The organism is Guyparkeria sp. SCN-R1, assembly GCF_003932495.1.
In the GTDB taxonomy this organism is placed as follows: domain Bacteria; phylum Pseudomonadota; class Gammaproteobacteria; order Halothiobacillales; family Halothiobacillaceae; genus Guyparkeria.
The window spans coordinates 1-114,069 of record NZ_QZMT01000010.1 but is presented as its reverse complement, the minus strand read 5'-3'; the positions used below and the strand labels follow the sequence as shown (position 1 = coordinate 114,069).

The following is a 114,069-nucleotide window of genomic DNA, read 5'->3' as shown; positions in this document are numbered from 1 at the left end:
GGTTTCGAAGGAGGACAGGTCGTCGGGGTTGAACTGTCCCGGGGAGACGGCATTCATCAGCGAGAACCAGTCGGCCCCGTCGATATCCTGGAAGTGGTAGATCGCGAACTCGCCGAACTCGAAGCCGGAATCCTCGATGGCACGACGCACCCGTTCGGGCGGCATTGCGGCCTGCTCCCGATCGACGATCATCATCGAGATGACGGCCCCGCTGGGCGACGCCTCGGCATCCACCGATTCGTCTTCCGCGATGGTCTCGGCATCGCTCGGGCCACTGGCAGGCGCCGGCTCGGCGGGTTCGTCGGCCGACGCCTGTGGCTCGGTGCGCCGGCTCGTCTGCCCCTGGCGGGTGAACAGGCTGGAAAAGCCGGGCTGCGGGCGAGAGGTGGACTCGTCTCGAGCCGGGGCTTCCTCTTCAACCGGCGGCTCCTCGCGGACCGGTGGCTCGGGCGTCGGCTCGTGCCAGTCCGGTTCGGACTCGATGGCCGGCTCCATGCGCGATGTACTTGAGGCAGCCGGTGCCGGGCGTTCGGGCTCGTCATCCGCGTCCGGCGCACGCCAGACCACCCGACCGGCGGATGCCCCATCAATAAAGCCATCGGCGTCGGGCGGCGACCAACCATCGTCCCCACTGTCGCCCGCGAGTTCGAGTTGCGGTTCGCGCCGCTCGCCGCGACCGGAGTCCCCATCTTCCGCATCCGCCCAGGCACCCACGCTGGCATCGATCGGGTCGTGATAATCACCCCGATGCGGCTGGCCACCACCGAGGTCGACCGCCTGCTCACTGCGGTGCCGGCGATACATCCAGACGATGCCGCCAATCACCAGCAGCCCCACCAACAGAACAATCCAGCGCAACCATTCCATACCGTCTACTCCCCGAAAACCGGTGCGTCGCCGCCCGTCGTCCAGAGACTCATGACGGGTCCGTCGGTTCGATACGTCTGCTGGCTCACTGGTCCGCTCACGACAAATTCCAAGGGCATTCGTGTCAGGTCTCGACCAGGCCCACCGCGGCGTCGATATCGACGGACACGATCCGCGAGACACCGGCCTCCCGCATGGTGACGCCGACCAGCGCGGAGGCGCTCGCCATGGTGGTCTTGTTATGGGTGATGTACATGAACTGCACCCGGTCGGACATGGCCGAAACCATAGCACAGAACCGCCCCACGTTAGCCTCGTCCAGCGGGGCGTCGACCTCGTCGAGAATGCAAAACGGCGCGGGGTTGAGCTCGAAGATCGCGAAGATCAGTGCGGTGGCCGTGAGTGCCCGCTCGCCGCCCGACAGCAACGAGAGATGGCTGATGCGCTTGCCGGGCGGACGGGCCATCAGGGCCACCCCGGCATCGAGGGGATCGTCGCCGGTCAGTTCCAGGCGGGCCTCGCCGCCACCGAACAGCGATTCGAAGCGTGGCCCCAGGCGCTGGTTGACCGCATGGAAGGTCTCGCGAAAGCGCTCACGGGTCTGGCGATCCATGGTCTCGATCGCCTCGGCCAGTTGCGCCAACGCCGACTCGATGTCCTCGATCTGGCCGGCCAATTCCTCGCGACGCTGCTCAACCTCGCGGTGATCCTCGATCGCGGAGAGATTGACCGCGCCCAGCCGACGAATCTGGGCCTCAAGATCGGCAAGCTCCGCGGCCAGTCGCTCGGCCACCCCCGGCTCGGCGGCGAGTCGCTCGATCGCCTCGGCCTCGGGCTCTTCCTCGTCGTCGGCGAGCTGGTCGCGGGCCTCGGCCAGGCGAGTGCGGGCATGCTGTTCGCGGGTCTCGCCCTGGGCGCGATCGATGCGGGCCTGCTCGCTCTTCGCCCGCGCCGTATCGCGCTCGCCACGCACCTCGGCGACCGCCTGACGCGCCGAGGCCTGGGCCTCGGTGGCCACCCGCTGATCCTCGCGCGCCCGTACCTCGGCCGCCTCCGCCTCGGCGAGGCGCTCCTCCTGACGGCGCCGTTCGGTCAACAGCCCCTCGCGCTCGGCCTGGGCCCGCTCGCGCTCGCGGGCCTGCTCATCCAGACGACGGGCGATCGCCTCGCGCTCGTGATCCAGCCGGCGGATCTCATCGCCGAGGCGCGCGACGCTCTCGTCGCGCTGCTCTATCTCGCGGCGGGCACGATGAAAGCGGTCGGCCGCGACCCGCGCGGTCTCGCGGGCCCCTTCCAGAGCCTCGCGAGCCGACTCCTGTCGCTCGACGGCCTGGTTGCGGCGCTGATCGGCCTGGGCCACGGCATCCGCCGCCGCATCGCGCTCGGCCTCGAGGCGTGCCTGCTCCCGGCGGGCGACCTCCAGCTCCTCGGACTCGGCGCCCGCGCGAGCCTCGAGCGTCTCGACGGTCTGCGCCAGACGCTCGAGGCGCTCGCCGAGGTGCCGGCCCGCCAATCGTGCCGACTCGAGCGCGCGTGCCTGCTTGTCGCGTTCCTGGCGTATGGCCTCGACGGCCTTGCGGTCGGCCTCGAACCGCCGCCGACTCTCGCCCAGCGCCGTCTCGGCCCGTTCCACCGCGGCCTCGGCCTGGGTGACCTCCTGTTCGAGCTCGCGGCGCCGGGCCAGGTGGGCAAGGTGGGTCGCGGCGCCCGCGTTGCCGCTGCGCCCCACCCAGTGCCGCCCGACCCACCATCCGGCCGGGGTGATCAGGAACTCGCCTGTCGCCAGGGACGGACGACGAGCCAGGGCGGCATCCAGATCCTCGACTGGCCGCCCCGGAAAGTCGCGCACCCGCTCGGCGAGCCAGTCGGCATCTCGATCCGCCTGCGCCTCGAGCCACCAGCCCCCGGCGCCTTCCGTCTGGTTGAACCGATCGATCTCGGCGGCCACCATCGCGTCGAGGTCGTCGACCAGCTCGGCCTCCAGTGCCTCGCCCAGTGCGTGGCCCACCCAGGGCTCTCGGATATCGGCCTCGACCAGCCGCTCCACCAGTCGAGGCCCCGAGCGGTCATCGGAAGCCTGCGGCGCATGCGCGGCGATCAGCCGATCGAGGGCCTGCTGCTCGGCGGTGAGCCCGTCATGTACGTGGCGCGCCTGCCGCCGGGCCTCCTCGTGATCGTGCAGGACGGCCTCGCTGGCCTCGGCAGTCGCCACCGCTTCGTCATGATCGCGCTCCACCACCTCGAGGGCCGCCTCGGCCGTGGTGATCTGGCCGCCATGCTGCTTATGCTCGCGCTCCAACTCGGCCCGTTCCTCGCGGGCGCGGGCCAGCTCGGCGGCGGCCGGGGCGGATTCGAGTCGTCGGCATTCGCGCGCCACGGCATCGAGACGCTCGCCGAGCCGCGCCTGTTCACGCTGCGGACCGATACGCGCCTCGGCGGCGGTCATCGCCTCGCGGCGCAGTGAGTCGAGTTCGGCCTCGGCCGCCGAACGATGATCGCGGGCGCGCTCATGGGCAGCGGCGAGCTCATCCAGAGAGGAACGGGTGTCATGCTGCTCGACAGTCAGCCGCTCGCGGCGGGTGTCGGCCTCGCGGCGTTCGCCCTCGCGGCGCTCGGCGGTCTCCCGGTCGTGGTGCGCCTGCCGATCGAGCCCCTCGAGCCGCGCATCGAGCTCGGCCTGGCGCGTGGTGACGGCATTGAGGTCATTGGCCAGCCGATACTTCTCGGCAGACAGCTCGGCCAGCCGCTCGCCAGCGCTCTGGACGGCGCGCTCGGCCTCGTCCTGGGCGGCCTCGGCCGCGGCAAGGCGCGACTCGCAGGCCGCCTCGGTCTTGCCAGTGTCGGCGACAATCCGATCGAGTTGCTGACGTTCCTCGCGGGCCTCGATCAGGGCAACGGCCGCGGCCTCGACCTGGCGGCGACGGCGCACCGCCGAGAGCTCGCGGTATCGCCGCGCGGCACGCGCCTGGCGGGCCAGCGTGGCCTCCTGGCGCTCGAGCTCGGCGGCAATGTCGTTCAGCCGCGACAGGTTTTCCTCGGTGTGGCCGATGCGATTGGCGGTCTCGCGGCGGCGCTCGCGGTACACCGAGATGCCGGCGGCCTCCTCGAGGTAGCCGCGCAGCTCGTCGGGTTTGGCATCGACGATGCGGTTAACCTGCCCCTGCTCGATCACCGAGTACGAGCGTGCGCCCACCCCGGTGCCGAGGAACAGGTCGACCACATCGCGGCGACGCACGCGGGTGTTGTTGATCTCGTAGCGGGACTGCCCGTCGCGGTCGAGGCTGCGCCGGACGGTCAGTTCGTTGTAGGCGGCGAAGGGGCCGTGGATGCGGCGCTCGCGATTGTCGAGCGTCAGCTCGACCACGGCGCGACTGGCCGCGGCGCGCTCACCGCTGCCGGCGAAGATCAGGTCATCGAGGGCCTGGCCGCGCAGGTGGCGGGCCGAGGATTCGCCCATCACCCAGCGCAGTGCGTCGATCAGGTTGGATTTGCCGCAGCCGTTGGGCCCGACGATCGCCAGCGTGTTCGCCGGCAGGCGGATCTCGGTGGGCGAGGCGAAGGACTTGAAGCCGGCAAGATACAGGCGCGTCAGGCGCATGGGATCAATACACCCCCGGTGCAAACGAGGCGGCAGGCCGAAGCGGAGCCACGCGCTTGCCGGGCAAGCTCCCACGGGACAGCGTGAAACCGTAATCAGCCGTTACGGTCGGCAAGGCCCGGGTCGGGGACTTATACTTCCGCCCCCGATTCAACAGAACCTCGTCACACACCGCAGGACAGTCATCCATGTCGACGCAACCCAGCAAGACACTTGAAACCTTCCCCAACCCGCATCCGGAACGGGACTATACCATTCACATGGAGGTGCCCGAGTTCACCTGCCTGTGCCCCAAGACCGGCCAGCCGGACTTCGCCACCATCCTGATCGACTTCGTGCCGGACCAGCAGTGTGTCGAGCTCAAGTCACTGAAGATGTACATGTGGTCGTTCCGCGAGGAAGGCGGCTTTCACGAGGCGATGACCAACCGCATCGCCGATGACATTGTCGCCGCGATCAACCCGCGCTTTCTGCGCCTGACCGGCCGCTGGAACGTGCGCGGCGGCATCTGGACCAACGTGGTGGTCGAACACCGCCAGGACGGTTGGACGCCGGCGCCGAAAGTCGAGCTGCCCTGATTCGTTCAGAGGTTCCCATGACGCTAGCCCGACACCTCGGTATCGACGTCGGCACCTCGGGGCTGCGCGTCGCCGCCCTGGATGCTGCGGGCGACTGTCTCTGGTTGGAAAAGGCGAACTGGCCGGTGCCACCGACACCAGACGGTCACGAGCAGACCCCGGCCGACTGGTGGGTGGCGTTCGACGACCTGATGCGACGGCTGGGCCAGCAGGCACACCTGGCCGAGGTCACCTCGATCGCCTTTGCCGGCACCTCCGGCACGGTGCTGACCGTGACCGACGACGGTGCCGCCGAGGGCCCCGCCCTGATGTATGACGACCCGCGCGGGCACGGGCAGATCGAGGCGCTGCAGCAACTCGACCTCGACCCCGACACCCAGTTGTCCGCGCTGGCCCGCTGGCGATTCCTGGCCGAGGAGCGCGGCCAGAGCGGCCGACCGGTCAGTCAGGCCGACTGGTTCGTCACTCGCCTGACCGGCCAGCATGTCAGCGACAGCAACAACGCGCTCAAGTGGGGATTCGACGCGGTGGCCGAGCAATGGCCGGCCGCGCTTATCGAACGCTTCGGCGACCGGCTGCCCGAGGTGCATCGCCCGGGCACCGCGATCGCACCCGTCACGCCCGACCTTGCCCAACGCTGGGGCCTGCGGGAGGGCGTGATCGTGGCCGCCGGCACCACCGACTCGATGGCCGCCCTCTGGGCCAGCGGGGCGGCCGAGGAAGGTGACGGCGTGACCAGCCTGGGCTCGACGCTGGCGTTGAAACTGATCAGCACCCGCCCGGTGAGTGATGCGGCCAGCGGGGTATATAGCCATCGATTCGGTGACCGGTTCGCGGTCTCCGGGGCGTCCAATACCGGCGGTCGCGTACTGGCCACTTTCTTCGACAGCGAGGCATTGGCCCAGCTGAGCGAATCGATCGACCCGGCGGCCCCGGACACCCTGGGTTACTGGCCACTGGTCGGGCGAGGCGAGCGGTTCCCGGTGGTCGCCCCCGACATGCGCCCGCGCCTGACGCCGCGCCCGGCCGACCCGGCCCTCTTCCTCGGCGGGATGCTGCGCGGCATCGCGAGGATCGAGGCGCTGGGTTATCGGCGCTTCGCCGCGCTGGGTGGCACGACCGTGCGTCGAGTGCTCTCCTCCGGCGGCGGGGCAAACAACCAGGTGTTCGCCCGCATCCGCGAACGCGCACTGGGCGTGCCCGTGCAGACGGCCGAGCACACCGAGGCGGCCGTGGGCGCGGCACGCCTCGCGGCATTGGCGAACGGAGAGGGAACATGACCCAACCACTCACACAGGTGGCACGCGAAATGGGGGGGCTGGGCTACTGGCTGGCCGGCCTGCGCCTGATGTGGCAACCCGGCCTGCGCCGCTTCACCCTGATCCCGCTTTTCATCAACACCCTGCTGTTCGGCCTGGCCGGCTGGCTGCTGCTGAACCTCGCAGGCGACTGGGTCGAGGGCCTGCTGCCCGGTTGGCTCGATTTCCTCTACTGGCTGCTGATGCCGATCGTGGTGCTCGGCCTGCTGCTGGCGACCTTCTTTACCTTCACGCTGGTCGCCAACCTGATCGCCGCGCCGTTCAATGCCGTGCTCGCCGCAAGGGTCGAGGCGCACCTGACCGGCGAGCCACCGCCCGAAGACGGCCAGGGCGTGATTGCCGGGGCGGTTAGCGCAGTGGCCGGCGAGGTCGGCCGATTGCTCTATCTTGCGGCCTGGGCGATCCCGCTGCTGATCCTGTGGTTCATCCCGGGCCTGAACCTGCTGGCCCCGTTCGCCTGGTTCGTCTTCTCGGCCTGGATGATGAGCCTGGAATATGTGGATAACGCGGCCGGCAACCATGGCCTGTCATTTGCCGAGCAACGTCGTCGGCTGCGCCAACGCCCCGCACTGACGCTCGGCTTCGGCAGCCTGATGACGCTGATGACCATGGTGCCAGTGGCGAATTTCTTCGCCATGCCAGTGGGCGTCTGCGGGGCGACCCGGATGTGGGTCGAGGGATTCGAGGGGAAGGCGCTCAGACGAGAGAGCTGAGAACGGAAAGAGGGAAGCGGCGCAACCTTGGAGGTCGGCGGCGCGTGTCCCCCGCCCTGCCTGCGAGCCTGCCCGGCCAGGCCGGACTTCAGCCCTTGCGCGGTTCGCGCCCCGCCGAGCGTCGACGGGACTCGGCCTTCTTCTGCTTGACCTTCTGCAGCGGGGTGCGGCGGTCGACCTTGCCCTCGTAGGGGTTCGAGTCGGTGCGGAATTCTATCCGGATCGGGGTGCCCATCAGGTCGTGTTCGCGGCGGAAGTAGGACTCGAGGTAGCGGTGGTAATGCCCCGGCAGGCGCTTGGTCTGCTTGCCGTGAATGACGATGATCGGCGGGTTGCTGCCGCCCTGGTGGGCATAGCGCAGGCGGATGCGCCGGCCATGCACCAGCGGCGGTTGGTGCTGCTCCACGGCAGCGCTCAGGGTGCGGGTCAGCGCGTTGGTCGAGATCGAGCGCATCGCGGCCTCATAGGCCTGGTCGACGCTCTCGAACAGGTGGCCCACGCCGGTGCCGTGCAGCGCGGAAATGCGGTGGATCTCGGCGTAGTTGATGAAACCGAGCTTGCGCTCGATCTCCGACGCCACGCGCTCACGCACGTCCGGCTCCAGCCCGTCCCACTTGTTGACCGCGATCACCAGCGCCCGGCCACGCTCGTTGATAAAGCCCAGCAGGTGCTGGTCCTGCTCGGTGATGCCGGTGTGCGCATCGAGCACCAGGATCACGACGTTGGCCGCGTCGATTGCCTGCAAGGTCTTGACGATGCTGAACTTCTCGATCGCCTCGCCGACGCGCGACTTGCGCCGCACCCCGGCGGTGTCGATCAGCGTGTAGGGCTTGTCGTCACGCTCGAAGGGGATCTTGATCGAGTCGCGGGTGGTGCCCGGCTCATCGAAGGCGAGCACGCGCGATTCGCCCAGCAACCGGTTGGTCAGGGTGGACTTGCCCACGTTGGGACGGCCGACCAGGGCGACGGTAATGCCACGTCCCTCGGGCTCTTCGGCCGGCTCTTCGGCGAGTTCCGGCGGCAGCATGGTCTCGAGCCGCTCCCACAGCCCGCCGATACCGCGCCCGTGCGAGGCGGCGATGTACTCCGGCTCACCCATGCCCAGCGCCCAGAACTCGGCCTGCACCTCGTGCTCGTCGACACCGTCGGTCTTGTTGACCACCAGCAGCACCGGCTTGCCGGCACGGCGCAACTCGGCGGCGATCTGCTCGTCGGCAGCGGTCAGGCCGGCACGCCCATCGACGAGGAACGCGATCAGGTCGGCCTCCTCGACGGCCAGCCAGGCCTGGTCCTCCATCAGGGCCTCGATGCCACCCCGCTCGCCGGTCAGCCCGCCGGTATCGATCACCAGCCAGTCACGCTCCTCGTGGCGAGCCGCACCGTACTGGCGATCGCGGGTGAGGCCGGCGAAATCGGCCACCAGCGCATCGCGGCTGCGAGTGAGCTGGTTGAAAAGGGTCGACTTGCCCACGTTGGGACGGCCGACCAGGGCGATAACGGGTTTCATCGCGTCAAAGGACTCGTGGATTGGCAGATGCCGGAATTAGTCAAGTGAGAACATCCGCAGCTTGCCGTCGCGGGTGACCGCCAGGCCCTGGCCGTCGACCTGCTGGATCGGGTCGATCAACGGATCGCCCCAATCGGCCCGGCCGACCAGCGCGCCGCTGGTAGTCGAGAGCACGTGCACGTAGCCCTCACGATCACCGACGATCAGGTAACCGTTGATCAGGGCCGGACCGGTCAGGCCGCGGTGCTTGAGATCCGATTGCCGCCAGAGGGCATCGCCGCTGCGGCGATCGATGGCCCAGATCACGCCGTCGGCGTCGCTCAGGTAGAGCGCGCGACCGCCGGCAGCGATGTTGTTGGTGTTGGAGAAGTCGCGTGACCATAGCTCGCGGCCACCCTGGGCGGCCATGGCGGCCAGCTTGCCCTGGTACGTCGCGGCGTAGAAGACGCCATCGGCGAACACCGGCGTGGCATCGACGTCCACCATGCGATCGACGTCGGTCCGGCCAGTCGGCAGCGCCACGGCCTGGCTCCACAGCTCGCGGCCATCCTCGCGGGCGAAAACGGCGATCGTGCCGTCATCGAAACCGGCGGCCAGGGCGTCGGGAAACATCAGCACGCGGCCTTGCCCCTGCAGGGTCAGGGCAGGCGGATTCTTCGACTGGCGCCAGCGCACGTCACCGCTCTCGGCGTCCAGCACGGCCAGCGAGCCGTCACGGCCACGCACGGCCACGTCACCGAAGCCGACCGACGGCGCGGTATCCACGGAACTGCGGATCGAGGCATCCCAGCGGCGCTCGCCACTGTCGGCGGCCAGGGCGAAGACACGACCGTCCTCGCTACCGAAGACGACGATTCCTTCGCCAGCCCCACCACCGACACTCAGGTCGGCATCAAGATCAACCGACCACAGCCGCTTGCCCGACTCGATATCGTAAGCAAGCACGTCGCCCTTCGGACCGGCCACGAAGACACGGCCTTCGTCCTCGACCGGCGCGATGGCGGTCAGATGATTCTCCTGATCGCCGCCGGAGGAGACACTCCAGGCGACCTGGGGCGGGTTCTCGTTCTCGATTTCTTGCAGCGGCGTGGGCTTGACCAGCTCGCGCGGTGCCGAGCAACCGGCCAGAGCGATCGCAAGACCGGCGACCAGCGGCAGGGTCCAACGGTTGTTGTATTGCGTGGTGATCATGACGCCTCCTCTGCATTCGCCGGCAGGCTGTCGAGCTTCATCTGCAGCAGGCCATTGGCGGCATCCGACTCGACGGCGGTTTCGTAGGCCTCGCGGGCGGCGACCAGGTCGCCGCGCTCGGCGAGGATGTCGCCGCGCAGTTCGGCGAACAGCCCGTCGAACCCGGCCGGCGGATTGGCCAGTCGCTCGAGCGCAGCGTCATGCTCGCCCTGGGCCCAGAGCACGCGGGCGAGCCGCAGGTCGACCGTCGCGACCAGCTGGGCCCGATCGGCGCTCTCGCGTGCCCGCTCGAGATAGGACGTGGCCGTTTCGAGGTCGTTGTTCTCGACGGCGGCACCGGCGCCGATCAGCCAGGCCAACGAGGTGTAGCTGGTGCCGTCGTGACTGGTGGCAACCTCACGCGCCCGCTCGACCACGTCACCGTCACCGCTTGCCGCCATCTGCTCGAGATTGGCAAAGGCCGCGGAGGCCGAGGCGACGCGGTTGTCCTGCCAGCCCTGCCAGCCCTGCCAGCCAATCAGGCCGGCAATACCGAGCACGACCCCGGCGATCACCGTCTTGCCGTGCTCCGACCACCAATCGCGGATGCGTTCAATCTGTTCTTCGTCTGAGGCGACCATAGGGGTTCCCGAAATACGTTAGTTAGTGGCCAGGAGGCCGTCGAGGGCGTCCGCGGCGACGGTCTGCTGCTCGCCGTCGCCGCGCAGCGGCTTGACCGAGATCTGCTCGCCGGCCTCGTCCTCGACGATCAGCGCGGTCGCGGCGCCACTGCGATCCGCGCGCTTGAACTGTGCCTTGAGGCTGCCGCCGTCGAGATTACACTGCACCCGTCGACCGACCAAGGTGCGGCGCAGGCGGTCGGCAAGCCGTAGCCCCGCCCCCTGGCGGGCCACTTCCGGCACGATCACGTAGATGTCGGCCCGACCGGCATCTGCCGGCGTCTCGGCCAGCGACAGCAGTCGCTCGATGCCGATGGCAAACCCGGCCGCCGGGGCGGCACGGCCGCCGAGCTGTTCCACCAGCCCGTCGTAGCGACCGCCGGCGCAGATGGTGCCCTGGGCGCCGAGCGACTCGGTGACCCACTCGAACACCAGCTTGTTGTAGTAGTCCAGCCCGCGCACCAGTCGCGGGTTGACCCGATACTCGATGCCCAGCGCGTCGAGCAGCTCGCAGGTCCGCTGGAAATCGGCGGCCGAATCCTCGTCGAGGTAGTCGGCCAGCTTCGGGGCCGCCTCGAGAATCTCCTGGATCGCCGGGTTCTTGCTGTCGAGCACCCGCAGCGGGTTCTCGTGCAGGCGTCGGCGCGCCTCCTCGTCGAGCTGATCGGCGTGACCCTCAAGGTACTCGACCAGCACCTCGCGGTGGCGGGCACGCGCCTCGGGCTGACCCAGGGTGTTGATCTCCAGGCGCACATCCTGAATGCCGAGGCGGTCCCACAGCGAGGCGGCCATCTGGATCAACTCGACCTCGAGTTCCGGGCCGGCGACGCCAAAGGTCTCGACGCCGAACTGGTGGAACTGGCGATAGCGGCCCTTCTGCGGGCGCTCGTGGCGAAACATCGGCCCGGTGTACCACAGGCGGCGCTGCTGGTTGTGGATGATGCCGTGCTGCAGGCAGGCGCGCACGCAGCCGGCCGTGCCCTCGGGCCGCAGGGTGAGCGAGTCGCCGTTGCGGTCGTCGAAGGTGTACATCTCCTTCTCGACGATGTCGGTCACCTCGCCGATCGACCGGGCGAACAACGCGGTCTGCTCGACGATCGGCATGCGGATTTCCTCGTAACCGAAGGCCGCAGCGGTCTCGCGCAGCGTCGTCTCCAGTCGTTGCCAGGCGGGGGTGTCGTCGGGCAGCACGTCGTGCATGCCCCGGATGCTCTTGGGCGTCTTGCTCATCGTGGGATCAGGTTATCGGTCGTCGCTGGAATCGTGGGCGGCCTCATGGGCGGCCTTGTCCCGGGCAACGCGCTCGCGAATGGTGTGTTCGATCTGGTCGACCAGCTCTTCCTCGGACAGCTTGCGCGAGGGCTTGCCGTCGACGTACAGGAGATTGGGCTGGCCGCCGGTGAGGCCGATGGCCGCCTCGCGGGCCTCGCCGGGCCCGTTGACCACGCAGCCGATCACGGCGACGTCCATCGGCAGGTCGATGTCCTCGATGCGCTCTTCCAGGGCGTTGACGGTCTTGATCACGTCGAACTCCTGGCGGGCGCAGGACGGGCAGGCGATCAGGTTGACGCCGCGGCTGCGCAGTTTCAGCGACTTGAGGATATCCCAGCCGACCTTGACCTCCTCGACCGGGTCGGCGGCCAGCGACACGCGCAAGGTGTCGCCGATGCCCTCGGCCAGCAGCATGCCGAGACCCACGGCCGACTTGACCGCCCCAGCGCGCGGGCCGCCCGCCTCGGTGATACCAAGATGCAGCGGCTGCTCGATCTGGTCTGCCAACTTGCGGTAGGCGCCCAGCGTCATCCAGACGTCGGAGGCCTTCAGCGAGACCTTGAATTCGGGGTAGTCGAGCCGGTCAAGGATGTCGATATGCCGCAGGGCGGACTCGACCAGCGCGTCCGGCGTGGGCTCGCCGTACTTCTGCTGCAGGTCCTTCTCGAGCGAACCGGCATTGACGCCGATGCGCAGCGGGATACCGTGATCACGCGCCGAATCGATCACCTGGCGCACACGATCCTCGCGGCCGATATTGCCCGGGTTGATGCGCAGGCAGTCGGCGCCGAGATCGGCGACGCGCAGGGCGATGCGATAGTCGAAGTGGATGTCGGTGATCAGCGGAATGGAGACCCGCTGCTTGATCTTGCCGAAGGCCTCGGCAGCATCCATGTTGGGCACGGAAACGCGCACGAGGTCTGCACCCGCGGCGGCGAGGCGTTCGATCTGCGCGACCGTCGCATCGACATCGCAGGTGTCGGTGTTGGTCATCGACTGGACGGAGATAGGCGCATCACCCCCCACGCCCACGGACCCGACCTGGATCCGACGGGACAGGCGACGCGTCACCGGAACCGGTTGAAAACTCATGAATTCCCCACGGTGGTTCGCAGCACGCCGGTGTCCCCGCTCGACTCACCCAGTTCCACCGGCTCGCCCTGGTATTCGACCTCGAGCCCCTCGGGCTGCCCCAATACCAGCGAGAACGGCCCGGTGGCATCGGCAAACTCGCGTTCCTCGCCGGCGGCCAGCACGTCGTACATCAACCGCTCGCCATTGCCGTCGCGCACCTCGACCCAGCTGTCGGCACCCGTGGCACGCAGCAGCAGGGCCGGCGGCTTGTCGGCGGCCGACGACGTTGATTCATCGGCGTTGGGTTCGTTCTCGCCCTCACCGACGGATGGGCTGGACTCGCTCTCGACGGGCTCCCGCTCTTCGGTCGCGGCACCGATCGCAGCCAGGCGCTCTGCGGGCAGTGCCAGCGAGATGCCCTCGGCCGCCCCCGCGCTCGTCTCGTCAGCCGCACCCTCGGTCGACGAAGGGGCCTCGGTCGGCGGTGCCGGGGGCTCGTCGAGCGCCCCTTCAATGGCGGGACGCTCGTCGCCCGAACGCTCCTCGTCCACGGGCACCGAGTCCGAGTTGGTCGAGGGCTCGGTCGTCTCACCCTGCAAGTCGGACCACCATGCCTGCACGCGATCGGCGTCCAGGCGCGAGAGGGCGAGCACCACAATCGCAATCACGATCAGGATACCGAGCCACCCCAGCAAGCGGCGACCAGAGCCGCCACCGCGGGGCTCCATGACATCCAGTGTGGGGTGGATGCCACCCTGCACCGCGCCGTTGTCCGGGGCCCGCTGGGCGTTGTACTGCGCGATCAGCTCATCGCCGTCAAGGCCCAGTTGTCCGGCCCAGGCGCGCAGGTAGGCAAGGATGTATGGACGGCCTGGCACAGCATCGAGCTCGTCGCGCTCGATGCACTCGATCACCTTCAGATCCAGGTTGAGCGGCTGGGCCAGGTCGGCGGCGCTCAGACCGGCGGCTTCGCGGCCGCCCCGGATTCGTTCGCCGACGCTAGGGCCGGCTGCCTCCTGTCCAAAGGTGATCGCCTCGTCCGGCTCGCGGGCCGTTGCTCCGACCGCGGGCTCACGCCGCTCCTGCTCGCTCATCGACTGCCTCCCTGTTCCAGTGCCTGGGCCTCCGACGAATCCGGGAATCGGCCGCGCAGGATCAGGCGGTGGTTCTTCAATGCCTGTTCGTCACCCACTGCGCGGTCGATCGCGATCGCGACGCCAAGCGACCGTGCGGTGTGCCGATGACGCGATTCGTACCGCCGCATCGCCTCGGCTGCCTCGTCCGCCTCGCCGGTTTCCAGCAACGCCTGAGCGACACCCAGCAGGGCGCCCGGCTGGCGCGCGCCCTCGTCCAGCGCACGGCGGAACTGGGCCAGGGCCTGGGCCTGATCACCGGCCTGCTGGTAGCAGCGACCGGAATTGACCAGGGCGTACTCGGGGGTCTCGTACAAGGGGTCACTGTAGGCCCGGCGGAACATCGCCTGGGCGCGCTCGTAATCGCCCTGCGAGCAGAGAAAACCGCCGTAGTTGTTGGCCATGTCCGAATTCTCGCCATCGAGACGCACGGCACGGGCAAAGGCATCGCCAGCCTTCTCGTCCTCACCCAGGCGCTGGAGCAGCAGGGCATGGACGTGGTGGGCCGGGGCATAGCCGCTGTCGAACCGGATCGCGCGCCGGATCTTCTCCATGGCGACCTTGAGCTCGCCCTCGCGCATGTAGCCGGCGGCCAGCTCGGTGTTGATCTCGGCGGCCTGGCGGTTTTCGCCGACGTGGCGCTCGATCGAGCCACGGTCGCCCTCCAGGCCGGTCGTCGCACAGCCGGTCAAGCCGAGCAGGACCAGCGCACACAGGGTCAGCAGCCGGTGCGTCATCGAGTCACCTCCACGACGCCCTGGCCGAGGCCCATCTGCGCCAGGCGATCCTGCCGCCGCGAGCGATCAGCCACCTTGCCCGCGAGCTGGCCGCAGGCGGCATCGATGTCGTCCCCGCGCGTCTTGCGCGGCACGGTGTTGATGCCCACGGCCTTGAGCCGCGCCCGGAACCGCTCGATCCGGTTGCGCGAGGAGCGCTCGTAGCCGGAGCCCTCGAAGGGGTTGAACGGGATCAGGTTGATCTTGACCGCTTCCTTGCGCGGGCCGAGCAGCTCGATCAGCTCGTCGGCATGCTCGGGGGTGTCGTTGACGCCCTGGATCATCACGTACTCGTAGATGATCGCGCCGTGGGGCACGACTTCGGCGTAGCGATCGCAGGCTGCCATCAGCTGGTCGAGCGGGTACTTCTCGTTGATCGGCACCAGCTCGTTGCGCAACGCGTCGTTGGGCGCGTGCAGGGAGATGGCGAGCGAGATCGGCAGGCGCTCGCCCAGCCGGTCGATCGCCGGGACGATTCCGGAGGTAGAGATGGTCACGCGGCGCTTGGACAGGCCGTAGGCGTGGTCGTCGAGCATCAGCTCGGCGGCATCGACCACCGCCTGCTCGTTCAAGAGCGGCTCACCCATGCCCATGAAGACCACGTTGCTGATCGCCTTGCCGGTCGGCAGGCGACGTTCGATCAACCGTTCGGCCAGCCAGAGCTGACCGACGATCTCCGCGGTCGACAGGTTGCGATTGAAGCCCTGTCGGCCGGTCGAACAGAAGGTACAGGTGAGCGAACAGCCCACCTGCGAGGAAATACAGAGGGTCGCGCGGTCGTCCTCGGGGATGTAGACCATCTCCACCGAGTTGCCGCCGCCCGTATCGACGAGAAACTTGCGCGTCCCGTCCTTCGATTCCTGGTCGAGCAGGATCTCGGGGGCCTGGATGCAGGCGATCTCCTTAAGCTTTTCGCGCAGGCTCTTGGCGAGATCGGTCATCGCGTCGAAGTCCTCGACCCGACGCTGGTGCACCCACTTGAGCACCTGGTTGGCACGGAAGGGCTTCTCACCCATCTCCGCGAACCAGGCACGCAGGCGGCTGGGCGCCAGGCCCAGCAGGTTGATGCGTTCGTCGGTCGAAGTCATTCAGGCCACCCGTATGTCGACCCGAAAAGGTGCCAGCGGTCTTAGCGGCTGGTCAACTCGTCGGGCTTGAAGAAGAAATCGATCTCGGTGCGCGCGTTCTCGGCGCTGTCCGAACCGTGGACCGCGTTGGCGTCGATCGACTCGGCGAAGTCGGCGCGGATGGTGCCCGGCTCGGCTTCCTTCGGGTTGGTCGCGCCCATCAGATCACGGTTCTTGACAATGGCGTCCTCGCCCTCGAGCACCTGGACGAAGACCGGGCCGGAGATCATGAAGCCGACCAGTTCACCGAAGAACGGGCGCTCCTTGTGGACCGCGTAGAAGCCTTCGGCCTGCTCGCGGGTCAGTTGCAGCATGCGCGCGCCAACCACCGACAGACCGGCGTCCTCGAAGCGCGAGATGATCTGGCCGATCACGTTCTTGGCAACGGCGTCGGGCTTGATGATCGAAAGGGTGCGTTCTACGGCCATGAAGTTATCTCCTGATCGGGCGGGATCAATCCGCCCCGGTGAAACGTGAAAAAGAAAAGGGAAACAGGTAGCTGCCGCTCACCGGGGGCGAGCGGCCGCAAAGCGCGATAGTTTAACGAGTCACCGAGCAACAATCCATGCGAAGCGTGTGGAGATCGTTCGCCCTCGTCATCCCGCGAGGGGAGTCGATCAGGGACCGACGCCCCGCATGCCGGCAGCGGCGGCCTCAGAGCGCTCGTCGCGCGTCTGCTGCAGCCGATCATCCTGGCGAGCGGAGACGTCGAGCACGTCGGGCTGCTCCACCAGGTCGGCCAGCGAAATGGATTCGAGGAACCCCTGTATCTGGGCCGACAGCCCCATCCACAGGTCATGAGCAAGGCACTTGCCGCCATCCTGGCAGTTGCCGCGGCCACCGCAGCGGGTGACGTCGACCACCTCGTCGACCGCATGGACGATCTCGGCGATGTTGATCCGCGCCGGCTCACGCGCCAGCTGGTAACCGCCGCCGGGGCCACGCACGCTGCTGACCAGCTGCCCGCGGCGCAACTGGGCGAACAGTTGCTCGAGGTAGGAGAGCGACAATGACTGTCGTTCGGCGATGTCGGCCAGTGCCGTCGGCTGGCCGCGGTCATGGATGGCCAGGTCCAGCATGGCCGTGACGGCGTAGCGGCCCTTGGTCGTCAGCCTCATTGCAAACCTCCCGGCAGCCCCTGTCGGGGCCGCCCAAACGGGTCAATCCCGAGCGGGATTCTCGGGGATAGTCGCCCCATCATAGTCCGGCGACACCGCGCTGTATATGGGCGTGCGCCGCCCGGATCAGTCCCGCCGATCCGAGGTCTCGTCGACCGGCTCGTCGCGACCGCAATTGACCAGCCCGTCTTCCTCGTCGAGGTGGCAGCCATCCAGGCTCGGGCGACTCGGTCGGGAGACATCCACCCCCAACGAGCGCAGGGCGTCGGCCATCTCGTCGAGCTGGCCGTCGACCGTCTGGACGTGATCCAAGAGGCGATCGACCACCGTCGCCACCGGATCGGGCATGTCGCGGGCCACCCCGTAGGCATCGAAACCCAGGCGCTGGGCCACGCGACGCTTGGTCTCGTTCTGCTCGGCGCGCTGCTCGACCATGCGCGCGGGGATGCCGACCAGGGTCGCGCCGTCGGGCGCATCCCTGAGCACCACGGCGTTCGAGCCGACCCGCACCCCTTCGCCGAGGGTGATCGGCCCGAGGATCTTCGCCCCGGCCCCGACTACCACGCCGGCACCCAGGGTCGGGTGACGTTTGCCCTCCCGCCAGGTGGTCCCTCCCAGGGTGACGCCGTGATACAGGGTGCAGTCGTCGCCGATCTCGGCGGTCTCGCCGATCACCACCCCCATGCCGTGATCGATGAAAAAGCGGCGCCCGATCTCGGCACCGGGGTGGATCTCGATCCCGGTCAGCCAGCGGCTGACGTTGGAAATCAGCCGGGCGAGCAGGCGCCAGTTGCGCCGCCAGAGGGCGTGGGCGACGCGATGCCACCAGACGGCATGCAAACCCGGGTAGGTCAGCGCGATCTCCCAGCGGCTGCGCGCGGCCGGGTCGCGGTCGAACACGCTGTCGACGTCATCGAGAATCGTTTTCCACCAACCCATGCACTTGCTCCGCAATCTATCGATCAATCCGTCCCGCCACGCCGCTCCCGGGAAAGCGCGGTCAGCATGCCCTGCAGGATCTGCAGTTCGTCGCGGCGCGGCTCGGCCCGGTTGAGCATCACGCGCAGGCGCTGCATCAGGCGACGGGCGTGTCGCTCGGTCTCCGCCGCGCCATCGCCGGGGAAGTAGTCGCGCTCGGCCAGCGCCGCCTCGAGACGAGCGCAGAGTGTAGCAAGCTCGGCCTTGCGGGCCGGCGGCTCGCCGCCGGACTCCAGCGGTTCCGGCTGGCGCGAGGCGTGGAACAGCTCGTAGGCCACCAGCTGGACCGCCTGGGCAAGGTTGAGCACGGGGTAGTCGGGATTGGCGTGCAGCGCGAGCAGATGATCCGCCACGCCCAACTCCTCGTTGGTCAGCCCGGTGCGTTCGGCGCCGAACAGGATGCTGACCCGGCCGGGGGAGTCGGTCGGCAGCGAGCTGACCTGCCGCATGACCTCGGCCGCCGCCGCCCGTCCATCGAGCAAGGGCAGGGCCAAGCTGCGCGTCCGCGCCGTGGTCGCCCACACGGCCACCGAGTCGGCGACCGCCTCGTCGACCGACTCGACCACCCGCGCGACATTCAGCAGGTCGGCAGCGTGCGTTGCCACCGCGCGGGCCTTGTCGTCAATTGCCGCCCGATCAACTCGGGGCGCGACCAGCACCAGTCGCGAGAGGCCCATGGTCTTCATCGCCCGCGCGGCGGCGCCGATGTTCTCGGCCATCGATGTCTGGCAAAGCACGATCTCGATCCGTGCAAGGGCCTGAGTGGAGCCGGTGGCGGCGGATGGGCTGGTGACGGAAGAGGAGGAATGCGGCATGGCTGACATAGGGGCGTTTACGCGTATAATTCCGGATCCGAGGAACGGGGCACATCAGCGCCCCGACCGGGCATCACGGTCCGATCGACCGGCCCGGACGCGCCTCTGGCAGCGGGCAAACCGCGTGTCACGGCCCGTCATCCACCATTCGCTCGTCGAGCCGACCAGACCATTATGCCGCACCCCATGCTCAATATCGCCGTGCGCGCCGCCCGCGCCGCCGGCAGTGTCATCTCCCGCAGTCGTGATCGCGTCAACGATCTCACCATCGAGTCGAAAAAGCGCAACGACTTCGTCAGCGAGGTCGATCACCAGGCCGAGGCGGCGATCATCGACACCCTGCTGCGCGCCTACCCCGACCACGGCATCCTCGCCGAGGAGTCCGGCGCCGCCGGGCAGGATGGCGCCGAATTTCGATGGATCATCGATCCGCTCGACGGCACGACCAACTTCCTGCACGGCATCGGCCACTACGCGGTGTCCATCGCGCTGGAACGCCAGGGCCGACTGGAACTGGGCGTGATCTACAACCCGGTCAACCAGGAGCTGTTCACCGCCGAGCGCGGCGGCGGTGCCTTCCTCGACAACCGCCGCATCCGCGTCGCCCCGCGCAAGGGGCTGGACGGCGCGTTACTGGGAACCGGCATCCCGTTTCGCGACGACCAGAACCTCGAGCGCTATATCGCGACCCTGCGGGCGCTGCACGGCCCGATCGCCGGCATCCGCCGTCCCGGTTCGGCCGCGCTGGACCTGGCCTACGTGGCCGCGGGCCGTTTCGACGGCTTCTGGGAATTCGGCCTCAAGCCCTGGGACATGGCGGCCGGCGTGCTGTTGGTCCGCGAGGCCGGCGGTGTGGTGATCGACAACCAGGGCGGCGACGACTATCTCGGCAGTGGCAACGTCATCTGCGCCAACCCCAAGCTGGTCCACGCCATGCTGCAGGCGATCAGCAAGGGCGAAAAGGCATGGCGCTCGGTGTCCCGCCCCGAATAACGCGCCGCGACAACCCCGGACACGAAAAAGCCCGCATTCAATGCGGGCTTTCTTCTTTCCGGCATCCGCCCGGTAACGAGATCGGGCAGGGTTGCCGGGACGGCCGGTCAGCGATCAGGGCGCGCTGTCCTCGGCCTGCTTGAGCCGCTCCTTGTCATCGATCTTGAGCAGGTCCTGACGCTTTAGCCCCATATCCAGCGACACCGCCGAGGCGACGTAGATCGAGGAGAACGTACCGATCGCGATACCCAGCAGCAGGGTCAGCGAGAAGCCGTAAAGCGCCTCGCCGCCGAAGACGAACAGCGCCAACGCGGTGAGGAAGGTGGTGCCCGACGTGATGACCGTGCGCGACATGGTCTGGTTGACCGAGGCGTTCATCACTTCCTTCTCGGTGCCCTTGCGCATCTTCTGGAAGTTCTCGCGGATACGGTCGAACACCACGATGGTGTCGTTGATCGAGTAACCCGCCAGCGCCAGGAAGGCGGCCAGCACGGTCAGGTCGAAGCGCAGCCCCAGCAGGCTGACGATGCCCAGCACCACCACCAGGTCGTGCGCCAACGCCAGGATCGCGCCGCCGGCCAGGCGCACCTGGAAGCGAAAGCCCACGTAGACGAGGATGCCGGCCAGCACCACCAGGAGCGCGAGCCCGCCGGCATTGAACAGCTCCTTGCCCACGGCCGGGCCGACGTACTCGACCCGGCGCATCTCCACGTCGTCGGTCTCGGACTGCATTGCAATCAGCAGCTCGTCCGCCAGCCGGCCGTGACTGTCGTCGGTCGGCGGCAGGCGGATCATCACCGACTCCGACGAGCCGAACAGCTGCGCGACGGCCTGGTCGAAGCCCTGGGCATCGAGCGTTTCACGCACGGCATCGATGTCCGCCCCACCGGGGTAGCCCAGCTCGATCACCACCCCGCCGGTAAAGTCCAGGCCCAGGTTGAGCCCCTTGGTCGCCAGCGAACCCACCGCGACCAGCAGCAGGGCCGCCGACAGGGCGTAGGCGAAATAGCGCTTGCCGAAGAAGTCGAATCGCGCGTCGGCTGGAAATACGTTCATGGTGTCACTCGTCTGATTCGATTGTCGGCACCTGGCCGGCTCAGATGGAAAGTCCCTTCAGGCGCGCCTGGCGGCCGTAGACCAGATTGGCCAGTGCGCGCGACAGCATCACCGCGGTGAACACCGAGGCGAGGATGCCGATCGACAGCGTCACGGCGAAGCCCTTGACCGGCCCAGTGCCGAAGGCAAACAGCGCGAGGGCCGCCAGCAGGGTGGTGATGTTCGCGTCCAGGATGGTGCCGAAGGCCCGCTCGTAGCCGGCCTTCATCGCCGCGTGCGGCGTCATGCCGTTCCTGAGCTCTTCGCGGATGCGCTCGAAGATCAGCACGTTGGCATCCACCGCCATACCCACGGTCAGCACGATCCCGGCAATGCCCGGCAGGGTCAGGGTCGCCTGCAGCATCGAGAGTACCGCGACGATCAGGATCAGGTTGGTCACCAGCGCGACCACGGCAATCACGCCGAATACGCGGTAGTAGATCATCATGAAGATCGAGACCAGCACGAAGCCCAGGATGGCGGCATTCACACCCGCCTGGATGTTCTCGGCCCCCAGGCTCGGGCCGACGGTACGCTCCTCGACGATATCCATCGGGGCACGCAGGGCGCCGGCACGCAGCAGCAGCGAGAGGTCGCGCGCCTCCTGCGAGGAGTCGAGCCCGGTGATCTGGAAGCGGTTGGCCAGCTGGTCACGAATCGTGGCGACGTTGATCACCTCTTCGACCAGCTTCTTTTCCTCGCTCAGCTTGCCGTCCTCGTCGACCTTGGTGTCGATGCGGTTCTCGATGAACACCACGCCCATCTGCTGGCCGATGTTGTCGCCGGTGATGTCGGCCATGCGCCGCGCGCCCTGGCTGTCGAGGTTGACGAACACCGCCGGCGAGCCGGAGTCCTGATCGAAGCCCGAGGACGCCCCGGTGACACGGTCGCCCGTGACGATCACCTGGCGCTTCAAGAGCACCGGGCCGCCATCGCGACGCTGGTAGAGACGGGCCTGCGGCGGCACGCTACCCGACTCGTCGGCATCGACCCAGTCGGCGGGCGAGCCGTGAACCAAGCGAAATTCCAGCGTGGCCGTCGCGCCGAGGATCTCTTTGGCGCGCACGGTGTCCTGGATGCCCGGCAGCTCGACCACGATGCGGCTGTCGCCCTGCTGCTGGATCAGCGGCTCGGCCACCCCCAGTTCGTTGACGCGGTTGCGCAAGGTGGTGATGTTCTGCTCGAGGGCGGCGCGACGCTCGGTCTCGACACCCTCCTCGGTCATCGTCGCCGTCAGGTACGGCTCGCCGTCGATCTCGGCCGAATCGAACTCGAGATCCTCGTAGTCTGCCGTCAACTGGTCGATGGCCTGGTCGCGGGACTCTGCATCACGGAAACGCACCTGGATGCGCTGCTCGTCGGTGACCTCGGCGGAGACATAACGCAGGCGCTCGCCACGCAGGTCGGCACGCATGCCGTCCACACGGCGGTCCAGCGCGGTATTGACCGCCGCACCCATGTCCACCTGCATCAGGAAGTGGACACCACCACGCAGGTCCAGGCCCAGGTACATCGGCAAGGCGCCGAGGTCGGTCAGCCAGGTCGGCGCGGCCGGCGCGAGATTGAGGGCAACGGGGTAATCACCACCGAGGGCGGCACGCACCACGTCGACCGCCTCGAGCTGATCGTCCGTGGAGTTGAAGCGGATCAGACCGGAGTCGTCCTGCAAATCGGCACGGCTGTACTCGATGCCGGCCGCCCGCAGGGCGCTCTGCGCCTCGGAGAGGGCGGCCTGCTCCATGCCGCCGTCGCGCTTGGAGATCTGCAGGGCCGGCTCTTCGCCGAAGAAGTTCGGCAGGGCGTAGAACAACCCCACCAGCACGACAACGACGACGATCAGATTCTTCCACAGGGGATAGCGGTTCATCTTCTAGGCCTTCGCGTGGAAAGGCGCCCCGTGGACCGGGACGCGGCCCGCCGGCACGCATCCCTGGCCGGCGGACGGATAAAACGAGAGGGCCCGCCGTGGCGAGCCCTGGGGAATGGCGAGGATCAGGCCTCGCGTGCGTCCTTGATGGTGCCCTTGGGCATGACCGTGGTCACGGCGAATCGCTGCACGACCACGTTGGTCCCGTCGGCGATCTCGAGCACCAGGAGGGTGTCGCCCAGGTTAACCACACGACCCAGCAGGCCGCCGGAAGTCGCTACCTCGTCACCCTTCTCGATCGCCTCGACCAGCTTCTTGTGTTCCTTCTGACGCTTGATCTGCGGACGGATCAGCAGGAAGTACATGACGGCGAAGATGAGCAGCAGCGGCAGGAAGGTCGCCAGCAGGCTCGGCTCACCGGCCCCTTCCGCCTGGGCCATGGCATCGCTGATAAAGAACATCGTGGTGGTCGCTCCGATTTCGTGTTGTTTTAGGTGGTTTTCAAGGGAAACTCTGCGCGATGCGATTGCATCTCTGGCTTGCGGGTTTGCTCGCAATCAAGGCGCCGGACCGAAGGCGGGCTCATTGCCCGTCGAGGGACGGCAACGCCGAGTGCGGGCAAACCCGCAAGCCCCGTCCGGGCGGGCCGCCAAGGACCCATCTGCGGCGTTGCAGCCCTTGTAAAGGGGACGGCCCTTCACGGCGGACTGCGCCTTGCATATGGGCCCTTGGCGGTCCGCAGAGACGCTATCGAATCGCGCAGAATTTCCCAAAACAGCCCCGGAGTATGCCACAAGCCCGGGGGATTACATTGTCCGTCCCGAATGACGACTAGACCCCCCGGTCGCGGTCGGAGCAAAAACGTGCCCGGAAGCCATCAAAGTCATCACCCTCGATCGCCGAGCGCATCTCGGCCATCAGCACCTGGTAGTAATGCAGGTTGTGGATGGTGCACAACCGCGCCCCCAGCACCTCTCGCGCCCGATGCAAGTGCTTGAGGTAGGCCCGCGAGTAGTGACGACAGGTGTAGCAATCGCAATCCTCGTCGAGCGGCCGGATGTCGGTGGCGTAGCGGGCATTCTTCAGGCGCACGTCACCGTAACGCGTGAACAGATGGCCGTTGCGAGCGTTGCGCGTCGGCATGACGCAATCGAACATGTCCACGCCGCGGGCCACCGATTCGACCAGGTCCTCGGGCTTGCCCACGCCCATCAGGTAGCGCGGCCGGTCGGCGGGCAATTCGGGCAGGGTGAACTCCAGCACCGCGTTGCGCTCCTCGAGCGGTTCACCGACCGACAGGCCTCCGACGGCATAGCCATCGAACCCCAGCTCGACCAGCCCGGCGGCCGACTCGCGCCGCAGGGGCTCGTGCATGCCGCCCTGGACGATGCCGAACAGGGCACGGTCCGAGCCTTCCGGTCGGAGCGACTCGAAAGCCGTCTTCGAACGCGCCGCCCAGCGCAGCGACAGGCGCATCGACGCACCGGCCACCTCGGGCGTGGCCGGGTAGGGCGTGCACTCGTCGAAGATCATCTGGATGTCCGAGCCCAGTTCGTGCTGGACCTGCATCGAGGATTCGGGGGTGAGCATCACGCGATCACCGTTGACCGGCGAGGCAAAACGCACGCCTTCCTCGGTGATCTTGCGCATGTCGGCCAGCGAGAACACCTGAAAGCCGCCCGAATCGGTCAGGATCGGGCGCTCCCAGTGCATGAAATCGTGCAGATCCCCGTGCAGGCGAATGATGTCCGTGCCCGGGCGCAGCATCAGGTGAAAGGTGTTGCCCAGCACGATCTGCGCGCCCAGGTCGATCAATTCCTCCGGGGTGACCGCCTTGACCGTGCCGTAGGTCCCCACCGGCATGAACGCCGGTGTGTCGATCACGCCGCGGGCAAAGCGGATCTGGCCTCGACGCGGGCCGGCGAGGCGCTCGGCATCGCCCTTCGCCCGGGTGCACTCATGCAGTTCGAATTTCATGCGGTCTGTGCGCCCCCGACGTCGGCACTGGTCTCGATGAACATCGCATCACCAAAGGAATAGAAGCGATAGCCGCGCTCGATGGCCTCGTGATAGGCGCCCAGCACCCGCTCACGTCCCGCGAACGCCGAGACCAGCATCAGTAGTGTCGAGCGCGGCAGATGGAAGTTGGTCAGCATCGCGTCGATGACGTGCAGCGGCTGGCCGGGATAGAGAAAGAGCTGGGTGTCACCCACGAACGGGCCGATCTCGCCGCGCGCGGCATGCTCGGGGTGCGCCCGGACGGCCGTCTCGATCGCCCGGACCGCCGTGGTGCCGATCGCGATCACGCGATTGCCGCGCCGACGGGCCGCTGCGACGGCCTCGACCGTGGCCTGCGGCACCTCGGTCCATTCGCGATGCATCTCGTGGGCCTCGATGGTCTCGCTGCGCACCGGCTGGAAGGTGCCCGCGCCCACGTGCAGGGTAACGAAGGCCGTCTCGACACCCTGGGCGCGCAGGCGCTCGAGCAGCGCCTCAGTCAGATGCAACCCGGCGGTGGGGGCAGCAACCGCCCCCTCGCGGCGGGCAAACACCGTCTGGTAATCGTGGCGATCCTGGTCGTCGTCCGGGCGCTCGATATAGGTGGGCAGCGGCATGTGGCCGTGCTGGTCCAGCCAGCTCAGCATGCCGTTCATGGGGGCGGAGGCGAGCAGTTTCACCTCGAACAGCGCCCCGTCCCGACCGATCACCTCGAGTCGAGCACCGCCCTCCATGATCAACTCGACGCCGACCCGTGGCGAGCGGCTGCTGCGCAGATGGCACAGGGCTCGGTCGCTATCAAGCAGGCGCTCGAGCAAAAACTCCACCTTGCCGCCGGAGACCTTGCGCCCGAAGGCACGAGCGGGAATCACGCGGGTATCGTTCAGGATCAGGAGGTCACCCGGCGCGATCAGGTCGGGAAGATCGCCGATTTGGCGATGATCGAACTCGCCCACCGCCGGCAACACCAGCAGGCGCGCCGATTCGCGCGGCTCGGCCGGGCGGGCGGCGATCCGTTCGGGGGGCAGGTGATAATCGAAGGCGTCGAGTTTCATGGCGGGCGCAGTCTACCCCGCCGCGCGGGGACAGGCCACCGGGAACATCGACCACGGCCGCCGCACGGCCACCAACGGTTACAGGGAGCACCCCGGGCAGGCGACACCAACCAAGCACGGTTACGAGTCACCACGGAGGGTGACGGGCAGGGATGCCGAAACACACACGCAAAAAACACCCGATTCTGAGTCACTCAGAGGGTGGTTCTGGGTCGTCTGTCGCGAAAAAGGAGGAGGGCCTTCCTGGCCGGGAAGCGATCCTGCCCTGCGGCATGGATCCGGCGCGTTGTCCCTGCGCTGAGTCGTGGGTCCCAATCCCTGGGTCCGGTGTGGCGAGTGCTTTTCCTTAAGACAAGGGCAGTATCCGTTGCCGATCCTGTTGATTCTTGTCTCGCCGCTGACCGTTCCTGCGGTTTCTTGTTGTTGCCGGCGTCTACCACCGTTTTTTTAAGCGATGCCATCCTGCATCGAGCGCGCGTCCTGCGCGGAATCGTCCCTTGCCGTCCGTGGCAGCACCCGTCCTGGGCGCTTGGCTAAGATCCGTTACCCGGGCCCGGCATCCTTGCCGAACGCGCCGCGGCCTTCCTGGCGGCCCGCAAAAAACCTGAACTCTATCCTGAGGTCCGGTTGTTTACGGTGCGCTTCCTTACAAAGAGCGCCGTGCGCGCGTCGAGCGAACCCGACTACCCGAATTGGCAGATCCTCTGCCGGTGCATCCTGCGCGAACATCCTGTCCGCCGTACGATCCCTCGGCCTCCTGGCCGGGTGGGCTTCCTGCCCTGTGCATCCAAGCACGGGTGCATGATGCGCGCCTCGAAGCCGACTGAACAGACGAAATCGCCTAAAGTTTCGTAGGATTTTTCGATTTCTTTTGTAGGAATTTTCCTACACGGGGCAATTAGCCGATCGATTGCTCCGGAAAATCGTGGCAACCGTGGGCGAAAAAGCGGGTGACCGCATCGAGGAATCCGGCCGTGTCCTCGATGTGCGGCCAGTGACGCGCCTGCTCCAGGGTGACGATGCAGCTTTGCGGGAAGTCGCGGGCGATGCGCTCCTCGTCGCCGGCTTCGATGTAGGCCGACTGGGCCCCGCGAATGAACAACGCCGGGCCGAGGTAGAAGCCCGACAGCGCGGGCATGTCCGAGGTCTGCTCGTAGGCAGCCTTGAGCTCGGGCAGGTTGAACCGCCACCGCCACTGCCCGTCGACCTGCTCGAGGTTGGCCGCGAGGAAAGACCGCACCTCGGGCTCGAACACGTGCGCGGCCATCTGCTGGCGCGCCTGCTCCCGCGACTCAAGCGTCTCGAGCTCAACGGCATCCAGCGCGGCGAAGACATCCTTGTGCCAGGGCGGATACCACTTCGGCGCGATATCGACCACGGCCAGCCGGGCGACCCGCTCGGGGTGGCGGTCGGCCAGCACCATGCCGAGCTTGCCGCCCAGTGAATGCCCGATCAGATGGGCGCGCTCGACCCCGAGCCGATCCATCACCGCCAGGATGTCGTTGGCCATCGCCTCGTAGGAAAGTCCCGGGGCGTGGGGTGAACGGCCATGATTGCGCAGGTCGACGTTGATGACGCGGTAGTTCGCGCTCAACGACTGGGCGATACCGCGCCAGTTGGACAGCGACCCGAACAACCCGTGCATGATGATCACCGGCAGACCGCCGCCGCGCTCCTCGAAGTGCAGATCGACCGCCGCGTTTGCCGCGCCGTTTGCTTGCGTACTCATTGAAATGACATGGTCCTATTAATGGAATCGCCCCCCGATCAGGGGCATGCGAGATCGTGAGATACTACCAAACGCCAGCCTCACTGACCGCCGAGCACCCCATGACCGACTCGATCCCGCCCCAACACCCGACACCCGGTGACGACTGGCCCGCCCCCGACCTGCCCCGCGGGCGCACCTTCCCGGCCCGGTTGCAGCTGGCCGCCGAACTGCTCGAGCGCATCACCGAACAGGGCCTGCCCGCCGACCGCAGCCTGCAGCGCGAACTGGCCGCGCGACGCAAGATGGGCCGACGGGATCGCGAGCGGGTACGCGAACTGACCCTGTTCGTGTTGCGTCAGCGCCGGGTGCTCGACTGGCTGCTCGATGACAGCACACCGAGCATGGCCGCGCGGGTCGCCGCCGCCCTGTCTCTGGCCGATGCGCTCGACCCGGTGCTCGCCGAGGCGGCCGGACTGACTCCCGAGGCCACCGCCGCCCTGTCACGGCGTCGCGCCGAGCGGTTCGGCTCCCTGCCCTGGACCGTTCGTTTCAACCTGGCCCCGGCCGCCGCCGAGCAATGGCAGGCCTGGCAACCCGACGCCCCGGAGCTGCTGGCCCGGGCACTGGATGCCCGCGCCCCGGTCGATCTGCACGCCAACCCCCGCCGGGGCGATCGTGCCGCGCTGCTCGACGAACTGGCCGAGGCGGAGATCGCGGCCGGAACGATCCCCGGCCTGCCGCTGGGCATCCGACTCGAGCGACCCGCACGCCTGACCCGCCTGACCGCCTTCGAGGCGGGTGGATTCGAGGTCCAGGATGCCGGCAGCCAGTGGGTGGTGCGCGCCCTGCAGACCCGACCCGGCGAGCGGGTACTGGACCTCTGCGCCGGGGCCGGCGGCAAGACCCTCGGGCTGCTCGACGAAACCCGCGGCCAGTTGCGCCTGACCGCCTGCGACCTTCACCCCGAGCGCCTGGATCGGCTGCAGGCGCGCGCTCAACGTCATGGCGATACGGAACTCGACCTTCGCGCGCTGGATGCCACCCAGCCACTGCCCGCCGATCTGGCCGGCTTCGACCGGGTGCTGATCGACGCCCCCTGCAGCGGATCGGGCACCTGGCGACGCCACCCGGAGCTGCGCTGGGCCGCCATCGACTGGGACGCGCTCGCCGAGACGCAGAGTCGACTGCTCGAACAGGGCAGCCAGGCCACGCGTCCCGGCGGGCGGCTGGTCTACGCCACCTGCAGCCTGTGGCCGACCGAGAACGAGGCCATCGTCGAGGCCTTTCTCGCCCAACATCCTGGCTGGAGCGTGATCCGCCCGTCGCTCGACGGTCTCCCCGAAGACGCCTTCACCGCGGACGAGTGGATCCGCTTGCGGCCCGATCGCCACGGTTGCGATGGCTTTTTCATCGCCTGCCTGCAGGCACCGACCGGCCCGCTGGGCAGCCAGCCGACCGCCTGAACCATCATCTTGAGGCATAATCGGGGGCTCCCGATTCCATTTGAACACCGCTGTACCAACGGCCCGCCGGGCCCCGGAGTCCGCATGCAACGCTCTTCGCCGACCCCATCATCGTCCCGCCGCCTCGGTGCCGGGCTGCTGCTGGCCACCCTTTTGCTGGCCGGCTGTGGCCAGAAGGGGCCGCTTTACCTCCCCGAGGACAAGCCGGCCGCCGCAACCGACGATGACACCGCGCCAGCGGCAGACACCACCAACCAGGACTGATCCCGGAGCCTTCACGTGCCCCAGAGCGAACTGCCCCCCTTCTTCTCCCGCAACGATGCCGGCGATCTCCTGATCGAGCAGGTCAGAGCCGGTGAGATCGTCGAGCGTTTCGACTCACCCACTTATGTCTACTCGCGCGCCGCGATCGAATCGGCCTTCAACGCCCTGACCGCCGCCTTCGGCGATCGGGCCCACCGCATCTGCTACGCGGTCAAGGCCAACAGCAACATCGGCATCCTCAACGTGCTTGCGCGACTGGGGGCCGGCTTCGACATCGTCTCCTACGGCGAGTTGGCCCGCGTGATGGCCGCCGGCGGCGACCCGGGCAAAACGGTTTTCTCCGGCGTGGGCAAGTCGGCCGACGAGATCCGCGGCGCGCTCGAGGCCGGGATCGGCTGCCTGAACGTCGAGTCGGAGGCGGAATTGCAGCGTATTGCCGATATTGCCGCCGAAATGCAGCAAGTCGCGCCGATTTCCCTGCGCGTCAACCCGGACGTCGATGCCCGCACGCACCCCTACATCTCCACCGGGCTCAAGGACAACAAGTTCGGCGTCGCGATCGACGAGGCGCTGCCGCTCTACGAGTGGGCGCACGCGCATCCGGCGCTCGAAGTGACGGGCATCGATTGCCACATCGGCTCGCAACTGACCGACGTCAGCCCGTTTCGCGATGCCGCCGAGCGGGTGATGAAGCTCGCCCACCGTCTGACCGAGCGAGGCATCACCCTCCAGCACCTCGATCTCGGCGGCGGGCTCGGCATCCGCTACACCGACGAGACCCCGCCGGCGGCCGCCGACTGGATCGAGGCGATCCGATCGGTGGTCGACGCCGACCCGCTGGCCCGCGACCTGCCGATCTGGATCGAGCCGGGTCGCTTTATCGCCGGCCCGGCCGGTGCCCTACTCACCCGGGTCGAGTACTTGAAGCCCGGTGAGCACAAGTCGTTTGCCATCGTCGACGCGGCCATGAACGACCTGATGCGCCCGGCGCTCTACGGCAGCGACATGGCGATCGTCCCCGCCGGCCAAGGTTCCGGCCTGGGCGCCGGCGATCGCCACCCGGGCACCTGGGAGATCGTCGGCCCGATCTGCGAGACCGGCGACTTCCTCGGCCACGAGCGCGAGCTGGAACTGGCCGAGGGCGACGTGCTGGCCGTGCTGGGCGCGGGCGCCTACGGCTTTTCCATGGCCTCGAACTACAACACCCGGCCGCGGGCGGCCGAGGTGCTGGTCGACGGCCGCGCCATCCATGAGATCCGCCGTCGCGAACCGCTCGACTCCCTCTGGGCGCTGGAGCAACTGCCCACCACCGACTGACCTGTCGGAGCGCTCGCTTGTCGGCCCACCCAGTGACCGACGACTTTTCGATAGTTTTCCGCTATCGAAAAGATCGGGAAATTCAATTTCCCCTGATCGAAACCCTCGACTAAGCTGAAACCCATTCAAAGCAATGCCGACGGACCATGCCTCTGGGGCATGTTCCTCGGGGCCTTCCCGGGGCATTGCATTTGCGGGTTTCGACCCCAGATTTTTCCGTGCACCGGGATGCCAGCGCGAATCGCTGCCACCCGGTCCGGTTTTTTCGTCCCCGTGTTTTTACCCTCAGACAAATAGGAGACTTTTGCATGCTGGAGAATCGTGAAGGCCAGAAGGTACCCAACGTCACCTTCCGCACCCGTCAGAACCATGATTGGGTCAACGTGACCACCGACGAGATCTTCAAGGGCAAGACCGTCGCCGTCTTCTCCCTGCCGGGCGCATTCACCCCGACCTGCTCCTCGAGCCACGTGCCGCGCTTCAACGAGCTGGCGCCGGTATTCAAGAAGCACGGCGTCGACGAGATCGTCTGCATCTCGGTCAACGATGCCTTCGTCATGAACGAGTGGGCCCTGGACCAGGACGCCGACCGTATCCGTTTCATCCCGGACGGCAACGGCGACTTCACCGACGGCATGGGCCTGCTGGTCGACAAGGACGATCTCGGCTTCGGCAAGCGCTCCTGGCGCTACTCCATGCTGGTCAAGGACGGCACCATCGAGAAGATGTTCATCGAGCCGGAGAAGCCGGGTGACCCCTACGAAGTCTCCGACGCCGACACCATGCTCGACTGGCTGGCGCCGAACGCCAAGAAGCCGCACTCGATCATGCTGTTCACCCGCAAGGGCTGCCCGTTCTGCGCCCGCGCCAAGGGCATGCTGCACGACGCGGAGCTGGAGTTCGACGAGATTGTCGTCGGCGACGACGTCAATCTGCGCGCCCTGCGTGCCGTCGCCCAGACCGAGACCGTCCCGCAGGTCTACATCGACGGTCAGCGCATCGGTGGCAGCGAAGAAGTGGAAACCTGGCTCAAGCAGAACGGCTACTGATCGCGCCTGGTTGCCGAGACACGGCCCGGGTTTCCGGGCCGGCTTTCGCCTGCCACGCAGGGCAAGGCAGACGAAAGCCGCTTTACTTCCATCCGGGTGCGGGCCTGCCAGACTGGTCATGACGCCCGACCCTGTTTTCTGACATCCCTTTCTGGAGACATCCATGAGTGGCAAGCATTTCGACATGATCGTCCTCGGCGGCGGCTCCGGCGGTCTTGCGGTCGCCGAGCGCGCGTCCCAGTACGGCAAGCGGGTCGCCGTGGTCGAGCCGACCGCGCTCGGCGGCACCTGCGTCAACGTCGGCTGCGTGCCGAAGAAGGTCATGTGGTACGCCGCCAACCTCGCCCACGACCGGGCAGACGCCGTCGACTGGGGCTTTCCCGAGGCGCCGGGCGCGGTGGACTTCGGCACGCTGACCAAGAAGCGCCGCGAGTTCATCGCCGGTATCAATCGCTTCTGGGACGGCTACGCCAAGGACCTCAAGCTCGAGGTCATCGACGGCTACGGCCGCCTGGCCGGCGGCGACAAGGTCGATGTCGACGGCACCACCTACACCGCCGACCACATCGTGATCTCCACCGGCGGTCGCCCGCTGGTCCCGCCGGTACCGGGTGCCGAGCACGGCATCACCTCCGACGGCTTCTTCGAGCTCGACGAGTTGCCGAAGAAGGCCGCCGTCATCGGTGGCGGCTACATCGGCGTGGAGCTGGCCGGCGTGTTGCGCTCGCTGGGCAGCGAGGTAACGCTGCTCGACATGCTCGACACCGTGCTCGCGCCGTTCGATCCGCTGATCCGCGAGACGGCCACCGAGAACCTGCATCAGATGGGCATCGAGACCCACCTGCCGTACAAGGTCTCGAAGCTGGAGAAGACCGACGAGGGCACGATCATCCACGGCGCGGACGGCGAGACACTCGGCCCGTTCGACCAGGTGATCTGGGCGGTCGGCCGCAAGCCGAACACCGACGATATCGGCCTGGACAAGGCCGGCGTCGCGGTGGAGAAGAACGGCATGATCCCGGTCGATGCCTACCAGAACACCAATGTGGAAGGCATCTACGCCATCGGCGACATCATCGGCAAGTACCCGCTCACCCCGGTGGCCATCGCCGCCGGGCGGCGCCTGTCCGACCGCCTGTTCGACGGCCAGAACGACGCGCACCTCGAGTACGAGACCATCCCGACGGTGGTCTTCGCCCACCCGGCGCTGGGCACGGTCGGCCTGACCGAGCCACAGGCCGTCGAGCGCTTCGGCAAGAAGCAGGTGACGATCTACGAGACCACGTTCACGCCGATGCGCTACGCGCTCTCGGCCCACGGCTTCAAGACGGCGATGAAGCTCGTCTGCGTCGGCAAGGAGGAGCGCGTCGCCGGCCTGCACCTGGTCGGCGACGGCGCCGACGAGATGCTGCAGGGCTTTGCCGTGGCGGTGAAGGCCGGCCTGACCAAGGGCCAGTTCGACGATACCGTCGCCCTGCACCCGACTTCAGCCGAGGAGCTGGTGACCCTGAAGACCCCGCGGGACTGACCCGCGACAGGCTCTCGCCACGCAACCCCATTGGCCGGCGCGGGACAACCCGGTCGGCCAATTTTTTTGAGTGAAGGCAACGCCCATGTTCCTGGAACTGCGCCACCTCAAGACCATCCGAGCGATCGAGCAGACCGGGTCGCTGGCCGCGGCGGCCGAACGCCTGCACCTGACGCAGTCGGCCCTGTCGCATCAGATCCGTGCGCTGGAGTCGTATTACGAGACGCCCCTGTTCTCGCGCAGCTCGCGCCCCATGCGGCTGACCGAGGCCGGGCGGCGTCTGCTGGCAGCAGCCGACACGGTGCTGCCGGAGGTGGATCGACTCGATCGCGACCTGCGCCAGATTGCCGGCGGGGCGACCGGCCGACTGTTCCTCGCGCTGGAATGCCACTCCTGCTTCACCTGGCTGATCCCCACGCTCGAGCACTACCGGGCGCAGTGGCCCTCGATCGAGACCGACCTGTCGATGTCGTTCAGTTTCGATGCCATCGAGGCGCTGCGCCGCGGTCAGCTCGACGGGGTGATCAGCTCCGATCCGGTCGATGACCCGGAGCTGCATTTCGAGCCGCTGTTCCACTACCCGGTGGTGCTGGTGCTCGCCCCCGGCCACCCGCTGGCCGCCGAGGCGCGCATCACGCCCGAGATGCTGGCCGACCAGACCGTGATCGGCTACCCGGTCGAGCGCGATCGACTCGACATCTACCGACGCTTTCTCGATCCGGCGGGCGTCGAACCGGCCGGATCGCGCCGATCGGAGCTCACCGCGATGATCGCCCAGTGGGTTGCCAGCGGTCACGGCGTGGCGGCCCTGCCGAAATGGGCCATCAGCGACGAGCTCACCCGGGGCATCGTCACGGCCCGGCCGCTGGGCGACGGCCTGTCGGCGACCATGCACCTGGCGGTGCGCCGTGACGAGAATCGACTCGCCTACATGGATGCCTTCCTGCGCCTGGCCCGCGAACAGGCCGGCGAGCGCCTCGGCGACATCACGCTCGCCCGCCCCGGTCGCTGAACGTCTCGGACGGCGACAACCGCACCACGGGCGGGGTGGGGCTTTCTCGCGCGAAGCGGTAGCCCTGCATCCGATCGATCGCCAGCCCACGGATCAGCTCCACCTGGGCGTCGGTCTCGACGTTGACCGCGATCACGGCGACGCCGAGGGTCTCTGCAATGGTCAACAAACCGTCGATGAAGGCGCGGTCTCGGCGGCTGACCTTGCGGTCGCACAGCCAGTCGGCCTCGATTTTGACGTAGTCGACATCGAAGCGGCGCAGGTAGCTCAGGGTCTCGCGGCCGGAGCCGGCGTGATCGATCGCCAGGCCCACCCCGGCGGCCCGCAGGTCGGCCAACGGCCCGACCAGGGCGCCGATCTCGCCGGCCAGCGGGCTTTCGCTGATCTCGATCACGACCTGCGGGGCCTCGAGCGGCGAGGCCTCGATGGCCGCGAGCAGGAAGTCGATGAAACGTGCCTCCATCAGGCTGGTGGGCGCGATATTGAAGAACAGCTGCCCGGCAAAGCCCTGCATGACCGGGTCGCCCAGCGCGCGCTCGACCACCTGCCGGTCGACCCCGTCGACCAACTGATCCCGGCCCAGGGCGCGCACAAACTCGGCCGCCGGCACCAACCGGTCGCCCACCTGGGTGCGGGCGAACACCTCGGCACCAACCACCTCGCCATCGGCCCGGCGGATCGGCTGGTAGACCACCGACACCGACGCCGGGTCGATCACGGTGATCGCCTCGTGCGACGCACCGTCGGCCTGCTCGATCGCTCGGACCTCGTCGCGATTAGCCACCGCCAGCCGGTTCTTGCCGGCGGCCTTGGCGCGGTACATCGCCTGATCGGCCAGCGAGAACAGCGCCTGCGCCGAGGCCGGGTCGGCCGCATCCACGGGCCCGACGGCCAGACCGATCGAGAGCGACAGGACGAGCGATTCGCCGTCGGGGGCGGCGACCACCGTCTGCTGGGCCCGGGCCAGCAGACGGTCGGCGACCTGCTCGGCAGTCGCGTCGTCGGCATCGGGCAGGATGGCAACGAACTCGTCGCCGCCGTACCGGGCGACGATATCGCCGTCACGCAGGCTGGTGGTCAACAGATCAGCGACGCGACGCAGGTAGTCGTCGCCGAAGCCGTGGCCATAGCGATCGTTGACCCGCTTGAAGTCATCGAGGTCGATCACCATCAGGCCGAAGCGGTACTCGTGACGCTGGGCGCGGCCGATCTCGTAGTCGAGCAGCGACCAGAACATGCGCTGGTTGTACAGGCGGGTGAGCGGGTCGCGGGTGGCGAAGTACTCGAGGTCCTCGGTGTGCCGCTCGATCGCGCGCACCGAGCCGACCACGTTGATCAGGGTCGAGAGAATCGACTCGATCACCAACTTCTTCACCGGCACACGCGCCTCGCCCATCGGCACGATCAGCCCCACCATCCCGCGCATCGGCGGCAGGTCCATCGAGAGGGTCTTTGTGTGCAGGTCGAGGCGGCCGGCATCGGTTACCGGCGGACCCTCCCGGCCGGGGTGCTGACGCGGCGTGATCTCGTGCGACTGGTTACCGAAGCCTTCGCCCACCCGTCGGCTGACCTCGTGGTCGAGACGGGCGGCGACCACCTCGTCGACCTCGCCATGCCAGAACACGTCCACGCCGATGGGCCGATCGGCAATCGAGAAGGCGGTGAACACGCCGTGCACGGTGAATTGCTTGTTGATCTCCTCGAGCAGGTCGCGCACGTAACGGCGCCAGTCGCGCACCACGTCGGAGGTGATGACGAAATGCTCGAGCAGGCCGATCTCGAACTCCAGCAGGTTGCGGTCGATCGCCACGTGGCGGACCTTGTCGGTCAGCGCATCGACCCGCGAGAGCACGTCGTCGAACTCGGTAAAGCCGGTCGAGGCGCCCGCGAAACGCAGGTCGACCAGGTCCTCGACCCGGTTGACCTGCTCGATCGAACGGTTGAGCCGCTTGACCGACCGGCCCAGCCGCCAGCTGAGCAGCCCCGCGATCAGCAGAGCGGCCAGCAGCGGCGCCGGGACGATCAGCATCAACCGGTCGACCAGTTCGTCGTGCGCCTGCTCGATCATCGGACCGACCGGCTGGCGGATCGAGAGTACGCCCAGCACGTCACCGGCATTGGCGTTGACGTGGCATTGCAGGCATTCGGCGTTGGCGACCAGGGGGCGGTCGTAGCGCACCATCTGGTCGCCGGCCTCGACGTGGGTCCGGCGGGTCTCGAAGGCGGCCATGGCGGTCTTGTCCGGGGCGGGCTGCTCGAGGCGCCCGAACAGCTCGTTGACCCGCGAGCCGCGATAGACGTTGATCACCGCACCGGGGTCGGCGCGCTGGTTGAGGGAATCGAGAAACTCGTTGAGCTGATCACGCGTCCAGCCCTGGCGCATGATCTGGTACATGGCATTGAAGGTGCCGTCGGCCAGCACCCGGGCATTCTGCACGGACGCGCGCTGCACCGCCTGGGTGAAGACCGCCTCGGTGGCCAGGTAGACCGCCGCTGTGACCGCCACCGAGACCACCAACGCCACGACCAGCATCAGCGCGCGCAGGGATCGGAACCAGCCGATCACATGAGCGAGAGGGCCTGCCGCCTTTCGCCCCGATGATTTCCCACTGTTCCCCATTGGCTTTTACCCATCCCTGGTCGAGAAAGCCGCCAACCGCTCGGCTGTTGATGACGTACGCTCCGTGGTCCACCGCGACAAGACCACAAAACCGGTGTGGTCATTATTGGCCGGTCAGCATAACGCCGTCAAAGCAGCGACTGAAATCAGACTTAAAGCCAGTATTATCAAATATTTGAATATTCTGTTTTCAATAACCCGGCCATTTCCACGAACGGCGCTTTAAAACGGTGGTGGTGGGTTATCAAAACCCAGGGCAAACCATTGGCCACTCGCTCGCGTGGCGACTATGGTCAAGCCAGTCTTCCCCGATGCCATCGGGGGAGCCTCGACGCACACGGGAGGCCCGGCCATGTCAGACACCGACCTTTCTCGACGACGCATGCTGCAACTGGCCGCCGCCGGCCTGGGCGCCGGCTGGCTGCCCGGCACGTTCGGCCAGGACCAGCCGGAACACAGAGACATCATCACCCGGCGCCTGCCGGACGACCATGACCTGCCGGCGATCGGCATGGGCACCTGGATCACCTTCAACGTCGGCTCGGACCCCGAGGCCCGAGCCGGACGCACCGAGGTGCTGCGCACCTTCCTCGAGGCCGGGGGCGCACTGGTCGACTCCTCGCCCATGTACGGCTCGGCCGAGGCGGTGGTCGGTCACGCGCTGGCCGAGATCGGCGGCAAGCCGCCCGTGTTTTCCGCCTCCAAGGTCTGGACCCCGGACGGGGACGCCACCGCCGAGCAGGTCGCCCAGTCGGAGCGTCGCTGGGGGCTCGAGCAGATGGACCTGATGCAGGTGCACAACCTGGTCGCCTGGAAGGCGCACCTGGAATACCTGCTGGAGATGCGCGAGCAAGGCCGGATGCGCTTCGTCGGCATCACCACCTCGCATGGGCGGCGGCACGCCGACATAGAGCGGATCATGCGCGAGTGGCCGATCGATTTCGTCCAGGCCAGCTACAGCCTGGCCAACCGCGAGGCCAAAGACCGCCTGCTGCCATTGGCCAAGGAGCGGGGCATCGCCTTCATCGCCAATCGCCCCTTCCAGGGCGGACGCCTGATCGATCGGGTCAAGCGCCATCCGTTCCCCGAGTGGGCGAGCGAGGCAGGGCTGGCGAACTGGGCCGACTACCTGCTCAAGTTCCTGATCGCCCACCCGGGCGTCACCTGCGCGATCCCCGCCACCAGCCGGGTCGAGCACATGCGGGAAAACATGACCGCGCTGCGCGGACCACTCCCCGACGAGTCACTGCGGCGTCGCATGATCGAACACCTGCAGGCGTTCTAGGACACCCATGGAAACCTGGCTGAGCTACCGCCTCACGGACCTGCTGATGTTCTCGCCGGCCATATATGTCCGGCTGTTCGAGCGGGTGAACGACGCCCTGTGGCCCGGCCACGTGCTGCTCGCTGCCCTGAGCGTGGCGATGCTGGTTCTGGCCGGTTCACGCACCCACGTCGCTCACCGGTTGGCAGCCGCGCTGCTTGCCATCGCCTGGGGCTGGGTGGCATGGCGCTTTTTCGGGCTGTACGCACAGATCAACCTGGCCGCGCCCTGGTTTGCCGTCCTGTTCGCGGGCCAAGCCGTCATGCTGCTGGCGCTGGCCGCGTTCGGACCGGGGCTCGCCCTTGCCCGCCCGCAACGGCCCCGTCACTGGCTCGGGCTGGGACTTGCCCTCTGGGGGCTGGCGCTCCACCCGATCGCCTGGCTTGCCGGTGGACGCCCACTGGCGGGTACGGAACTCTTTGCCGTCGCACCCGATCCCACGGCCATTGCCACCATCGGTCTGTTGCTGATGGCCCGCGTGCCCCGGCGCGGTTGCCTGCCGCTACGCGGAATCCTGCTCGCCCTACCGGTGGCTTGGCTCTCGATCTCGGCACTGACCTGGTGGGCGCTACTGACCGCCTGACGATCCCGACTGCCGCCGGGCGACTACCGCCGATTAAACTACGATCTAACCCGATACCCGCAGCGGAGGCGAAAGCGCCTGCATGACGACCACCGACACCAACGATGAGGTTGCCCCGACAGATGAGGGCTTCTGGCGTACCGGCCGGGCCGATCGTCTTGGCCTAGTGATCGATGGCGAGCACTGGTTCCCGGCGTTTGCCGAGATGCTCGCGCAGGCCCGCCACCAGGCCATCATCCTCTGCTGGGACATCGACAGCCGGGTCGAGATGCACCGCCCCTGCGAGGCGGATCAGGCCCCGTGTCACCTGACCGCCGTGCTGCACCACGCACTGAAGGACAACCCGGGGCTGACGATCCACCTGCTCCCCTGGGACTTCGCCATGATCTACGCCTTCGAGCGCGAATGGCTGCCGCTGTTCTCGCGCCCGATGGCCCGCCATCCGCGCCTCAAGGTGCACTACGACGGCGAACACCCCATGGGCGCCTCGCAGCACCAGAAAATGCTGGTCATCGACGACCGGGCAGCGCTGATCGGCGGCTTCGACCCGTCCAAGTGGCGTTGGGACCGGCGCGCCCACGCCGCGGACGAGTCACTGCGCCGCGATCCCGACGGCCAGCCGTACCCGCCGTTCCATGACCTGGCCTTCGCGGTGACCGGGCCGATCTGCCGCGATCTCGGCGAGCTCACACGCGCGCGCTGGCAGCGGGCCACCGGGGAGCACCTCGACCCACCCAGCCAGACCGATCACCCCGCACCTTGGCCGGCCGAGCACGTCGCCGTCGTCCTCGACAATGCCCGGGTAGGCATTGCACGCACACTGCCCGCCTGGCGTGATCAGACCGAGGTACGCGAGATCGAGACTCGGCTGTGCCGACTGATCGGCGAGGCACGCGACTGTATCTACATCGAGAACCAGTACTTCACCAGCCACCGGATCGGGGAGGCGCTGATCGCACGGTTGGAGGAAGAGTCCGGCCCAGAGGTGATCCTGTTGCTGCCGCGGGAAAAGGACGGTTGGCTCGAACGCGTGACCATGGACGTGCTGCGCGCCCGCCTGATCGAGCGCCTGCGCGCCGCCGACCGGCACGGCCGCCTGCGGATCTATTACCCGGCCGTGGCCGGCCTGGAGCCCGCCATGGTGAGCTTGCATTCCAAGCTGGTGATCGGCGACGACCACGAGATCAACCTCGGCTCGGCCAACACCTCGAATCGCTCGATGGGCTTTGACAGCGAATTGAACCTCGCCGTGCTGGGCGATCGCGAGGAAAGCCGCGCGGCCATCGCCGCCATGCGCCGCGAGTTGCTCGCCGAGCATCTAGGCACCACGCCGTCGGCGGTCGCGGCCGCCGAGGACGAACACGGCTCGGTCGCCGCGGCGATCGACGCGCTCAACCGCCCCGGGAGCGAGCGCTGGCTCGAACCGTTGACCATCACGCTCGACCCGGAAATCGACCGCCAGGTGCCCGATGCCGCGGTCATCGACCCCGAACGTGCCCGCCCACCAGAGGAACTGATCGACATGTTCATCGAGAAGAAGTCGCGTGGGCCGGTGCGACGCAAGGCAGCCGCCTTTGCCCTGTTGATCGCGCTGTTCGTGGTGATCGCCGCCATGCTCAAATTCACCCCGCTGGGCGAAGCGCTGGCCCCCGGGGAACTGATCGATCGACTGGCCGATCTCCGCGACGCGCCCGGCGGAACCTGGGCCTTTCTCGGCCTGGCCGTGATCGGGCTGCTGCTGGGCGTGCCGGCGACGCCGGTGGTGGTGGCCGCCGGGTTGCTGTTCGGGGCCTGGGCCGGTTTCGGCTTGGCCTACGGCGCGCTGGTGACCACCGCACTGACCGGGTTTCTCGTCGGCCAGTTCCTCGGTGCCGAGGCGCTGCGCCGGCTGGCAGGCAAGCGGCTCGATCGGTTGTCTCGCACCCTGGCCCGCCGCGGCATCCTGACCGTATTCTCGTTGCGCTTGGTCCCGCTGGCCCCCTTCGCGGTGGTCAACCTGGTCGCTGGCGCCAGCCGGATTCGTTTCCGCGATTTCCTGATCGGCAGCCTGGCCGGCCTCGTTCCGGGCACCGTGGCGCTGACGATCTTCTCCGACCAACTGCTGCGCACGCTGCTCGAGCCTTCACCGGCCACGATCGGCGTGCTGGTACTGATCACCGCGGTATTCATCGGCATCGGTTGGGGGTTGTCACGGTGGCTGGCCCTGCGCGAACAGGCCTCGGGGGCATCATGACGGACGCCGGGCGTCGGCTGCGTGTCGTGACCTGGAACATCCACAGCTGCATCGACCACCGCGGCCGCTACACCCCGGAGCGCACCGCGCGGGTGTTGCGCCTGCTCGCGCCGGACGTGGTGGCGTTACAGGAAGCCAACCTCGCCAGTAACCCGGCCGACGACCGCCTGCTGCGGGCAATCGAACCGATCCTGCCGCACTGGCTGTTCGCCCCGACCCACGAGCGTGGCTGCCAGCACCGCCCCGGCGAGGTGACCGGATTTGGCAACCTGATCGCCTCGCGCTGGCCGATTCACCCCGAGACCCCGCTGGAGCTCTCGCACGTCGACCGCGAGCCCCGCCAGGCCTTGAGAGCGCGCATCGACCTGCCCGAAAGCACGCTGCACTGCTGGGTGGTGCACCTCGGGCTGGGCCTGGTCGAGCGTCGCGAGCAGGGGCGACGACTGGCCAAGGCACTCGCCGAGCTGTCGCCCGATGCGCCGCTGCTGCTGGCCGGTGATTTCAATGAATGGCTGCCGCGGGCCAGGAGCCTGCGGGTACTCCACCGCGAGCTGACCCGCCTGCCGGTGCGACGCACCTTTCCCGCCGGGCGCCCGCTGCTGCCGCTCGATCAGATCTGGATTCGCGGCCCGCTGCACGCCCACGCACTCAGGGCGATCCGCGATCCGATCGTGCCGCGCATCTCCGACCACCTGCCGCTGGTCGCCGACCTGACGATCGAGACGCGCTGAGCGCCATCGGAGTCGTGCCGGCCGCCCGCTGGCCGCACCGATTCAGTCAGGCGCCCGGTCCAGCCACTCGCTGATCACGTCGCGGACCTCGCGCACATGGGTGCCCTTGGTGCCGGAAAAGGCCATCCACTGGCCATCGGGCAGGGGATGCTCGCGCGCCAGTCGTGCCACCGTCTGCTTGGCTTGGCCGAAGCTGAGCTTGTCGGCCTTGGTCAACAAGGCAAGTACCGGCAGGCCGCGCGCGGTTGCGTACTCGATCATCTGCTGGTCGAGCGCCTTGAGCGGGTGGCGAATGTCCATGATCACCACCACGCCGACCAGTGACTGGCGCTCAGCGAAGTACTGCGCCATCGCATCGCCCCAGGCGCGACGTACCCGCTCGGGCACCTTGGCATAACCGTAGCCGGGCAGGTCGACCAGCCGGCGGCGAGCACCCTCCGTCTCCCCGCCCAGACCGAACAGGTTGATCATCTGGGTGCGTCCCGGCGTGCGCGAGGTGCGTGCCAGCGCCTTCTGCCCGACCAGGGCATTGAGCGCGGTGGACTTGCCGGCGTTCGACCGTCCGGCGAAGGCGACCTCGGCGCCGATGTCCTCGCCGATGTCGGTCAGGCGCGGGGCGCTCTTGATGAAGGAGGCGGCGTCGAACAGGCGGCGTTGGTGTCGAGTGGCGTCGTCGGTCATGCGGTTCAACCAGGCATTGAAGGGGAGGAGGAAAAGCCAACGGACCCAAACCCGTGTTTTCCCATTGGGGAAGGTCTGCACGACTACCAACGCCTCTGCGGGACGCCAGACGTCCAGCTGCTAGGCGCAAGTGCGCCGCCCAATGGCCGTCGTCATTGGCAAGCGCTGCAACGCCGCAGATGGGCGTCTGGCGTCCCGCCCTACGGGGCTTGCCGGCTTGCCCGCCCTCGGTGTTGCCGATTCTCGCCGGGCAACGAGCCCGCCTTCGAATCGGCGCCTTGATGGCGAACACGCCGGCAAGCCAGAGGCATTGGTAGTCGTGCAGACCTTCCCCAGGCATCCTGCCACGCCACAAGGTTGCAAGCGAGTGACTTATGCGGTTTGATTACGGGTCGTTTTGGCGACGCCCCGTCCCAATCTGGGAATACCGCGGTGAATTGCTCGACTGAATTCCTATAATCGGGGCGCTCCGAAACACCTTTTATGAAGGCCAGGGCCGGCCGAACGCGAACCACAACGAGATTGTTAGCGATGATGACAGCAGTTCACCCGATGCCGCGTCGCGGCCGTTTCGCCGCCGGCATGCTGATGGGGCTCTCCTTTCTCGCCGGCGCCGCACAGGCCAGCGAGGCCGGCTCGATCAAGGCCGGCCGCGAGGCAGCCCAGTCCTGCGCCGCCTGTCACGGCGACAAGGGCAACAGCAACAACCCGGCCTTCCCGTCGCTTGCCGGCCAGCCGGCCAAGTATGTCGCCTCGCAACTGACCGCTTATCGCGACGGCAAGCGCGAGAACGCCATCATGAATGGACAGGCCTCCGGTCTCAGCGACCAGCAGATCCAGGACATCGCCGCCTACTACGCCGCCCAGGAGCGCAAGGTGGCAAGCCCCGCCGACGAGGGTTCAGAATTGGGCGCGGACCTGTACCATCAGGGTCGCGAAAACGTCGCCGCCTGTGCCGCCTGTCACCACAGCGAAGCGCTCGGCAACCAGCCGGCCGGCTTCCCGGCCCTGCGCGGGCTGACTGCCGGCTACGTCGCCCAGTCGCTCAAGGACTACCGCAGCGGCGCGCGCGCCCATGGTCAGGCCACCCTGATGGCCCCGCTGGCCGCCGAGCTGACCGACGACGAAATCGACGCACTGGCCGCACACATCGCCAGCCTCGACTGAGCGCCAACACGTCACCGTACCGCCCGGGCCGCCGCTTGTCGGGGCACCCGGGCGGCGGCGAGACGCCTGAATCCGTTGGCGAACGCATCCCGATGCCGACAGTCGCCATGAACCTATCCGATCCCGCGAAGGCTAGCCGATGACCTCCCAGGCCCAAACCGCCCGCAAACGCCGCCGCAGCCTGAGCTCGCGCCTGTACACCTGGCTCACGTCGATGAACCTGGCGATCGCGCTGCTCTCGATCCTGGCGATCGCCTCGGTGATCGGCACCGTGTTGCAGCAGAACCAGCCGGTCAACGACTACCTGATCGAGTTCGGCCCGTTCTGGTACGAGGCCTTCAATGCCCTCAAGCTCTACGACGTCTACTCGGCCGGCTGGTTCGTCACCATCTTGCTGTTCCTGCTCGCCTCGACCAGCGCCTGCCTGATCCGCAACACGCCGGGCTTCATGCGCGACATCAAGAGCTTCCGCCTCAATGCGCAGGACAAGTCGCTGCGTGCCTTCCGTCACTCCCGCCAGTACGAGAGCGACCTCTCCGCCGCGACCATCGTCGAACGCACCCAGGAGATCTTCGCGCAGCTGGGCTACAAGGCGCGGGTCAAGGAACGCGAGGGCGAGACCCTGGTGGCCGCGCGCAAGGGCGGCATGAACCGCATCGGCTACGTGCTTACCCACTTAGGGATGGTGGTGATCCTGGTCGGCGGGCTGATCGACAGCAAGATGTACCTCAAGACGCTCAACATGCTGGGCGTGGTCGAGGTCGAGACCCGCGACCTGCCGGTCAGCCAGGTGCCCGAGGAATCGCACCTGCCGCCGGGCGCGCTGGCCGGGTTCCGCGGCTCGGTGAACATCCCCGAGGGCAAGTGGGGCGATGTCGCTTTCATCGGGCTGAAGGACGGCTACGTGGTGCAGAACCTGCCGTTCAAGATCGAGATAGAGGACTTCTTTGTCGAGCACTACGACACCGGCATGCCCAAGTCCTTCAACTCCAAGATCACGCTCACCGACAAGGAAACCGGTGAATCGATCGATGAGACCATCCGCGTCAATCACCCGCTGCGCTACAAGGGTTACAACATCTTCCAGTCGAGCTTCGGCGACGGCGGCACGGAGCTGGAGTTCGATGCCTGGCAGCTGTTCGGCAAGGCTGGCACCAAGCAGGCGCTCGAGGGCACGGTCAATCAGGAACGAAGCTTCGAGTTCAACGGCGAGAAGTACAAGCTCGAATTCCGCGATTTCTCGTTGTTCAACGTCAACCCCACCGAGGGCCCCGACGGCAGCCGCGAGAACACCAACTTCGGCCCGTCGGTCACCTTCCGCCTGCGTGACGCCGCCGGCGAGGCGATCGAGTACGAAAACTATTTCCAGCCGGTCGAGTTCGACGGCACCAAGTACTTCCTCAGCGGCGTGACCCCGGAGGTCGGTGCCCAGCAGCAGTTCCTGTTCATCCCGGCCGACCGCAACGATTCGATCGAAACCTTCATGGCGTTCTACGCCACGCTCAAGGACCGCGACGAAATCACCCGCATCGCCGCCGACCTGGTCGCGCAGACCCCGCAGGGTGGTCAGGGTGGCGCGGCCCAGAGTTCGGCTGCCCGCTCAATCGCCGGCATGGTCGAGACCTTCGTCGAGCAGGGCTTCTCCGCGCTGACCGAGCAGGTCGACCAGCAGATGGCCGAGCGCGACATGCCGCCTGAAATGGCCGAGCAGGCGCGCGAATCCTCGTTCCGAGTGGTTCAGTCGGTGCTCATGCGCGCCTACATGGAGACCTTGCAGGATCAGGGGGTCGAGGAATTCGGCGATCGCGACGAGGACTTCTTCGAGAAGGCACTCGACGTGGTCACGGTCATTCCCAACTATGGCTCGCCGATCTTCGTCGCGCCCACCGGCTTCAACCACATCCAGTCGACCGGGCTGGAGATCACCCGGTCGCCGGGCATGTTCTGGGTGTACCTGGGCTCGCTGATGCTGACCCTGGGCATCTTCATGCTGTTCTACATTCATTACCGTCGGCTCTGGGTGTTGATCAAACCGGCCGACGTGAACGATGATGGGGAGTCAACGCGCCACCGTGTAGTGGTGGCCGGCACGGATGCCCGCAAGAACATCGACTTCGACCAGGCCTTCGCCCAGTTCAGCGATGAGCTCATGCGTCAGACCGGGTCCAACGACCAAAATGACGCGTCCACGACGCCCGGCAAGGGCTAGAGGCGCCGGACTAATCCGCGCAGGAGAAAACGACGATGTCTGTCCCGAACGAACAGATGGTCAACGGCTATCAACCCACTTCGAACCTGCCGGCACCACGGCACGTCGGCCTGATTGACGTGCTGTGGACGGTCGCGATGCTGGTCATCGCCGGCATCGGCTACGTGCAGTACAGCGAATCTCTCGATTTCTATGCCACCGGCACGCTGTTCGGTACCGCCCTGGGGCTGGGCTTCCTCGGCTGGGTCTGGCCGGCCACCCGCTGGCTGGTGGGGGTCGTGGCCATCATCTCCACCTTCGCCGTCTGGCAGTACAACATCCTCGGCGCCGACGGGCCGGTGGGCCGTGACGGGCTGGCGGAATTCCAGGAATCCACCTTCCTGTTCACGTACTTCCTGTCGAGCACCGCGGCGACGATGTGGATGGTCGCGCTCTACTTCCTGGCGATCCCCACCTACTTCATTGCCACCCTGGTGCGCTCGAACTACGGACTGAAGGTCGGCTCGGCGCTGGTCTGGACCGGCTCGTTGATGGGCTTTGTCGCCTTTTTCACCCGCTGGCGCGAGGGCTACCTGATCAACCTCGACTACGGCCACATCCCGGTGAGCAACCTCTACGAGGTATTCATCGTATTCGCCGTGTTCACCGCGCTGCTCTATCTCTACTACGAGAAGCGTTACAACAACCGCAGCCTGGGCGGCTTCGTGATGCTGATCATCGGCATCTCGCTGGCCTTCCTGCTCTGGTACCAGTTCGACCGTGAGGCCCACGTCATCGAGCCGCTGGTCCCCGCGCTCAACAGCTGGTGGATGAAGATCCACGTGCCCGCGAACTTCGTCGGCTACGGCACCTTCGCCATCGCCGCCATGGTCGGCATCGCCTACCTGATCAAGCAGAAGATGGGCGGTGACGGGCCGAACGATCGTTTGCCGTCGCTGGCCGTGATGGACGACATCCAGTACAAGGCCATCGCGCTGGGCTTCGCCTTCTTCACCATCGCCACCATCCTCGGCGCCATGTGGGCGGCCGAGGCCTGGGGCGGCTACTGGAGCTGGGACCCGAAGGAGACCTGGGCGCTGATCGTCTGGTTGAACTACGCCGCCTGGCTGCACATGCGCCTGACTAAGGGCTGGCGCGGTCCGGTCATGGCCTGGTGGAGCATCGGCGGCCTGTTCATCACCAGTTTCGCCTTCCTCGGGGTGAACATGTTCCTCTCGGGGCTGCACTCCTACGGCGAACTCTGATCCGCCCAAACCGAATGAACACGCATGGGGCGGCCGGCTGCAAGGACAGCGGGCTTGCCCCATACTTCGTTCAGGGGCACCGGCCGACTCGGCCCCGCACTGAACGCCCCACCTGATCGAATCTCGGAGACATTCCATGCTCGTCAATCGCCTCAAGTCATTCGTCACCGCGCTGCTCGCCACCACCGCCCTGGCCCTGGCCGCCCCCGCGATGGCCGCAGGATCTGGCTACAAGGAGGTGCAAACCGATGTCACCTCGCCGGAGGGCAAGGTCCTGGTCCAGGAGTTCTTCTGGTATGGCTGCCCGCACTGCTACTACCTCGAGGGTGAACTCGAGCCGTGGCTCGAGGAACTGGACGAGGACGTGGTGTTCGAGCGCCGCGCCGTGGCACTCGGCCAGCACTGGGTGCCGCTGACACGCGCCTTCTACGCCGCCGACCAGCTCGACGTGGTCGACGAGACGCACGCCAAGGTATTCCACGCCATCCACGAGGAAGGCAACCGTCTGACGGACGCCGACTCGATCGCCGACTTCTACGCCGAGCAGGGCGTCGACCGCGAGGCGTTTCTCGAGGCTTTTGAGGGCTTCGGCACCCAGAACGCCATCCGCCAGACCGGGCAAATCGCCCAGGATGCCGGCGTGCAGGGCGTGCCGTCCCTGCTGGTCGATGGCCGCTACCTCGTCACCGGGCGGCTGGCCGGCGGCAACGTCGAGATGCTGGAGGTCGTCGACGCCCTGATCGAACAGATCCGTGACGAACGAGACTGATCGCCCCGTGACCACCGGCGCCCAACTGCTGCTGCGCTGCCTCGAGAACGAGGGCGTCAAGTACGTCTTTGGCATCCCGGGCGAGGAAAACCTCGATTTCGTCGATGCACTCAACGAGTCGTCGATCGAGCTGATCGTCACGCGCCATGAACAGGGCGCGGCGTTCATGGCCGATCTCGTCGGTCGGCTCACCGGCAAGCCGGGGGTCTGCTTTTCCACGCTCGGTCCCGGCGCGACCAATCTGGTCACCGGCGTGGCCGACGCCAACATGGACCACGCCCCGCTGATCGCCATCGCCGGGCAGGCCGGCATCGACCGGCTGCACAAGGAGTCGCACCAGGTGCTCGACCTGGTGCGAATGTTCGAACCGATCACCCGCTATGCCTCGCGGATCGTCACCCCGTCGGCGATCCCCGAGACCATTCGTCGCGCGACCAAGTTTGCCGAGGCCGGCAAGGGCGGGGCGAGCTTCATCGAGCTGCCCGAAGACGTCGCCGCCATGCCGGTGGAGTCGGGCTACGCCGAGCCGCTGCGGGTGACCGCCAACGGGGCGAGCGAACCGCGCGAGTCCAGCCTCAAACAGGCGGCTCGGCTATTGAGCGAGGCCCGGCACCCGATCATCCTCGCCGGCCATGGCGTGGTCCGCGCCGAGGCCAGCGAGGCACTGGCGAGTCTTGCCGAGCGCCTCAACATCCCCGTGGCCAACACCTTCATGGCCAAGGGCGTGATCCCCTTCCGCCACCCGATGGCGCTGGGCTCGGTCGGCCTGCAATCGAAGGACTACGTCAACGTCGGCTTCGACCAGGCCGACGTGATCGTCTGCATCGGCTACGACCTGGTGGAATACCACCCCCAGCTCTGGCACCCCACCCGCGATCGCCACATCATCCATGTGGACACCGAGGCCGCCGAGGTGGATGCCTACTACCCGGTGGCGACCAGCATCGTCGGTGACATCAACACCGCCATGAACCGTCTCGGCGACATGACCACCCCGCGTGACGGACCGGCCTTCCGCAACCTGCGTGAGGCGCTGATCGAGGACATGAACCGGCACGCCGACGACGACTGCATGCCGATCAAGCCGCAGAAGCTGATCTGGGACCTGCGCACCGCACTCTCCAGCCAGGACATCGTCATCTCGGACGTCGGCGCCCACAAGATGTGGCTCGCGCGCATGTACCGCTCCGAGCAGCCCAATAGCTGCATCATCTCCAACGGCTTTGCCAGCATGGGCATCGCCCTGCCCGGGGCGATCGCCGCCAAGCTGCTCTACCCGGAGCGCCACATCGTCGCCGCCACCGGCGACGCGGGCTTCCTGATGAACGTGCAGGAACTGGAAACGGCCGTGCGCTGCAAGACACCGATCATCGTGCTGATCTGGAATGACGGCGGCTACGGCCTGATCGACATGAAGCAGCGCCGCGGATTCGGACGCAGCACCGGCGTGCACTTCGGCAACCCCGACTTCGTCCAGTTGGCCGAGAGCTTCGGCGCGAAGGGCTACCGGGTCGAATCCGGCGACGGGCTACTGCCAATCCTCAAGGAGGCGATGGCAAGCGCGTCGGTCTGCGTGATCGACGTGCCCGTGGACTACCGTGAGAACGAGCAGCTCACGCGTCGACTCGGCGAGACCCTGGTGGGCGGATGACCCGCCGGGCGGCCAGCCAACGCGGCCTGAGCTGCAGCACGGCCACCGGCGGACCCGAGGATTTCATTGCCGTGCGGGGCCATCAACCGCTGCGGCTCCTGTCCCACAACATCCAGGTCGGCATCGCCACCCATCGCTACCGCGACTATCTTACCGGCGGCTGGAAGCACCTACTGCCCAGTGCCGACCGCGCCCGCAGCCTAGCCGCGATCGCCCCCACCCTGTCGCACTTCGACATCATCGGCCTGCAGGAGGCCGATGCCGGCTCGATCCGCAGCCGCTTTCTCAACCAGGCCGAGCACCTGGCCGAACTGGCCGAACTCTCCCACTGGGCGGTGCGCGTCAACCGCGATCTCGGCCAGTTCGGTAAGCACGCTCTGGGCCTGATCAGCCGCATCCAGCCACGGGAGATCACCCAGTGTCCGCTGCCCGGTCGCATGCCCGGCCGCGGGGCACTGGTAGCGGATTTCCTCTGGGACGGTCACCCGCTGCGCGTGATCGACACCCATCTGGCCCTGAGCCGCCGCGCCCGCCAGATGCAGTTCGACCAGCTGGGCGAGCTGGCCGACGTCCCGGGCTACGTGGTGGTGATGGCCGATTTCAACTGCGAACCTGACGACCCCGGCATGCAGCAGTGGTGCATCGAGAACGGCCTGAAGCTGCCCAAGCGCCCCCCGCTGACCTACCCGCGCTGGCAACCGCAACGGGCGATTGATCACATCGCGGTAAGCCAGTCGCTCGATATCCGCGGCACCGAGGCCCGCCCGATCGGCGGTTCGGACCACATCCCGGTGGCGATGAGCATCGCGCTACCATTGCCGCATAAACAGCACTAGTCTAGGCACTTCACCCTATGGAGAGACCGAAACGATGGCCGAGGCACCCACCGCGTCGACGGAAAACGACGACTACCGGGAGCGTTACGAACAGCTGCTAGGTGAACTCGGCCGACTGGAGGACCACGACCAGGAACTGGGCGGGCTGCTCAAGATCACCCTCACGCGGGTGCTGTTCGCCGTCGACAAGGCCTACCCGGAGCTGGCCGACGCCGCCGCCCGCATCCGCGACAAGGCCCGCAAGCAGGACGAGCATGCCTTCGAGGTCGGCCGGCTCAAGGGCGAGCTCGAAGACTTGGCGCGGCGCATCCGTGAACTCGAGGCCAGCCAGCCCGACGACGCACCGCGGCCGGAGGCCGCCCCGGCCAGTCATGGCACGCACAACGGCTCGGCCTCACATGTTCGTGAGGTGCTGCCCCTGCTGCTCGACCGCATCGCCTTCGTCGATGCGATGGAAGGTCGCCGCGCGCGACTGATCGCGGCCATCGACGACCCCAACGACCGCACCTTGCCCAGCATCCTGATCGACCGCAGCGCCACGTTGATCAATGACATGCGCCAGGCGATCGAGAAGGAGAAGGGCGAGCTCACCCGCTTTCTCGAGCAGGTCACCGACGCACTGGCCGACATCGACCAGTTCAGCCAGGCGCAGAGCGACGACCTGCTCGTGCAGCGAGACGCCCGCCTCAAGCTCGACGACTCGCTGCGCCAGCAGGTCGACGACATCGACGCGCAGGTGGAATCGGCCGACGATCTCGATGGCCTCAAGCTCGTGGTCCGCGAACGGATCAACCGCATCCGCCAGCAGGTGCAGGCCTTCCAGCAGGGCGAAGAACGCCGCCAGGAAGATGTCGAGGCGGACAACGAACAGTTGCGGCAACGACTCGCGCGACTCGAGGACCAGACGCGCATGCTCGAGGAACAGCTCAAGCAGAGCGAGGCGAAACTGTTCCGCGACAACCTCACCGGGCTGCCGAACCGGCTGGCCTTCGATCACCGCGTGCGCCTGGAAATGGCGCGCATGCGTCGCGACGAATCCCCGCTGACACTGGCGATCTGGGACCTGGATCGCTTCAAGGAGATCAACGACCAGCTCGGTCATCAGGCCGGCGACAAGACCCTGATCATCGTCGCCAAGACCTTCATGAACCTGATCCGCGACGTCGACATCATCGCGCGATTTGGCGGCGAGGAGTTCGTGATGTTGCTGCCGGCCGCCGCCGGCGAGGACGCCCTCAAGGTAGTCGAGCGCATCCGCGAGAAGCTGGCACGTACCAAGCTGCGCTACCGCGGCCGCGAAATCGGCGTCACCGCCTCCTGTGGACTGGCCGAATTCACGCCCGGCGAGGAGATGGAAACGGTCTTCGCGCGCGCCGACGACGCGCTTTACCAGGCCAAGGAGAAGGGCCGCAACCGCTGCGTGCTCTCGGCCGACACGGTCGACTGACCTTTCAGGCGTTTCAGCCCTTCTGCGCCGCCTCGGCCCGGGCCATGACCGCCTCGAAGACCGAGGCCATCGCCTGCTCGGCCTGCCTGTCGGCCCGGATCGGCCGCCCCCATTCGCGGTCGGTCTCGCCCGGCCACTTGCTAGTCGCATCCAGCCCCATCTTGCCGCCCAGCCCGGAGACGGGCGAGGCGAAGTCGAGGTAGTCGATCGGGGTGTTCTCGACCAGGTGCGTGTCGCGCACCGGGTCCATGCGCGTGGTCATCGCCCAGATCACGTCCTCCCAGGAACGCGGGTCGACGTCGTCGTCCACCACGATGACGAACTTGGTGTACATGAACTGGCGCAGGAAGCTCCACACGCCCATCATCACGCGCTTGGCATGGCCCGGGTACTGCTTTTTCATCGACACCACGGCCATGCGGTAGGAGCAGCCCTCCGGCGGCAGGTAGAAGTCGACGATCTCCGGGAACGGCTTCTGGATCAGCGGCACGAACACCTCGTTCAGGGCCACGCCGAGGATGGCGGGCTCGTCCGGCGGGCGGCCGGTGTGGGTGCTGTGGTAGATCGGGTTCTTGCGATGGGTGATGCGCTCGATGGTCATCACCGGGAAGGTCTCGGTCTCGTTGTAGTAGCCAGTGTGATCCCCGTACGGGCCCTCGACGGCCGTGTCGTCGGGGTGGATGAAGCCCTCGAGCACCATCTCGGCGTTCGCCGGCACCAGCAGGTCGTGCGACAGGCACTCGACCAGCCGGGTGCGCTCGCCGCGCAGCAGGCCGGCGAAGGCATATTCGGACAGGGTATCGGGCACGGGGGTGACCGCACCCAGGATAGTGGCCGGGTCGGCCCCCAGCGTCACGGCGATGGGAAACGGCTCGCCGGGGTGCGTCTCCTGCCAGTTCGCGAAATCCAGCGCCCCGCCGCGATGGGCCAGCCAGCGCATGATCACCCGGTTGCGGCCGATCACCTGCTGGCGATAGATACCCATATTCAGGCGTTCGCGGCCGGCTGCCGCGGCATCCTCGGGGTTCGACTCGAGCCCGCCGCCCTTGCGCGGCCGGCCGCGCGTGGTGGTCAGCCCCCAGGTGATCAGCGGCGCGGCGTCTTCCGGCCAGCAGGTCTGGATCGGCCACTGCGCGAGATCCACCTCGTCGCCCTCGATCACCACCTCCTGGACCGGCGCCTTCTTCACCCGCCGCGGTGCCATGTCGAGCACCTTCTTGAAGATCGGCAGGCTCCGCCAGGCCTCCTTGAGGCCCGCCGGCGGGTCGGGCTCCTTGAGGAAGGCCAGCAACCGACCGATCTCGCGCAGGTCGGCGAGCGTCTGCCCGCCCATGCCCTGCGCCACGCGCTCGGGCGTGCCGAACAGGTTGAGCAGCACGGGGGTGTCGAAGCCGACCGGGTTCTCGATCAGCAGGGCCGGGCCGCCGGCGCGCAGGACGCGGTCGGCCAGCACGGTCATCTCCTGGTCGGGATCGACCGGCTCGGTCACCCGGACCAGTTCGCCCTGGCGCTCGAGCTGCTCGAGAAAGCGCCGCAGGTCGGCCAGCGCCCCCTTGGACGCCTTGGCCGCCCGATCAGCGGCCATCGTCGGTCGCGGACGGTTTCACCGGTTGCGGGGCGGCGGCCGTTTCCAGGCCGGCCCGTGCCAGGGCACGCTCGTAGAGCAGGGCCGCCTCGCTGCTGTCGCGCAGGCGGGCATGCACACGCGCGGCGACCGCCAGATAACGCAGTTCCTGGTCGAGCGGACCCAGGCGCCCCACCCACATCTGTGCCGAGCTGGGGTCGGATTCGGCCAGCGCGAGGCGTGCCATCGCGTAGGCGAACGCGGCGCGCTCGCGGGCACGCCCGACGTCGGGGGCATTCGCCGGCTCGCTCCAGTCGTCCGGCACCAGCTTGAGCAGGCGCTTGCGCGCATCGGCCGGGTCCTCGTGGCGCAGTTCGGCCCAGGCATGCAGCGTCTGGGCCTCCAGCGAGCGGCCGAGGCGCTTTTCCAGCACGCGGGCAGCGCCCGTTTCCGCGCCAACACGGGCAAGTGCCTCGGCGTAGGCGATCGTCACGGCCGGACTGTCGACCACGTTGCGCCCGGCCTCAGACCAAAACCGCGACAGGAGATCCAGATCACGCGCCCGGGAGGCGGCCTCGATTCGGCCGAGCAGTACCACGCGTTCGATGCGCAGCAGCTCGTCGGCGGTCAGGCGCTTGTCCTTAATGCGACGCAGGGTCGGCAGCAGCCGCGCCAGCGCGTCGAACTCGCCGGCCAGTTCGAGCAATTGCGCCCGGATCAGCAGAATGGCCTCGTCGCGCGGGTGGGTCTCGACCAGCGGCTCAACCATCGTCTGCGCCCACTCGATCTCGTTCAGCGCGATCAGCCGCTGGACGATATGCAGGCGCAGGAACTCGGCGAACTTGGGAAAGCGGCGCCCGACCGTCTCGAACAGGTCACTGATCTCCTGGCGGGTCTCGTCCCGGCCATGCATCGCCACCCCCTGACGGGACGGATCGAGCCCATCGAGCAGGGCGTCGATCGCCACCTGGAAGTGCATGGGCGGCAGGCTGCCGTCCTCCACCCCGGCCAAGGCGTAGCGCTGGGCCAGATCAGTCTGGCGACGCTGGCGCTCGGCCCAGGCGCGCAGGAGCTTCTCGTCGGCCGCCCGGCGGCGCTGTTCGGCAGAGCGGCGACCGAAGCGAGCCGGCAGGTGCACCACCCCGGCGATCAACCGCCAGATCAGTTGCAGGCCAATCAGCACGGCCAGCACGATCAGCACCAGGCCGACCGCGGTGGTTTCGAGCCGCCATCCGGCGAATTCGATCATCGCCACGCCGGCCCCCGGCAGGAAATAGATGGCCGCGGCCACGGCCGCCGCCAGCAGGACGATCCAGACGATCAGGCGCTTCATGACGGGTCCTCCTTGACGGTCTCAGCGGGCGCTTCGGCCGGCTCGGCACGCGCCTTTTCGCGGGCATTGGCCCGCTCCCAGGCATCGAGCACCGCGTCGATCGACGGGAATTCGCGGCTGGCGAAACGCTCTTGCGTACGCTCGAGCGCCTCGAGGGCCTTGTCCGGTCCGTCGGCGTCGGTAGCGTAATGCGACTCGAGCCAGTCGCGCGCCTCGTCGACCGTGGTCGAGAGCGCGTCGTGGTCCCGCGAGAGCAGGGATTCCCGCACGGCGATCAGCCACAGACGCATCTCGCGATCCGTGGCCACGCGCTCGCGCAGTCGAGTGGGTGTATCCGACCGGGTCACGGTGACCTGCCCGGCGACCCAGCCGCTGGTGGCCGCCCAGGCCTTCTCGTACCAGGCGGCGTCGTCCGGCAGCGACTCGTCGGTATCGGCTGTATCGGCGGGCGCCTCGGTCTGGTCACCTTTGTTGCCGTCGCCCGCGTCGGCCAGCGGCCAGTCCTCGACACGGTCAGTCAGCCGACGCAGTGCCAACGCTTGGCCGACCCGGTCACCCTCGCCGGCCGCCTCGATTTCGGCGATAGCATCACTGATCGCCGAGCGCAGCGGCAGCCAGTGCGGGCGCGACAGGGCGGCGACCCGCTGATCGGCCAGCTGCAGGGCCAGCATCGCGCCGTCGGGATCACGCGAAATGGTCAGGCGTTCCTGGGCGCGCGTCAGCAAGAAGCCGATCTCCGCGGTCTTCCAGGCGATCTCGCCGCGCGAAAGCCGGTCGTCGATGCGGGCCATGCGTTCATCGAGATGATCCTGTCGCTCGGCCAGTTCGTCCTGCTGGGCCTGCAGGCCGGATTCGACCTCCTCGCGGATCGCCTCACCACGATCTTCCAGCGCCGACACGCTCGAGCGCGTCGAGCCCAGCTGCTCATCGAGGCGCTCGATTTCCTGGTTCAACTTCTCATCCAGCGCCTCACGCTCGCCGGCCTGAGAGGCCAACGCCTGCTGCTGGGCCTGCTGGAGCTGCCACAACTGCCAGCCGCCCACCGCAGCCAACGCGAACAGGATCACGACGCCGATGACCAGCCAGGGCGTGGCCGACCGGCGGGGCGGGCGCGCAGACGATGCCGAGGCCGTCGTCTTGGCACCGACGATCTTGTCATCACCACCCTTGGGATTCGCTGCCTTGGCATCGGCGGAGGAATCCTCGGCACCCGACCCGACGGATTTGGCATCCGGGTCGTCCGATGGTTTTCCGCCCGTGACCTTCGCGCCCGAGGCACCGCTGGCCGAGGACGACTTCTCGTCCGCTTCGGTCGAGGCGGCGGGCTTGCCGCTCGTCTTCTGCCCGGCCTTGGTGCTGGGCTTGCCTGCACCGCCCATGTTGGCCTGACCCTTGTCAGTCTGGGCATTGTCGGCCGATGGCGAAGCGGCAGACGACTCGGAGGCCTTGTCCGTCTGGGCAGATGCCCCGGCCTTGGTCTCCTCGGCCTGCTTGTCGTTGTCTTTCTTGTCCATGCTCATCCCCAGTATGGATGCGATCGGATAAAAGCGGTCGGGCGCGCGACCGCCCGGTCAGTGCCTCGGCGGCGATGATTGCCGCTCGGCGATCAACTCCCACGCCGCGCGGGCCAGTGTCTCGGCGCCCGGCCCGCCGGCCAGGAGAATCGGGCCGCGAATTCCCAGTGCCCGCGCCCGCTCACGCGCGCGCTCATTGATGACCAGCAAGTTGGAGTCTAGCAGCCCGGGCTCGCTCCCATCCGTCTCGCCGGCCAGCTGGGCGAAACAGTCGAGGGCCTGCGGGGCGGTGATGATCCAGAGGCAGGCGGGACCCACCGGCACGGGTGGCTTCGACGCTGGGCATTCGCGCCGGTAGACAGCGACGAAACGGGGCTCGGCACCCCGTGCGGCCAGGGAGTCGGCCAGCAGTTCACGCCCGGTCTCGCCCCGGATGATCCACACGCGCCGGCCGCTCATGGGCACACCGCGCAGGCACTCAAGCAACCCCTCGCTGTCCTCGGACGAATCGGGCAGGAAGGTGGCGGGTCGACCGACGTGCGCCAGGGCCCGGCCGGTGGCAGCCCCCACCGCGGCAAACTCGCGCGCCGGCCAGTCGACCAGCGAACGCACGGCGTCGGCGACCTCCACGGCGCGCGGGCTGACGAAGACCACGAGATCCCCGCAATCCATCGCCGCCAGCGCGTCGGGCAGCTCGCCCCCATTACACAGCGGCTGAATAGCGAGCAGCGGCTGCGTGACCAGGGCTGGCTCGGGCATCCCGGCGGGCCGGGCGGCCACCAGCGCCTCGCGCAGGCCGGCATTGCTCCCGGCCGGTCGCGTCAGCACGACCTCGCGGATCGGCGGCAGGTCGCGATCGGCCACGGAATCAGCCCTGACCCGGCGCCTCGGTCTCGATGCCTACCTCGGCGAGGATCTTGTCGGCACCATCACGCAGCACCCGCTCGGCCAGCTCGATGCCCAGTGCCTCGGCCCGATCACGCGGTCCGGTGATCTCGTCGCGCAGGGTCTCGGAACCGTCCGGGCGACCGACCAGGCCGCGCAGCCACAGCTGGTCACCCTCGACCAGCAGGGCATGGCCGCCGATCGGTACCTGGCAGCCACCGTTGAGACGGGTGTTGAAGGCCCGTTCGGCGGTCACGCGGGTGGTGGTGTCTCGGTCGATCAGCGGGTCGATCAGCGCGTGGACGTCCGAGTCATCGCTGCGCGCCTCGATACCGAGCGCGCCCTGACCCATGGCCGGCAAGGATTCCTCGGCCGAAAGCCGATGCGTGATGCGATCGGCCAGTTCGGCGCGCTTGAGGCCCGAGGCGGCCAGGATGATCGCGTCGTACTCGCCGTCGTCGAGCTTGCGCAGGCGGGTGTGGATGTTGCCGCGCAGGGTCTTGACCTCGAGGTCCGGGAAACGCTCGCGCACCTGGGTCTCGCGGCGCAGGCTGGAGGTGCCGACCACCGAACCGGCCGGCATCTCGTCGAGGTTGCCGTACTTGTTGGAGACGAAGGCGTCGTGCGGGTCGTCGCCCTCGAGGATGGCGATCAGCTCCAGGCCGTCCGGGAACTGCATCGGCACGTCCTTCATCGAGTGAACCGCGATGTCGGCACGATCCTCGAGCATGGCGACCTCGAGCTCCTTGACGAACAGCGCCTTGCCGCCGATCTTCGACAGCGGGCTGTCGAGCAGCTGGTCACCGCGGGTGGTCATCTTGACCAGCTCGACCTCGAGCCCCGGGTTGCGCTTTTTCAGCTCCGCGGCGACGAACTCCGCCTGCCAAAGCGCCAGCAGGCTGGCTCGGGTGGCGATCCGCAGCACGCGGCCCTCGGAAAATGCCTTGCTCATCTGTCATCCTCATTCTGGCAACCGGACGGTCCGGGTCCCGGCCGGGACCGTCGCGAAATAGCCGTCATGGTAACCCGGATGCCGCACTGGGACACGAGGTCCGGGGAACCCGCCCACCCCGACATAGTCCAAACCGAATACAATCCGGGCAACGATACTGGCGAGAACCTCGGCCAGACTCCGGGTCAGCCCGGCAGCCACACCTTTCGGGAGAAAAACCTTGCCTGCAATCATCCCAACGCGCCGCGTCACCCGCCTCGCCCTGGCCGCGCTGGCACCCCTGGCCGGCCTCATGCTCATGGGCATGGCGACCCCGCCCGGTCAGGCCGACGAGTCGGCCGCCAGCACGGAGCGCGACAAGGTACCCCTGATGAGCGACCTGGAGAACGTCCAGGCCGACCTCGACTACATGCAGGAACACCAGATTCCGATGCTGATGTTCTTCCACGCCACCTACTGCACTTATTGCCAGACGGTCGACGACGAATTCCTGCAGACCATGGCCAATGACCCGGACTACGAGGGCCGACTGATCATCCGGCGGGTGGAAATCGACTCCGATCTGCCGGAGATCGAATGGCAGGGCACCTCCTACACGCCGGTCGAATTCGCTCGCCTGCAGGGCGTGCAGCTGGTCCCCGAGGTGATCTACTTCGCCCCGGACGGCAAGCAGGTGGTCGACGAGCTCAAGGGCGTGACCGTGCCGGACTTCTACCCGCAGTACCTCGACCAGCGCCTGCGCGCCGCCGAACGCTGCATCGAAGACCCGACACTCGATGTCTGTACCGACGGCATCGATCAGCCACGACGCGACCTGACCCGCACGGACTGACCAACTAGTTGACTGGGCTAACAAATCCCAGCGACTAACTCTGGTATTGCCGTCTACCCTTGGGCATGATCAGGAAACCGGCGGTCGACACGGCTGCCGAAACTCAACGCGGTTCGCCGCGTGAATCCCCAATGAGAGGTTCTGACGAGATGAAAGCCCAATCCAAGAGAAACCTGCCGAAGAAGCACCTGCTGATCGGCTCGACTGCCCTGGCCACCGCCATCGCCGGCTCCTCGGCCATGGCCGCGGGCAACGGCAACCCGTTCGCCTCCGAGTCCACCCACGCGGGCACCTTCCAGACGGCCGAGATGGCCTGCGGTGCCGGCCAGTGCGGCAGCAGCATGGACGAAGAGAAGGGCGATGGCGACAAGGACGACGACAAGGACAAGTCCTGAACCGCGCCCTGACGGCACCGGCCCACTTGGGCCGACGCCTCGACTGAAGGTCGCCGGCACGCTGCCGTCGGCCCACAAACAATCCCGGCCGGCGGCTCCCCGCCGTCGGCCATCCAGCGCTCCGGGAGGCCTGCCATGAGCCCCCAATCCGCCAGCCAGCACGTCCCCGTCGGCATCGGCCTGCGCCGCGGTCCACTCATGCGCGAGATCGAGGAGCAGCGGCCGAACGTGGATTTCCTCGAAGTCGCGCCCGAGAACTGGTTGCGCTTCGGCGGACCGGTCAAGGAGCGCTTCCAGGCCCTGCTCGAGGACTACCCGCTCTACACGCACGGCCTGTCGCTCTCGATTGGCGGCCCGGCGCCGCTGGACATGGGCTTCGTCGATGACGTCGGCGCGTTTCTCGACGAGTACCGCCCCGAGCTCTACAGCGAGCACCTGTCGTTCTGCTCGGACAACGCGCATCTCTACGACCTGATGCCGATCCCCTTCACCAAGGAGGCGATCGACCACGTCGTCGCGCGCATCGACACCGTCCAGCAGCGCCTCGGTCGCCGACTGGTGCTGGAGAACGTCTCCTACTACTCGCCGGTGGAATCCACCATGGACGAGCAGACGTTCATCCTGGCAATCCTCGAGCGCTCGGGCTGCGACCTGTTGCTCGACGTCAACAACGTGTTCGTCAACAGCGTCAACCACGGCTACGACCCCTATGCCTTCATCGACGCCATGCCGGCCGAGCGCGTGCGCTACCTGCACGTCGCCGGGCACCACCAGGTCGAGGGCGACCTGATCATCGACAGCCACGGCGCGCCGGTCAGCGCACCGGTGTGGGACCTGCTTGAGCACACCTACCGCCACGTCGGCCCGGTGCCGACGCTGCTGGAGCGCGACTTCGACATCCCGCCGCTCGACGAGCTGATGGGCGAGGTCGCGCAGATCCGTCGGGCCGGCGAGCGGGCGCTGGGCAGCAAGGCCGCCTGATGGGATCGAGTTTCAAGGAAACCCAGGAGGCGTTCACGCGCTACGTGCGTGATCCTGAAACCAACCCGCCACCGCCGGGAAGCAGGCCCGAGCGGATGGCCTGGTACTCCAAGCTGTTCTTCAACAACATCGACGGCACGCTGGAAAACGCCTTCCCGGCGCTGCGAGCGAGCCTCGATGATGCAGGTTGGCGGGGACTGACCCGGCCATTCTTCCGCGACCATCGTGCCCATTCGCCGATCCTGCGCGACCTGCCGGCCGAGTTCGCCGAGTTCCTGCAAGAAAAGCCTGAGCTGGCCGACTGGCAGCGCGAACTGGCCGCCTACGAGCTGGCGCGTTTCGAGCTGATGGCCGAGGACGCCGACTCCGCACCCGACGATCTCGATCAGGCAGGCGACCTGCTCGCCGGCCGGCCGGTGGTCTCCTCGCTGGCCCGCCTGATGGTGACCGCCTACCCGGTCGACCGGATCGCCGCAGCCCTCGAGGCCGGCGAGGGGCCCGAGATCCCGCCGGCGGGTATGCACCATCTGGCCCTGCACCGCGACGAGCACGGCGCGCCGTTTGCGCTCAATCTCACGCCGGGCAGCGCCCAGCTGCTGCTCGCGCTCACCGAGGCCGAGGAGCAGACCGGCCGCGAGATCATTGCGCAGCTGGCCGAGGCCTTCGGCCGCCCGGTCGACGAACTGCTCGGATTTGCCGGCGAGCAGTTGGAACAGTGGCGCGCAGAAGGGCTCCTGCTGGGGGCGCGTCCGCCGAACTGACCGGACACCATTCATCTGTCATGACGATTCCAGGGAGGGAATCACCATGCCCATCACCGACTGGCCGACCACCGAGCGGCCCCGCGAACGCCTGCTGGCCCGAGGGCCGGCCAGCCTCTCCGACGCCGAACTGCTGGCGATCTTCCTGCGCACCGGCGTGGCCGGCCGTTCGGCGGTCGATCTGGCCCGCGACCTGTTGTCGCACTTCGGCTCGATCAGCTCGCTGCTCAGTGCCTCGCGGCAGGATTTCGGCCGCGCCCGCGGACTGGGCGACGCGAAGTTTTGCCAGTTGCAGGCGGTGCTCGAACTGGCGCGCCGTCACTTCGCCGAAGAGCTGCGCGTCGGGCCGGATATCGCCAGTCCACAGGCGGTGTTCCGCTTCCTGCAGGCCGAGCTCGACGGCGAAACGCAGGAAGTCTTCGGCGTGCTCTATCTCGACAACCGCCACCGGGTGCTCGCCTTCGAGCGATTGTTCTTCGGCACCATCGACCAGGCGGCCGTCCACCCGCGCGAGGTGGTCCGCGCCGTGATGCGCCACAACGCCGCGGCCGTGATCCTCGCCCACAACCACCCCTCCGGCGTCGCCGAACCCAGCAGCGCCGACCGGCGCATCACCGAACGGCTTCGCGATGCGCTCAATCTCATCGACGTGCGCCTGCTCGATCACGTGGTGGTGGGACGCCCCTGCATCTCGATGGCCGAACGAGGCCTACTGTAGGAGCGGCTTTAGCCGCGAAATGCCAAGGCGGCACCCGATCCCATCGCGCCTGAAGGCGCTTGTATGTTTACCCCGGCAAGTCAAAAACTGGGCTTGTCGGGGTGGAGGGACAGAAGACGCTTCTGGCTCAAATGAAAGAGCACAGACGGTAGGAGACCTCGTCCCACCCCTCACCTTCAAGCGCCGATAAGGAATCCATCGGCTCGAGACCGACGATATTTGGCAAGCCAGCGCTCGGTGAGACCCCGACAAGCCCTTCCAAGTTAGCTCGGAGGTCCTGTCATGGCAATGCCAGTTCAACGCCCCCATGTCGGCATCGACGTCGGCAAGTTTCGTCTCGACATCGCCACCGATGACGGTGGGCACCAGTCCATCGAGAACACGCCCAAGGCCATTGGCGAATGGCTCGATTCGCTGGGCGAGTCAGTCCGAATCGCCCTTGAAGCCACCAGCAACTACCATCTCGAAATCGCTCTCGAGGCGCATCGACGTGGGCATGAGATCTTTCTGATCAACGGCTACCGGCTCAACCGGTATCGCGACAGCATTGGCACACGAGCCAAGACGGATGCCGGTGATGCCCGCCTGTTGCTGCGCTATCTGTCTCGGGAGATTGATGAGCTGCGCCCGTGGAGCCCGCCGGGCAAAGCCTACCGGCAACTCCAAACACTGCTCCGGCGACGAGCCACGCTGGTACAGGTCCGAGTCGCCCTCCAGCAGAGCCTTGCGGGTATTCCAACCCTCAAAGCGAGCCTCCATCGGATCGTCGCCCAGCTCAAGCAGACGGATCAGTTGATCCAGAAGCACATCCGCCAATGCCTCAAGGAGGCCGGCTGGGAGGCTGATGCCAAACGCTGCCAGGCGATCGAAGGCGTGGGTCCCGTTACCGCAGCGAGTCTGACGACGTTGTTCCATCGAGGAAGCTTTCGCAACAGCGATGCCTTCATCGCCTTTCTTGGGCTCGATGTGCGGGTTCGGGATTCGGGGATCAAGTCCGGCAAACGCCGGTTGACCCGCCAAGGAGATCCCGAGGCACGCCGACTGCTTTATCTTGCCGCCATGCAGGCAAAACGACAGCCGGCGTGGGAGGACTTCTACCAGCGACACGTCGCAAGAGGATTAGCACCCACCCAAGCGTTGGTCGCCCTTGCGAGAAAACTGGCTCGGGTCGCTTTCAGTTTGATGCAGAAACAGACTGACTACGTGCCGAGAATCCCTTGTGGGGAGACATAGAATCTCCTACGGTCGGCTCAGGCCCCAGCGGCGTTCAACCGTTCTCGTACAACCACGTCAGCAACGCGTCCTGCACGCGGGTACCGCCGCCGTACTGCACGCCCTGTTCGTTGTGCAGCATGACCACCACGTAGCGTCGCCCCGATTTCGCCAGCAGGTAGCCCGCGCCGGCGCGCACGTCGCGCAGGGTGCCGGTCTTGATATGGGCGTGACCACGGATCGAGCCGCTGGTCAGCCGCTTTCGCATGGTGCCGTCGATCCCGGCGATCGGCAGGGTGGCCATCACCTCGGCCATGTACGGGCTTTTCCACACCGACAGCAGCATGTTGCCGAGCTGGCGCGGCGACAGCCGCGAGATACGCGACAGCCCCGAGCCGTTCTCGACCACGGCGCCCTCCCAGTTGAAGTCACGATCGGCAGCCCAACGCTCGATCACCCGGGCGGCCTTGAGTTCGGTCGCCGGTGTGCCCTCGAGTTCGGCGCCCAAGGTGAGCATGATCTGGCGCGCCATGATGTTGTTCGACCACTTGTTCATCAGCCAGAGGTAGTTCGATAGCGGGCGCGATTCGTGGGTGATCAGGCGCTTGGAGCCGGCCTGCACCAGTCCCTGGCGCCAGTGGCCCGTGATCGTGCCGCCGGCGGATTCGAACAGCCGTTTGAAGGCGTGGAAGAAGGCGTCGTGCGGGTCGCCGGCGACGCGGTAGTACAGATGCGGCGCGCACTGGCGCGAGACCGTACCGCGCACCTGAATCTCCGCCCCCGGGTCGGTGGGATTGCGAATGTCGATCACCGGCTGGTTCGTGCTGCTCCGGCAGGGTTGATCGACCAGGTTGAGGCTGTTCTGCAGCGCCATGCGCGGGTTGGGCGGCCAAGTGGTCACCGCCGACTCGCCCTCGCCGTGGGGCGTGATGCTGATGCGCACGGCGCGATTGTCGAGCAGCAGCGCGTTGGGCAGGGCGTTGTAGACCCGGTCCGGTCGGTTGTCGAAATCGCCCGGGTCGGCGGCGATCGGCGCGAAATACGAGTCGTCGAGCACCACGTCACCGCGGATCTCCTTCACGCCCAGCTCGCGCAGACGGCGCACGGCGTCCCACAGGTCCTCGCTGCGGAACCACGGGTCGCCGTAGCCCTTGATGTAGAGATCGCCCGCGATCACGCCGTTGACCGGCACCGAATCGGCCAGGAACTCGGTCTTCCACTGAAACGTCGGCCCCAGCACGTCTAGCGAGGCGACCGTGGTCACCAGCTTCATGACCGAGGCGGGATTGAACAGTCGATCGCCCTGGTGGTTGATCAATGGCGTGTCGCTGTCGACCGCCTGCACCCACAGCCCGAGTTGATTGGCATCGAGCTTCTGTGCCGCGAGCGCCGAGTTCACCGTGGCCGGCAGCGCGTCGTTCGCCGCCGGGGCTGCCAACGGCAGGGCGAGCAGGCAGGCCAGGCCCAGGGTCTGAAGCCAGCCGGTTTTCCGGCTGGATGAGCGGGTGGTGCGCGTGTGATTGGGTAGCATCGGTTCCATGGGGTATAGGTCGTCCATTGGGTCGGGAAGTTGGGCCGGGCCGAAAATCGGTGCTCCGGGCCGGGTATATCGGTCGTAACGTGTTCAAGGCTCGCGCGGGCCCACCCGCGAATCAGCTTCATCATGCCATAGGGGAAAGGCCTGAGAATATGGGGATGTCGCTCCCTCGTTTTCCCGTCGCCATGCGCTTTGAGGTAACCGTGGGCATTCAGTAAACTACCGCACTTCCTGTCGAATCCGGGCCTCGCTCGGATTCGATCAGATGACGCTTGCTTCAAATCTCATCGACTACCAGCGAAACCGCATTCCATGGCCGAAATCAATCCGATCGTGAACCGAATCGACAACCTCATCGAGCGCTCCGAGTCGCTCCGGGGGTACCTTTGACTACGATCAGAAGAAAGAACGTCTAGAAGAGGTCGACCGCGAGCTGGAAGTTCCCGACGTCTGGAATGATCCGGATCGCGCCCAGGCGCTCAACAAGGAGCGCGCCTCGCTGGTGCGCATCGTCGACACGCTCTCAGAGATGCGCGACGGCCTGACCGACGCCCGCGAGATCCTCGAGATGGCCGGCGAGGAAGACGACGAGGACACCATTGCCTCGGTCGAATCCGACGTCGCCACCTTCGAGGGTCAGATCGAGGACCTCGAGTTCCGCCGCATGTTCTCCGGCGAGATGGACGAGTCCAACGCCTTCATGGACATCCAGGCCGGCGCCGGCGGCACCGAGGCGCAGGACTGGGCCTCCATCCTGCTGCGCATGTACCTGCGCTGGGGCGAGAAGCACGGCTTCAAGACCGAGATCACCGAGATCTCCGATGGCGAAGTCGCCGGCATCAAGTCGGCCACCATCCGCTTCGAGGGCGAGTTCGCCTTCGGTTGGCTGCGCTCCGAGACCGGCGTGCACCGCCTCGTCCGCAAATCGCCCTTTGACTCTGACAACCGTCGTCACACCTCGTTCGCCTCGGTGTTTGTTTCCCCCGAGATCGACGACAACATCGAGATCGAGGTCAACCCGGCCGACATCCGCGTCGACGTCTACCGCGCCTCCGGGGCCGGCGGTCAGCACGTCAACCGGACCGAGTCCGCGGTGCGTTTCACGCACATCCCCACCGGCGTGGTGGTCGCCTGCCAGTCCGAGCGCTCGCAGATCCAGAACCGCGACCGGGCGATGAAGCAGCTCAAGGCCAAGCTCTACGAGCTGGAGATGCAAAAGCGCCGCGCCGAGGCCCAGGCGGTGGAAGACACCAAGGCCGACGTCGGCTGGGGCAGCCAGATCCGCTCCTACGTGCTCGACCAGAGCCGCATCAAGGACCTGCGCACCAGCCACGAGACCGGCAACACCCAGGCCGTGCTCGACGGCGACCTCGACCCGTTCATCGAGGCCAGCCTCAAGAGCGGCCTGTAAAGCGTACAACTCGCGCCGTAGGAGCGGCTTCAGCCGCGAAACGCAAACGAGACCCCACCGTGGGAGGCGAGCCCCGCTCGCGAAGGCCGCCATAGCGGCCGCCCCCGTTTGAGGAGTGTGCAAATCTCAATTGGGGATTCGCGCCACCGGCGCGATGCGCTTGCAAGGCAAGCTCCCACAGTGAAACAACCGTAGGAGCGGCTTTAGCCGCGAAACGCAAACCGCAGCCCGATGACATCGCGCCTGAAGGCGCTCCTACAAGTGACTGAACAGACACGCCGGTAACCCGGCCCAACCCCACCACCAAGAGCCGAAACCATGGCCGAGCAAAAGCCCGCACTCGACGAGAACCAACTGATTGCCGAGCGCCGCGAGAAGCTGAAAAAGCTGCGCGAGACCGGCAACCCGTTCCCCAACGACTTCGACCGCGAGCACATGGCAGGCGAACTGCAGGCCGAGTACGGCGAGCACGACAAACCGTGGTTCGAGGAAAACACCGTGCGCGTTGCGGTCGCCGGTCGCGTCATGGCCAAGCGGGTGATGGGCAAGGCGAGCTTCCTCTCCATCCTCGACCAGTCCGGCCGCATCCAGTTCTACGTCTCCCGCGACGACGTCGGCGCGGACGTCTACCAGGACTTCAAGACCTGGGACATCGGCGACATCGTCGGCGGCGAGGGCGTGCTCTTCAAGACCAACAAGGGCGAGCTCTCCGTGCGGGTCGATTCCATCCGCATGCTCACCAAGAGCCTGCGCCCGCTGCCGGATAAGTTCCACGGCCTGTCGGACACCGAGTCGCGCTATCGCCAGCGCTACCTCGATCTGGTGATGAACGAGTCGGCGCGCAAGACCTTCCGCCTGCGCAGTCGCGTGATCCAGTTCATCCGCGACTACCTCAATGACCGTGGCTACCTGGAAGTCGAAACGCCGATGATGCACGTCATCCCCGGCGGGGCGGCGGCCAAGCCGTTCATGACCCACCACAATGCGCTCGACATGCCGCTGTACCTGCGCATCGCGCCGGAGCTGTTCCTCAAGCGCCTGGTGGTCGGCGGCTTCGAGCGGGTCTACGAGATCAACCGAAACTTCCGTAACGAGGGGCTCTCCACGCGGCACAACCCCGAGTTCACGATGATCGAGTTCTACCAGGCCTACGCCGACTACCTGGATCTGATGAACCTCACCGAGGACCTGCTGCGCCAGTGCACCCAGGAGGTCCACGGCGGCACCACCATCGAGTATCAGGGCAGCACCTTCGAGTTCGGCAAGCCCTTCGAGCGCCTGACCGTCCGCGAGGCGATCCTGCGCCACAACCCGGACCTCACGGAAGCGGACATCGACGACGAACAAAAGGCCCGTGCCGTCGCCGAAAAACTCGGCATTCCGCTCAAGGAGTCTTACGGCCTGGGCAAGGTGCAGATCGAGATCTTCGAGAAGACCGCCGAGCACAAGCTGCACGACCCGACCTTCATCACCGAGTACCCGGCCGAGGTCTCACCGCTGGCCCGCCGCAAGGACGACGACCCGTTCGTTACCGAGCGGTTCGAGTTCTTCGTCGGTGGCCGCGAGATCGCCAACGGCTTCTCCGAGTTGAACGACGCCGAGGACCAGGCCGAGCGCTTCGCGCAGCAGGTCAACGACAAGGAAGCCGGCGACGAGGAGGCCATGCATTTCGACGCCGACTACATCCGCGCGCTGGAGCATGGCATGCCGCCGACAGCGGGGGAGGGCATCGGCATCGATCGGTTGATCATGCTGCTGACTGACTCGGCGTCGATTCGGGATGTGTTGCTGTTTCCGCATATGCGGCCGGAGTGACAGGTCCGGATTGGCGGCGGTGCCGTCGGTTAAACGCTGGGCGGCGTGCCCATGTGCAGCAAACTAACGCCTCAGGAAAATGTAGCCAGATTTTCCGCAGCGGGTAGACGCGGGTGATCTAACGCTATTGGGTAACTCACCTCCCTCTTCAAGAAAGTGATGCCCCATGGGCTGAATCGCAGGTGAGTCAGGCGGGGCGATCCCTGTGTAAAGCGAAGGACTTACAAACAGACTCGTCAACCACCGCAACAAAACATAAGAAGCTGGAAGGGAAGCAAATATGGAGCTACTCGGAATCGCCCTGCTCGCCATCCTTGGTGTGTGGGGTTACCAAAAGTGGCACAAGAGCTCTGAGGCGTCTTCAGGAGGTTCCACCGGTTCAGGATTTAGGCTTCCGGAACTTCCGCCGGCCGACTTTGAGGAGGTCGCGAAAGAGTCAGGGTGGTTCGTCGAACCGCTCCCTCCGTGGCTCGTGGAAGAAGGGGAAAAGCTTTTAAAGGCTGCTAGCAGAGGGATGGCAATACCGAAAACCGCCTTAAGAGACATCGGTGAACAGGCCAGCAAAGAAGAAAAGCGCGCTCTTGGTGTGCGATCGAACGCCAAAATGGCGAAGCCTTATATGGAAGCCCTTAGCGAGAAAGGTCGAAAAGAACAGCCTCTAAACGCAGGATTTCTTGTTTTGCTTCGTTGTTCTTCTCGCCAATCTCGGAAAGATTCTGTTCGACGCGCCATGGACCTTGAAGGCCAGCATGCGTTGGTAGCAATATCATCGAGCAGAGACGAGCGTGACTGTAACGCCATCAAGCAATACGAGGGCAAACTATACAAGTTGGATGATCTTCCGGTGTTACCACTCGAAAGTTGTGACTCTGTTCATTGTAGGTGCGTTTACCAGCCTCGCCCCCAAATCCCGTAATAGCACCATGCTGCCACTGCCGCGTAGTGAACTAATGAGAAAGTCCACCGATTAAAAGGCGGTGGGTTCCTGCAACTCGAAAGAGGGGGGGCGCAAAAAAAGCGGTCAGAACCCTTTAACTTTGAATGTGGTTTCGCACGCTCTTTTGTGGCGCAGCTACTTCACCGTTCCGACCCCGGCGCGCGAGGCACTTTCTCTTGCTTGCCCAAGAGAAAGTACCCAAAGAGAAGGGCACCCCTCGCCTTGGCCCTGCGGGCTTTCCTCCCGTCCGGGGTGCCGCGGACGGGTCGGTTCGACGCGACGTCGTGTCGCGGCGAACCTCAGCGCCACGTCCTTGTGGCGCTGACCCTGCGGCACCCCGGCCGCTCGGCAAGGGCGAAGGGGACTTCCCCCGCCCGATGATTAGGTGCCGGTATCCATTTCTTCTTGCTCGCCCGTTGATTCGTTAGGTAGCGCTTCAACGGATTCCTTCGGCTTTCTCGCGACCGGCTTGGGTGGCTTTGGCTGCCATGCGCGACGTGAAAAAGGGGTCAGAACCCTTTAGCGAATCTGAGGGAGAGGGCGTCAGAACCCTTTGACGGGCAACCGCGACGAATCGCATGCCGAGGCGCTTCAGTCTTCTGGCGGGACGATATCGAATCGTGCTGAGTTTCCTTAGCTATACTTTTCCGCTCCCTCCCAACCACGCACGGGTGATCTCATCGACAGGTTTCTCCAGTCTGCTTTGGAGCTCTCGCCCCTGACGATCTATCTCGTACTCGGGGTGCTTTGCTGGGCGGAAGCCGCGTTCTTTCTCGGCTTCTTCACGCCCGGTGAGGTGGCCGTGGTAATTGGCGGCATCCTCGCCTCCCGTGGTCAAGTCGAGATGGGACCCGTGCTTGGTGTCGTGCTGTCGGCCACGCTGCTGGGTAATGCGACGGGTTTTTATCTCGGTCGTCGCTGGGGCGACAGAATGTTGCACTGGGCACCACTGGAGCGTTACTTCGGCCCCTCGATCCAGCGAGTTCAGGGTTTCATGCATCGACGAGGGGAATGGGCGATCGTGCTGGGACGGGTGTCCACTCCCACCCGGATCATCGTGCCTTTTCTCGCTGGTGCGTCGGAGATGCCCTACCGTCGTTTCCTGCTGTTCGATGTGCCGGCAAGCATCATTTGGGCAGTCACGTTTATCACGCTTGGTGTCGTGCTCGGTGCGTCCTGGGACGTGCTGCAGGAAGTCACTGGAACCGCCGCTCTTCTGGTGCTGATCCTGTTCATCATGGCGCTGGTCATTCGTTGGGTGGCTGCCCGCATTGCGGCAAACCGACGCCGGGTGGAAGAGGTATTCCTCGTCGCACTGCGGGTTACGGGCTTCAGCGGAGTCGCCCAGGCACTCGCCCCTGGTCTTCACTGGCTGAGCCGCCGGTTCAACCCAAGTTTGGCCCAGGGGTTGAGCCTGACGCTCAGTTTCCTCGTGTTGTTGGTTGCCGCGGGCGCTATCGGCCTGGTGGTCAGCCAGACACGGGCGGTAGCCGGCCTGGCGCTGATCGACTTTCCGGTTCTCGAATGGATGGGGGACGTGAGAACGGACGAGGCTGTCGCGGTCGCGCGCGGCGGACTCCTGGCGTTTCATTGGCCTGGCATCCTGACGCTGGCTCTCCCGTTAATAGCGTTCGTGTGCTGGCGTGCCGGATGGGGAGCCGCGCTTCGAATCGGCGCCGGTGTCCTCTGCGCAGTCGGTGGCGCCTATTTTCTCGATCGCTTCGTGCTGGAAGGTGTCGTCCCCGACGCGGAGTTTCCTTCGGTGCCGGTCGCGGCCGCAGCAGCGCTTTTGATTCAAACGACGGCGTTCACTTTCAGAATGTCGAATTGGCGGTCCGCGGTGGCCTACGCCGGGATCGGAACCTTCGTGCTCTTTACCGTGGGGCTGGGCACCCTCGTGGCCGGCTGGGCCGCGCCCTCGGGAATCGTTTTGGGGCTGGCGCTGGGGATAGGCTGGGCCACGCTGGTGGAACTGCTCCTGGGCGTCCACGGTTCGCATCGGCCCCCTCCCGTTCCAGAACCGGACTCCCGGACTTCATCCGATGCGTAATGGCATTTGATTGCCTGATCATTACTGTCCGTTCGTGAAAGGGTGCTAACGGCTGGACGTCTCTGTGGCAACATCGCGTGCATGCGGGATGGGGCTGGATAAGCATCTGTTTCCCACTCGATCCGTGCTGTTTTCGGCACTTTCCCCGTCTTCCCCTGTCCGAAGAGTGCAACGGCCTCGTGACAAGAGGTCAGGATCACCATGAACCGTGACAAGGGGACTGAGTATGAGTGACCAGAAGTCCAACCCTATTGATCGTCGTCGCCGTCTGCTGATAACGCTGGGCGCTGGTGTTGCCGGTGCCTATGTCGCGCCGACGCTGGTCACTGTGGCGCGAGCGGAGCCGCCTCACCATGGTGGTCACGGCGGCCATCACGGTCACTCCGGGCCGAGCTACAGCCGGCCCAGCGGCCACCATCGCCATTACTCCGAACGCCGTTACTATCGCGACAAGCACCACTATCGTCGTCGCCACCACGATCATCACGACAGCGGCATGCATTTCAACATCCTCCTGCATCCCAGCCGTTGGTGATCACAAGGAACGCAAGCGATTTTCACCTGCCGGGAGTCGAGAAGGCGGCGCGGCTCTCAGAGGGCCTGGGATCGCACCGATTAGCGCGGGGTTGGACCTGGGCAAGTGTTGAACTTGTGGGGCTTCGGGCTGAAAACGCCGGGTAATGCGGCTGTAGGGCGTGGTTCTCGGCTCTGAAAGCGGTGACGTAATTTGCAGCACAAAATCGCGTAGGGACCGATCAACTGCATGCGCAGCGGCCGCGTCACGCGGCGGTTCTTCAACAGCGTCGGGTAAGGGTTTCCGTGAATGCCCGAAGCCCGGACTTCCGGCGCCCGTTACTGATACATGCCGGCCCCGACGATCAGGGTCTCATCACCCACGGCGATGCTTCGAACATAGGTGCTTTTCACGGCATTTACCTGTGGCTGAGTGGGCCGCGGCCAGTGATATGTCACCCAGCCATGGCCCTGCTCCTTGGCCAGCCTGATGTATTCACGCACCAGGTACTTGCCGGTACGGTCCTGCGTATCCCACAGGCTGCGGCCCTCGATGCCAGGAAAGGCGGGATTGACCAGCTCCACGCCGCTTTCGGCGGTGACGAATATGTAGGTGTCATGGAAGAAAAAGCGGCTGGTGGGGTCGCGCAAGGTTGGGAACGCGGCCTTTCCCTCCCGTTGCAGCAGGTCGGCCGCCGCCTCCACCTCTTCGACGAGGAAGGCCTTCTCCATGCCGCCCTGGTATACCCCGCTGCCGACCAGGTAGTCGTCTCCGGACGGTGAACGCGCGCGAACGATGTAGGTCGATTTCCAGGTCGGTTCCAGCTCATGGGGCCGGTTCCACTGGTAGTGCACCCACCCCTTGCCGTCACCCTCTCGGGCGGCATAGACGAACATCCGCCCGATCGGCTTGCCGCCGACGTCCTCCAGGTCGATCAGGTTCTGTTTTTCGTGTTCGGGGTCCGGTGGATAGACCTTCCGGTTGCCATCCAGGTCCCAGACGAAGAGGTAGCGCTCACCGCGATACCACCGACTTGCCGGCTCACGGAAGTCCGCGAAGACCGACTCGCCTTCCCGGCTGATCACCTCGGCCGCATTTTCGACGAGCGTGACCGTCTCGCGCGTGGTTTCCCTTTCGTAGGGTGGCAGGGAGGGGTCCTGGGCCGGCAGCAGGGGGGATACCAGAAGCCAGGGCAGCAAGAGCACGTATTTCGACCAGCTGTACACGATAGATCTTCGCCCGGGCTTTCTGGTTGGTTTGGAACAAGGATAGTCCGCTATGGCGTGGCTTTTTCCTGTTCGTCGGCTGGACGTTTACTCCTCCGTGAGGCCCCTCGAGCCGAGGTCGCATGTGACCGTCACGATCAGGTGTCCGCAGGTCGAGCCAGCCGTTCTGGCCTACGCTGGTATCTATCAGCACTCATCGGCAGCTACTGACCTTGTCGAGTGTCCCAACGTCAACGAGTTGATATGGCACGAAGTCCCCGGCGTGTTTTTCGGTTGTGCGCTTCGATTGCCCTCGCGGGCGGGGCGGGCTTGATGCTGGGTGCGTGCACCACGACCATCGTTCCTCCCGCGTCGGTGGATCGGCCGCAATCGGTTTTCGTTCTGGACCACGGACGTCATTCCAGCCTGGTGCTCCCGCACCCGGAAGGCTTTGTCCGCTACGCCTATGGTGACTGGGGTTGGTATGCCGAGGTCGACACCGGAACGATCGAGGCGAGCCGGGCCGTGCTGTTACCGACCCGTGCGGGCCTCGGGCAGAGCCTGACGGAGGCACCGCCAACGCGTGAGGGCGTGCGCGGGGGGCTGCGTGTCGGCATCCAGGAGATTCACGAGATACCCGTCGAGACCGAGCGGGTGGCCACCTTGCGTTCATCGCTCGAAGGCCTCCACCGGGACAACGAGGACAGCCTGAAGTACAACGCCGTCTACGATCTCGCTTTCGTCGAGCATCCGGAGGCCTATGCGTTCTGGAACAACTCCAACCACAAGGTCGCCGAATGGCTCCGGCAGTTGGGGTGCGGTATCGAGGGCAGCGCCTTCTGGGCCAGTTGGCAGGTGAAGCGAAGGGATTCAGCCGCGGCCGGAGTAGGCGTTAAATCGAAAAGGGATCAGAATCCTTTCTTCTCCGATCGGGGAAGTGCGACCTGGCTAGTGGAAGATGACATTTGATCGCAGGCTGCATTGGATTTGAAGGCCTGGTTGGAACGTTTAATCGGGACATGGAATTTTCCGGAGAACTTGCGTAATGGACTACCTCTCAGCGCTCGGCAATGCGCTCAGCACGATCTGGTGGCTGATCCCGCTTATCATCATTGCCGGGATTCTCAAGACGCCATGGTTCAAGGGCATAGTGGGCGAGTTCTGGGTGAAGGTCGTCGCCCTGTTTCGCCTGCCGTCGGGCACGTATCACGCGCTGCATAACGTGACGGTGCGCACGCCGGACGGCACCACGCAGATTGATCACGTCTTCGTCTCCTTGTTCGGGCTATTCGTGGTCGAGACCAAGCACATGCGGGGATGGATCTTTGGTGATGAGCGGCAACCGAAATGGACCCAGAAGATCTACCGCAAGACCGTCTCGTTCCAGAATCCGCTCCGACAGAACTACAAGCACGTTAAGGCGCTAGAGGCGTTGCTCGATTTGCCCGCGGACACAATTCATTCGGTGGTGGTCTTCACCGGTGACTGCCGCTTCAAGACCCCGATGCCGGCCAATGTCACCCGTATTGGCGGTTACGTGCGTTACATCCGCTCGTTCGAGACACCCGTTCTGAATGCAGCGCAGGTGCGCGAAACGATCGCCGCGATCGAGTCTGGTCGACTGGTGCCGACGCGCGCGACGCATCGCCAGCGTGTTGCCCACTTGAAGGCGCGCTCCGATCCGAATGCCATGAGGCACTGCCCCCAATGCGGCAGCGAAATGGTATTGCGAACGGCCAAGCGTGGCGCCAATGTCGGCAAGCGCTTCTGGGGCTGTTCGACCTTTCCCATCTGTCGGGTAAGGCAGGATGTCGACTGAGCAAAGCCCCGCCTCTGCGGACAACTGGCGCCCGCCAAGGCGAAGCGGATCGGCCAGTCGGTTGATCCGTCGCCGGTTGTTCACCCTCTCTCCTTGATCGCTTCCAACTCGGCACTTTTGGCGCCCATTCCTGTCAGAACTGGAAGATCGCGACTTTGGCTGTGCGCCCGGGTCGCGAGGATTCTTCCACCTGACTCATACGGGGATTGGTCAATGAGTGATCACCAGTCTGATGAAATCTATCGCCGCCGTCGTCGCCTGCTTATCACCTTGGGCGCGGGCCTAGCCGGGGCGTATGTGGCCCCGACATTGGTGAACGTCGCGGGGGCGCACCCGGGTCCGCATGGACATGGTAGGGGCAGCTATTCCCGTCCGAGCTACAGCCGCCCCAGCGGCGGTCATCACCATCACCATTACTCCGAGCGTCGCTACTACCGGGACGATCGGCGGCATCACCACCACCGTGACTCGGAGCTGCAACTGAACATCCTGCTGCATCCCAGCCGCTGGTGACCGCTGGAGGAATAACCACCGAAGCCAGAGACCTCGTCCTGCCGGGCATCGGGCCGGCGGTGCGTGTCTCGGGTTGCCCGGAGTTCTCGGCCGTGCTCAAGGCGGCCCTGGCGGGCTGGTCGATCACCGAGGTGGCGGCTGACGGGCCGGTGCCGACGATCCGGCTGGAGGGCCGGAACGGGGAGTGCCGGCAGGTGTCGCCTGCCTTTCCCGGTGGTGTGTCTCACCGTTCGCCGGTCTCAGCCGCGTGCGCCGTGGCCGCCGATTTGGTCGAACGCTTTCTTGAACTGAACCCCCAGTGGATCGGCCTGCATTGTGCCTCGGTCGAGGTGAATGGCCGGCTGGTGTTGTTTCCGGAAACCCACCGGGCGGGCAAGAGCACCCTGATGGCGGCGCTGGCCGGTGGCGGGCAGCGGGTGTTCGGTGACGACGTGCTCGCGCTGGGTGAGGACGGGCAGGGCATGGCGTTGGGCATTGCCCCCCGGTTGCGCTTGCCGCTGCCGCTACCCCCCGCACTGGACGTGGCCCTGCACCAATACACGACCACCCATGCCGGACCCGAGGATGATCGGTACCGTTACCTCGATCTGCCAGACGGGCAACTGGCGCATCACGGCGAGACCCTGCCGCTCGGCGCGGTGGTGCTGCTGGAACGTGACGAGAGCCTGGACAAGGCGGAGCTCCTGCGGCTCGCACCGGGCGAGGGGCTGACCCGGCTGCTGCGCCAGCATTTCGCCCACGATCTGCCCAGCGAGGCGCTGATGGCGCGCTTTCTGCCCCTGATGCAATCGCTGCCGTGCCGGCTGCTGCGCTACCCCGAACCATTGGCGGCAACACGACGCCTGCTTGCGTCGATGCCGGGCGTTATCGACGGGATGGATGCCGGCCCCAGTGCACCGCGCAATGCACCTGTCGCCCAACCGGCGCGCACCATGGTGGACGCCGATGATCGCTGGCAGGCGACCGAGGCCGTCCGTGAGTACGAACTGGACGAGGAACGCTTCCTGATTCACGTTGCCAGCGGGGCCATCTACCGGCTCAATGCCACGGGGCAATTGGTGTGGGGGTTGCTCCGGGCGGAAACGATCAGCGGCCGCGAGATCGCGCTTTTGCTGAGCGATATGCACCCGATGGTATCGGCGAGTCAGATTCGGGTGGACGTGCAGGCACTACTGACCGACCTGGTCGACGCGGATCTCGTCGTGCCGGAGTGACTTGGCAAGGCGTCCCCGCCTTGATCATGGCGGCCATCGCGGGTTTCCCGGATGGCCGCTTTTTTGTGCCTGGGTGGCTCCGATATGGAATCGGTGTGCCTCGCCCGTGGGGCGTTCAGGGGTGATAATCCAGCCGGGCTTATCGTTTTCCCGATAACGCGCCGAGCAGGCCGCGCACCAGGTGGCGGCCGAGCTGGGTGCCGAAGCTGCGCGCGGCGCTCTTGAGGAAGGCGACGCCGGCCGAGTCGCCACGGGATGTCGACTTTCCCTTTGTCTTCGACGGCGCATCGGCTTGCTCGTCCAGTTCCTTCTGGCGCGCCTCGGTACGCCGAGCCAGCTCCTCGTAGGCCGAGTCCCGGTCGTTCACCGTGTCGTATTGCCCGGCAAGTGGCGATCGCGACAGTACCTCGGCGCGTTCCTCGTCAGACAACGGCCCCATGCGCGAGCGGGGCGGCACGATCAAGGTGCGTTGCACCGGCTGTGGACGGCCCTTGGCATCCAGTATCGATACCAGCGCCTCGCCGATGCCCAGATCCGTCAGGGTCGCCTCGACGTCGAGACCGGGGTTGGCCGGGAAGTTCTGGGCCGCGGCACGGATCGCCTTGCGGTCCTTGGGTGTGAAGGCGCGCAGGGCATGCTGGAGCTTGAGCCCGAGTTGCCCCAGTACCGTGTCGGGCACATCGGCGGGGCTTTGCGTGACGAAGTAGACGCCGACTCCCTTGGAGCGGATCAACCGCACCACCTGCTCGATCTTCTCCAGCAGCGCCGGCGTGGCCTGATCAAACAACAGGTGCGCCTCGTCGAAGAAGAACACCAGCTTCGGTAGTGCCGCGTCGCCAGCCTCGGGCAATTCCTCGAACAGCTCGGCCAGCAGCCACAGGAGGAACGCGCTGTATAGCCGAGGCGAATCGCGGTAGAGACGGGTGGCGTCCAGCAGGCTGATCACGCCGCGCCCCGAGAAATCCGTGCGCATCAGGTCCTTGAGTTCGACGGCAGGCTCGCCGAAGAAGTGATTGCCACCCTGTTCCTGTAGGACCAGCAGACGGCGCTGGATGGCCCCGATGCTGGCCGGTGCCAGATTGCCGTATTCCTGCGAGAGCTCGCTGCGATGCTCGCCCATCCAGTTCAACAACGAGCGCAGGTCCTTGAGGTCGAGCAGCAGCATGCCTTCATCGTCGGCGATGCGGAAGGCCGCGTAGAGCACGCCCTCCTGGGTGTCGTTGAGTTCGAGCAGGGAGCCGAGCAGCAACGGCCCCATTTCCGAGACGGTGGTGCGTATCGGGTGGCCGGACTCGCCGAACAGGTCCCAGAACAGCACCGGCGAGGCCTCCGCCTGGTAGTCCGGCACCGGGATGCGCTCAACCCGCTCGTCGACCTTGGGATGAGGCTTGGCGGCGGCCGCCAGTCCGGAAAGATCGCCCTTGATGTCGGCGGCGAAGACCGGCACGCCCAGCCGGGAGAAACCTTCGGCGAGGATCTGCAGGCTGACGGTCTTGCCGGTGCCCGTCGCCCCGGCGATCAGGCCGTGCCGATTGCTCATCCGGCCCAGTTGGTTCACGGCATGGCCATCGGCCCCGCCTACCAGCACGTGTTCGCTCATCGTCGTGGCTCCCTGTCGACGCATGGAATGCCATCGAACATACACCAGCGCCTCGAGGCAGGCCATCGGGGTCGATCGCGCTCTCGCCTGTCACCCTCACGGCCGCGCCGCGCGGCCATTCGTCAATAGGTTCAGCTGACCCAGACGCCGCCTCAAGGAGAACGGCCCTCGTGCCGAGGCCGGATCAACCGGACGATTGCTCGATCAGGCGCCGGAGATCCTCGGTGATATTGGCGGTCCTGGACTGCTCGTCGATCAGCAGGCGGACCTTTCCCTGCGGGCCGAAGACGAATACCGCGCCGCTGTGATTGACGATGTAAAAGCCGTCCTCACGCGGCTCTTCGTAGCTGAAGGCAACGCGGTAACGCTTGGCCACGGCTTTGAGTTGCTTCTGGGTGCCGGTCAGGCCGACGAGGTCGGGGGTGAATTCGGTGACGTAGTCGTCGAGCACCTTCTTGTCGCGCTTGGGGTCGACCGCGACGAACAGGATCTCGACCTTGTCGGCCTGGTCGCCCAGCTTCCGGGTTGCGGCGGCCAGCTTGCTGAGGGCGACCGGGCAGACGTGCTGGCAGCTGGTGTAGCCGAAGAACATCATGGTGACCTTGCCGCGGTAGTCTTCGGCGGTGACCGGTTGGCCGGTGTGGTCGGTCAGTTCGAACTCGAGGTCCGGCATGACGCCGGTGATGTTGTGGCCGTGCCACTGGTTGGATGCCTCCCCGCTGCAACCGAGCAGGAACAGGGGCAGTAGCCAAAGGATCAGATGTTTGGATCGCGACACGATCTCACCTCGCACAGCCAAGGGTGGGGGGAAACGGGTTTCTGTACGTGACGGCTCCGGCGGTTCCATCGATGCACCAGCACCAGTCCACCGACGACGCTCATCATCGCCGCGGGAACCCAGGTGAGCAGGCCGCCAATCGCCTGGTCCGTCAGGGGTGTGATCGGCAGGATGCGGCCGCAAGCCGCGTAGATGCCGAACAGGTCGTGGTCACTCAGGGCGATGTAGGCGCCGAGGGCGATCTGCGGAAACATCACCAGGAACAGCACCAGCAGGCGGTAGCCGTAGTGGCGCATGTCGCTCGCGCCCGGCGCGCGCAGGTTGAAGATCATCCACCAGAACAGCAGCCCGTCGATCGCCATGCCCCAGTTCATCGTGTTGTAGAGCGGCACGTTGAGCATGGCGTAGAAGTGCACCGACGGGATCAGCCAGAAGTAGATCAGGCCGACGAAGATCGCGCCCGCCACCAGCGGCTCCTGGATCGCGGCATACAGGCGGCGCAGCAGCCAGTTGCGTCGCAGCGGCGCGACCACGTAACGATGGATGGGCTCGGGCAGGCCGGCCCCGAGAATCGCGGCCGGCGCCGAGACGGCGATCAGGAACGGGGCGACGTGGTGCAGCACCAGGTGCTGCAAGCGATGCATGAAGAAGCTGTGCTGGCCGTAGTAGTCGAACTGGGTCTGCAGGACGACATACATGCCCACGAGCCCGATCCAGAACATCACCGCCTGGCCAATACCGCCGCCCGCCCGGCTCCAGCCCCGCTGGTAGAGCAGGGCGGCAGCGGCACAGACCAGCAGTACCGTCGGCGAGAACTCGTACGGCACGAGGAAGGCGACAGTCTGCTCAAGCAGGGTGGGTAGCGTCATGATTCCCTCCCCGTCGGCCGGTCAACCTAGCCGATTACTGTCGGCAGAGAGCCGAGCGGCAGGTAGTGATCGGCCAGCATCAGGGCAAACAGCGCGGTCAGGTAGGTGATCGAGAAACCGAACAGCTTCATGGCCTGCCGGTCGCTGTCGACGTGCAGCAGCCGCCAGGCACGCAGGATGAAACTGCCACCCAGCAGCGTGGCACCAACCAGGTACACCGGGCCGCTCATGCCCACCAGCACCGGCAGCAGGCTGACGGGCAGCAGGGCGATCGCGTAGTACAGGGTTTGACGCTTGGTGTAGGCCACGCCGTTGGTGACCGGCATCATCGGCACCTTGGCGGCGGCATACTCCTCGCGCCGGGCGATCGCCAGCGGCCAGAAATGCGGCGGCGTCCAGACGAAGATGATCAGGAACAGGGTGATGGCCTCCCAGCCGACCTGGCCGGTGACGGCGGTCCAGCCCAGCAGGGCCGGCGCCGCGCCCGAGGCCCCGCCCAGCACGATGTTCTGCGGCCCGATCCACTTGAGATAGCGGGTGTAGATCACGGCGTAGCCGATCAGGGTGAACAGGGTCAGCACGGCGGTGAGCGGGTTGACCACGAACCACAGCAGGGTCAGCGACGCCGTGCCGAGCAGGCTGGCGAAGATGGTCGCTGCGCTTCTCGAGATGTCGCCGGTGGGTAGCGGCCGGGCCTTGGTTCGTCCCATTTCCGCGTCGATCTCTCGGTCGGCGATATGGTTGAACGCCGCCGCCGAGAAACCGGCGAGGGTGATGCCGGCGGTGCCGGCCAGGAGCAGCGTCCAGGGCAGATCTCCCGGCGGCGCGGCCAGGAGCATGGCAACCAGTGCCGTGAACACCACCAGCGAGACGACCTTGGGCTTGCACAGCTTGACATAGCTGTGCCACGGGAAGGCGCCGATCGCGGCAACCGTCTGGGCTCGAACGTTCATGTGCACACTCCCTTCGGTGCCTGACCCATCGCGGGGGTCAGCGGATGATTGAGGTGGTGATTGAGCGCGAGGACCGCCAGCAGCAGTAGCGCGGCGACCGCGTTGTGGGCGTCGGCCATCACCAGGGGCAGGCCGAACAGGACATTGGCGACGCCGATGGATATCTGCAGCCCCAGCAGGGTGCCGATGGCCACGGCCACTCGCGGCGCCACTGGGCTTGCCTTGATCGTCAATGCCAGCAGGGTGATGAACACGACCAGCGCCCCCAGTCGATGAAGCCACTGGGTGGCGATCAGGCCGGGGCCATGCAGGTCGTTCACTTCGTGCAGACCGAAGACGGAGCCGTAGTCTGCATCCGGCCACCACTGGCCGTTGCAGGTGGGGAAGCCGCTGCAGGCCAGCCCGGCGTAATTGGTCGAGGTCCAGCCGCCAAGGAAGATCTGGCCAATCAGCAGCACCAAGCCGATTGCGGCGAACCAGCGCATGCCGGGGCTTACCGTCGATGATGGCAGCGGTGTTGCCCCGGCCTCACGCAGACATCGGTGACGGTTGTCGAGCCATATCCACCAGAGCATGGATAGCACGGCCATGCCGCCCAACAGGTGGGCGGTTACCACCACGGGCTTGAGCAGCATGGTCACGGTCCACATGCCCAGCAGGGCCTGGAACACGACCAGCGCGGCGAGGGTGGACAAGAGGGCCCGATGGCGCTTGTACCACCAGCCGATCGCCACCAGCATCACGATCAGCAGGCCGAGGGTACCGGCGGCATAGCGGTGCACCATTTCGTTGAGGGCCTTGCCGGCCTCCAATGGCTGGTCGGGGTAGAGGGCGTTGACCTGGCTTTCATTGGCCTGGGCCGAACTGACCGTCAGATGGCCGTAGCAGCCCGGCCAGTCCGGGCAGCCCAGGCCGGCATCGGTCAGGCGCACGTAGGCGCCGAGCACGACCACCACCAGGGCCAGCACCGTGGCCAGGTAGGTCAGGCGACGGTAGACGCGGCCGGAACCCGTGCTTTTCATACGTTGCTTTGCCGAGTTGAGGTTCATCCCGTTAACCCTCCCCGGCCAGTCGCAACAGGCGCTCCAGGTCCTTCAGCAGTCCCTGCGGATCGAACCCGGCGTCGTAGCGCAACACCAGGTAACCCTGTCGATCGACGATATAGACGGACCCGCGTGCCAACGCCCACTGGTTGCTTTCGAGCACCTGCAAGCCCGGGTCGAAATCCGCGGGTCGGCCAGTGCCTGCCGGCTCCAGCAGGACCCGTTGCACGGCACGCATCCCTTCGTCCTGCGCCAGGCGAACCCGGCGGAGGGTGTCCATCAGCGCGCGGCAATCCGCGTCGCAGCCGGCCTGGTCCTCGCCGGCGGGCACGTGATAGAGCAAGGTCCATTTTTCCTGGAAAAGGCTGGCGTCGACGGGCTCATCGTCGAGCGTTCTCAGCCCTGCCACCGGCACCTTCTCGACGGGGGTGATCAACTCCCCGTGTTCGAGCCCGCCCCGTTTCTCGAACGGCTGGAGGGTGTACATGGTCCACGAAGCGGCCAGCGGCAGGATGAAGATCACCGCCAGGCTCAGAAGAATGATCCATTGCCGTCGATTGGCATTCGTCATTACTGCGTCCAATTTGCGTTTCTCCCTTGTTTGCCCCGGTGCAGGCCGTGCCACAGGTACACAATCACCAGTACCACCGCGAATCCGAACCACTGCGCCGCGTAGGCGTGATGCCGCGACGGGCCGAACTCATGCATGACCTCGACCTTGTGTGCCGCGACCTCGGAGCCGTCGGGATAAAGCACGACCGGCCGCAACCGGTAGCCCAATTCCTTTTCCAGCGTCCCCGGTGCAGCCGTCTGTACCACCTTGGGCCAGCCGGCGGCGAAGGTCTCGCGATCGGACAGTTCGAACGGTGGTGGCTGGGGCGTCATGGCCAGACCGGTAACCTGCACCGTTCCGGTTGGCGCCCCGACCGTGGGCAGTTGCCCGCGGCTTTCGCCTTGCGCTATCCAGCCCAGGTTGACCAGTACCGCCTCGTCGTCCGTGATGCGCAACGGCGCCAACACCTCGTAGCCCGCGCGGCGATTCCGTACCCGGTTGTCCAGCAGGAACAGGTGCTCGTCGTAGCGGCCGCTGGCCCGGACGTGCAATGGCACGTTGGTGGGGCCGAGTGATCCGATCGGCACCGGCGAGGCTTGCGTCGCCGCCGACTCGGCTTCGAGCAGATGCTGCTTTTCCGCCGCCCGCTGTACCTGCCAGACACCCAGCCCGACAAAGACCGGTAGCAGGACCAGCGTCGCGAGGCTTTGCACAAGGGCAGGGCGGAATCGATGCCCGCCGGGGGTGGTGCCCTTCGCCGATGCAGCCCCTTCGGTGAGGTCAGCCGTTCGGTTGTCCCTGGCCGTTGCCATTTTCCCCCCTCGACTTGTCGTGCTGCCGCGCGCGTCCTTCCCTGGCGACGAGATTCCGTTCATTGCGCGCTGCGGCCGAGTCGTCTCACGTTCACCTCAGTGGTAGCCGTGCGGTCCTTCGTCATGAATCGTCTGGCGAGACGGTGGTTCGGTGAACGTGTGGTACGGCGGCGGAGAGGACAGGGTCCATTCCAGGCCCTTTGCACCATCCCAGGGGCGGTCGCCCGCCTTCTTGCCGCCACGGATCGTCTGGATTACCAGCCAGATGAACAGCAGCTGGGAAAAGCCGAAGACAAACGCCCCCACGGTCGAGATCATGTTGAAGTCCATGAACTGCAACGGGTAGTCAGGAATCCGGCGAGGCATGCCGGCCAGCCCGGCGAAGTGCATCGGGAAGAACGTGACGTTGACCGAGATGGCCGACAACCAGAAGTGCCACTGGCTGAGCTTCTCGTTGTACATGTGGCCGGTCCACTTGGGCAGCCAGAAATAGACCCCGGCGATGATGGCGAACAGGGAGCCGGTCACCACCACGTAGTGCAAGTGCGCCACGACAAAGTAGGTGTCGTGGTACTGGTAGTCGGCCGGCACGTCGGCCAGCATCAGTCCGGAAAAGCCGCCGATCGTGAACAGGAAGATGAAGGCGAGCGCCCAGAGCATCGGCGCCTCGAACGTCATCGACCCGCGCCACATGGTGGCGACCCAGTTGAATATCTTGATGCCGGTGGGAATAGCGATCAGCATCGTGGTGTACATGAACAGCACTTGTGCCTCGACCGGCAGGCCCACGGTGAACATGTGGTGCGCCCAGACGATCGCCGACAGGAAGGTGATGGCGATCACGGCCCAGATCATCGAGGTGCGCCCGAACAGGGGCTTGCGGCTGAAGGCCGGCACGATCTCCGAGACGATGCCGAAGGCCGGCAGGATCATGATGTAGACCTCGGGGTGACCGAAGAACCAGAAGATGTGCTGGAACAGCACCGGGTCGCCGCCGTTCGTGGCATCGAAGAAGGCGGTGCCCAGGTGCCGATCGGTCAGGAGCATGGTGACCGCGATGGCCAGTGTCGGCATCGCCAGCAGCAGAAGAAAGCCGGTGATCAGCCAGGTCCACGTGAACAGCGGCATGTCCCAGAGTCTCATCCCCTTGGCGCGCATCTTCAGGATCGTGAGGATGATGTTGAGTGCCCCGAGGATCGAGGAGATGCCCATGATGTGGATTGCCATGATCACCCAGTCGATCGACGGCGGGGCGTAGGTCGACGAGAGCGGCGCGTACAGGGTCCAGCCGCCGCCGGGCGCGCCCTGGGGCATGAAAAAGCCGATCCACAGCATGATCGCCGCCGGCGGCAGCATCCAGAAGGCCCAGTTATTGACCCGCGGCCAGTACATGTCGTCCGCGCCGACCTGCAACGGCACCATCCAGTTGGCCAGCCCCGTCAGCCCCGGCATAATCGCCAGGAAGATCATGGTCAGGCCGTGCATGGTGGTCAGGGAGTTGAAGAACTGCGGCTGGGTCAGTTGCAGCCCCGGCTGGAACAACTCGGCCCGGATGACCAGCGCCATGACGCCGCCGACGAGCAGCGCCACCAGGGCAAGCACCAGGTACATGGTGCCGACGTCCTTGTGATTGACGGTCAGCAGCCAGCGCAGCGGGCCTTTTCTCGGCCCGTGATGGCTGTGCTCGTGTTCGATCTGATCGACTACAGAATCCGCTGTTTGATTCATCGTGCCGCCTCCACTGCTTCCGGGGTGACCAGGTCACCGGTGTCATTGCTCCAGGCATTGCGCTCGTAGGTGACCACGGCCGCGATCTCGCGATCGCTCAGCTGGTCGCCGTAGGCCTGCATGACCGGGTTTTTCTCGCTGCCGTGGATCACGATCTTCAGGTGTCCCTCGACAGGGCCGGTGGTGATCTTGCCGCCTTCCAGCGCGGGGAAGGTGCCCTCGATGCCCTTGCCGTTGGCCTGGTGGCAGGAGGCGCAGGCCGAGTCGTAGATCTTCTTGCCTTGCGCCATGGCCACCTCGCGGTTCCATGGGCCGGAAGCCTCTTCGGCCTCCGCGGCTGCAGCCTGCTTCTTCTGGGCCAGCCATTCGTTGTAAGCCTCTGGCGTTACCGCCTCGACGACAACGGGCATGTAGGCATGCCCCGAACCGCAGAGTTCGGCGCACTGGCCGCGGTAGGTGCCGGGTTCGTCAATACGTATGTCGGCGTTGTTGAACTGGCCGGGGACCGCGTCTCTCTTGAAGCCCAGCTGCGGTACCCACCAGGAGTGGATCACGTCGTCACTGGTGATGCGCAACCGAACGTCCTTGCCCGCCGGGACGACCAGCGGGTTGTCGACATCGACAAGGTAATTGGGGGCATCGGCCGGTGATTTCTCGGCGTTCAGCTGGCTGGCATCACGGCTGCTGGAGGAGAGGTTGCTGAAGAAGGAGATGTCCTCGTCGGGATAGACGTACTCCCATTTCCACTGGGAGCCGTGTACATCGACGATGACGTCCGGTTCTGGCGATGGTGAGTTGGTCTTCAACAAAACGGCCGTGGCAGGAACGGCCACGGCCACGAGGATCAGTACCGGGATGGCGGTCCAGACCACCTCGACCACGGTGTTTTCCGAGAACTTGGCCGCCTTCGCTCCGCGAGAGCGCCGATGCCGGATAAGCGACCAGATCATGACGCCGAACACGCCGACACCGATCGCCACGCAAACCCAGAACAGCAGCATGTGCATGTCGTAGGCGTCGCGGCTGACTTCGGTGACCCCGCGGGTCATGTTGAAGGCGCTTGGTTCCTCCTGCGCAGCGGCAACGACCGCCGTGGACAGGGTGGTCAGAGCCAATAGCAGTTTTTTCCACATCATCGCGGCCCTCCTTGGCTTGAAAGCTCTCGGTATGGGTTGGCGGAATCAGAAACCGTTTCTGGTAATTTAGAAATCCATTAAATACTGAACTGTCTGGTTTTCTCGAAATGCGTTGGTTACACAAATAGCACAGTTATTGGTTCTTAGTACAGCAGACGTTCCATTGCCACACAATTACCTAAAGTGTTTAGTGATTTCAGAAGCCCGGGTTTGCGTGAGGCGATGGTCTTCGCAGGCCAGCGAGGGTGCGATTCCGGGGTGGCGCGTCGGTCCTTTCGTACTATGCTGGCGCCATCCGGCTGGCCAGGAATGGCTGTTAATCCGTTGTGCCTCTTCCCTGTTGGTGATGGCGCGTGACTAAAGACCGGACATGGACGGTGGTTATGTCCCGAGAAACCGCGTGATTGATACGGTCTTTTGCCCCGGAGAATTCCGCGCTGTCATTGCGGGTATTTCCCCGAATCCCGCATGGGTGTGGCGATTGTTCGCTGGAAGAGTGGACCTGGCTTCGCCTGGCATGGCCAAACGACGTGTCGATTTAGCCGGATGCTATCCGAGACGGATTATGTTCCCGCTGGCCGAAGCGGTTTCCCCGATTGCTGCGGATCGTCCAGTGCCATTGTGACCGGGGGCGAGGGTTCCTTAATTGCCGGTTTGGCGCTTATGCATTGCGAGAGAGGCTCGCGGTGCATGTGCCCGGGGGCGGTCGGGCTTCCATTGGGCGGGCTATGTTGGGGGGAAGGGTAATGCCCAGATTGGCTGGCGGATGGCTGGAGTACGCCCCGGCTCGTGAAGGAAGACGGCTTGCTTGAGCAGGGACATGAGTCAATCAGGCCGCTGACAACAGCGGCCCGCGGTTGCGCATTCAGAGCTTGCGTTCGAACTCCTCGACCTGCTTGCGTGCTTCGTCCTTGCCAATGCCATACCGTTCCTGCACCTTGCCGATCAGGTAATCGCGGTGACCTTCGGCCTCGTCTAGGTCGTCATCCCTCAGATCTCCCCATTCCTCCTTGATACGGCCCTTGATCTGTTTCCATTTGCCTTTGATGCGGTCTGAATCCATGAGAATTCCTCCCAGTGAATAGGAAAAGGCTTGCCAAACGCGCTCGCGTCGCGGAGCGATCAAGGAATCTAGTATGGATGTCGCGCGGTTATCAAATGCGCGAAGACAGACCTATCGACGAGTTGCGCATCCGTCCCTTGCGTCGCCCGTTCACGTGGTTGCCGTTGCATGTTTCCACTCAGGAGAGACGTGATCCATGACCGCAAATCTGTTCGAAAACATGCCCGCGCACTTGACGGAAGAGTGCTTCGACACGCTGATCGAGGCCGAGCACGTGATGGTGGAACGCATCGTCTCGCACGGTCACACCTCGCCGGCCTCCGGCTGGTACGACCAGGCTCGCCACGAGTGGGTGGTCGTGCTGAAGGGGAAAGGCGTGGTGGCATTCGAGCACGGCGAGGAGGTCACTCTTGGCCCGGGTGACCATCTCAGCATTCCCGCCCACACTCGGCACCGCGTTGCCTGGACCGCACCGGACGAGGATACGGTCTGGTTGGCGGTGCATTACGACTGACGGTCGCTCGCCTAAAACCTGAGCCTGTCCAGTAGACCCGTCAAACGACGGGTCTTGTGGTTTCCGGTGCTGCGAGGCCTATGCTCGTTGATGGGCAGGGTGGCGCGAGATGTAGGTGATGAGGCGCGAGACCTGTCCACGGTGCCGGCCCCGTGAGGGAAACTCTGCACGAATGCCATGCCACTCTGGCCTGGCGAGCCGTTCGCGATCAAGGCGCGTCGTTGCCGGCGTGCCGGTGGCCACGTCAAGACGAGGCAACGTCGAGCGCGTACGGCTCGCAAGGCCCCGCAGGGCGCGCCTTGAGCCAGGCACCTGCTGCGTTGCCGTCCTTGGAAAGGGAATGCCCTTCCACGGCGGACGGACGCCTTGCATCTGCCTGGCTCAAGGCACGCAGAGCGGTATGGCATTCGTGCAGAGTTTCCCTAGGGGACGGTCGAGCGGGCATTCGTGGAGGGTCAGTGCCATGAAATCGAGTTGGGCAAGATTTGCCGCCGGGCTGGTCGCGTCATTGGGCGTGATGGGCCTGTGGGGGACGTGGTCGGCAGCAATCGCCGACGAGCCGACCTTCGAGCAGGGCCGGACGATGTTCATCGAGACGGGTGTGGAGGCGCCGGATCGCGAGCCGACCTGGTACGCCTCGATGGTGGCGCAACCCCACGCGCCGGTGTTCGAGATGCCGGCCACCCGCGGCACGCAGGGGCGCTATTACCCCTACACCTACCCGGTCACGCTCAAGGACCTGGTGCGTTTCCACGGTCACGATTGCGAGGGCACCACGCACGCGGCCAACGCGGCCTGGGTGGCCTTCCAGACGTTGTTCCCGGACGGAATCATCGATCGCAGCGTGCTGCGTGGCATCAGTGGTACCTCGCCGTGCTGGTCGGATGCGGTCGCCTACCTGACCGGCGCGCGCCTGCAGTACGGCACGCTGGGCTTTTTCAGGGACACGCGCTACAGCCACGCCATCCTGCTGTATCGCGAGGACACGGACACGGCCGTGCTGGCGACCTGGAAGCAGGGCATCAACAACATCCCGGGCGAGCCGGTGATGCTGCCGGGAAAGATCGACTGGGAGCCGACCGTATCGATGGAGAAGGTCAACGCGCTCAAGGCGGTGGTCAAGCAGGCCGGTGGCAACCCGACGCCCTACCAGGTCGACTTGATGCGCCATTACCAGTGGCAGCATATCAACGACATCCTCGAACACCCGCTAGAGCAAAGTTACCAGGCCAAGGTGATCGAGGACTTCCAGTGGGAAGAGTGGGTCGACCCGGAGAAGACCATCGCCGAGCCGCACGTGCGCGGCGACACGAGGTTGAAGAACTACCCCTACCGCAGCCGGCCGGTGGTGCCGGAAGACGAGGTGGAAATGCCCGAGTAGGGCAGGTCACCTTCCCTAGAAGAAGTACTTGCGGATCTGGCGCTCGAGCAGTTCACGTGAGCGCCGGGCGTCACCGTTGAAGTGCAGTTCGTAAAGGCGGCGGGCGATGGGACGGAAGGCCTCGACCACCTTGGGGTCGAAGTGGCTGCCGGCATCGTCGCGGATGATGCCCCAGGCCGTCTCGAAGGACATGGCCTCCTTGTAGGGGCGCGGCGAGCACAGTGTGTCGAAGACGTCGGCGACGGCGAAGATGCGGGCACCGAGCGGGATGGCCTCGCCGGCCAGCCCGCGCGGATAACCGCTGCCGTCCCATTTCTCGTGGTGACAGGCGATCACATCGCGGGCCTCCTCGAGCGAGGGGATGCCGTCGACGATGTCCTCGCCCTGTGGGACATGTGAGCGCATCAGCGCCATCTCGTGGTCGTCGAGCCGGCCGGGCTTGAGCAGGATGCGATCCGGCACGCCGATCTTGCCGACGTCGTGGAGCAGGGCGCCGGAGAGCAGGGCGCGCATCGCCGCCTTGCCCAGGCCCATGCGCTCGCCGATGGCCATGGCGATGTCGGTGACGCGGTAGTTGTGATCGCCCGTGTCCGAGTCGCGCTTGGCTACCGCCTTGCCCATGGCCTCGAGCAGGGCGACGTGGGAGCTCAGCAGGTGGCGCGACTGGCGGTCTTGCTCGTTGTTCAGGCGCACCACCATCGGGTAGATCATCGCTCCGCAGGCGATCGCCGCCAGCGCGGCGAACAGGGCGGCCGTCAGCGCGCCATCCCCCGGCACGATCAGCCACGCGCCGCTAGCCGCGACGATGGCAAGCGCGATGCTCACCACGGCGATCAGGTTGGCTGCCTTGCGTTGGTAGGAATTCATTGCCGCTTACGTTGCCAAAAGAACCGCGTGTGGGGCGAGGGGCGTTATCTTCGCATGCCTTGGGTGCGCAGTGGGCGCACCGACCCGTCGGACGTTAGCCGGTGCGCCTGTGCCACACTGCGTGACGGATCGAACGGGATTTTTTCACGAGAACTAGTAGGGAAATCGAACCATGGCCACAGCCGGGCTGCTCGCACTGCTCGACGACATCGCCACGCTACTCGACGATGTCGCCGTCTACTCCAAGGTCGCCGCCAAGAACACGGCCGGCGTGCTCGGTGACGACCTGGCGCTCAATGCCCAGCAGGTCAGCGGTGCCGGCGCGAGCCGCGAGTTGCCGGTGGTCTGGGCAGTGGCCAAGGGTTCGTTCCTCAACAAGCTGATCCTGGTGCCGTCGGCCTTGCTGATCAGTGCCTTCCTGCCGTGGCTTATCACCCCGCTGCTGATGCTCGGCGGGCTGTTCCTGTGTTTTGAGGGCGCGGAGAAGATCGCCCACAAGTGGCTGCACAGTCCCGAGGAAGACGAGGCGCACCGCAGGGAGGTGCTCGAGGCCGCCGTCGACGGGAAAAAGGACATGAAGCAGGCGGAGAAAGCGCAGATCAAGGGTGCGATCCGCACCGATTTCATCCTCTCGGCCGAGATCATCGTGATCGCGCTGGGCGCGGCGAGCGCGGCAGGCATATGGACGCAGACCGTGGTGGTGTCACTGGTGGCGCTGGTGGCCACCGTGGGCGTCTACGGGCTGGTCGCGGGGATCGTGCGCTTCGATGACTGGGGGCTGGCGATGGTGAAGGGTGCCGGAGGCGATGCCTGGGGACGCTTCAAAGAAGCGGTCGGGCGCGGCATCCTGGTGGCGGCACCGAAGTTCATGCGCGGGCTGTCGGTTGTCGGCATGGTCGCCATGTTCCTGGTCGGTGGTGGCATCCTGGTCCACGGCCTGCCGTTCCTGCACCATCTGCTCGAATGGATTGATCCCGGTTTCGAGGGTCTGGCCGGGCTGCTGGTCCCGATGTTGTTCAACGGGATCGTGGGGCTGGTCGCCGGGGCGATCGTGCTGGCGGGCGTGACCGGATTCCAGCGGATTCGCAAGGCCCTGTAGGGCGCTTGGCCAACCGGTTCGTTGCGACCTGAAAAAACGCCCGCCAAATTGGCGGGCGTTTTGGTTTGATCGTTGCGATCGCGCTGATCAGTCGGTCGGCATCATCGAGGAGTGGTGATGCACGATCAGCCAGCGGCCGTCGCGGTTCTCGTAGACGAAGGTGTAGCGGGCCGGGACGTCGCGGGTCTCGTCCCCGTCGGTGACGCGAAAGGTGTAGGTGCCGGCGTCGGTCAGCTTGTTGCAGCCAAGCTTCACGTTGCGCGTGTTGATGGTGCCGACCGGGTCCTTCTCCAGGAAGTGCTCGAAGTAGTCCTGGATTTCGGCGTGGCTGGTGCGCGGCACATTGGAGACAGTGGGCAGCAGCACGCCGTCCTCGGCGTACAGTGCCGTGACCTTGGCGGCGTCACCGGTCTGCAGGGCGGCGTTCCACTGGTTGAACAGGTCTTCGGCCAGGCGGCGCGTCGCCGGGGCGCAGATCACGCAGCTCTCGTTGGCGGGCACGTCGATCGCGTCGTAATGGCTGCCGGTGCCGGTGACTGAGCGGTAGGCATCGCGGTGGGACGAGCCCAGGCTCAGGCGTGAGTTCGGCGCATCGTCGGCGCTGAGAAAGCGGGTGCCGCTGATGCGCGGGCGGTTGCTTCTGGTCACTGATCGGTCTCCGTCACGATTCGATGGGGCCGGGAAATCCTGCCAGAAATGATGTCTGGAAGTTCAGCGGGAAAGCCCTCAAGAAGCCCGCCATTGTAGGGATTCCGGGCGTCGATGTCATTTTCGGCAGCACCGATCAATGGTGGGCCGCATACATACCTTGTTCGACAACTTCGAAATCACGGCCCGGGGCCTGTGCCCGCCTGTGGCCGTCGTTCGTCGAGAACGAATGCTGCGAGAATCGGGGCTCGGTTTGCTTCGATATTTTTCCATGACACAGCGGTGACGAGTGGCCTACAGTGGACCAGTGGGCGCCTCGGAGTGTTCCGGGGCTGTCACTCACCACGGTCGGCCGCCTTTTGCGGTACGGCCTGATCACGACAAAGGTGTGATGCTCATGGCAGAGAAGATGGACGCGGAACGCGGTTTCTACCGCAACGGCAACATCCTGGTTGAACAGGCCACCGACGGCATGTATCTGGTGCAGCGGCCCGCACGGCGACCCCGCAAGGGATCGACCAACGGACGCATGACGGTGCCGGGCGACATGGAGACCCTCTACGAGACCACGGTGTTCGACGACGCGGTGGACCACGCTCGCGGCCTCGCTAAGGCAAGCTAACGGCCTTCTTCGGGCCGCCCAGTGCGACCCCATGACGAGAAAGCCCGGATCCATTGGATCCGGGCTTTTTTGTGCCGACTGGTGTCGTGCCAGTGGGGGATCAGCGCATCTTGCGTGTCTTGTCGACCATGCGCAGGGTCGAGCGGCTGTTGTTCAGCCGCGTGACCATGGAGACGGGCACCCAGCGCACCTCGAAGGATTCTTCATTGCCCGGCGCGGGGACGTTGTCATCCACTTCCACCAGGTAACGGATATCGATGTGGTGGTGGGGCATCGCGTCCGGGTGCGGCTCCTGGGTGGCGTGGATGTCGACATCGAAGATCTCGTCACCGACCAGCCGGACATGCTCGGGCGATACACCCGTCTCCTCGACGCACTCCTTGAAGGCCACGGCGCGCATGTCGGTGTCGCCGTCGGCATGCCCGCCGGGCTGCAGCCAGCAGTCGAGCTTCTTGTGGTGCATCAGGAGCACCGCGGTACGCGAGGGATTGACCACCCAGGTGGACGCCGAGACGTGCGCCGGCAGATGCTCGCGGTAGAAGGTGTCGGGGTGCGTGGCAACGAACTGCCGCGCGCGCTGGACGAAGGCGGCCTCGTCGAGGTAGCGCGTGTCGTAGCGGGCGAGTTGGTCAAGCAGGTCGCAGCGATGCATGAGTCGGCGCCCCTAGGTCATGGCGGGGTTCTTGACCGCGGCGATGGCCGCGCGGGCGGCCTCGTCGACGTTGCCCTCGGTGCCGGCAATCGTCAGGCGGCCGTACTTGCCGACGGCCCGTACGTCGATCAGCGAGATATTGGCCGCCTTTTCCGCCTGGTTGGCGGCGTAGACGACGTAACCGGCCGGCTCGACCTCGAGGATGAACATGCTCTGGTCGGGCAGGATCATGTTGCCGCGGCGGTTCTGGCGGTTGATCAGTACCGTGTGGTCCGGCGTCATGCCGCGGATGATCTCCTGCCAGGCGATCTCGCAGGGCTGGCGCTCGGTCTGCTCGCGGCCGAGGTACTCGAGCACCGTGTTGCCGGCCTGGACCACGTCGCTCTGCACGCGGTGGTGGATGACCATCGAGCCGAAGGCCCGCTCGACTACCTGCTGCGCCAGGCGCACGCTGGAGGCCTTGAGCGCGATGTCGGTCAGTCGGTGGACGGCCATCCCCGGCGAGACCTCGACCCACAAGCAGGCATCGCCCGGGACCGGCAAAAAGCCCTGGGACGCCGTCGCCAAGTACTCCGCCAACTGGGGCTGGAGCGAGTCGATAAAGACGTACGTCCGAAGTTCGATCATCGAGCGGGGACCTTGGCGCGAGCCATAATCAAGTATCAGGAAAGGTCGAATGGCGGCGAGTCTACCATCAGCAGGAACCGGGAGGAATTGCGATCCCTTATGGTTGCCATACGGTAAACGAGGTATGCACGAATCTCATACCGCCCGGCATCCCGATGTCGTGACGTGCCCACTGGCACGTCGACGACGTTACGCCAGGTCACAAGTGACGCGCCGGGGCAGGGCGGCATCGGTTTCGTGCCGGGCGTGCCACGCCCCACAAAGCCGCATGCGCGGGCTCGCGCGAGGTGTATGCTTGACCACTACACTCGGGATTCGACACGGTCGGTGAGCCATCGACCCCGTCCCAGAGGTGAGGGTCTCGAACGATGACCGACAAATCCGCTGATGTCCTGCCTTACGAGGATTTCGACACTGCCTGTCGGGCCGTGCTGGCCCACTTGAGCGAACGCACCGGCCTGGGGCTTTGGATGATGACCCGCACCGAGGGCGAGGACTGGATCGTGCTCCAGGCCGAAGGGAATCAATACGCGGTGACGGACGGCGACGTCATGCGCTGGGCGGATTCGTTCTGCTCGCTGATGGTGGTGGGAAAGGGTCCGCAGTCGGCGCCACGCGCCGCCGAGGTGTCGAGCTATCGAGACGCCCCGATCGGTCGTCAGGTCCCGATCGGGGCGTACGTGGGGGTGCCGGTGATGCGGGCGAACGGCGAGTTGTTCGGCACCCTGTGCGCGATCGACCCCGACCCGCAGCCGGAGGCACTAAATGCCGAATTGCCCCTTTTTCACCTGTTCGCCCGGTTGCTGGGCAGCATCCTCGAGGCCGAGTTGCACGGTGTGGAGTTGGCGCGAACGCTCCAGGCCGTGCGGGAGGAGGCAAGCCTCGATCCGCTCACCGGGCTGCTCAACCGTCGCGGCTGGAACGAACGGGTGGAGATCGAGGAGCGTCGTGCAAGGCGTTATGGCAGCCCGGCAACGGTAGTCATCATCGACCTGGATCGCCTCAAGGAGGTCAACGACAGGCAGGGCCACGAAGTCGGTGACGATCTGCTGGTGCGCGCCGGGCAAGCGCTGCGTGCGGCCATGCGCGACACCGATGCCGTGGCGCGGATCGGCGGGGATGAGTTCGCCGTGCTTTGCATGGAAAGTGGCGCCGACGCCGGTTGGCGCATCGAGAACAAGATCCGCGGGGCACTGGCCGAGGCCGGCATCGAGGCGTCGGTGGGCTGGTCGGCGCGCAATCCGCGCCAGGATATCGAGTCGGCCGTGATCGAGGCGGACCGGGCGATGCTCGACGAGAAACATGCCGCGCGGAAGGAGGCGGCAAGCGATTGATGAACGGATTCGGACGATCACGCCGCTGGCTTTTGGCCATTGTCGTGCTGGCGCTGGTTGGCTGCGGCGAGCCGGCGCTCGAGCCGTTGCCGCGTGATGCAACCATCCTGGCGTTTGGCGATAGCCTGACCGAGGGGGTGGGCGCACCGGACGGCGCGGCCTATCCCGAGCAGCTCGCCCGGCTTACGGGTTGGACAGTGGTCAACGCCGGTGTGGCCGGTGAGACCACGGCCGATGGCGTGACGCGTCTGCCGGAGGCACTCGAGACCCATGCGCCCGACCTGTTGATCCTGCTAATGGGCGGCAATGACGTGCTGCGCAACCAGGATCTGGCCGAGGCCAAGCGCAACCTCGCCCGGATGATCAACCAGGCCCAGGCCAAGGGTGTTGCCGTGGTGCTCGTCGGCGTGCCGGAGAAGTCCCTGTTCTCGCAGTCCGCTCCCCTTTACGACTCGCTGGCGGAGGAACACGGGGTGGTGCTCGTGGATGATCTGGTTGCCAGCCTGCTGCGTCGTCCGGGATACAAGGCCGATGCGGTGCACCTGAATGCCGAGGGCTATCGAGCCATGGCCGAGCGCCTTGCCGAGGTTCTTCGTGACGAGGGCGCCCTGTAATGTGTCGACCAGGCCGGTGGACAACACCTGCCGGGCGCGGCACGATCGATGTCGTGGTTTACGGTTGTCACACTGACGACAAGGCAAGGAGAAAGGTATGACCTTCCATATCGAGTTTGTTCCCCTGATCTCGCTGGTCGCGGGCATCGCGATCCTGATCGTTCCCAAACTGCTCAACTACATCGTCGCGATCTACCTGATCACGATCGGGGTGCTGGGGTTGCTGGGTTACGGTTTCTGATAATCGCCCAAGTGGCGGGACCATTCCTGAACTCCACGGAGGCAAGGCATGTACGACTGGGGTTATGGCTGGATGCCGCATGGCGGCATGTACGGCGCAGGCTGGGTGCTGATGGTGCTTTTCTGGGTGCTGCTGATCATCGGCATTGTCGCGTTGATCAAGTGGCTGCTTTCCTCCGGCCAGCAGCGGCCATCCGAGCCGCGTGACGGTCGGCGCACGGCACTGGACATACTCAAGGAACGATATGCGCGCGGCGAGATCGACCACGAGGAGTTCGAGGAGCGCCGACGACGGTTGAACGATTGATGGCATGACACGGCATCCCGTGCCAGTCGCTAGCGACAAAGAGAAAGGCCGCCCCATCGTGGGCGGCCTTCTTGGTTTCGTGTCGGATCAGGGGCGACGGTCAGTCCTGATCCAGGGCCTCGCGCATGCGCTTTTGCATCTCGATGCGTTCCTCGGCCATTTCCTGCTGGAGCTCGCTGATCTCCCGTGATTTTTCCTTGATCGCGTCGTAGTCGGGCTCATCGGCAAGCTGCATGCGTTGGAGTTCGCGTTGGCGATCCTGCATTTGCTGCATGCGCTCCCAGTTTTCCTTCTGCTCTTCCCGCTGGAGCTCGCGGACCCGTTCGGCCTGCTTTTCGGAAAGGGGTTGGCCGGCCCAGCCCGATCCGGAGCCGTTCATCATCGGCCCGTAGCCGCCACCAGGGCCCATCATGCCCTGACCCATCATCCCGGGGCCGTAACCCGGCTGCATCATGCCTGGGCCGTAGCCACCGCCATAACCCGGACCCATCATGCCGGGGCCATAGCCGGTACCGGGGGCACACGGTGCGCCACCCTGCATCCCGTAAGCGGGGCCATATCCGGGTCCGTAGGGGCCGGAGCCGTCCATCATTCCCGGGCCATACATGCCGCGTCGCTGCTTGTCGTCATCGGCCAGTACCGCTGGGGCAGCGGTCAGCATGGTCGCGGCAAGACCGCAGGCGGTCAGTTCTCGTAACAATCGTTTCCTGATCATGGCGCTTCTCCTCCTTGTTCGGGTTGAAGGCCTGGGCCGCGGTAAACCCGCGGGCCAACTCATTACTCGGAATAGCGTTGGTATCCGGGATGCAGCGACACGCGACTTTCTCAGACGGCCCGATCGGGGAACGCCGAGCGGGCATCTGCAATGACGCGCTCGGTTGGTTCCCCGTATTGCTGATCACCCACTGACGTGGATGTCCCGGAACGCGGCTGGCCACAATGGCTCCCCTAATCGATAAGACCTCGACTAACGACGTTGGGGTAAGTGTGGCGCGACTAACTAACCGGCGTTCCACCATAAAACATAGCACAGCCAATCACCCTGTTATCGTTCGCAACCTACTGTTTGGCCGATAAAAATCCCCATTAAAAAACAGCGTTCTTCTGCTGAATGGCTATAGTCATGTCAGACCCGGTGAGTGGGTCCTCCACGCAGGATGTCTTGGGAGGGTGTCATGCGATTCGCCGATCGACGTGAGGCCGGCCGCCAGTTGGCCGAGGCCCTGGAACGCTTCCGGGGCCAGCCCGGTGTGGTCTACGCGCTCCCCCGGGGCGGGGTATCCCTCGGCCTGGAAGTGGCGCGCTATCTGGATATGCCGTTGGACGTGTTGATTCCGCGCAAGATCGGTCACCCGATGCAACCGGAATACGCCATCTGCGCTGTGCCCGAGCAGGGCGCGCGGGTCTGCAACCCGCGCGAGGAGGCTGCCATCGATCCGAACTGGCTCGCGGACGCCGAATCGCGCGAGCGGGTGGAGGCCTCCCGGCGCCGGGCGCTTTACGGGCGGGCGGATGCGCCGTCGGTCACCGGCAAACTTGCCATCATCGTGGATGACGGGATTGCCACCGGGCTGACGATGCGAGCGGCCATTCGCGATGCCGACGCGCGCGAGCCGGCCCGGGTGGTGGTCGCCATCCCGGTGGTCCCGGCCTCGACGGCCGCGCAACTGGAACGGGAGGCCGACGAGTTGGTGGCGCTGGACATCACCGATCAGTACCTGGGGGCGGTCGGCGCCTACTACGACAGTTTCCCGCAGGTGACTGACCACGAGGTCATCGCCATGCTGCAGGAGGCCACCGGCCGGGAGGTGGGCAATGAACGCTGATACGGAACAGAACGTCGAGATGCGGCTCGGCGGGGCGATTCATGAGGGCATACTCGGGTTGCCGGCCAAGCCTCGAGGGTTGGTGTTGTTCGCCCATGGCAGCGGCAGTAGCCGACACAGCTCGCGCAATCAGTTCGTCGCACGCCAGCTGCGCGAGGTGGGACTGGCCACGCTGCTGTTCGATCTGCTGAGCGAGTCAGAGGATGAGGTCTACGAGAATCGCTTCGACATCGATCGGCTGGCCGACCGGCTTGCGCAGGCATCCGCGTGGGTGGCCGAACAACCCGAGCTGGCCGAGCTGCCGCAGGGGTATTTTGGTGCCAGCACCGGGGCGGCCGCCGCGTTGAAGGCCGCCGCGCAGCTGCCCGACTCGATTCGGGCGGTGGTCTCGCGGGGCGGTCGACCGGATCTGGCAGGCGAGGCACTGCCTCGCGTGGTCGCTCCGACCCTGCTGATTGTCGGTGGGGCGGATACCCAGGTGATCGAACTCAACCAGATGGCCCGCGATCGCATGCAGGCGACCACCGAACTAGCCATTGTGCCGGGGGCCACGCACCTGTTCGAGGAGCCGGGCACCTTGTTCCAGGCCGCGCGGCTGGCGGCCGAGTGGTTCACACGCTGGCTGATCCCGGCCTAGGTAACCCATGACGGCGCAGGTCTTCGACACCGACATCGCTCGGCACATCTGGGCGACCCGTTATCGCTATGCCGACGAGCCGGGCATCGAGGCCACGTGGCAACGCGTGGCACGGGCGCTGGCGACGGTCGAAGCCGAGCCCGCGGTCTGGGAGCGGCGGTTTGCCGATCTGCTGGCTGATTTTCGATTCCTGCCGGGCGGCCGCATCCTCGCCGGGGCCGGCACCAATCGCCAGGTGACGCTATTCAACTGCTTTGTCATGGGCCCGATCGAGGACTCCATGGACGGGATCTTCGAGGCGCTCAAGGAAGGCGCGATCACCATGCAGCAGGGCGGCGGCGTCGGCTACGACTTCTCCACCCTGCGCCCGGCCGGCACGGCGGCGCGGCACGCCGGCACGATCGCCTCGGGACCGGTCTCGTTCATGCGTATCTGGGACAGCATGTGCGCCACCATTCTCTCCACCGGCGCCCGGCGCGGGGCGATGATGGCCACCCTGCGGGTCGATCACCCGGATATCGAATCGTTTGTCGATGCCAAGCATCGTTCCGGGGAACTGACGCATTTCAACTGCTCGGTGCTGGTCAGCGATGCCTTCATGGCCGCGGTACACGCCGATGCGGATTGGCCGCTGGTCTTCCCGGCCGCCGCGCTGGAGGGTACGAGCGGGGAGGGCACGGGCGAAACGGTTCGGCGCGATTGGCCCGGGTTCGACGAGCCGGTCGTCTGCCGGGTGCTCCGCCGGGTGCGCGCCCGCGAGCTCTGGGAGCACATCATGCGGGCGACCTACGATCACGCCGAGCCGGGTGTGCTGTTCATCGACCGGATCAACCAGTGGAACAATCTGGGCGATCGTGAAGGTATCTCGGCCACCAATCCCTGCGGCGAGATCCCGCTGCCGCCCTACGGGGCTTGTGATCTCGGCTCGATCAACCTGACGCGCTTCGTGAGCGATGCGTTCACGTCGCGGGCGACGCTGGACTACGACGGGCTGGAGGCGACCGCTCGCCTGGCGGTGCGTTTTCTCGACAACGTGATCGATGCCTCGTCGTTCCCGTTGCCCGCGCAGGCCGAGCAGGCACGCGGCAGCCGGCGGATCGGCCTGGGTGTCACGGGACTGGCCGATGCGCTGATCATGCTGGGGCTGCATTACGACAGTCCCGAGGCGCGGGAACAGGCCGGCACGATCATGCAATCGATCACGCACGCGGCCTATCGCGCCTCGATTGAGCTGGCGCGGGAGAAGCGGCCGTTTGCGTACTTCGAGGTCGCTCGTTTTCTCGATCGGCCGTTTGTCCGCAGGCTGCCGGGCGACATCCGCGCCGGGATTGCCCGCGATGGCATCCGCAACAGCCACCTGACGGCGATCGCTCCCACCGGCACCATCAGCCTGCTGGCGGGAAACGTGTCATCCGGTGTCGAGCCGATCTTTCGCCGTGAGGTGTGCCGCTCGGTGCTCACCGGCGACGGCACGCGCGAGTCGTTTCGCCTCGAGGACCGCGCCTGGCAGCAATGGCGTGCCGGGCATCCGCACGGCCAGGCGCCGGACACGTTCGTTGAGGCCGAGGCCCTGCTGCCCGAGGCGCATCTGGCGATGCAGGCCGCGTTGCAGCCGTATGTCGACAGCGCGATCTCCAAGACCATCAATGTTCCGGAATCGATGCCGTTCACCGATTTCGAGGCCATCTACCAGCGAGCCTTCGAACTGGGGCTTAAAGGTTGCACCACCTACCGTCCCAACCCGATCACCGGCGCGATCCTGCAGGACGTCGACACGGCCACGCCGTGCTGCGGGATTGATCGCGAGTCGGACTAGTCGCTCCAGCGGCAGGAGAGGGTGTTGCCGGTATCGGTGACCCGCGCACCAAAGCGTTGCGCCTGCCGGTCGATCACGCCCAGCAGCCAGTCCCGCTCCGGTGGTGAGCAGGCCTGCAACTGCAACTGGCGGATCACGAACGGATCGAGTTCGAGGCGCTGCAGGCGCCCCCGGCACAGGGTCGGCCGATAGAGCAGGGCCAGATCGGATCGATACGGGGTGGTCTCGCCGATGCCCTCGTAGTCATTGATCAGATCGCCGCAGCCGTAAAGGATCAGGCGATCGTGGTGTACTTCGAACGCACGCGGGTGGTGCGAGGAGTGGCCGTGGACCAGGTCGACGTTCGCCTCGTCGACCAATGCATGGGCAAACCGCCGGTGCGTCTTGGGGATCTGGTAGCCCCAGTTGCTGCCCCAGTGGATCGAAAACACCACCGTGTCACCCGGTTGGCGATGGGAGTCGATGAGCTCGCCCAGCCGGTCGACGGCTGTCTCGTCGAGGTCGGGCAGGTAGTGAACGCCGGCACTCGACTCGTTGGCCGCCCAGTCGGCCGGGATGCCGCTGTCGCCGTGCCCGGCGGCGAATACCAGCAGCCGGTTACCTCCCGCCCCGGGCAGGATGGCCGGGCGCTCGGCTTCGTGCCGGTCCCGACCGGCGCCGACGAACGGGATGCCGGCGGCCTCGAGGGTCTCGATGGTTTCGATCAGCCCCGTACGTCCCCAGTCGAGCACGTGGTTGTTGCCCAGCACCAGGCAGTCAGGCGCGATGGCCGTCAGGCAGCCGATATTGGCCGGTTGCATGCGGTAGTGGATGCCCTTGCCCGGCCATGGCGTGTCGCTGGTGGTGATCGCGGTCTCGAGGTTGAGGATGCGCCGTCGGGACGGGTCGGCAAGCGTGCCGAGTGCCGCCCCCCAGACATAATCGGCATCGGCATCTCGCGCCACGGGGCCATTGGCCCGCTCGGCCAGCCGGACATACTCGCGCGCGTCCCGGACGTAGTCCTCGTAGAGCACGGGGTCGGAGGGCGAAGCCATGATCTGGTCGATACCGCGCCCGAGCATCACGTCCCCGCCGAACAGTAGCGGCAATTCAGCGGATAGCTTCGTCGGTGCGAGATGCGACACGGTGTCTCCTGATCAACGTCGTGGCGTTGCCGGTCATGTCATTAAAGGCCAGATCGACCCGAAGGTCGATCGTTGCCGTGAGGGGAGCTCACTGGCCACGTGGTGGTATCGCCGGCAGGCCTTTTTGATTGCGATATGCTGCAATGGCGGATTCCCAGCCGTTTCCCGATCTTTCGTTTTTTCAGAGGTGGTAAAGGAACCCATGAGATCACCTATCAAGGACAAGCCTCTGCACAATCCGGGTCAGTCGTTGGAACGACAAATCCAGGACGTGCTGTGGGATGAGGCACTTGTATATTTCGCAGCCGCTTTATTTCTCGTTCTTTTCGCAGCTCATGAATGGTGGCGTGAGTTGCGCGACATACCCCCAGCCCCTGGGGTAGCCACGGCGATTGCGGTCCTAGGCGTTGGTGTTGCTGTTTGGAAGATTCGGCGGGCTCTTAAGAAGGCAGGTCGGATGAGGCAGGGACTAGATGGTGAGCGGGCCGTCGGCCAGTTCCTTGAGTCGCTACGCGAGTCCGGCGCTCGCGTGTTCCATGACATTCCGGGGCCGAATTTCAACCTCGATCACGTGGTCATCCATCTTAGTGGCATCTATGTGATCGAAACCAAGACCTGGTCCAAGCCGGATCGGGGCGAGGCACGGCTGCTGTTCGACGGCTCGACCATCAAAAAGAAAGGCGCACCCGCAACGGATGCGCCCATCATTCAGGTAAGAGCCGCGAAACATTGGTTGACCGGTGTGCTTGAAGAGTCGACCGGGCGACGGTTCCCCATTCGTCCGGTCGTGGTCTTTCCCGGTTGGTATATCGAGCCGACCGCTGAGGCGAAGCGGAGTGATGTCTGGGTGTTGAACCCCAAGGCCCTGCCGGCGTTCATCGGCAACAGTGCCGGTCAATTGTCGCCGGAAGAAGTGAAGCTTTGCGCGTTCCACCTCAGCCGTTTCGTTCGCACGTCTGCCTGATCGGCCGGGGAGCTAGCCTGCCAGTTTCTTAGTAATCTCTGCGACATGCCGGCCCTGATAGCGGGCAATGGTCAGCTCCATCTCGCTGGGCTGACGGCTGCCGTCGCCGGCTGCCAGCGTACCGGCGCCGTAGGGGCCGCCACCGCGCGGCTCGGAGATGTCGAACATCTCGGGGATGCCGTAGGGCGTGCCGACGATCACCATCCCCAGATGGGCCAGCGTGTTCCAGGTGGAGGTGATGGTGGTCTCGTTGCCCGCGCCAGTGCCGGTCGAGGTGAACACACTGCCGACCTTGCCGATCAGCTTTCCTTCCGCCCAAAGACTGCCGGTCTGGTCGAGGAAGTTGCGCATCTGCGCGGCCATGTTGCCGAAGCGCGTCGGCGTGCCGATGATCACGGCATCGTAGTCACCCAGCTCTTTCGGACTGGCAATCGGGGCGAACTGGTCGAGCTTGGCCCCGGCCTTCTTTGCCGTCTCCTCGTCCATGAGTTCCGGCACGCGCTTGATGGTGACGTCGGTGCCGTCGATCTCGGCGGCGCCGTTGGCCACCGCCTGCGTCATGGTCTCGATGTGGCCGTACATGGAGTAGTAGAGAACGAGAACCTTGCTCATGCGATTACCTCGGTGTGGTGGATTATGCGTGTCGAATGACGGATTGCGCTGTCGGTTGATGCTTCGATTCGGATGCCGGCAAGGGTAGACCACCCCGTGAATCGGTGGGGCGGGGCTGATCGTTTGGCGGTGTAATTCCCGTACAGACCAGAGGGTTATTAATCCATCATGGCATGCTAATGTTCCGCGCCGAATCGAATATAACGAGGGAAACAGGGATGAGTTTCTACCGATCGAAGCACGTATTTCGAGCGTTGGCCTGGGGCATGGTTTTCCTGGGGGTCCTCACCGGAGCCATCTTCCCGCTCGTGGCCATGGAGCTGGGGGTGTCGGCCGATCTGGCCCTGTCACCGAGCTTCATCGTCACCACCTTGGCCGCGGGCCTGATCGTGGGTGGGCTGAACTTCGCGCTGGCCAGTCGCATCGTCCGTCCGCGCCTGCGCCGGCTGACCAGCCGTATGCGGCAGGTGCGCTCGGCAATGGACCAGGCCACCTATTCCGGGGACTGGTCGGAATGCGATCCGGCAGTCTGCCAGCTCAAGGAGCAGGCCGAGGATGAGCTCGGTGACGTGGCCGACAGTTACAACGCCCTGTTGCAGGCGCTTCACGCGGCCCATCGCGTCGAGGAACGCATCCAGAACTTCAACAACACCCTCTCGAGCCAGCTCGACCTGCACGATCTCAGCGAGCAGGCCTTGTCGTTGTTGATCGAGCATTCCGAGGCCGATGGCGGCGCCATCATCCTGGAAAAGCAGGGCGAGTGGACCATCCCTGCCTCCACCGGGCTGATCGAGCCCGAGGCGATCCTCAAGAGCCCGGCCTTGCAGGCGGCTCACGAGCAGGCCGTGATTCGACGCTACGATCTGCCGGCCGAGGTCAAGGTCGATGCGGTGCTCTCGCACTTCACCCCCAGCGACGTGCTGCTCTTGCCGATCAAGCACCATGGCCTGCTGCTCGGCTGGGTGGTGCTGGCAGCAGCCTCTCCCTTCAGCGACAAGACCACACGCCTGTTGCCGCTGATGATCCAGGGATTGGGTCTCGCGCTGAACAACGCGTTGCTACACGACGACCTGCAACGGGTCGCGGCGCTGGATCCGTTGACCGGCCTGTACAACCGCCGCTTCGGCATGAAGCGACTCGAGGAGGAACTGGCCCGTATCCAGCGCAATCAGACGCCGATGTCGTTGATCATTGTCGACCTGGATCATTTCAAGCGTCTCAACGACACCTACGGGCACCTGGCCGGCGACAAGGTGCTGGTCCGGGCCGCAAGTGTGATTCGCGACATGCTGCGCAAGGGCGATGTGGTGATGCGCTATGGTGGCGAGGAGTTCATTGCCATCCTGCCCGGTTCGGATATCGAGGACAGTCAGGAAGTGGCCGAGAGGATCCGCTTTGCGCTGGCACACAGCCAGGTCGATATTGCCGGACATACGCTGTCGGTTACGGCCAGCATTGGGGTTGCGTGCACCGCCGACGATCGCGTGACCAGCGCCGAGCCGCTCATGAAGCTGGCCGATTCTCGCCTGTATGCCGCCAAGTCGGGAGGACGTGATCGGGTGATTGCCGAGGGGGCCGGCCAGGCACTCGCGAGCTGATTGCCTCCGCGACGAACTGAACCACGCCTCATTCCCGGTTCCGGGGATGGGGCGTTTTTCTTGGCCGGATCGTCTGTTCAAAGCACGGTTTCATTTGAGCCAATGAACCGATCGTCTAACCTCGGTTGTCTTGATCTCGAGGAGGCCAGGCGTGGCGCTTTATATCGGCACCTCCGGTTGGAATTACCCCCATTGGCGAGAGGCGTTTTACCCGTCCGGAATGCCACCGGCCGACTGGTTGTCGTTCTATGCCCGGCACTTCTCCAGCGTCGAGATCAACGCCACCTTCTACCGCTTGCCCAGCCCCGAAACGCTGGGTGCCTGGCGGGATGCCGTTCCCCCTGATTTTCGCTTCGCGGTGAAGGCCAGCCGCTACATCACCCATCTGAAGAAGCTCAAGGATGCGCAATCCATCATCGCCACGTTCTTCGAGCGCATCGATCGGCTTGGCGACCGGCTGGGACCAATCCTGTTCCAGTTGCCGCCACGCTGGCACGTCAACGTCGAGCGGTTGTCCGCCTTCCTCGACGCACTGCCCGGTGGGTATCGCTACGCCTTCGAGTTTCGCGATCCCAGTTGGTGGAATGCGTCGGTGACCGACCTGTTGGCCACGCACGGGGCCGCGTTTTGCCTGTTCGATCTCGACGGGGAGACCAGCCCGTTCATCGAGACCGCGGATTTCGTCTACTTGCGCTGGCACGGGACAGATGGACCGTATCGGGGTGGGTACAGCGACGCGCAGTTGCGGTCGTTGGCTCAGCGTTTCCAGGGGGCGCTGGACGACGGTCGGGATGTCTATGCCTATTTCGACAACGATGCCGAGGCGCAGGCACCGCGGGATGCGGCCCGACTGCGGGCAATCCTGTCCACGCGTTGAGCTCGGAGTGTTGGCGATATACCGCGGATCCCCTAAAAACAGTTGGCTCGCCCGACGCGTAGCATGAGCGGCCACTCCACGTGTCTTGTGCGTTCAGAGTCGCCCCAGAGACGGACGAGCCGATCGGTCAGGTCGGGGACGGGATCGACACCGGTCATTTGGATATGACGTGCCGTGGCCGACCAGCTCCGCAGGTAGCCGATCACGTCCGTCAGTGTCCATTCCGCGGTCATCGAGAATGCCCTGGCCGGGATGCGTTGAAACGGGAAGGGTAGGTCACGGTAGCCGTTTTCGACGTGGCGACGTTCAGCCGGCCAGTATGGACCGACGATGTTCTTGTAGAACGCGGTGACCTCGGCGTCGATCGGTGTGACGCCGGTTTTCATCAGCCCGTAGCACCACTGCGCCATGAGGCCACCAGGGCGAAGCACGCGGCTGGCTTCGCGATTAAAGGCATCGATGTCAAACCAGTGCAATGCCTGGGCGACCACCACCAGGTCGACGCTTGCCGGTTCAAGCCCCGAGTTCTCCGCGCGAGCCTGACGGAAGGTTACCCCGGCGAGCGGTGAGGCCTGTGCCAGTTGGGCGGCACTGAGATCTGTGGCGATCACCTGCTCGATGTGCGGGGCAAGCGACCGCGCGACCTGCCCATTGCCGGTTCCACAATCCCAGGCCAGGCCGCGACCCGGCGAGTTGCCCACCAGCCACTCGATCAATGCCTCCGGGTAGGTGGGGCGGTGACGGGCGTACTCGGTGGCGACGGTCTCGAAATGGCCAGGCGGCGGCGATTTTGGCGCTACGTGTGGCGGCGATTCACCCAAAAGCAAGCTCTCCGTATAAACCAGAACCCATTGAAATTAATAGATTGAATCTGCAAAGCGCGCCCTTTTGCCTTCAACGGTCTATAAGGTTGGTACGGAGTCCAGAAGAGGGGCGACATAATGAGTCTGGTAAGTGATCTGATGGACCAACCCGGGGTCGTGGCGGCGGGCGACTTCGCCTACCGGGGGGATCAGTACTATCACCACAAGGGCGGTTTGTCTGCAGCCGACACCCGATTGATCTCGTCGCTGTGTCGGTCAAACGCCGCGGCGGTACGGATGGAGGGTGACATGCTGGCGATGTTCTCCCGCGTGTGCCAGCCGAGTGCGGGTGGTTGCGGTTTCGAACCGGTCAAGGGCTGGGTGATGCATGGCAAGTCGCGCAGTGTCTGTGTGATCTCCAACGTCTACTGCGTGGTCGACAACGAGCGGGGATCCTTGGGGAATGTGCTCGGCATGATGCGAGAACGTCTAGCCGACGCACCCGATTTCCTGAACTGACGCCCGCGGGCGATCCGTCCCAAAAAGGAGGAATGACCATGTCCGATCTCAAGACACTCAGTTCGATGCCCGGCACCGTGGCGGCGTTCCAGTTCGATGAGGAAGGTCGATTTGAGGACGCGGTGATCACTGACGATGTAGTGATCGACCGAGATACGCTCGATCTGCTCGGTCATCTTTGCGTGGCAAACATGGCCATTGGCGCCATGCAGGCCCGTGGCTGGGAAGGGATGAGCGACGTCAAGGGTTTCTACCCAGTACAAGGCTTCACCTTCGTCGGGCTTGATTGGTCGGCGGTTTCTCGCGGCCATCAGGGCGTGGTGTTGTCCAACGACAAGGCCGACTTCGACGCCGCCTATAAGGCCCTGGCGGGGTGAGGAGGATGTCATGCTCAAGCAACTGCTCGATCTAAAGGGCGTTCAGGCCGTCGCGCATTTTCGCGAGGAATCCGGCGAGCCGTGGCAGGTACACGGTGAGCTGTCGGACACCGATGCCCGACGGCTGACGCGTCTCGCGCTGGATTTCAAGCGCATGACCCAGGGTCATGCCGACCAGTTGGCCCTGTTCGTCAACCAGCCCGGCTGGACACCGGCCAACGGCTGGATTGTGCATGGCGATCGGCGCACGGTGTGCGGAATGTCGAGCATGGTGGCGGTGGTCGATAATGCCGAAGCCAATTTGACCGAGGTGATGAAGGCGCTGGCTCAGGAATCGTTCTTCACCTGACGGTCACGCGTCGAGCCACGCTATCTGGACAATGAAAAACCCCGCGAATCGATCGATCCGCGGGGTTCGTTTTTGCGGCGGGCAGGCTCCGGTCTCGATCAGCCGTTCTGGCGAATCCCGGCGATCAGCCAGTTGGCGTTCTCGTCGTCGAGATTGCGACTGACCAGCCAGGTCTCGTCGAGCGACTCGGCCGTTGCCTCGCGGCCTTCACGTACGTGGCCGGTAAAGCGCACAGCGGCGACGAGGTCACGGCCTTCCTCGCCCAACTCTTCCAGTGATACGTCGAGATCGAGTACGTCGGTGACGTTCTCGGCATCGCCCAGGGCAGCGCGTTCGCGCACCAGCTCACGGAACAGCTCCGGGGTGACGAACTCGCGGATCTCGTCCATGCGATTGGCGTCCCAGGCCAGTTGCAGGTTGGTGAAATGGGTACGTGCCGCGCCAAGGAAGCGGGTCTCGTCAAACCAGCTGGGAGGCTGGTAGCCGGACGTGCCGCCAAAGCCGAACTCGTCCATCAGCGAGCCGGGGCGCACCCCCGGTTTGCCGTGGTTCGAGCCGCCGAGCGTCTCGTTCGATGCCCGGGCCTGATGGGGCGGTTGGTCGACCATGCGCTCCGGTCGGGACGCGCCCGCATACGCCGGCCGGGCACCCATGGCACCGCCGCGCAGGTGACGAATCAGGAGAAACGCCCCGGCGGCCAGCAGCAGGATCACGAGGAAGTCCATCGGCTGGAATCCCTCGAAGGCACCGCCCATGAACATCCACGCCAGCAGGCCGCCGGCGGCCAACCCGGCGAACATGCCGCCCAGACCGGCGCCCGGGCTACGGGTGGCTTTCTGGTCGGTGGTGACCTGCCGTTGGTTGGTGGTCTGCGAGCTCTTCTGGCCCTGGAAGCCGAAGCTCTTGCCACCACCGAAGCGCTTGGCCTCGGCGGGCGTACTCAGCATCACGGCCAGCAGCGCGCTGATGGCGAGCAAGACGAGGGATCGGGCGAAAGGTTGACGGGACGTCATGGGGTCTCCTGCGGTCGGGATCGTTCCGAATAATTCGCGTGTGAAGCACGGCGAATAGACGGCCCGGAATCCTAGCATGCCCCCGGACCCCCGTGAGGGTTATAGAGCGCGTTCGGCTCGGTCGGTAGTTGGTCACCGGCGTGCGGATCACCGGTCCGTGGATCTTGGCGAGGCAATGCACGGGGTAGGCAACCCTCTTCCTGCGCCTGTCATCCATATCGGGCGGCGGTCTGAAAGTCCGTTGATGTGTTGCCTACACTTTCCATGTCAGATCAGCCAACCTCGAGAGGAGAGAATCCATGTCGACGCTCAAGCGCCTTTTCACCACACTTTTCCTCGCGCTTGCCCTGGTCGGATCAGGCAATGTCGTTGCCGCTCCGGACAAGGGCAATACATTGCTCTACAACCTGACGACCGACGAAGTCTGGCCGGCAGGGATGGCCGCGGCGCAGGCTTACAACGCCGCCAAGCGGGGACATGACGTGATCGTGTATCTCAACGTGCGCGGCGTTTACCTCGCTGCCAAGGATCGCAAGCAGGATACCTTGGGGGCAACGGGCCGAACCGCGCAGGAGACCCTCCAGATGGCAATCGAGAACGGAGCCCGGGTGCTTGTCTGTCCGATGTGCATGAAGCAGGGCGGGCTCTCTGCCGATGACCTGATCGACGGTGTCGAACTCGGCAAACCTGACACTCTGTTCGAGCTGCTCTCGCAGGAGGGCGTGGTGGCGTTGAGCTACTAACGGTATTGATGTTGGACGCGATCGGGCGGTCGATCCTTGTTGGGTCACCGCCTTTTTTGCCTGTCAGGCAGGTTATACGGGCGGGGGAACGCGGATGATGGGTATATCGATTTCGGCGATGAGATCGGCCATCGGCATGCCGAGGGCGAGGGCGCCCGGGTCGTCTATCACCAGGGCGCCGGCCGGTTGAGTCTTCAGTGCGCCGCGCAGGGCCTCGATGCCTTGGCCCATAAGTCGCTCGATCGTCACTTCGGGCTCACTCTGTTGCTGCCATGAGATCAGGGCCGGCAGCGCGGCCGGCTCGAAGTCGGGCAAAACAAGCAGTCGAACAATCCGGTCGGTAGCGAGGGCGAGTAGGCACGCGGTCTCGATTACCGGGCTGCAGTCTCCCGAAGCGTGGATCAGCGCAACGATGGCCGTCGAGGTGGGGAACGCGTCCTCCTGCCAAAGCAAGAGTCGACTACGGGTGGTTTCCACGATTTGCCGCGCGGTGGAACCCAGTCGGCCACCACGTGAGGCCGACCACCCGGTTTTGCCCAACACGACCCACTCGGCACCGAGCACGGCCCGCCGGATGCTCTCGGTCACCGGCCCGCTCACCACGTCCAATCGCCATCCCAGCCGATCTTGCCGGTCGAGCGAGGCCATAAGCATCTCAATCTGGCGGCGTTGTTGTGCCAGGCGGGTGAGCAGGATTTCGCGATCGAATGGTCGGGATTCACCCGACAGGGCACTGATCTCCCGGGTGAACGGATGATCCGCCGAGGCGAGCAGGTCCTGATCTTCGACGAATAGTGCAATCAGCTGGCAATGGTGATGCCGTGCCAGCAGGGCGGCACTGGCCAACGCCGCCCGGCTGGTCGGCGAGGCATCGATCAGCAGCAGGACGTGCGGTTCGGTCATCCCGGTCCGGTCCCTTCCCGGTCCGGTTCTTCGCGATGACGGGCGCGATCGTGTCGGGTCGCCCGCTCGAAGCGAGCCAACCGCTCGACCACCCGGCGGTTGAGGCTGTCGGCGGGGAACACCCCGTGGGCGTCGGCCTGCCCCGGTTCGAGACCGGTGAGCAGGGCCAGCGCCTGTTCGACGTGGCTGATCGCGTGTATCTGGAAACGCCCGGCGGCGACTGCGCTGCGCACCTCCTGGGCAAGCATCAGGTGTGGCAGATTGCTGGCCGGGATGAGCACCCCGTGCGAGCCATCCAGTCCCCGCTCGCGGCAGATGCGGAAAAAGCCCTCGATCTTCTGGTTGACCCCGCCGATCGCCTGCACTTCGCCCAGCTGGTTGATCGAGCCGGTCACTGCCAGCGACTGACGGATGGGTGCCTTGGCGATCGCCGAGACCAGGGCGGCCACCTCGGCCACCGAGGCGGAGTCGCCATCGATCGAGCCGTACACCTGTTCGAAGGCCAGGCTGGCCGACAGGGACAGCTCCCCTTCGGGCGCGTAGTGGCTGGCGAGATACCGCGACAGGATCATCACCGCCTTGGCGTGGATATTCCCGCCGAGCTTGGCCTCGCGTTCGATGTCGACCACCTGGCCGCGCCCCGGGCGGGCGGTGGCCGTGATGCGCGTGGGCAGCCCGAAGCGGAAACCGCCCAGCTCGCTGACGGCCAGGCCGTTGATCGCACCGATTCGCTCACCTTGGGTCGGCACGTTCAATGTCTCGCGCAGGATGGCCTCGACGGCGCGTTCGCGCAGGCGCTCGGCGCGGTGCTCCTGGCGTCGGATGGCCGCCTCGACGTGGTGGGCGCTGATGTGTTCGGCATGGCTCGATGCCGCGAGGTGGTTCGCCTCGGCGAGCAAGTCGGCCAGTGGGCGGGTGCCGGCGGCCAATTTCTCGCGATCGTCGGCCAGGCGACTGGCGTGCTCGATACTGCGGGCGACCGCCCCGCGATCGAGTGGTCGCAGGCCGTCACGTCGGGCAATGGCAGCCAGCGTACGTGCGTAGTCGAGCTCGTTTTCCGCCTGCCGGGGCAGCGTGTCCTCGAAGTCTGCCTGCACCTTGAACAGCTTGGCAAAGTCGGGATCGTATTCGGCCAGCAGGTAGTAGAGCAGGCGATCGCCGATCAGCACGACCTTGACGTCCAGCGGGATCGGGTCGGGCTCGAGCGTGATCGTGGTGAACACCGCGTAGAGCTGTTCCAGCGATTCAATGCGCACCTGCTTGCCGTAGATCGCCCGCTTGAGGGTTTCCCAGGCGAAGGGCTGCATCAGTATCTGCCGGGCGTGCAGGATCAGGTAACCGCCGTTGGCACGATGCAGGGCGCCGGCGCGAATCAGGCGGAAGTCGGTCAGCAGGGCGCCTTCCCGGAAGTAGTGCTCGATCCGCCCGATCAGCCGCGCGTGGGTGGGCAGGTCCTCGTAGATCACCGGCGCGCCGTGGAGCTCGGCGTTGTCGACGATCAGGTTGATCTGGTACTGGTTGAGGATCTCTTCGGGGACGGTGCTGCTGTCGTCCTCGAGGTCGTTGACGTGCGAGATGATGTCATCGCGAATGGCGTGGAGGAACCGGGTCACGTCGAGCAGGTGCGCCCAGCGCTCCTCGAGGTTCTGGAGCTGCTGGCCCACAGCCACGCGCAGCATCTCCTCGTTGAGTGCCTGCAGCCGTTCGCCTGCCTCCTTCTGCCACTTCGGCACCTGGTGCAGGGTCTCCTTGAGCTTTTCCTCGAGTTCGTCGATGGCCGCCTGCCAGGCCTTCTGTTCTTCCTCGGGCAACTTGCCGAAGGCGTCCGGGTCGAGGATTTTCCCGTCACGGTACGGGCCCAGGGTGAACCCGTTCGGCGTGCTAACCATCGCCACGTGCTGGCTTTCGGCCTCCTTGCTGATGGCGGCAATCGCCTCGTGCTGGCGACGCTTGTAAGTTTCGCGCAGTTCCTGGATGCGGTTGTGGTACTCGTCGCTCTCGAACACCGCCGGAATGGCGGTGCGAAATTCGTCGATCAAATTGCTGAGATCCGACTGCAGATCGCGCCCGGCCCGGGCAGGCAGTTTCAGCAACCGGGGCTTGTCGGGATCGTCGAAGTTGAAGACGTAGGCCCAGCTGGGCGGTGGCGCATCGCGCCGGGCGCGACGGTCGAGGAAATCGCGCACCACGGCGTACTTGCCGCTGCCCGTCGCACCGAGGGCGTAGAGGTTGAAGCCGCCGTCGCCGATCGCGGTGCCGAACGACAGGGCCTCGAGTGCCCGTTCCTGGCCGGGCGGGGCGGCCGGCGGATCGAGTTCGGCGGTCGTCTCGAACGGCAATGAACTCGCCGGGCAGGGGCGGTAGAGTTGGTCGGCTTCCAGCCGGGTAGGCGCGTCGGCCATGAGTGCCTCTCGAATCCGTGGGGACAAGACATGCCTGTTTGGATCGAGACTAGCACGCGCCGCGGCTACAAAAAGCCCCAATCGGGCGTCATATGCGGGCTGGGCTGGTATTCCGGCACGAAAAGCGGGTAGGGTTTGACGCTAAAGCCCCGCCGCTACGAATCCGGCGGCACGAACCACAGACAGGAGTGAGCACACACGATGGACGCAGTGACCGAGTTTCTTGGCAGCATCAGTGGATTCGTCTGGGGGCCGGTGATGCTGGCCCTGTTGCTCGGCACGGGGGTGTATCTCACCGCCGGGTTGCGCGGCATGCCGATTCGCCGGATCGGCTACGGGTTTCGCCAATTGTTTCTTGGTCGGCACGCCGGCAAGGACGACCGCGGTGACATTACGCCCTTCCAGGCACTGGCCACGGCGCTGTCGGCGACCATCGGCACGGGCAACATTGCCGGGGTGGCCACCGCCATTGCCCTGGGCGGTCCCGGCGCGATCTTCTGGATGTGGCTGACCGCGCTGGTCGGTATGGCGACCAAGTATTCCGAGGCGGTACTGGCGGTGCGCTATCGTGAGGTCGATGAACGCGGTCGCTACGTCGGCGGGCCGATGTACTACATCAAGAACGGCATGGGCGCGAAGTGGAAATGGCTAGGTGCGGCCTTCGCGCTGTTCGCCATGATCGCCGCCTTCGGCATTGGCAACACCGTGCAGGCCAACTCCGTGGCCGACGTGCTCGAGTCCAACCTCGCCATCCCCGACTGGGCCACCGGGCTGGTGCTGGCCGCGCTGGTGTTCGTGGTGATCATCGGTGGTATCCGTCGCATCGCGCACCTGGCCGAATACCTGGTGCCGTCGATGGCGATTCTCTACGTCGGCTTCGCGCTGGTGATCATCCTGCTGAACATCACCGACGTGCCGGCGGCCCTGGGGCAAATCGTCAGTGACGCCTTTACCGGCACGGCGGCCACCGGCGGGTTTGCCGGGGCGGCGGTCTGGGCGGCGATCCGCTTCGGCGTCGCCCGCGGCATCTTCTCCAACGAGGCGGGCCTGGGCTCCGCGCCGATCGCGCACGCCGCGGCCCAGACCAACGACCCGGTCCGCCAGGGCACCATCGCGATGCTCGGCACCTTCATCGACACCATCATCATCTGCACCATGACCGCGTTGGTGATCGTGCTTTCCGGTGTCTGGGAGACCGGCGAGAGTGGCGCGGCACTGACCTCGGCGGCCTTCGCCGCGAACCTGGGCGGCGGCAACTGGGTGGTCACCGCCGGCCTGGTGCTGTTTGCCTTCACCACCATCGTGGCCTGGAGCTACTACGGCGAGCGCAGCGCCGAGTACCTGTTCGGCGTCAAGGTGATCAAGCCGTACCGCTACGTCTGGGTCGGGGCCCTGTTCCTCGGCGCGATCGCCAACCTGGAGCTGATCTGGCTGGTCGCCGACATCCTCAATGCCCTGATGGCGATTCCGAACCTGATCGCCCTGATTGCCTTGTCGGGCACCGTGTTCGCCATCACGCGGGAATACTTTGCCCGCACGGAAAACCGGGAGACGAAACCATGAATCGAGTCGTAACGAGCCGTGCGGCCCTGAAAGGGGCCGTCCTGGTGGGAGTGGTGTTTCTTGCAGGCTGCGCCGTGACGGGGCCGGGCGGCGACCATCGCACGGTTGTCATTCACCCGGGAGGTGACACGTCGCTCGATGCGGTAAGCATACCGGCTGGACACCTGCCGCCGCCGGGAGAATGCCGTATCTGGTACCCGGATCGCAGCCCGGGCGACCAGCCGCCGCCGGGCAATTGCCGCGATCTGCAATACCACGTGCCGCCCGGCGCCGTGCTGGTGCGTGGCTGATTCGGGATTCGTGCAACGTGCTCGACGAGCGATCACGTGAGTCGGCCGCCGGGCCCGGACGGGACGGCGCCGATTGACCAGTCCCGTGGCGGCCGTGGGCATCGTGCAAGGCCGAAGCGTCAGCTTGTCGCAATCCTGCAACAGTCGATTAACAACCTAATCGACTTTTTACCTCATCCGGAGTATCAAAGTGGGCATGCAGGCGAACGATCCATGATTGGATCAGCCGTCGTGGCCGTCTGAGCAGAAGGAGGTCTGCCGCATGTCCAACCATCTTTCCCGATCGATAGCCATTGCCCTCGGTGTCGCGTCCGTCGGCCCCTTGGCCGTCCACGCCCAGGACACCGCGCCGTTGCCGGCGGGACCCGATGCACCGGCGGCGGAAAACGAATCGACTGAAACACCGCCCAGCGGCTTGGCCGCGTGAAGTGACCCCTGAAAGTTGGACACCCATCCAACTGACAGGGGTTTTCTTATGG

107 protein-coding genes (1 of these 107 only partly in view) are annotated in these 114,069 nt (G+C 65.8%); 56 read left to right on the top strand and 51 right to left on the bottom strand.

Going from position 1 to position 114,069, the window contains the following annotated elements; translation table 11 throughout:
* Positions 1-867, bottom strand: partial view of a cell division protein ZipA C-terminal FtsZ-binding domain-containing protein gene (locus D5687_RS07230; protein WP_125199099.1) — the 5' portion only. Its footprint begins 192 nt before the window's first position; the window shows 867 of its 1,059 coding nt (coding positions 1-867); its start codon is at positions 865-867; its stop codon lies beyond the left edge, outside the window.
* A 124-nt stretch (positions 868-991) separates the two neighbouring features.
* A complete protein-coding gene (locus D5687_RS07225) occupies positions 992-4,465 on the bottom strand; it encodes an AAA family ATPase (protein ID WP_125199098.1) in 3,474 nt (1,157 codons plus the stop codon).
* A 188-nt stretch (positions 4,466-4,653) separates the two neighbouring features.
* Between D5687_RS07225 and queF the strand changes: the two genes are divergently transcribed.
* The 3 genes from queF to cysZ are packed head-to-tail and all read left to right on the top strand — an operon-like array spanning position 4,654 to position 7,075.
* Entirely contained in the window at positions 4,654-5,043 is a 390-nt protein-coding gene (gene queF / locus D5687_RS07220; RefSeq protein WP_125199097.1) for a preQ(1) synthase, read from the top strand.
* A 17-nt stretch (positions 5,044-5,060) separates the two neighbouring features.
* Positions 5,061-6,323, top strand: coding sequence for an FGGY-family carbohydrate kinase (locus D5687_RS07215; protein ID WP_125199096.1), 1,263 nt, complete (start codon positions 5,061-5,063; stop codon positions 6,321-6,323).
* Positions 6,320-7,075: a sulfate transporter CysZ gene (cysZ, locus tag D5687_RS07210; RefSeq protein WP_240031452.1), complete on the top strand. Its 756-nt coding sequence runs from the start codon at positions 6,320-6,322 to the stop codon at positions 7,073-7,075. The genes D5687_RS07215 and cysZ overlap by 4 nt, the downstream gene beginning before the upstream one ends.
* 88 nt (positions 7,076-7,163) lie before the next feature.
* Here cysZ and der read toward each other — a convergent pair whose 3' ends face one another.
* The 12 genes from der to D5687_RS07150 form a co-directional block, all read right to left on the bottom strand.
* On the bottom strand, positions 7,164-8,582 hold the full coding sequence (gene der / locus D5687_RS07205) for a ribosome biogenesis GTPase Der (RefSeq protein WP_125199095.1): 1,419 nt from the start codon (positions 8,580-8,582) through the stop codon (positions 7,164-7,166).
* A gap of 36 nt (positions 8,583-8,618) precedes the next feature.
* A complete protein-coding gene (gene bamB, locus D5687_RS07200) occupies positions 8,619-9,773 on the bottom strand; it encodes an outer membrane protein assembly factor BamB (protein ID WP_125199094.1) in 1,155 nt (384 codons plus the stop codon).
* Positions 9,770-10,393: a tetratricopeptide repeat protein gene (locus D5687_RS07195; RefSeq protein ID WP_125199093.1), complete on the bottom strand. Its 624-nt coding sequence runs from the start codon at positions 10,391-10,393 to the stop codon at positions 9,770-9,772. Before D5687_RS07195 ends, bamB begins: the two co-directional genes overlap by 4 nt.
* A gap of 18 nt (positions 10,394-10,411) precedes the next feature.
* Complete coding sequence (gene hisS, locus D5687_RS07190) at positions 10,412-11,662, bottom strand: histidine--tRNA ligase (protein WP_125199092.1); 1,251 nt, start codon at positions 11,660-11,662, stop codon at positions 10,412-10,414.
* 12 nt (positions 11,663-11,674) lie between these two features.
* On the bottom strand, positions 11,675-12,796 hold the full coding sequence (gene ispG, locus D5687_RS07185) for a flavodoxin-dependent (E)-4-hydroxy-3-methylbut-2-enyl-diphosphate synthase (protein WP_125199091.1): 1,122 nt from the start codon (positions 12,794-12,796) through the stop codon (positions 11,675-11,677).
* A complete protein-coding gene (locus D5687_RS07180; RefSeq protein WP_125199090.1) occupies positions 12,793-13,872 on the bottom strand; it encodes a helix-turn-helix domain-containing protein in 1,080 nt (359 codons plus the stop codon). Before D5687_RS07180 ends, ispG begins: the two co-directional genes overlap by 4 nt.
* Complete coding sequence (pilW, locus tag D5687_RS07175; protein WP_125199089.1) at positions 13,869-14,648, bottom strand: type IV pilus biogenesis/stability protein PilW; 780 nt, start codon at positions 14,646-14,648, stop codon at positions 13,869-13,871. The genes D5687_RS07180 and pilW overlap by 4 nt, the downstream gene beginning before the upstream one ends.
* Positions 14,645-15,775: a 23S rRNA (adenine(2503)-C(2))-methyltransferase RlmN gene (gene rlmN / locus D5687_RS07170; RefSeq protein WP_125199088.1), complete on the bottom strand. Its 1,131-nt coding sequence runs from the start codon at positions 15,773-15,775 to the stop codon at positions 14,645-14,647. Before rlmN ends, pilW begins: the two co-directional genes overlap by 4 nt.
* 41 nt (positions 15,776-15,816) lie before the next feature.
* A complete protein-coding gene (gene ndk, locus D5687_RS07165; RefSeq protein WP_125199087.1) occupies positions 15,817-16,242 on the bottom strand; it encodes a nucleoside-diphosphate kinase in 426 nt (141 codons plus the stop codon).
* Positions 16,243-16,431: 189 nt separating this feature from the next.
* Positions 16,432-16,932 (bottom strand): Fe-S cluster assembly transcription factor, encoded by a 501-nt coding sequence (locus D5687_RS07160; RefSeq protein ID WP_125199086.1) that lies wholly within the window; start codon positions 16,930-16,932, stop codon positions 16,432-16,434.
* Positions 16,933-17,058: 126 nt separating this feature from the next.
* Entirely contained in the window at positions 17,059-17,871 is an 813-nt protein-coding gene (cysE, locus tag D5687_RS07155) for a serine O-acetyltransferase (protein WP_125199085.1), read from the bottom strand.
* Between the two features lie 23 nt (positions 17,872-17,894).
* The gene (locus D5687_RS07150; protein ID WP_204742160.1) at positions 17,895-18,734 is read right to left on the bottom strand and encodes an RNA methyltransferase; all 840 of its coding nucleotides are present in this window, start codon (positions 18,732-18,734) and stop codon (positions 17,895-17,897) included.
* Positions 18,735-18,899: 165 nt separating this feature from the next.
* Between D5687_RS07150 and D5687_RS07145 the strand changes: the two genes are divergently transcribed.
* Entirely contained in the window at positions 18,900-19,718 is an 819-nt protein-coding gene (locus D5687_RS07145; RefSeq protein ID WP_240031451.1) for an inositol monophosphatase family protein, read from the top strand.
* A 114-nt stretch (positions 19,719-19,832) separates the two neighbouring features.
* Here D5687_RS07145 and secF read toward each other — a convergent pair whose 3' ends face one another.
* The 6 genes from secF to D5687_RS07115 all read right to left on the bottom strand — a co-directional run bounded on the left by secF (position 19,833) and on the right by D5687_RS07115 (position 27,462).
* Positions 19,833-20,774: a protein translocase subunit SecF gene (gene secF, locus D5687_RS07140; protein WP_125199084.1), complete on the bottom strand. Its 942-nt coding sequence runs from the start codon at positions 20,772-20,774 to the stop codon at positions 19,833-19,835.
* Positions 20,775-20,814: 40 nt separating this feature from the next.
* A complete protein-coding gene (secD, locus tag D5687_RS07135) occupies positions 20,815-22,680 on the bottom strand; it encodes a protein translocase subunit SecD (protein ID WP_125199083.1) in 1,866 nt (621 codons plus the stop codon).
* Positions 22,681-22,805: 125 nt separating this feature from the next.
* A complete protein-coding gene (gene yajC, locus D5687_RS07130; protein WP_125199082.1) occupies positions 22,806-23,141 on the bottom strand; it encodes a preprotein translocase subunit YajC in 336 nt (111 codons plus the stop codon).
* Between the two features lie 370 nt (positions 23,142-23,511).
* Positions 23,512-24,657 carry a tRNA guanosine(34) transglycosylase Tgt gene (gene tgt, locus D5687_RS07125; protein ID WP_125199081.1) on the bottom strand — a complete coding sequence of 382 codons (1,146 nt, stop codon included), beginning with the start codon at positions 24,655-24,657 and terminating at the stop codon, positions 23,512-23,514.
* Positions 24,654-25,733 (bottom strand): tRNA preQ1(34) S-adenosylmethionine ribosyltransferase-isomerase QueA, encoded by a 1,080-nt coding sequence (gene queA, locus D5687_RS07120; protein WP_125199080.1) that lies wholly within the window; start codon positions 25,731-25,733, stop codon positions 24,654-24,656. Before queA ends, tgt begins: the two co-directional genes overlap by 4 nt.
* 898 nt (positions 25,734-26,631) lie before the next feature.
* Positions 26,632-27,462: an alpha/beta fold hydrolase gene (locus tag D5687_RS07115; RefSeq protein ID WP_125199079.1), complete on the bottom strand. Its 831-nt coding sequence runs from the start codon at positions 27,460-27,462 to the stop codon at positions 26,632-26,634.
* Between the two features lie 101 nt (positions 27,463-27,563).
* Between D5687_RS07115 and D5687_RS07110 the strand changes: the two genes are divergently transcribed.
* From D5687_RS07110 to D5687_RS07085, 6 genes are all read left to right on the top strand, one after another.
* Entirely contained in the window at positions 27,564-28,907 is a 1,344-nt protein-coding gene (locus D5687_RS07110; RefSeq protein ID WP_125199078.1) for an RsmB/NOP family class I SAM-dependent RNA methyltransferase, read from the top strand.
* A gap of 84 nt (positions 28,908-28,991) precedes the next feature.
* A complete protein-coding gene (locus D5687_RS11535; protein WP_125199077.1) occupies positions 28,992-29,171 on the top strand; it encodes a lipoprotein in 180 nt (59 codons plus the stop codon).
* Positions 29,172-29,186: 15 nt separating this feature from the next.
* Positions 29,187-30,488 (top strand): diaminopimelate decarboxylase, encoded by a 1,302-nt coding sequence (gene lysA / locus D5687_RS07100; protein WP_255410304.1) that lies wholly within the window; start codon positions 29,187-29,189, stop codon positions 30,486-30,488.
* 308 nt (positions 30,489-30,796) lie between these two features.
* Positions 30,797-31,537, top strand: coding sequence for a glutathione peroxidase (locus D5687_RS07095; RefSeq protein WP_125199076.1), 741 nt, complete (start codon positions 30,797-30,799; stop codon positions 31,535-31,537).
* Between the two features lie 163 nt (positions 31,538-31,700).
* Positions 31,701-33,065, top strand: a complete 1,365-nt coding sequence (gene gorA / locus D5687_RS07090; protein ID WP_125199075.1) for a glutathione-disulfide reductase — start codon at positions 31,701-31,703, stop codon at positions 33,063-33,065.
* Positions 33,066-33,150: 85 nt separating this feature from the next.
* Complete coding sequence (locus tag D5687_RS07085; RefSeq protein WP_125199074.1) at positions 33,151-34,077, top strand: LysR family transcriptional regulator; 927 nt, start codon at positions 33,151-33,153, stop codon at positions 34,075-34,077.
* Here D5687_RS07085 and D5687_RS07080 read toward each other — a convergent pair.
* Positions 34,052-36,643 (bottom strand): diguanylate cyclase, encoded by a 2,592-nt coding sequence (locus D5687_RS07080; protein WP_158611803.1) that lies wholly within the window; start codon positions 36,641-36,643, stop codon positions 34,052-34,054. The two genes, D5687_RS07085 and D5687_RS07080, sit on opposite strands and share 26 nt — an antisense overlap.
* Before the next feature lie 406 nt (positions 36,644-37,049).
* Here D5687_RS07080 and D5687_RS07075 point away from each other — a divergent pair, with 406 nt between their 5' ends.
* The 4 genes from D5687_RS07075 (at position 37,050) to D5687_RS07060 (ending at position 41,568) form a co-directional block, all read left to right on the top strand.
* Positions 37,050-37,982, top strand: coding sequence for an aldo/keto reductase (locus D5687_RS07075; RefSeq protein WP_125199072.1), 933 nt, complete (start codon positions 37,050-37,052; stop codon positions 37,980-37,982).
* A gap of 7 nt (positions 37,983-37,989) precedes the next feature.
* Positions 37,990-38,604 (top strand): DUF6064 family protein, encoded by a 615-nt coding sequence (locus D5687_RS07070; RefSeq protein ID WP_125199071.1) that lies wholly within the window; start codon positions 37,990-37,992, stop codon positions 38,602-38,604.
* An 82-nt stretch (positions 38,605-38,686) separates the two neighbouring features.
* The gene (locus D5687_RS07065) at positions 38,687-40,837 is read left to right on the top strand and encodes a VTT domain-containing protein (protein ID WP_125199070.1); all 2,151 of its coding nucleotides are present in this window, start codon (positions 38,687-38,689) and stop codon (positions 40,835-40,837) included.
* Positions 40,834-41,568, top strand: a complete 735-nt coding sequence (locus D5687_RS07060; protein ID WP_125199069.1) for an endonuclease/exonuclease/phosphatase family protein — start codon at positions 40,834-40,836, stop codon at positions 41,566-41,568. Before D5687_RS07065 ends, D5687_RS07060 begins: the two co-directional genes overlap by 4 nt.
* Positions 41,569-41,610: 42 nt before the next feature.
* Here the strand turns inward: D5687_RS07060 and yihA are convergent, their stop codons facing one another.
* Positions 41,611-42,249: a ribosome biogenesis GTP-binding protein YihA/YsxC gene (gene yihA / locus D5687_RS07055; protein WP_125199068.1), complete on the bottom strand. Its 639-nt coding sequence runs from the start codon at positions 42,247-42,249 to the stop codon at positions 41,611-41,613.
* A gap of 531 nt (positions 42,250-42,780) precedes the next feature.
* Between yihA and D5687_RS07050 the strand changes: the two genes are divergently transcribed.
* From D5687_RS07050 to D5687_RS07020, 7 genes are all read left to right on the top strand, one after another.
* Positions 42,781-43,416 carry a cytochrome c gene (locus tag D5687_RS07050; protein WP_158611802.1) on the top strand — a complete coding sequence of 212 codons (636 nt, stop codon included), beginning with the start codon at positions 42,781-42,783 and terminating at the stop codon, positions 43,414-43,416.
* Between the two features lie 139 nt (positions 43,417-43,555).
* A complete protein-coding gene (locus D5687_RS07045) occupies positions 43,556-45,625 on the top strand; it encodes a cytochrome c biogenesis protein ResB (protein ID WP_125199066.1) in 2,070 nt (689 codons plus the stop codon).
* Positions 45,626-45,660: 35 nt separating this feature from the next.
* Positions 45,661-46,869, top strand: a complete 1,209-nt coding sequence (ccsB, locus tag D5687_RS07040; protein ID WP_370271310.1) for a c-type cytochrome biogenesis protein CcsB — start codon at positions 45,661-45,663, stop codon at positions 46,867-46,869.
* 136 nt (positions 46,870-47,005) lie between these two features.
* Positions 47,006-47,638: a thiol:disulfide interchange protein DsbA/DsbL gene (locus D5687_RS07035; protein WP_125199065.1), complete on the top strand. Its 633-nt coding sequence runs from the start codon at positions 47,006-47,008 to the stop codon at positions 47,636-47,638.
* A complete protein-coding gene (locus tag D5687_RS07030; protein WP_240031450.1) occupies positions 47,622-49,289 on the top strand; it encodes an acetolactate synthase large subunit in 1,668 nt (555 codons plus the stop codon). The genes D5687_RS07035 and D5687_RS07030 overlap by 17 nt, the downstream gene beginning before the upstream one ends.
* Positions 49,286-50,125, top strand: a complete 840-nt coding sequence (locus tag D5687_RS07025; protein WP_125199064.1) for an endonuclease/exonuclease/phosphatase family protein — start codon at positions 49,286-49,288, stop codon at positions 50,123-50,125. The genes D5687_RS07030 and D5687_RS07025 overlap by 4 nt, the downstream gene beginning before the upstream one ends.
* Before the next feature lie 34 nt (positions 50,126-50,159).
* Entirely contained in the window at positions 50,160-51,572 is a 1,413-nt protein-coding gene (locus D5687_RS07020; protein ID WP_125199063.1) for a diguanylate cyclase, read from the top strand.
* A gap of 13 nt (positions 51,573-51,585) precedes the next feature.
* On the opposite strand, the gene ubiD is transcribed toward D5687_RS07020, so the two are convergent.
* The 5 genes from ubiD to hemC are packed head-to-tail and all read right to left on the bottom strand — an operon-like array spanning position 51,586 to position 57,820.
* Positions 51,586-53,157: a 4-hydroxy-3-polyprenylbenzoate decarboxylase gene (gene ubiD / locus D5687_RS07015; protein ID WP_125199062.1), complete on the bottom strand. Its 1,572-nt coding sequence runs from the start codon at positions 53,155-53,157 to the stop codon at positions 51,586-51,588.
* Positions 53,147-54,469 carry a heme biosynthesis HemY N-terminal domain-containing protein gene (locus tag D5687_RS07010; protein WP_125199061.1) on the bottom strand — a complete coding sequence of 441 codons (1,323 nt, stop codon included), beginning with the start codon at positions 54,467-54,469 and terminating at the stop codon, positions 53,147-53,149. Before D5687_RS07010 ends, ubiD begins: the two co-directional genes overlap by 11 nt.
* The gene (locus D5687_RS07005; RefSeq protein ID WP_158611801.1) at positions 54,466-55,983 is read right to left on the bottom strand and encodes a uroporphyrinogen-III C-methyltransferase; all 1,518 of its coding nucleotides are present in this window, start codon (positions 55,981-55,983) and stop codon (positions 54,466-54,468) included. The genes D5687_RS07010 and D5687_RS07005 overlap by 4 nt, the downstream gene beginning before the upstream one ends.
* Positions 55,984-56,040: 57 nt before the next feature.
* Complete coding sequence (locus D5687_RS07000; protein ID WP_125199059.1) at positions 56,041-56,847, bottom strand: uroporphyrinogen-III synthase; 807 nt, start codon at positions 56,845-56,847, stop codon at positions 56,041-56,043.
* Between the two features lie 4 nt (positions 56,848-56,851).
* The gene (gene hemC / locus D5687_RS06995) at positions 56,852-57,820 is read right to left on the bottom strand and encodes a hydroxymethylbilane synthase (protein ID WP_125199058.1); all 969 of its coding nucleotides are present in this window, start codon (positions 57,818-57,820) and stop codon (positions 56,852-56,854) included.
* Between the two features lie 220 nt (positions 57,821-58,040).
* On the opposite strand from hemC, the gene D5687_RS06990 reads away from it, so the two are divergent.
* The 6 genes from D5687_RS06990 to D5687_RS06960 all read left to right on the top strand — a co-directional run bounded on the left by D5687_RS06990 (position 58,041) and on the right by D5687_RS06960 (position 62,740).
* Complete coding sequence (locus D5687_RS06990; RefSeq protein WP_125199057.1) at positions 58,041-58,652, top strand: thioredoxin family protein; 612 nt, start codon at positions 58,041-58,043, stop codon at positions 58,650-58,652.
* 149 nt (positions 58,653-58,801) lie between these two features.
* A complete protein-coding gene (locus D5687_RS06985; RefSeq protein WP_125199056.1) occupies positions 58,802-59,047 on the top strand; it encodes a hypothetical protein in 246 nt (81 codons plus the stop codon).
* A gap of 135 nt (positions 59,048-59,182) precedes the next feature.
* Positions 59,183-60,028, top strand: coding sequence for a DUF692 domain-containing protein (locus D5687_RS06980; RefSeq protein WP_125199055.1), 846 nt, complete (start codon positions 59,183-59,185; stop codon positions 60,026-60,028).
* Positions 60,028-60,789: a DUF2063 domain-containing protein gene (locus tag D5687_RS06975; RefSeq protein WP_125199054.1), complete on the top strand. Its 762-nt coding sequence runs from the start codon at positions 60,028-60,030 to the stop codon at positions 60,787-60,789. The genes D5687_RS06980 and D5687_RS06975 overlap by 1 nt, the downstream gene beginning before the upstream one ends.
* 46 nt (positions 60,790-60,835) lie before the next feature.
* Positions 60,836-61,507 carry a DNA repair protein RadC gene (gene radC / locus D5687_RS06970; RefSeq protein WP_125199053.1) on the top strand — a complete coding sequence of 224 codons (672 nt, stop codon included), beginning with the start codon at positions 60,836-60,838 and terminating at the stop codon, positions 61,505-61,507.
* A gap of 282 nt (positions 61,508-61,789) precedes the next feature.
* On the top strand, positions 61,790-62,740 hold the full coding sequence (locus D5687_RS06960) for a transposase (protein WP_125199052.1): 951 nt from the start codon (positions 61,790-61,792) through the stop codon (positions 62,738-62,740).
* Positions 62,741-62,774: 34 nt separating this feature from the next.
* On the opposite strand, the gene dacB is transcribed toward D5687_RS06960, so the two are convergent.
* On the bottom strand, positions 62,775-64,259 hold the full coding sequence (gene dacB, locus D5687_RS06955; protein WP_158611800.1) for a D-alanyl-D-alanine carboxypeptidase/D-alanyl-D-alanine-endopeptidase: 1,485 nt from the start codon (positions 64,257-64,259) through the stop codon (positions 62,775-62,777).
* Between the two features lie 309 nt (positions 64,260-64,568).
* On the opposite strand from dacB, the gene prfB reads away from it, so the two are divergent.
* From prfB to D5687_RS06930, 5 genes are all read left to right on the top strand, one after another.
* Positions 64,569-65,667, top strand: a protein-coding gene (prfB, locus tag D5687_RS06950; protein ID WP_125199050.1) for a peptide chain release factor 2 whose coding sequence is annotated in 2 segments (ribosomal slippage) — positions 64,569-64,643 and positions 64,645-65,667 — 1,098 coding nt in all. Because the reading frame shifts where the segments join, the coding sequence is not laid out codon by codon here.
* A 318-nt stretch (positions 65,668-65,985) separates the two neighbouring features.
* The gene (gene lysS / locus D5687_RS06945) at positions 65,986-67,482 is read left to right on the top strand and encodes a lysine--tRNA ligase (protein ID WP_125199049.1); all 1,497 of its coding nucleotides are present in this window, start codon (positions 65,986-65,988) and stop codon (positions 67,480-67,482) included.
* 280 nt (positions 67,483-67,762) lie between these two features.
* Positions 67,763-68,398 (top strand): hypothetical protein, encoded by a 636-nt coding sequence (locus D5687_RS06940; RefSeq protein ID WP_125199048.1) that lies wholly within the window; start codon positions 67,763-67,765, stop codon positions 68,396-68,398.
* A gap of 724 nt (positions 68,399-69,122) precedes the next feature.
* Positions 69,123-70,469 (top strand): DedA family protein, encoded by a 1,347-nt coding sequence (locus tag D5687_RS06935; protein ID WP_158611799.1) that lies wholly within the window; start codon positions 69,123-69,125, stop codon positions 70,467-70,469.
* A gap of 226 nt (positions 70,470-70,695) precedes the next feature.
* Positions 70,696-71,004, top strand: a complete 309-nt coding sequence (locus tag D5687_RS06930; protein WP_125199046.1) for a hypothetical protein — start codon at positions 70,696-70,698, stop codon at positions 71,002-71,004.
* Between the two features lie 317 nt (positions 71,005-71,321).
* Here the strand turns inward: D5687_RS06930 and D5687_RS06925 are convergent, their stop codons facing one another.
* On the bottom strand, positions 71,322-72,209 hold the full coding sequence (locus D5687_RS06925) for a cache domain-containing protein (RefSeq protein ID WP_125199045.1): 888 nt from the start codon (positions 72,207-72,209) through the stop codon (positions 71,322-71,324).
* A 273-nt stretch (positions 72,210-72,482) separates the two neighbouring features.
* Between D5687_RS06925 and D5687_RS06920 the strand changes: the two genes are divergently transcribed.
* The 4 genes from D5687_RS06920 (at position 72,483) to D5687_RS06905 (ending at position 75,734) form a co-directional block, all read left to right on the top strand.
* Positions 72,483-73,157 (top strand): hypothetical protein, encoded by a 675-nt coding sequence (locus D5687_RS06920; RefSeq protein ID WP_158611798.1) that lies wholly within the window; start codon positions 72,483-72,485, stop codon positions 73,155-73,157.
* A gap of 76 nt (positions 73,158-73,233) precedes the next feature.
* Positions 73,234-74,007, top strand: a complete 774-nt coding sequence (locus D5687_RS06915; RefSeq protein WP_125199043.1) for a nuclease-related domain-containing protein — start codon at positions 73,234-73,236, stop codon at positions 74,005-74,007.
* Between the two features lie 213 nt (positions 74,008-74,220).
* Positions 74,221-74,520 (top strand): hypothetical protein, encoded by a 300-nt coding sequence (locus D5687_RS06910; RefSeq protein ID WP_125199042.1) that lies wholly within the window; start codon positions 74,221-74,223, stop codon positions 74,518-74,520.
* Complete coding sequence (locus D5687_RS06905; protein WP_158611797.1) at positions 74,517-75,734, top strand: PqqD family protein; 1,218 nt, start codon at positions 74,517-74,519, stop codon at positions 75,732-75,734. The genes D5687_RS06910 and D5687_RS06905 overlap by 4 nt, the downstream gene beginning before the upstream one ends.
* 139 nt (positions 75,735-75,873) lie before the next feature.
* On the opposite strand, the gene D5687_RS06900 is transcribed toward D5687_RS06905, so the two are convergent.
* The 10 genes from D5687_RS06900 to D5687_RS06855 all read right to left on the bottom strand — a co-directional run bounded on the left by D5687_RS06900 (position 75,874) and on the right by D5687_RS06855 (position 86,269).
* Entirely contained in the window at positions 75,874-77,334 is a 1,461-nt protein-coding gene (locus tag D5687_RS06900; RefSeq protein WP_125199040.1) for a helicase HerA-like domain-containing protein, read from the bottom strand.
* A gap of 184 nt (positions 77,335-77,518) precedes the next feature.
* Entirely contained in the window at positions 77,519-78,112 is a 594-nt protein-coding gene (locus D5687_RS06895) for an SCO family protein (RefSeq protein ID WP_240031449.1), read from the bottom strand.
* Complete coding sequence (locus D5687_RS06890; protein ID WP_125199038.1) at positions 78,091-78,981, bottom strand: cytochrome c oxidase assembly protein; 891 nt, start codon at positions 78,979-78,981, stop codon at positions 78,091-78,093. Before D5687_RS06890 ends, D5687_RS06895 begins: the two co-directional genes overlap by 22 nt.
* 26 nt (positions 78,982-79,007) lie before the next feature.
* Positions 79,008-79,934 carry a heme o synthase gene (gene cyoE, locus D5687_RS06885; RefSeq protein ID WP_125199037.1) on the bottom strand — a complete coding sequence of 309 codons (927 nt, stop codon included), beginning with the start codon at positions 79,932-79,934 and terminating at the stop codon, positions 79,008-79,010.
* Complete coding sequence (locus D5687_RS06880; protein WP_125199036.1) at positions 79,931-80,956, bottom strand: heme A synthase; 1,026 nt, start codon at positions 80,954-80,956, stop codon at positions 79,931-79,933. Before D5687_RS06880 ends, cyoE begins: the two co-directional genes overlap by 4 nt.
* A 31-nt stretch (positions 80,957-80,987) precedes the next feature.
* Positions 80,988-81,548 carry a hypothetical protein gene (locus D5687_RS06875; protein WP_125199035.1) on the bottom strand — a complete coding sequence of 187 codons (561 nt, stop codon included), beginning with the start codon at positions 81,546-81,548 and terminating at the stop codon, positions 80,988-80,990.
* Positions 81,548-82,342: an SURF1 family protein gene (locus D5687_RS06870; protein WP_158611796.1), complete on the bottom strand. Its 795-nt coding sequence runs from the start codon at positions 82,340-82,342 to the stop codon at positions 81,548-81,550. The genes D5687_RS06875 and D5687_RS06870 overlap by 1 nt, the downstream gene beginning before the upstream one ends.
* A gap of 96 nt (positions 82,343-82,438) precedes the next feature.
* Positions 82,439-84,070: a cytochrome c oxidase subunit I gene (ctaD, locus tag D5687_RS06865; protein ID WP_125199033.1), complete on the bottom strand. Its 1,632-nt coding sequence runs from the start codon at positions 84,068-84,070 to the stop codon at positions 82,439-82,441.
* A complete protein-coding gene (gene coxB / locus D5687_RS06860; RefSeq protein ID WP_240031448.1) occupies positions 84,067-85,206 on the bottom strand; it encodes a cytochrome c oxidase subunit II in 1,140 nt (379 codons plus the stop codon). Before coxB ends, ctaD begins: the two co-directional genes overlap by 4 nt.
* An 865-nt stretch (positions 85,207-86,071) precedes the next feature.
* Entirely contained in the window at positions 86,072-86,269 is a 198-nt protein-coding gene (locus tag D5687_RS06855) for a CsbD family protein (protein ID WP_125199032.1), read from the bottom strand.
* A gap of 196 nt (positions 86,270-86,465) precedes the next feature.
* Here D5687_RS06855 and D5687_RS06850 point away from each other — a divergent pair, with 196 nt between their 5' ends.
* Together D5687_RS06850 and D5687_RS06845 are read left to right on the top strand one after the other, a co-directional pair.
* A complete protein-coding gene (locus D5687_RS06850) occupies positions 86,466-86,783 on the top strand; it encodes a cupin domain-containing protein (RefSeq protein ID WP_125199031.1) in 318 nt (105 codons plus the stop codon).
* A 463-nt stretch (positions 86,784-87,246) separates the two neighbouring features.
* The gene (locus D5687_RS06845) at positions 87,247-88,164 is read left to right on the top strand and encodes a formylmethanofuran dehydrogenase subunit E family protein (RefSeq protein WP_204742159.1); all 918 of its coding nucleotides are present in this window, start codon (positions 87,247-87,249) and stop codon (positions 88,162-88,164) included.
* A 15-nt stretch (positions 88,165-88,179) separates the two neighbouring features.
* Here D5687_RS06845 and D5687_RS06840 read toward each other — a convergent pair whose 3' ends face one another.
* On the bottom strand, positions 88,180-89,031 hold the full coding sequence (locus tag D5687_RS06840; RefSeq protein ID WP_125199030.1) for an HD-GYP domain-containing protein: 852 nt from the start codon (positions 89,029-89,031) through the stop codon (positions 88,180-88,182).
* Positions 89,032-89,203: 172 nt separating this feature from the next.
* Between D5687_RS06840 and D5687_RS06835 the strand changes: the two genes are divergently transcribed.
* Positions 89,204-90,130, top strand: coding sequence for a DUF808 domain-containing protein (locus D5687_RS06835; RefSeq protein ID WP_125199029.1), 927 nt, complete (start codon positions 89,204-89,206; stop codon positions 90,128-90,130).
* An 87-nt stretch (positions 90,131-90,217) separates the two neighbouring features.
* Here D5687_RS06835 and D5687_RS06830 read toward each other — a convergent pair whose 3' ends face one another.
* Entirely contained in the window at positions 90,218-90,778 is a 561-nt protein-coding gene (locus D5687_RS06830) for an SgcJ/EcaC family oxidoreductase (RefSeq protein ID WP_125199028.1), read from the bottom strand.
* A 397-nt stretch (positions 90,779-91,175) separates the two neighbouring features.
* On the opposite strand from D5687_RS06830, the gene D5687_RS06825 reads away from it, so the two are divergent.
* On the top strand, positions 91,176-91,400 hold the full coding sequence (locus D5687_RS06825; RefSeq protein ID WP_125199027.1) for a hypothetical protein: 225 nt from the start codon (positions 91,176-91,178) through the stop codon (positions 91,398-91,400).
* Positions 91,401-91,500: 100 nt separating this feature from the next.
* On the opposite strand, the gene D5687_RS06820 is transcribed toward D5687_RS06825, so the two are convergent.
* Positions 91,501-92,052, bottom strand: coding sequence for an NUDIX hydrolase (locus D5687_RS06820; RefSeq protein WP_125199026.1), 552 nt, complete (start codon positions 92,050-92,052; stop codon positions 91,501-91,503).
* A 12-nt stretch (positions 92,053-92,064) separates the two neighbouring features.
* Positions 92,065-92,679 carry a BMC domain-containing protein gene (locus D5687_RS06815; RefSeq protein ID WP_125199025.1) on the bottom strand — a complete coding sequence of 205 codons (615 nt, stop codon included), beginning with the start codon at positions 92,677-92,679 and terminating at the stop codon, positions 92,065-92,067.
* Between the two features lie 368 nt (positions 92,680-93,047).
* Here D5687_RS06815 and D5687_RS06810 point away from each other — a divergent pair, with 368 nt between their 5' ends.
* The 4 genes from D5687_RS06810 to D5687_RS06795 all read left to right on the top strand — a co-directional run bounded on the left by D5687_RS06810 (position 93,048) and on the right by D5687_RS06795 (position 95,174).
* Positions 93,048-94,013, top strand: coding sequence for a sensor domain-containing diguanylate cyclase (locus D5687_RS06810; protein ID WP_125199024.1), 966 nt, complete (start codon positions 93,048-93,050; stop codon positions 94,011-94,013).
* Entirely contained in the window at positions 94,013-94,627 is a 615-nt protein-coding gene (locus D5687_RS06805; protein ID WP_125199023.1) for an arylesterase, read from the top strand. The genes D5687_RS06810 and D5687_RS06805 overlap by 1 nt, the downstream gene beginning before the upstream one ends.
* 97 nt (positions 94,628-94,724) lie before the next feature.
* Positions 94,725-94,868 carry a DUF3096 domain-containing protein gene (locus D5687_RS06800; protein WP_125199022.1) on the top strand — a complete coding sequence of 48 codons (144 nt, stop codon included), beginning with the start codon at positions 94,725-94,727 and terminating at the stop codon, positions 94,866-94,868.
* Positions 94,869-94,916: 48 nt separating this feature from the next.
* Positions 94,917-95,174 (top strand): SHOCT domain-containing protein, encoded by a 258-nt coding sequence (locus tag D5687_RS06795; protein ID WP_125199021.1) that lies wholly within the window; start codon positions 94,917-94,919, stop codon positions 95,172-95,174.
* Positions 95,175-95,274: 100 nt separating this feature from the next.
* Here the strand turns inward: D5687_RS06795 and D5687_RS06790 are convergent, their stop codons facing one another.
* Positions 95,275-95,889, bottom strand: a complete 615-nt coding sequence (locus D5687_RS06790; RefSeq protein ID WP_158611795.1) for a Spy/CpxP family protein refolding chaperone — start codon at positions 95,887-95,889, stop codon at positions 95,275-95,277.
* A 460-nt stretch (positions 95,890-96,349) separates the two neighbouring features.
* Between D5687_RS06790 and D5687_RS06785 the strand changes: the two genes are divergently transcribed.
* The 3 genes from D5687_RS06785 to D5687_RS06775 are packed head-to-tail and all read left to right on the top strand — an operon-like array spanning position 96,350 to position 99,453.
* Positions 96,350-97,000 (top strand): phosphoribosyltransferase, encoded by a 651-nt coding sequence (locus D5687_RS06785; protein ID WP_125199019.1) that lies wholly within the window; start codon positions 96,350-96,352, stop codon positions 96,998-97,000.
* Positions 96,990-97,637 (top strand): dienelactone hydrolase family protein, encoded by a 648-nt coding sequence (locus tag D5687_RS06780; RefSeq protein WP_125199018.1) that lies wholly within the window; start codon positions 96,990-96,992, stop codon positions 97,635-97,637. The genes D5687_RS06785 and D5687_RS06780 overlap by 11 nt, the downstream gene beginning before the upstream one ends.
* 7 nt (positions 97,638-97,644) lie before the next feature.
* On the top strand, positions 97,645-99,453 hold the full coding sequence (locus tag D5687_RS06775; protein ID WP_125199017.1) for an adenosylcobalamin-dependent ribonucleoside-diphosphate reductase: 1,809 nt from the start codon (positions 97,645-97,647) through the stop codon (positions 99,451-99,453).
* Here the strand turns inward: D5687_RS06775 and D5687_RS06770 are convergent.
* On the bottom strand, positions 99,450-100,577 hold the full coding sequence (locus D5687_RS06770; protein ID WP_240031447.1) for a CapA family protein: 1,128 nt from the start codon (positions 100,575-100,577) through the stop codon (positions 99,450-99,452). The two genes, D5687_RS06775 and D5687_RS06770, sit on opposite strands and share 4 nt — an antisense overlap.
* Before the next feature lies 1 nt (position 100,578).
* On the opposite strand from D5687_RS06770, the gene D5687_RS06765 reads away from it, so the two are divergent.
* A complete protein-coding gene (locus D5687_RS06765; protein ID WP_240031446.1) occupies positions 100,579-101,541 on the top strand; it encodes a nuclease-related domain-containing protein in 963 nt (320 codons plus the stop codon).
* A 12-nt stretch (positions 101,542-101,553) separates the two neighbouring features.
* Here D5687_RS06765 and wrbA read toward each other — a convergent pair whose 3' ends face one another.
* A complete protein-coding gene (gene wrbA / locus D5687_RS06760; RefSeq protein WP_125199016.1) occupies positions 101,554-102,153 on the bottom strand; it encodes an NAD(P)H:quinone oxidoreductase in 600 nt (199 codons plus the stop codon).
* Between the two features lie 218 nt (positions 102,154-102,371).
* Between wrbA and D5687_RS06755 the strand changes: the two genes are divergently transcribed.
* Both D5687_RS06755 and D5687_RS06750 read left to right on the top strand, forming a co-directional pair.
* The gene (locus D5687_RS06755; protein ID WP_125199015.1) at positions 102,372-103,751 is read left to right on the top strand and encodes a diguanylate cyclase; all 1,380 of its coding nucleotides are present in this window, start codon (positions 102,372-102,374) and stop codon (positions 103,749-103,751) included.
* Positions 103,752-103,902: 151 nt separating this feature from the next.
* The gene (locus D5687_RS06750; RefSeq protein ID WP_240031445.1) at positions 103,903-104,628 is read left to right on the top strand and encodes a DUF72 domain-containing protein; all 726 of its coding nucleotides are present in this window, start codon (positions 103,903-103,905) and stop codon (positions 104,626-104,628) included.
* Between the two features lie 32 nt (positions 104,629-104,660).
* On the opposite strand, the gene D5687_RS06745 is transcribed toward D5687_RS06750, so the two are convergent.
* A complete protein-coding gene (locus D5687_RS06745) occupies positions 104,661-105,449 on the bottom strand; it encodes a class I SAM-dependent methyltransferase (RefSeq protein WP_125199014.1) in 789 nt (262 codons plus the stop codon).
* Between the two features lie 120 nt (positions 105,450-105,569).
* Between D5687_RS06745 and D5687_RS06740 the strand changes: the two genes are divergently transcribed.
* Genes D5687_RS06740 through D5687_RS06730 form a run of 3 tightly spaced genes read left to right on the top strand, consistent with a single transcriptional unit; the run spans position 105,570 to position 106,676 of the window.
* The gene (locus D5687_RS06740; RefSeq protein WP_125199013.1) at positions 105,570-105,950 is read left to right on the top strand and encodes a DUF2173 family protein; all 381 of its coding nucleotides are present in this window, start codon (positions 105,570-105,572) and stop codon (positions 105,948-105,950) included.
* A 38-nt stretch (positions 105,951-105,988) separates the two neighbouring features.
* Positions 105,989-106,327, top strand: a complete 339-nt coding sequence (locus D5687_RS06735; RefSeq protein WP_125199012.1) for a DUF2173 family protein — start codon at positions 105,989-105,991, stop codon at positions 106,325-106,327.
* Positions 106,328-106,337: 10 nt separating this feature from the next.
* The gene (locus tag D5687_RS06730) at positions 106,338-106,676 is read left to right on the top strand and encodes a DUF2173 family protein (RefSeq protein WP_125199011.1); all 339 of its coding nucleotides are present in this window, start codon (positions 106,338-106,340) and stop codon (positions 106,674-106,676) included.
* A gap of 98 nt (positions 106,677-106,774) precedes the next feature.
* On the opposite strand, the gene D5687_RS06725 is transcribed toward D5687_RS06730, so the two are convergent.
* On the bottom strand, positions 106,775-107,689 hold the full coding sequence (locus tag D5687_RS06725) for a Tim44 domain-containing protein (protein ID WP_158611794.1): 915 nt from the start codon (positions 107,687-107,689) through the stop codon (positions 106,775-106,777).
* A 299-nt stretch (positions 107,690-107,988) separates the two neighbouring features.
* Here D5687_RS06725 and D5687_RS06720 point away from each other — a divergent pair, with 299 nt between their 5' ends.
* Entirely contained in the window at positions 107,989-108,432 is a 444-nt protein-coding gene (locus D5687_RS06720) for a DsrE family protein (protein WP_125199009.1), read from the top strand.
* 72 nt (positions 108,433-108,504) lie between these two features.
* Here D5687_RS06720 and D5687_RS06715 read toward each other — a convergent pair whose 3' ends face one another.
* Positions 108,505-109,335, bottom strand: a complete 831-nt coding sequence (locus D5687_RS06715; RefSeq protein WP_125199008.1) for a universal stress protein — start codon at positions 109,333-109,335, stop codon at positions 108,505-108,507.
* Positions 109,332-111,737 (bottom strand): Lon protease family protein, encoded by a 2,406-nt coding sequence (locus D5687_RS06710; protein ID WP_125199007.1) that lies wholly within the window; start codon positions 111,735-111,737, stop codon positions 109,332-109,334. Before D5687_RS06710 ends, D5687_RS06715 begins: the two co-directional genes overlap by 4 nt.
* Positions 111,738-111,938: 201 nt before the next feature.
* Between D5687_RS06710 and D5687_RS06705 the strand changes: the two genes are divergently transcribed.
* Together D5687_RS06705 and D5687_RS06700 are read left to right on the top strand one after the other, a co-directional pair.
* The gene (locus tag D5687_RS06705) at positions 111,939-113,300 is read left to right on the top strand and encodes a sodium:alanine symporter family protein (protein ID WP_125199006.1); all 1,362 of its coding nucleotides are present in this window, start codon (positions 111,939-111,941) and stop codon (positions 113,298-113,300) included.
* On the top strand, positions 113,297-113,590 hold the full coding sequence (locus tag D5687_RS06700; protein ID WP_125199005.1) for a hypothetical protein: 294 nt from the start codon (positions 113,297-113,299) through the stop codon (positions 113,588-113,590). The genes D5687_RS06705 and D5687_RS06700 overlap by 4 nt, the downstream gene beginning before the upstream one ends.
* Positions 113,591-113,812: 222 nt before the next feature.
* Here the strand turns inward: D5687_RS06700 and D5687_RS11375 are convergent.
* Positions 113,813-114,069 (bottom strand): hypothetical protein (locus D5687_RS11375; protein ID WP_204742158.1); only part of this gene is annotated, 257 nt, incomplete at its 5' end.

Excerpts from the sequence above, each read along its gene's own strand:
- D5687_RS07095 (WP_125199076.1), top strand. The coding sequence starts at position 30,797 with ATGCTGGAGAATCGTGAAGGCCAGAAGGTACCCAACGTCACCTTCCGC.
- D5687_RS06825 (WP_125199027.1), top strand. The coding sequence starts at position 91,176 with ATGGCAGAGAAGATGGACGCGGAACGCGGTTTCTACCGCAACGGCAAC.
- dacB (WP_158611800.1), bottom strand. The coding sequence starts at position 64,259 with ATGGAACCGATGCTACCCAATCACACGCGCACCACCCGCTCATCCAGC.
- D5687_RS06815 (WP_125199025.1), bottom strand. The coding sequence starts at position 92,679 with ATGATCGAACTTCGGACGTACGTCTTTATCGACTCGCTCCAGCCCCAG.
- D5687_RS06785 (WP_125199019.1), top strand. The coding sequence starts at position 96,350 with ATGCGATTCGCCGATCGACGTGAGGCCGGCCGCCAGTTGGCCGAGGCC.
- D5687_RS11535 (WP_125199077.1), top strand. The coding sequence starts at position 28,992 with ATGCAACGCTCTTCGCCGACCCCATCATCGTCCCGCCGCCTCGGTGCC.
- D5687_RS06915 (WP_125199043.1), top strand. The coding sequence starts at position 73,234 with ATGGACTACCTCTCAGCGCTCGGCAATGCGCTCAGCACGATCTGGTGG.
- D5687_RS06835 (WP_125199029.1), top strand. The coding sequence starts at position 89,204 with ATGGCCACAGCCGGGCTGCTCGCACTGCTCGACGACATCGCCACGCTA.
- D5687_RS07005 (WP_158611801.1), bottom strand. The coding sequence starts at position 55,983 with ATGGACAAGAAAGACAACGACAAGCAGGCCGAGGAGACCAAGGCCGGG.
- D5687_RS06930 (WP_125199046.1), top strand. The coding sequence starts at position 70,696 with ATGAGTGACCAGAAGTCCAACCCTATTGATCGTCGTCGCCGTCTGCTG.
- D5687_RS06720 (WP_125199009.1), top strand. The coding sequence starts at position 107,989 with ATGTCGACGCTCAAGCGCCTTTTCACCACACTTTTCCTCGCGCTTGCC.
- D5687_RS06705 (WP_125199006.1), top strand. The coding sequence starts at position 111,939 with ATGGACGCAGTGACCGAGTTTCTTGGCAGCATCAGTGGATTCGTCTGG.
- D5687_RS07150 (WP_204742160.1), bottom strand. The coding sequence starts at position 18,734 with ATGTCAGCCATGCCGCATTCCTCCTCTTCCGTCACCAGCCCATCCGCC.
- pilW (WP_125199089.1), bottom strand. The coding sequence starts at position 14,648 with ATGACGCACCGGCTGCTGACCCTGTGTGCGCTGGTCCTGCTCGGCTTG.
- wrbA (WP_125199016.1), bottom strand. The coding sequence starts at position 102,153 with ATGAGCAAGGTTCTCGTTCTCTACTACTCCATGTACGGCCACATCGAG.
- D5687_RS06875 (WP_125199035.1), bottom strand. The coding sequence starts at position 81,548 with ATGACGAATGCCAATCGACGGCAATGGATCATTCTTCTGAGCCTGGCG.
- radC (WP_125199053.1), top strand. The coding sequence starts at position 60,836 with ATGCCCATCACCGACTGGCCGACCACCGAGCGGCCCCGCGAACGCCTG.
- D5687_RS06790 (WP_158611795.1), bottom strand. The coding sequence starts at position 95,889 with ATGATCAGGAAACGATTGTTACGAGAACTGACCGCCTGCGGTCTTGCC.
- D5687_RS07075 (WP_125199072.1), top strand. The coding sequence starts at position 37,050 with ATGTCAGACACCGACCTTTCTCGACGACGCATGCTGCAACTGGCCGCC.
- D5687_RS06845 (WP_204742159.1), top strand. The coding sequence starts at position 87,247 with ATGAAATCGAGTTGGGCAAGATTTGCCGCCGGGCTGGTCGCGTCATTG.
- D5687_RS06730 (WP_125199011.1), top strand. The coding sequence starts at position 106,338 with ATGCTCAAGCAACTGCTCGATCTAAAGGGCGTTCAGGCCGTCGCGCAT.
- queF (WP_125199097.1), top strand. The coding sequence starts at position 4,654 with ATGTCGACGCAACCCAGCAAGACACTTGAAACCTTCCCCAACCCGCAT.
- cysE (WP_125199085.1), bottom strand. The coding sequence starts at position 17,871 with ATGGGTTGGTGGAAAACGATTCTCGATGACGTCGACAGCGTGTTCGAC.
- D5687_RS07085 (WP_125199074.1), top strand. The coding sequence starts at position 33,151 with ATGTTCCTGGAACTGCGCCACCTCAAGACCATCCGAGCGATCGAGCAG.
- D5687_RS06880 (WP_125199036.1), bottom strand. The coding sequence starts at position 80,956 with ATGAAAAGCACGGGTTCCGGCCGCGTCTACCGTCGCCTGACCTACCTG.
- D5687_RS06960 (WP_125199052.1), top strand. The coding sequence starts at position 61,790 with ATGGCAATGCCAGTTCAACGCCCCCATGTCGGCATCGACGTCGGCAAG.
- cyoE (WP_125199037.1), bottom strand. The coding sequence starts at position 79,934 with ATGAACGTTCGAGCCCAGACGGTTGCCGCGATCGGCGCCTTCCCGTGG.
- bamB (WP_125199094.1), bottom strand. The coding sequence starts at position 9,773 with ATGATCACCACGCAATACAACAACCGTTGGACCCTGCCGCTGGTCGCC.
- secF (WP_125199084.1), bottom strand. The coding sequence starts at position 20,774 with ATGAACGTATTTCCAGCCGACGCGCGATTCGACTTCTTCGGCAAGCGC.
- cysZ (WP_240031452.1), top strand. The coding sequence starts at position 6,320 with ATGACCCAACCACTCACACAGGTGGCACGCGAAATGGGGGGGCTGGGC.
- D5687_RS07145 (WP_240031451.1), top strand. The coding sequence starts at position 18,900 with ATGCCGCACCCCATGCTCAATATCGCCGTGCGCGCCGCCCGCGCCGCC.
- D5687_RS06740 (WP_125199013.1), top strand. The coding sequence starts at position 105,570 with ATGAGTCTGGTAAGTGATCTGATGGACCAACCCGGGGTCGTGGCGGCG.
- D5687_RS07035 (WP_125199065.1), top strand. The coding sequence starts at position 47,006 with ATGCTCGTCAATCGCCTCAAGTCATTCGTCACCGCGCTGCTCGCCACC.
- coxB (WP_240031448.1), bottom strand. The coding sequence starts at position 85,206 with ATGATGTGGAAAAAACTGCTATTGGCTCTGACCACCCTGTCCACGGCG.
- D5687_RS06940 (WP_125199048.1), top strand. The coding sequence starts at position 67,763 with ATGGAGCTACTCGGAATCGCCCTGCTCGCCATCCTTGGTGTGTGGGGT.
- D5687_RS07020 (WP_125199063.1), top strand. The coding sequence starts at position 50,160 with ATGGCCGAGGCACCCACCGCGTCGACGGAAAACGACGACTACCGGGAG.
- D5687_RS06795 (WP_125199021.1), top strand. The coding sequence starts at position 94,917 with ATGTACGACTGGGGTTATGGCTGGATGCCGCATGGCGGCATGTACGGC.
- ispG (WP_125199091.1), bottom strand. The coding sequence starts at position 12,796 with ATGAGTTTTCAACCGGTTCCGGTGACGCGTCGCCTGTCCCGTCGGATC.
- D5687_RS06725 (WP_158611794.1), bottom strand. The coding sequence starts at position 107,689 with ATGACGTCCCGTCAACCTTTCGCCCGATCCCTCGTCTTGCTCGCCATC.
- D5687_RS06840 (WP_125199030.1), bottom strand. The coding sequence starts at position 89,031 with ATGAATTCCTACCAACGCAAGGCAGCCAACCTGATCGCCGTGGTGAGC.
- D5687_RS06850 (WP_125199031.1), top strand. The coding sequence starts at position 86,466 with ATGACCGCAAATCTGTTCGAAAACATGCCCGCGCACTTGACGGAAGAG.
- D5687_RS06985 (WP_125199056.1), top strand. The coding sequence starts at position 58,802 with ATGAAAGCCCAATCCAAGAGAAACCTGCCGAAGAAGCACCTGCTGATC.
- D5687_RS06900 (WP_125199040.1), bottom strand. The coding sequence starts at position 77,334 with ATGAGCGAACACGTGCTGGTAGGCGGGGCCGATGGCCATGCCGTGAAC.
- D5687_RS06910 (WP_125199042.1), top strand. The coding sequence starts at position 74,221 with ATGAGTGATCACCAGTCTGATGAAATCTATCGCCGCCGTCGTCGCCTG.
- ndk (WP_125199087.1), bottom strand. The coding sequence starts at position 16,242 with ATGGCCGTAGAACGCACCCTTTCGATCATCAAGCCCGACGCCGTTGCC.
- secD (WP_125199083.1), bottom strand. The coding sequence starts at position 22,680 with ATGAACCGCTATCCCCTGTGGAAGAATCTGATCGTCGTCGTTGTCGTG.
- D5687_RS06980 (WP_125199055.1), top strand. The coding sequence starts at position 59,183 with ATGAGCCCCCAATCCGCCAGCCAGCACGTCCCCGTCGGCATCGGCCTG.
- gorA (WP_125199075.1), top strand. The coding sequence starts at position 31,701 with ATGAGTGGCAAGCATTTCGACATGATCGTCCTCGGCGGCGGCTCCGGC.
- D5687_RS07045 (WP_125199066.1), top strand. The coding sequence starts at position 43,556 with ATGACCTCCCAGGCCCAAACCGCCCGCAAACGCCGCCGCAGCCTGAGC.
- D5687_RS06810 (WP_125199024.1), top strand. The coding sequence starts at position 93,048 with ATGACCGACAAATCCGCTGATGTCCTGCCTTACGAGGATTTCGACACT.
- D5687_RS07010 (WP_125199061.1), bottom strand. The coding sequence starts at position 54,469 with ATGAAGCGCCTGATCGTCTGGATCGTCCTGCTGGCGGCGGCCGTGGCC.
- D5687_RS07060 (WP_125199069.1), top strand. The coding sequence starts at position 40,834 with ATGACGGACGCCGGGCGTCGGCTGCGTGTCGTGACCTGGAACATCCAC.
- D5687_RS07065 (WP_125199070.1), top strand. The coding sequence starts at position 38,687 with ATGACGACCACCGACACCAACGATGAGGTTGCCCCGACAGATGAGGGC.
- hemC (WP_125199058.1), bottom strand. The coding sequence starts at position 57,820 with ATGAGCAAGGCATTTTCCGAGGGCCGCGTGCTGCGGATCGCCACCCGA.
- D5687_RS06870 (WP_158611796.1), bottom strand. The coding sequence starts at position 82,342 with ATGGCAACGGCCAGGGACAACCGAACGGCTGACCTCACCGAAGGGGCT.
- der (WP_125199095.1), bottom strand. The coding sequence starts at position 8,582 with ATGAAACCCGTTATCGCCCTGGTCGGCCGTCCCAACGTGGGCAAGTCG.
- D5687_RS06975 (WP_125199054.1), top strand. The coding sequence starts at position 60,028 with ATGGGATCGAGTTTCAAGGAAACCCAGGAGGCGTTCACGCGCTACGTG.
- D5687_RS07025 (WP_125199064.1), top strand. The coding sequence starts at position 49,286 with ATGACCCGCCGGGCGGCCAGCCAACGCGGCCTGAGCTGCAGCACGGCC.
- D5687_RS07195 (WP_125199093.1), bottom strand. The coding sequence starts at position 10,393 with ATGGTCGCCTCAGACGAAGAACAGATTGAACGCATCCGCGATTGGTGG.
- D5687_RS06890 (WP_125199038.1), bottom strand. The coding sequence starts at position 78,981 with ATGACGCTACCCACCCTGCTTGAGCAGACTGTCGCCTTCCTCGTGCCG.
- tgt (WP_125199081.1), bottom strand. The coding sequence starts at position 24,657 with ATGAAATTCGAACTGCATGAGTGCACCCGGGCGAAGGGCGATGCCGAG.
- rlmN (WP_125199088.1), bottom strand. The coding sequence starts at position 15,775 with ATGACTTCGACCGACGAACGCATCAACCTGCTGGGCCTGGCGCCCAGC.
- D5687_RS06700 (WP_125199005.1), top strand. The coding sequence starts at position 113,297 with ATGAATCGAGTCGTAACGAGCCGTGCGGCCCTGAAAGGGGCCGTCCTG.
- D5687_RS06800 (WP_125199022.1), top strand. The coding sequence starts at position 94,725 with ATGACCTTCCATATCGAGTTTGTTCCCCTGATCTCGCTGGTCGCGGGC.
- D5687_RS06715 (WP_125199008.1), bottom strand. The coding sequence starts at position 109,335 with ATGACCGAACCGCACGTCCTGCTGCTGATCGATGCCTCGCCGACCAGC.
- D5687_RS07110 (WP_125199078.1), top strand. The coding sequence starts at position 27,564 with ATGACCGACTCGATCCCGCCCCAACACCCGACACCCGGTGACGACTGG.
- ctaD (WP_125199033.1), bottom strand. The coding sequence starts at position 84,070 with ATGAATCAAACAGCGGATTCTGTAGTCGATCAGATCGAACACGAGCAC.
- D5687_RS07050 (WP_158611802.1), top strand. The coding sequence starts at position 42,781 with ATGATGACAGCAGTTCACCCGATGCCGCGTCGCGGCCGTTTCGCCGCC.
- D5687_RS06735 (WP_125199012.1), top strand. The coding sequence starts at position 105,989 with ATGTCCGATCTCAAGACACTCAGTTCGATGCCCGGCACCGTGGCGGCG.
- D5687_RS06805 (WP_125199023.1), top strand. The coding sequence starts at position 94,013 with ATGAACGGATTCGGACGATCACGCCGCTGGCTTTTGGCCATTGTCGTG.
- D5687_RS06820 (WP_125199026.1), bottom strand. The coding sequence starts at position 92,052 with ATGCATCGCTGCGACCTGCTTGACCAACTCGCCCGCTACGACACGCGC.
- yajC (WP_125199082.1), bottom strand. The coding sequence starts at position 23,141 with ATGTTCTTTATCAGCGATGCCATGGCCCAGGCGGAAGGGGCCGGTGAG.
- ubiD (WP_125199062.1), bottom strand. The coding sequence starts at position 53,157 with ATGGCCGCTGATCGGGCGGCCAAGGCGTCCAAGGGGGCGCTGGCCGAC.
- D5687_RS07070 (WP_125199071.1), top strand. The coding sequence starts at position 37,990 with ATGGAAACCTGGCTGAGCTACCGCCTCACGGACCTGCTGATGTTCTCG.
- queA (WP_125199080.1), bottom strand. The coding sequence starts at position 25,733 with ATGAAACTCGACGCCTTCGATTATCACCTGCCCCCCGAACGGATCGCC.
- ccsB (WP_370271310.1), top strand. The coding sequence starts at position 45,661 with ATGTCTGTCCCGAACGAACAGATGGTCAACGGCTATCAACCCACTTCG.
- D5687_RS07115 (WP_125199079.1), bottom strand. The coding sequence starts at position 27,462 with ATGAGTACGCAAGCAAACGGCGCGGCAAACGCGGCGGTCGATCTGCAC.
- D5687_RS06855 (WP_125199032.1), bottom strand. The coding sequence starts at position 86,269 with ATGGATTCAGACCGCATCAAAGGCAAATGGAAACAGATCAAGGGCCGT.
- D5687_RS06775 (WP_125199017.1), top strand. The coding sequence starts at position 97,645 with ATGACGGCGCAGGTCTTCGACACCGACATCGCTCGGCACATCTGGGCG.
- D5687_RS06780 (WP_125199018.1), top strand. The coding sequence starts at position 96,990 with ATGAACGCTGATACGGAACAGAACGTCGAGATGCGGCTCGGCGGGGCG.
- hisS (WP_125199092.1), bottom strand. The coding sequence starts at position 11,662 with ATGAGCAAGACGCCCAAGAGCATCCGGGGCATGCACGACGTGCTGCCC.
- D5687_RS07180 (WP_125199090.1), bottom strand. The coding sequence starts at position 13,872 with ATGAGCGAGCAGGAGCGGCGTGAGCCCGCGGTCGGAGCAACGGCCCGC.
- D5687_RS07215 (WP_125199096.1), top strand. The coding sequence starts at position 5,061 with ATGACGCTAGCCCGACACCTCGGTATCGACGTCGGCACCTCGGGGCTG.
- D5687_RS06755 (WP_125199015.1), top strand. The coding sequence starts at position 102,372 with ATGAGTTTCTACCGATCGAAGCACGTATTTCGAGCGTTGGCCTGGGGC.
- yihA (WP_125199068.1), bottom strand. The coding sequence starts at position 42,249 with ATGACCGACGACGCCACTCGACACCAACGCCGCCTGTTCGACGCCGCC.
- D5687_RS07160 (WP_125199086.1), bottom strand. The coding sequence starts at position 16,932 with ATGAGGCTGACGACCAAGGGCCGCTACGCCGTCACGGCCATGCTGGAC.
- D5687_RS06710 (WP_125199007.1), bottom strand. The coding sequence starts at position 111,737 with ATGGCCGACGCGCCTACCCGGCTGGAAGCCGACCAACTCTACCGCCCC.
- lysS (WP_125199049.1), top strand. The coding sequence starts at position 65,986 with ATGGCCGAGCAAAAGCCCGCACTCGACGAGAACCAACTGATTGCCGAG.
- D5687_RS07225 (WP_125199098.1), bottom strand. The coding sequence starts at position 4,465 with ATGCGCCTGACGCGCCTGTATCTTGCCGGCTTCAAGTCCTTCGCCTCG.